The sequence below is a fragment of the Sporosalibacterium faouarense genome, assembly GCF_016765695.1.
Classification (GTDB): domain Bacteria; phylum Bacillota; class Clostridia; order Tissierellales; family VENL01; genus Sporosalibacterium; species Sporosalibacterium faouarense.
This window is the reverse complement of record NZ_JAETGO010000098.1, coordinates 1-115343: the sequence shown is the minus strand read 5'-3', so window position 1 is coordinate 115343 and position 115343 is coordinate 1. Positions and strand designations below refer to the sequence as shown.

General features: G+C 29.7%; 128 protein-coding genes, 1 pseudogene and 2 other annotated features (1 of these 131 running past the window's edge). Of the genes and pseudogenes, 91 read left to right on the top strand and 38 right to left on the bottom strand.

Translation table 11 applies throughout. The annotated features are described in order from the left end of the window. Positions 1–2202: the 3' portion of a VWA domain-containing protein gene (locus JMO20_RS19700; RefSeq protein WP_202711563.1), read on the top strand. The gene continues 714 nt to the left of window position 1, outside the view; 2202 of the gene's 2916 nt are visible here — the last part of the coding sequence; the start codon falls outside the window, past its left edge; its stop codon occupies positions 2200–2202. A 95-nt stretch (positions 2203–2297) separates the two neighbouring features. Here JMO20_RS19700 and JMO20_RS20535 read toward each other — a convergent pair whose 3' ends face one another. Continuing rightward, positions 2298–3254: an ECF transporter S component gene (locus JMO20_RS20535; protein ID WP_279380190.1), complete on the bottom strand. Its 957-nt coding sequence runs from the start codon at positions 3252–3254 to the stop codon at positions 2298–2300. A 493-nt stretch (positions 3255–3747) separates the two neighbouring features. On the opposite strand from JMO20_RS20535, the gene JMO20_RS19690 reads away from it, so the two are divergent. From JMO20_RS19690 to fni, 10 genes are all read left to right on the top strand, one after another. Beyond that, positions 3748–4365: a nitroreductase family protein gene (locus JMO20_RS19690; protein WP_202711562.1), complete on the top strand. Its 618-nt coding sequence runs from the start codon at positions 3748–3750 to the stop codon at positions 4363–4365. Positions 4366–5104: 739 nt separating this feature from the next. After that, positions 5105–6109, top strand: a complete 1005-nt coding sequence (locus tag JMO20_RS19685; RefSeq protein WP_202711561.1) for a radical SAM/SPASM domain-containing protein — start codon at positions 5105–5107, stop codon at positions 6107–6109. Between the two features lie 84 nt (positions 6110–6193). After that, a complete protein-coding gene (locus JMO20_RS19680) occupies positions 6194–6457 on the top strand; it encodes a PqqD family protein (RefSeq protein WP_202711560.1) in 264 nt (87 codons plus the stop codon). 1 nt (position 6458) lies between these two features. Further along, complete coding sequence (locus JMO20_RS19675) at positions 6459–7430, top strand: radical SAM/SPASM domain-containing protein (protein ID WP_202711559.1); 972 nt, start codon at positions 6459–6461, stop codon at positions 7428–7430. A 55-nt stretch (positions 7431–7485) separates the two neighbouring features. Then, positions 7486–8487: a radical SAM/SPASM domain-containing protein gene (locus JMO20_RS19670; RefSeq protein WP_202711558.1), complete on the top strand. Its 1002-nt coding sequence runs from the start codon at positions 7486–7488 to the stop codon at positions 8485–8487. Next, positions 8484–9092, top strand: a complete 609-nt coding sequence (locus JMO20_RS19665) for a CPBP family intramembrane glutamic endopeptidase (protein ID WP_202711556.1) — start codon at positions 8484–8486, stop codon at positions 9090–9092. The genes JMO20_RS19670 and JMO20_RS19665 overlap by 4 nt, the downstream gene beginning before the upstream one ends. A gap of 115 nt (positions 9093–9207) precedes the next feature. Further along, positions 9208–10185 carry a hypothetical protein gene (locus JMO20_RS19660; RefSeq protein WP_202711554.1) on the top strand — a complete coding sequence of 326 codons (978 nt, stop codon included), beginning with the start codon at positions 9208–9210 and terminating at the stop codon, positions 10183–10185. A gap of 16 nt (positions 10186–10201) precedes the next feature. Next, positions 10202–11155, top strand: coding sequence for an ATP-binding cassette domain-containing protein (locus JMO20_RS19655; protein ID WP_202711552.1), 954 nt, complete (start codon positions 10202–10204; stop codon positions 11153–11155). Further along, complete coding sequence (locus JMO20_RS19650) at positions 11148–11897, top strand: ABC transporter permease (protein ID WP_202711550.1); 750 nt, start codon at positions 11148–11150, stop codon at positions 11895–11897. The genes JMO20_RS19655 and JMO20_RS19650 overlap by 8 nt, the downstream gene beginning before the upstream one ends. Then, positions 11897–12925 carry a type 2 isopentenyl-diphosphate Delta-isomerase gene (gene fni / locus JMO20_RS19645; RefSeq protein ID WP_202711548.1) on the top strand — a complete coding sequence of 343 codons (1029 nt, stop codon included), beginning with the start codon at positions 11897–11899 and terminating at the stop codon, positions 12923–12925. Before JMO20_RS19650 ends, fni begins: the two co-directional genes overlap by 1 nt. A 145-nt stretch (positions 12926–13070) precedes the next feature. Here the strand turns inward: fni and JMO20_RS19640 are convergent, their stop codons facing one another. The 4 genes and pseudogenes from JMO20_RS19640 to JMO20_RS19625 form a co-directional block, all read right to left on the bottom strand. Beyond that, positions 13071–13268 (bottom strand): thioredoxin family protein, encoded by a 198-nt coding sequence (locus JMO20_RS19640; protein WP_341534069.1) that lies wholly within the window; start codon positions 13266–13268, stop codon positions 13071–13073. Positions 13269–13489: 221 nt separating this feature from the next. Further along, the gene (locus JMO20_RS19635; RefSeq protein ID WP_202711544.1) at positions 13490–13729 is read right to left on the bottom strand and encodes a thioredoxin family protein; all 240 of its coding nucleotides are present in this window, start codon (positions 13727–13729) and stop codon (positions 13490–13492) included. Between the two features lie 128 nt (positions 13730–13857). Continuing rightward, a pseudogene (locus JMO20_RS19630) lies at positions 13858–14910 on the bottom strand (permease). A 3-nt stretch (positions 14911–14913) separates the two neighbouring features. Next, on the bottom strand, positions 14914–15237 hold the full coding sequence (locus JMO20_RS19625; RefSeq protein WP_202711542.1) for an ArsR/SmtB family transcription factor: 324 nt from the start codon (positions 15235–15237) through the stop codon (positions 14914–14916). Positions 15238–15405: 168 nt separating this feature from the next. On the opposite strand from JMO20_RS19625, the gene JMO20_RS19620 reads away from it, so the two are divergent. Genes JMO20_RS19620 through JMO20_RS19605 form a run of 4 tightly spaced genes read left to right on the top strand, consistent with a single transcriptional unit; the run spans position 15406 to position 17956 of the window. Continuing rightward, the gene (locus tag JMO20_RS19620) at positions 15406–15780 is read left to right on the top strand and encodes a GntR family transcriptional regulator (RefSeq protein WP_202711540.1); all 375 of its coding nucleotides are present in this window, start codon (positions 15406–15408) and stop codon (positions 15778–15780) included. Beyond that, complete coding sequence (locus JMO20_RS19615; protein WP_202711538.1) at positions 15777–16655, top strand: ABC transporter ATP-binding protein; 879 nt, start codon at positions 15777–15779, stop codon at positions 16653–16655. The genes JMO20_RS19620 and JMO20_RS19615 overlap by 4 nt, the downstream gene beginning before the upstream one ends. After that, a complete protein-coding gene (locus tag JMO20_RS19610; RefSeq protein ID WP_202711536.1) occupies positions 16655–17302 on the top strand; it encodes an ABC-2 transporter permease in 648 nt (215 codons plus the stop codon). Before JMO20_RS19615 ends, JMO20_RS19610 begins: the two co-directional genes overlap by 1 nt. 15 nt (positions 17303–17317) lie before the next feature. Continuing rightward, positions 17318–17956 (top strand): ABC-2 transporter permease, encoded by a 639-nt coding sequence (locus JMO20_RS19605; protein ID WP_202711535.1) that lies wholly within the window; start codon positions 17318–17320, stop codon positions 17954–17956. A 141-nt stretch (positions 17957–18097) separates the two neighbouring features. On the opposite strand, the gene JMO20_RS19600 is transcribed toward JMO20_RS19605, so the two are convergent. Beyond that, a complete protein-coding gene (locus JMO20_RS19600) occupies positions 18098–19117 on the bottom strand; it encodes a YeiH family protein (RefSeq protein ID WP_202711533.1) in 1020 nt (339 codons plus the stop codon). A gap of 338 nt (positions 19118–19455) precedes the next feature. On the opposite strand from JMO20_RS19600, the gene JMO20_RS19595 reads away from it, so the two are divergent. From JMO20_RS19595 to JMO20_RS19580, 4 genes are all read left to right on the top strand, one after another. Continuing rightward, the gene (locus JMO20_RS19595) at positions 19456–20550 is read left to right on the top strand and encodes a metallophosphoesterase family protein (protein WP_202711531.1); all 1095 of its coding nucleotides are present in this window, start codon (positions 19456–19458) and stop codon (positions 20548–20550) included. Then, entirely contained in the window at positions 20547–23297 is a 2751-nt protein-coding gene (locus JMO20_RS19590; RefSeq protein ID WP_202711529.1) for an ATP-binding protein, read from the top strand. The genes JMO20_RS19595 and JMO20_RS19590 overlap by 4 nt, the downstream gene beginning before the upstream one ends. A 39-nt stretch (positions 23298–23336) precedes the next feature. Continuing rightward, the gene (locus JMO20_RS19585) at positions 23337–24026 is read left to right on the top strand and encodes a metallophosphoesterase (RefSeq protein WP_202711527.1); all 690 of its coding nucleotides are present in this window, start codon (positions 23337–23339) and stop codon (positions 24024–24026) included. A 98-nt stretch (positions 24027–24124) separates the two neighbouring features. Further along, positions 24125–24295 (top strand): hypothetical protein, encoded by a 171-nt coding sequence (locus tag JMO20_RS19580; RefSeq protein ID WP_202711526.1) that lies wholly within the window; start codon positions 24125–24127, stop codon positions 24293–24295. A 147-nt stretch (positions 24296–24442) separates the two neighbouring features. Here JMO20_RS19580 and JMO20_RS19575 read toward each other — a convergent pair whose 3' ends face one another. The 3 genes from JMO20_RS19575 to JMO20_RS19565 all read right to left on the bottom strand — a co-directional run bounded on the left by JMO20_RS19575 (position 24443) and on the right by JMO20_RS19565 (position 26136). Continuing rightward, positions 24443–25531, bottom strand: a complete 1089-nt coding sequence (locus tag JMO20_RS19575; RefSeq protein WP_202711524.1) for an FAD-dependent oxidoreductase — start codon at positions 25529–25531, stop codon at positions 24443–24445. A 153-nt stretch (positions 25532–25684) separates the two neighbouring features. Further along, positions 25685–25912, bottom strand: a complete 228-nt coding sequence (locus JMO20_RS19570; protein WP_202711522.1) for a hypothetical protein — start codon at positions 25910–25912, stop codon at positions 25685–25687. Next, positions 25909–26136: a hypothetical protein gene (locus tag JMO20_RS19565; protein WP_202711520.1), complete on the bottom strand. Its 228-nt coding sequence runs from the start codon at positions 26134–26136 to the stop codon at positions 25909–25911. The genes JMO20_RS19570 and JMO20_RS19565 overlap by 4 nt, the downstream gene beginning before the upstream one ends. 132 nt (positions 26137–26268) lie before the next feature. Between JMO20_RS19565 and JMO20_RS19560 the strand changes: the two genes are divergently transcribed. The 3 genes from JMO20_RS19560 to JMO20_RS19550 all read left to right on the top strand — a co-directional run bounded on the left by JMO20_RS19560 (position 26269) and on the right by JMO20_RS19550 (position 29064). Further along, entirely contained in the window at positions 26269–26736 is a 468-nt protein-coding gene (locus tag JMO20_RS19560) for a CBO0543 family protein (RefSeq protein ID WP_202711518.1), read from the top strand. A gap of 34 nt (positions 26737–26770) precedes the next feature. Then, positions 26771–27865 carry an FAD-dependent oxidoreductase gene (locus tag JMO20_RS19555; protein ID WP_202711516.1) on the top strand — a complete coding sequence of 365 codons (1095 nt, stop codon included), beginning with the start codon at positions 26771–26773 and terminating at the stop codon, positions 27863–27865. Between the two features lie 71 nt (positions 27866–27936). Then, positions 27937–29064: a GerAB/ArcD/ProY family transporter gene (locus JMO20_RS19550; protein WP_202711514.1), complete on the top strand. Its 1128-nt coding sequence runs from the start codon at positions 27937–27939 to the stop codon at positions 29062–29064. On the opposite strand, the gene JMO20_RS19545 is transcribed toward JMO20_RS19550, so the two are convergent. The 4 genes from JMO20_RS19545 to JMO20_RS19530 form a co-directional block, all read right to left on the bottom strand. Next, a complete protein-coding gene (locus JMO20_RS19545) occupies positions 29061–29294 on the bottom strand; it encodes a hypothetical protein (RefSeq protein ID WP_202711512.1) in 234 nt (77 codons plus the stop codon). The two genes, JMO20_RS19550 and JMO20_RS19545, sit on opposite strands and share 4 nt — an antisense overlap. Positions 29295–29318: 24 nt before the next feature. Continuing rightward, a complete protein-coding gene (locus tag JMO20_RS19540; RefSeq protein WP_202711510.1) occupies positions 29319–30515 on the bottom strand; it encodes a Ger(x)C family spore germination protein in 1197 nt (398 codons plus the stop codon). A 21-nt stretch (positions 30516–30536) separates the two neighbouring features. Then, the gene (locus JMO20_RS19535; protein WP_202711508.1) at positions 30537–32102 is read right to left on the bottom strand and encodes a spore germination protein; all 1566 of its coding nucleotides are present in this window, start codon (positions 32100–32102) and stop codon (positions 30537–30539) included. A 92-nt stretch (positions 32103–32194) separates the two neighbouring features. Then, entirely contained in the window at positions 32195–32593 is a 399-nt protein-coding gene (locus JMO20_RS19530) for a YetF domain-containing protein (RefSeq protein WP_202711506.1), read from the bottom strand. A 198-nt stretch (positions 32594–32791) separates the two neighbouring features. Between JMO20_RS19530 and JMO20_RS19525 the strand changes: the two genes are divergently transcribed. From JMO20_RS19525 to JMO20_RS19495, 7 genes are all read left to right on the top strand, one after another. Further along, positions 32792–33343, top strand: a complete 552-nt coding sequence (locus JMO20_RS19525; protein WP_202711504.1) for a class IV adenylate cyclase — start codon at positions 32792–32794, stop codon at positions 33341–33343. 94 nt (positions 33344–33437) lie between these two features. Next, complete coding sequence (locus tag JMO20_RS19520; protein WP_202711502.1) at positions 33438–34010, top strand: hypothetical protein; 573 nt, start codon at positions 33438–33440, stop codon at positions 34008–34010. A 343-nt stretch (positions 34011–34353) separates the two neighbouring features. Then, the gene (locus tag JMO20_RS19515) at positions 34354–35475 is read left to right on the top strand and encodes an aminopeptidase (RefSeq protein WP_202711500.1); all 1122 of its coding nucleotides are present in this window, start codon (positions 34354–34356) and stop codon (positions 35473–35475) included. 106 nt (positions 35476–35581) lie between these two features. Further along, positions 35582–36973 (top strand): TldD/PmbA family protein, encoded by a 1392-nt coding sequence (locus JMO20_RS19510; protein ID WP_202711498.1) that lies wholly within the window; start codon positions 35582–35584, stop codon positions 36971–36973. Beyond that, positions 36973–38325, top strand: coding sequence for a TldD/PmbA family protein (locus tag JMO20_RS19505; protein WP_202711496.1), 1353 nt, complete (start codon positions 36973–36975; stop codon positions 38323–38325). Before JMO20_RS19510 ends, JMO20_RS19505 begins: the two co-directional genes overlap by 1 nt. A gap of 57 nt (positions 38326–38382) precedes the next feature. Next, complete coding sequence (locus JMO20_RS19500; RefSeq protein WP_202711494.1) at positions 38383–38745, top strand: hypothetical protein; 363 nt, start codon at positions 38383–38385, stop codon at positions 38743–38745. Positions 38746–38758: 13 nt separating this feature from the next. After that, on the top strand, positions 38759–39577 hold the full coding sequence (locus JMO20_RS19495; RefSeq protein ID WP_202711492.1) for a carbon-nitrogen hydrolase family protein: 819 nt from the start codon (positions 38759–38761) through the stop codon (positions 39575–39577). A gap of 61 nt (positions 39578–39638) precedes the next feature. Here JMO20_RS19495 and JMO20_RS19490 read toward each other — a convergent pair whose 3' ends face one another. After that, a complete protein-coding gene (locus JMO20_RS19490; RefSeq protein ID WP_202711490.1) occupies positions 39639–39836 on the bottom strand; it encodes a DUF378 domain-containing protein in 198 nt (65 codons plus the stop codon). 450 nt (positions 39837–40286) lie between these two features. On the opposite strand from JMO20_RS19490, the gene JMO20_RS19485 reads away from it, so the two are divergent. The 4 genes from JMO20_RS19485 (at position 40287) to JMO20_RS19470 (ending at position 43559) form a co-directional block, all read left to right on the top strand. Beyond that, positions 40287–40757, top strand: a complete 471-nt coding sequence (locus JMO20_RS19485; RefSeq protein ID WP_202711488.1) for an HAD family hydrolase — start codon at positions 40287–40289, stop codon at positions 40755–40757. 68 nt (positions 40758–40825) lie between these two features. Continuing rightward, complete coding sequence (locus tag JMO20_RS19480; RefSeq protein WP_202711486.1) at positions 40826–41302, top strand: pyridoxamine 5'-phosphate oxidase family protein; 477 nt, start codon at positions 40826–40828, stop codon at positions 41300–41302. An 18-nt stretch (positions 41303–41320) separates the two neighbouring features. Then, positions 41321–42586, top strand: a complete 1266-nt coding sequence (locus tag JMO20_RS19475) for an MDR family MFS transporter (RefSeq protein ID WP_202711484.1) — start codon at positions 41321–41323, stop codon at positions 42584–42586. A gap of 34 nt (positions 42587–42620) precedes the next feature. Continuing rightward, positions 42621–43559 carry a coiled-coil domain-containing protein gene (locus tag JMO20_RS19470; RefSeq protein WP_202711482.1) on the top strand — a complete coding sequence of 313 codons (939 nt, stop codon included), beginning with the start codon at positions 42621–42623 and terminating at the stop codon, positions 43557–43559. Between the two features lie 97 nt (positions 43560–43656). Here JMO20_RS19470 and JMO20_RS19465 read toward each other — a convergent pair whose 3' ends face one another. Continuing rightward, positions 43657–45192 carry an AbgT family transporter gene (locus tag JMO20_RS19465; protein WP_202711480.1) on the bottom strand — a complete coding sequence of 512 codons (1536 nt, stop codon included), beginning with the start codon at positions 45190–45192 and terminating at the stop codon, positions 43657–43659. A gap of 375 nt (positions 45193–45567) precedes the next feature. Here JMO20_RS19465 and ppsA point away from each other — a divergent pair, with 375 nt between their 5' ends. Continuing rightward, positions 45568–47934, top strand: coding sequence for a phosphoenolpyruvate synthase (gene ppsA / locus JMO20_RS19460; RefSeq protein ID WP_202711478.1), 2367 nt, complete (start codon positions 45568–45570; stop codon positions 47932–47934). A gap of 167 nt (positions 47935–48101) precedes the next feature. On the opposite strand, the gene JMO20_RS19455 is transcribed toward ppsA, so the two are convergent. Continuing rightward, the gene (locus JMO20_RS19455) at positions 48102–49373 is read right to left on the bottom strand and encodes a M14 family zinc carboxypeptidase (protein WP_202711476.1); all 1272 of its coding nucleotides are present in this window, start codon (positions 49371–49373) and stop codon (positions 48102–48104) included. A gap of 262 nt (positions 49374–49635) precedes the next feature. Between JMO20_RS19455 and JMO20_RS19450 the strand changes: the two genes are divergently transcribed. The 11 genes from JMO20_RS19450 (at position 49636) to JMO20_RS19400 (ending at position 57768) form a co-directional block, all read left to right on the top strand. Next, complete coding sequence (locus JMO20_RS19450) at positions 49636–49956, top strand: hypothetical protein (RefSeq protein ID WP_202711472.1); 321 nt, start codon at positions 49636–49638, stop codon at positions 49954–49956. A gap of 12 nt (positions 49957–49968) precedes the next feature. Continuing rightward, positions 49969–51474: a glycerol kinase GlpK gene (gene glpK, locus JMO20_RS19445; protein ID WP_202711470.1), complete on the top strand. Its 1506-nt coding sequence runs from the start codon at positions 49969–49971 to the stop codon at positions 51472–51474. Between the two features lie 194 nt (positions 51475–51668). Further along, positions 51669–53123 carry an NAD(P)/FAD-dependent oxidoreductase gene (locus tag JMO20_RS19440; RefSeq protein ID WP_202711468.1) on the top strand — a complete coding sequence of 485 codons (1455 nt, stop codon included), beginning with the start codon at positions 51669–51671 and terminating at the stop codon, positions 53121–53123. Beyond that, positions 53110–54378, top strand: a complete 1269-nt coding sequence (locus JMO20_RS19435) for an NAD(P)/FAD-dependent oxidoreductase (RefSeq protein WP_202711466.1) — start codon at positions 53110–53112, stop codon at positions 54376–54378. Before JMO20_RS19440 ends, JMO20_RS19435 begins: the two co-directional genes overlap by 14 nt. A gap of 3 nt (positions 54379–54381) precedes the next feature. Then, entirely contained in the window at positions 54382–54753 is a 372-nt protein-coding gene (locus tag JMO20_RS19430) for a DUF1667 domain-containing protein (RefSeq protein ID WP_202711465.1), read from the top strand. Between the two features lie 122 nt (positions 54754–54875). Next, positions 54876–55313 (top strand): GNAT family N-acetyltransferase, encoded by a 438-nt coding sequence (locus JMO20_RS19425; protein ID WP_202711463.1) that lies wholly within the window; start codon positions 54876–54878, stop codon positions 55311–55313. Positions 55314–55475: 162 nt separating this feature from the next. Next, on the top strand, positions 55476–55682 hold the full coding sequence (locus tag JMO20_RS19420; protein ID WP_202711461.1) for a hypothetical protein: 207 nt from the start codon (positions 55476–55478) through the stop codon (positions 55680–55682). Positions 55683–55697: 15 nt separating this feature from the next. Beyond that, entirely contained in the window at positions 55698–55982 is a 285-nt protein-coding gene (locus JMO20_RS19415) for a spore coat protein (protein WP_202711459.1), read from the top strand. Between the two features lie 118 nt (positions 55983–56100). Beyond that, on the top strand, positions 56101–56589 hold the full coding sequence (locus JMO20_RS19410; RefSeq protein ID WP_202711457.1) for a GNAT family N-acetyltransferase: 489 nt from the start codon (positions 56101–56103) through the stop codon (positions 56587–56589). Between the two features lie 65 nt (positions 56590–56654). Then, on the top strand, positions 56655–57305 hold the full coding sequence (locus tag JMO20_RS19405; RefSeq protein ID WP_202711456.1) for a hypothetical protein: 651 nt from the start codon (positions 56655–56657) through the stop codon (positions 57303–57305). 28 nt (positions 57306–57333) lie between these two features. Beyond that, positions 57334–57768, top strand: a complete 435-nt coding sequence (locus tag JMO20_RS19400; RefSeq protein WP_202711454.1) for a J domain-containing protein — start codon at positions 57334–57336, stop codon at positions 57766–57768. 168 nt (positions 57769–57936) lie between these two features. Here the strand turns inward: JMO20_RS19400 and JMO20_RS19395 are convergent, their stop codons facing one another. After that, the gene (locus tag JMO20_RS19395) at positions 57937–58785 is read right to left on the bottom strand and encodes a DegV family protein (protein WP_202711452.1); all 849 of its coding nucleotides are present in this window, start codon (positions 58783–58785) and stop codon (positions 57937–57939) included. Positions 58786–58999: 214 nt separating this feature from the next. Between JMO20_RS19395 and JMO20_RS19390 the strand changes: the two genes are divergently transcribed. The 3 genes from JMO20_RS19390 (at position 59000) to JMO20_RS19380 (ending at position 61375) form a co-directional block, all read left to right on the top strand. Continuing rightward, positions 59000–59842, top strand: coding sequence for a DegV family protein (locus JMO20_RS19390; RefSeq protein WP_202711450.1), 843 nt, complete (start codon positions 59000–59002; stop codon positions 59840–59842). 300 nt (positions 59843–60142) lie between these two features. Further along, positions 60143–60775, top strand: coding sequence for a class I SAM-dependent methyltransferase (locus tag JMO20_RS19385; RefSeq protein WP_202711448.1), 633 nt, complete (start codon positions 60143–60145; stop codon positions 60773–60775). A gap of 30 nt (positions 60776–60805) precedes the next feature. Then, complete coding sequence (locus tag JMO20_RS19380; RefSeq protein WP_341534068.1) at positions 60806–61375, top strand: class I SAM-dependent methyltransferase; 570 nt, start codon at positions 60806–60808, stop codon at positions 61373–61375. A gap of 49 nt (positions 61376–61424) precedes the next feature. Here JMO20_RS19380 and JMO20_RS19375 read toward each other — a convergent pair whose 3' ends face one another. Continuing rightward, positions 61425–62180: a LysM peptidoglycan-binding domain-containing protein gene (locus JMO20_RS19375; protein WP_202711446.1), complete on the bottom strand. Its 756-nt coding sequence runs from the start codon at positions 62178–62180 to the stop codon at positions 61425–61427. Positions 62181–62387: 207 nt separating this feature from the next. Here JMO20_RS19375 and JMO20_RS19370 point away from each other — a divergent pair, with 207 nt between their 5' ends. Further along, positions 62388–62603, top strand: coding sequence for a hypothetical protein (locus tag JMO20_RS19370; protein WP_202711444.1), 216 nt, complete (start codon positions 62388–62390; stop codon positions 62601–62603). A 228-nt stretch (positions 62604–62831) separates the two neighbouring features. Beyond that, positions 62832–63350: a CBO0543 family protein gene (locus JMO20_RS19365; protein ID WP_202711442.1), complete on the top strand. Its 519-nt coding sequence runs from the start codon at positions 62832–62834 to the stop codon at positions 63348–63350. A 54-nt stretch (positions 63351–63404) separates the two neighbouring features. Here the strand turns inward: JMO20_RS19365 and yjeM are convergent, their stop codons facing one another. After that, the gene (gene yjeM / locus JMO20_RS19360) at positions 63405–64943 is read right to left on the bottom strand and encodes a glutamate/gamma-aminobutyrate family transporter YjeM (RefSeq protein ID WP_202711440.1); all 1539 of its coding nucleotides are present in this window, start codon (positions 64941–64943) and stop codon (positions 63405–63407) included. A 558-nt stretch (positions 64944–65501) separates the two neighbouring features. Here yjeM and JMO20_RS19355 point away from each other — a divergent pair. After that, the gene (locus JMO20_RS19355) at positions 65502–67175 is read left to right on the top strand and encodes a Spo0B domain-containing protein (RefSeq protein ID WP_202711438.1); all 1674 of its coding nucleotides are present in this window, start codon (positions 65502–65504) and stop codon (positions 67173–67175) included. A gap of 137 nt (positions 67176–67312) precedes the next feature. Here the strand turns inward: JMO20_RS19355 and JMO20_RS19350 are convergent, their stop codons facing one another. Further along, positions 67313–68176 (bottom strand): tRNA 2-thiocytidine biosynthesis TtcA family protein, encoded by an 864-nt coding sequence (locus JMO20_RS19350; protein ID WP_202711436.1) that lies wholly within the window; start codon positions 68174–68176, stop codon positions 67313–67315. A 159-nt stretch (positions 68177–68335) separates the two neighbouring features. On the opposite strand from JMO20_RS19350, the gene JMO20_RS19345 reads away from it, so the two are divergent. The 3 genes from JMO20_RS19345 to JMO20_RS19335 all read left to right on the top strand — a co-directional run bounded on the left by JMO20_RS19345 (position 68336) and on the right by JMO20_RS19335 (position 69533). Beyond that, positions 68336–68494 carry a DUF1540 domain-containing protein gene (locus JMO20_RS19345; protein ID WP_202711434.1) on the top strand — a complete coding sequence of 53 codons (159 nt, stop codon included), beginning with the start codon at positions 68336–68338 and terminating at the stop codon, positions 68492–68494. 72 nt (positions 68495–68566) lie between these two features. Further along, positions 68567–69109 carry a DUF2238 domain-containing protein gene (locus tag JMO20_RS19340; RefSeq protein WP_202711432.1) on the top strand — a complete coding sequence of 181 codons (543 nt, stop codon included), beginning with the start codon at positions 68567–68569 and terminating at the stop codon, positions 69107–69109. A 94-nt stretch (positions 69110–69203) separates the two neighbouring features. Further along, a complete protein-coding gene (locus JMO20_RS19335; RefSeq protein WP_202711430.1) occupies positions 69204–69533 on the top strand; it encodes a LysM peptidoglycan-binding domain-containing protein in 330 nt (109 codons plus the stop codon). A gap of 336 nt (positions 69534–69869) precedes the next feature. Here the strand turns inward: JMO20_RS19335 and JMO20_RS19330 are convergent, their stop codons facing one another. Then, complete coding sequence (locus JMO20_RS19330) at positions 69870–70325, bottom strand: spore coat protein (protein ID WP_202711429.1); 456 nt, start codon at positions 70323–70325, stop codon at positions 69870–69872. Between the two features lie 157 nt (positions 70326–70482). Here JMO20_RS19330 and pepF point away from each other — a divergent pair, with 157 nt between their 5' ends. After that, complete coding sequence (gene pepF / locus JMO20_RS19325; RefSeq protein WP_202711427.1) at positions 70483–72294, top strand: oligoendopeptidase F; 1812 nt, start codon at positions 70483–70485, stop codon at positions 72292–72294. A gap of 259 nt (positions 72295–72553) precedes the next feature. On the opposite strand, the gene JMO20_RS19320 is transcribed toward pepF, so the two are convergent. Further along, positions 72554–72757, bottom strand: a complete 204-nt coding sequence (locus JMO20_RS19320) for a hypothetical protein (protein WP_202711425.1) — start codon at positions 72755–72757, stop codon at positions 72554–72556. Positions 72758–73084: 327 nt separating this feature from the next. On the opposite strand from JMO20_RS19320, the gene JMO20_RS19315 reads away from it, so the two are divergent. The 5 genes from JMO20_RS19315 (at position 73085) to JMO20_RS19295 (ending at position 78120) form a co-directional block, all read left to right on the top strand. Continuing rightward, positions 73085–73849, top strand: a complete 765-nt coding sequence (locus tag JMO20_RS19315; protein ID WP_202711423.1) for a TIGR00266 family protein — start codon at positions 73085–73087, stop codon at positions 73847–73849. A 154-nt stretch (positions 73850–74003) separates the two neighbouring features. Next, positions 74004–74212, top strand: a binding site (T-box leader). Between the two features lie 54 nt (positions 74213–74266). After that, positions 74267–75271 carry a tryptophan--tRNA ligase gene (gene trpS, locus JMO20_RS19310; RefSeq protein ID WP_202711421.1) on the top strand — a complete coding sequence of 335 codons (1005 nt, stop codon included), beginning with the start codon at positions 74267–74269 and terminating at the stop codon, positions 75269–75271. A gap of 296 nt (positions 75272–75567) precedes the next feature. Then, on the top strand, positions 75568–75882 hold the full coding sequence (locus tag JMO20_RS19305; RefSeq protein ID WP_202711419.1) for a hypothetical protein: 315 nt from the start codon (positions 75568–75570) through the stop codon (positions 75880–75882). A gap of 37 nt (positions 75883–75919) precedes the next feature. Next, positions 75920–76756, top strand: coding sequence for a VanW family protein (locus tag JMO20_RS19300; RefSeq protein ID WP_341534067.1), 837 nt, complete (start codon positions 75920–75922; stop codon positions 76754–76756). Positions 76757–76863: 107 nt separating this feature from the next. Continuing rightward, positions 76864–78120 (top strand): NAD(P)/FAD-dependent oxidoreductase, encoded by a 1257-nt coding sequence (locus tag JMO20_RS19295; protein ID WP_202711417.1) that lies wholly within the window; start codon positions 76864–76866, stop codon positions 78118–78120. 366 nt (positions 78121–78486) lie between these two features. Here the strand turns inward: JMO20_RS19295 and JMO20_RS19290 are convergent, their stop codons facing one another. After that, a complete protein-coding gene (locus JMO20_RS19290) occupies positions 78487–78921 on the bottom strand; it encodes a Dps family protein (protein ID WP_202711415.1) in 435 nt (144 codons plus the stop codon). A 269-nt stretch (positions 78922–79190) separates the two neighbouring features. Here JMO20_RS19290 and JMO20_RS19285 point away from each other — a divergent pair, with 269 nt between their 5' ends. Continuing rightward, positions 79191–79592, top strand: coding sequence for a Fur family transcriptional regulator (locus JMO20_RS19285; protein WP_202711413.1), 402 nt, complete (start codon positions 79191–79193; stop codon positions 79590–79592). 90 nt (positions 79593–79682) lie between these two features. Here the strand turns inward: JMO20_RS19285 and JMO20_RS19280 are convergent, their stop codons facing one another. From JMO20_RS19280 to JMO20_RS19270, 3 genes are all read right to left on the bottom strand, one after another. Next, positions 79683–80021, bottom strand: coding sequence for a DUF805 domain-containing protein (locus JMO20_RS19280; protein WP_202711411.1), 339 nt, complete (start codon positions 80019–80021; stop codon positions 79683–79685). A 215-nt stretch (positions 80022–80236) separates the two neighbouring features. After that, positions 80237–80407, bottom strand: coding sequence for a hypothetical protein (locus JMO20_RS19275; RefSeq protein ID WP_202711410.1), 171 nt, complete (start codon positions 80405–80407; stop codon positions 80237–80239). 98 nt (positions 80408–80505) lie between these two features. Continuing rightward, positions 80506–80718: a helix-turn-helix domain-containing protein gene (locus tag JMO20_RS19270; protein WP_202711408.1), complete on the bottom strand. Its 213-nt coding sequence runs from the start codon at positions 80716–80718 to the stop codon at positions 80506–80508. A gap of 178 nt (positions 80719–80896) precedes the next feature. On the opposite strand from JMO20_RS19270, the gene JMO20_RS19265 reads away from it, so the two are divergent. From JMO20_RS19265 to JMO20_RS19240, 6 genes are all read left to right on the top strand, one after another. Then, positions 80897–81058 carry a hypothetical protein gene (locus JMO20_RS19265; protein ID WP_202711406.1) on the top strand — a complete coding sequence of 54 codons (162 nt, stop codon included), beginning with the start codon at positions 80897–80899 and terminating at the stop codon, positions 81056–81058. Next, entirely contained in the window at positions 81019–81483 is a 465-nt protein-coding gene (locus JMO20_RS19260; RefSeq protein ID WP_207753558.1) for a YcbK family protein, read from the top strand. The genes JMO20_RS19265 and JMO20_RS19260 overlap by 40 nt, the downstream gene beginning before the upstream one ends. Positions 81484–81694: 211 nt before the next feature. Then, entirely contained in the window at positions 81695–82213 is a 519-nt protein-coding gene (locus tag JMO20_RS19255) for a hypothetical protein (protein ID WP_202711404.1), read from the top strand. Positions 82214–82473: 260 nt separating this feature from the next. Continuing rightward, the gene (locus tag JMO20_RS19250; protein WP_202711402.1) at positions 82474–82929 is read left to right on the top strand and encodes a MarR family winged helix-turn-helix transcriptional regulator; all 456 of its coding nucleotides are present in this window, start codon (positions 82474–82476) and stop codon (positions 82927–82929) included. Between the two features lie 25 nt (positions 82930–82954). Further along, positions 82955–84346, top strand: coding sequence for an MATE family efflux transporter (locus JMO20_RS19245; RefSeq protein ID WP_202711400.1), 1392 nt, complete (start codon positions 82955–82957; stop codon positions 84344–84346). Positions 84347–84578: 232 nt separating this feature from the next. Then, positions 84579–84839 (top strand): TM2 domain-containing protein, encoded by a 261-nt coding sequence (locus JMO20_RS19240; protein WP_341534066.1) that lies wholly within the window; start codon positions 84579–84581, stop codon positions 84837–84839. Between the two features lie 266 nt (positions 84840–85105). On the opposite strand, the gene JMO20_RS19235 is transcribed toward JMO20_RS19240, so the two are convergent. Beyond that, positions 85106–85456 carry a helix-turn-helix domain-containing protein gene (locus tag JMO20_RS19235; protein WP_202711398.1) on the bottom strand — a complete coding sequence of 117 codons (351 nt, stop codon included), beginning with the start codon at positions 85454–85456 and terminating at the stop codon, positions 85106–85108. 155 nt (positions 85457–85611) lie between these two features. Between JMO20_RS19235 and JMO20_RS19230 the strand changes: the two genes are divergently transcribed. The 3 genes from JMO20_RS19230 to JMO20_RS19220 all read left to right on the top strand — a co-directional run bounded on the left by JMO20_RS19230 (position 85612) and on the right by JMO20_RS19220 (position 86587). Continuing rightward, positions 85612–85812, top strand: coding sequence for a helix-turn-helix transcriptional regulator (locus tag JMO20_RS19230; protein ID WP_202711397.1), 201 nt, complete (start codon positions 85612–85614; stop codon positions 85810–85812). 230 nt (positions 85813–86042) lie between these two features. Then, positions 86043–86207: a Spo0E family sporulation regulatory protein-aspartic acid phosphatase gene (locus tag JMO20_RS20205; protein WP_202711395.1), complete on the top strand. Its 165-nt coding sequence runs from the start codon at positions 86043–86045 to the stop codon at positions 86205–86207. Positions 86208–86248: 41 nt separating this feature from the next. Continuing rightward, positions 86249–86587: a hypothetical protein gene (locus tag JMO20_RS19220; RefSeq protein WP_207753557.1), complete on the top strand. Its 339-nt coding sequence runs from the start codon at positions 86249–86251 to the stop codon at positions 86585–86587. 72 nt (positions 86588–86659) lie between these two features. On the opposite strand, the gene JMO20_RS19215 is transcribed toward JMO20_RS19220, so the two are convergent. After that, positions 86660–87682 carry an ABC transporter substrate-binding protein gene (locus JMO20_RS19215; protein ID WP_202711391.1) on the bottom strand — a complete coding sequence of 341 codons (1023 nt, stop codon included), beginning with the start codon at positions 87680–87682 and terminating at the stop codon, positions 86660–86662. 190 nt (positions 87683–87872) lie between these two features. Between JMO20_RS19215 and pgsA the strand changes: the two genes are divergently transcribed. The 6 genes from pgsA to JMO20_RS19185 all read left to right on the top strand — a co-directional run bounded on the left by pgsA (position 87873) and on the right by JMO20_RS19185 (position 94314). Then, positions 87873–88421, top strand: a complete 549-nt coding sequence (pgsA, locus tag JMO20_RS19210) for a CDP-diacylglycerol--glycerol-3-phosphate 3-phosphatidyltransferase (RefSeq protein WP_202711389.1) — start codon at positions 87873–87875, stop codon at positions 88419–88421. Positions 88422–88470: 49 nt separating this feature from the next. Beyond that, positions 88471–88702 (top strand) — a binding site (T-box leader). Positions 88703–88751: 49 nt separating this feature from the next. After that, complete coding sequence (locus JMO20_RS19205; RefSeq protein ID WP_202711387.1) at positions 88752–88925, top strand: hypothetical protein; 174 nt, start codon at positions 88752–88754, stop codon at positions 88923–88925. Between the two features lie 39 nt (positions 88926–88964). Then, entirely contained in the window at positions 88965–91613 is a 2649-nt protein-coding gene (locus JMO20_RS19200) for a valine--tRNA ligase (protein ID WP_202711385.1), read from the top strand. 97 nt (positions 91614–91710) lie between these two features. Next, complete coding sequence (locus JMO20_RS19195) at positions 91711–93006, top strand: bifunctional folylpolyglutamate synthase/dihydrofolate synthase (protein WP_202711381.1); 1296 nt, start codon at positions 91711–91713, stop codon at positions 93004–93006. A gap of 54 nt (positions 93007–93060) precedes the next feature. Further along, on the top strand, positions 93061–93300 hold the full coding sequence (locus JMO20_RS19190) for a hypothetical protein (RefSeq protein WP_202711379.1): 240 nt from the start codon (positions 93061–93063) through the stop codon (positions 93298–93300). A gap of 114 nt (positions 93301–93414) precedes the next feature. Next, on the top strand, positions 93415–94314 hold the full coding sequence (locus JMO20_RS19185) for a YncE family protein (protein ID WP_202711377.1): 900 nt from the start codon (positions 93415–93417) through the stop codon (positions 94312–94314). Between the two features lie 33 nt (positions 94315–94347). Here the strand turns inward: JMO20_RS19185 and JMO20_RS19180 are convergent, their stop codons facing one another. The 3 genes from JMO20_RS19180 to JMO20_RS19170 form a co-directional block, all read right to left on the bottom strand. After that, positions 94348–94890, bottom strand: a complete 543-nt coding sequence (locus JMO20_RS19180) for a DUF4364 family protein (RefSeq protein WP_202711375.1) — start codon at positions 94888–94890, stop codon at positions 94348–94350. A gap of 93 nt (positions 94891–94983) precedes the next feature. Beyond that, a complete protein-coding gene (locus JMO20_RS19175) occupies positions 94984–95187 on the bottom strand; it encodes an alpha/beta-type small acid-soluble spore protein (protein WP_202711373.1) in 204 nt (67 codons plus the stop codon). Between the two features lie 259 nt (positions 95188–95446). Further along, positions 95447–95635 (bottom strand): hypothetical protein, encoded by a 189-nt coding sequence (locus JMO20_RS19170; protein ID WP_202711371.1) that lies wholly within the window; start codon positions 95633–95635, stop codon positions 95447–95449. A gap of 149 nt (positions 95636–95784) precedes the next feature. On the opposite strand from JMO20_RS19170, the gene JMO20_RS19165 reads away from it, so the two are divergent. Continuing rightward, entirely contained in the window at positions 95785–96972 is a 1188-nt protein-coding gene (locus JMO20_RS19165; protein ID WP_202711370.1) for a polysaccharide deacetylase family protein, read from the top strand. A gap of 32 nt (positions 96973–97004) precedes the next feature. On the opposite strand, the gene JMO20_RS19160 is transcribed toward JMO20_RS19165, so the two are convergent. Then, positions 97005–97958, bottom strand: coding sequence for a Na/Pi cotransporter family protein (locus JMO20_RS19160; RefSeq protein ID WP_202711367.1), 954 nt, complete (start codon positions 97956–97958; stop codon positions 97005–97007). A gap of 181 nt (positions 97959–98139) precedes the next feature. Between JMO20_RS19160 and JMO20_RS19155 the strand changes: the two genes are divergently transcribed. After that, positions 98140–98628, top strand: a complete 489-nt coding sequence (locus JMO20_RS19155; RefSeq protein WP_202711366.1) for a pyridoxamine 5'-phosphate oxidase family protein — start codon at positions 98140–98142, stop codon at positions 98626–98628. Positions 98629–98743: 115 nt separating this feature from the next. After that, the gene (gene pdaB, locus JMO20_RS19150; RefSeq protein WP_202711364.1) at positions 98744–99520 is read left to right on the top strand and encodes a polysaccharide deacetylase family sporulation protein PdaB; all 777 of its coding nucleotides are present in this window, start codon (positions 98744–98746) and stop codon (positions 99518–99520) included. Between the two features lie 49 nt (positions 99521–99569). Here pdaB and JMO20_RS19145 read toward each other — a convergent pair whose 3' ends face one another. Next, complete coding sequence (locus tag JMO20_RS19145) at positions 99570–99734, bottom strand: hypothetical protein (RefSeq protein ID WP_202711362.1); 165 nt, start codon at positions 99732–99734, stop codon at positions 99570–99572. A gap of 144 nt (positions 99735–99878) precedes the next feature. Between JMO20_RS19145 and JMO20_RS19140 the strand changes: the two genes are divergently transcribed. From JMO20_RS19140 to JMO20_RS19125, 4 genes are all read left to right on the top strand, one after another. Then, positions 99879–101327 carry a Mur ligase family protein gene (locus JMO20_RS19140; RefSeq protein ID WP_202711361.1) on the top strand — a complete coding sequence of 483 codons (1449 nt, stop codon included), beginning with the start codon at positions 99879–99881 and terminating at the stop codon, positions 101325–101327. A gap of 256 nt (positions 101328–101583) precedes the next feature. Beyond that, positions 101584–102261 (top strand): single-stranded DNA-binding protein, encoded by a 678-nt coding sequence (locus tag JMO20_RS19135; protein WP_202711359.1) that lies wholly within the window; start codon positions 101584–101586, stop codon positions 102259–102261. 77 nt (positions 102262–102338) lie between these two features. Next, entirely contained in the window at positions 102339–102482 is a 144-nt protein-coding gene (locus JMO20_RS19130; RefSeq protein ID WP_202711594.1) for a hypothetical protein, read from the top strand. A 4-nt stretch (positions 102483–102486) separates the two neighbouring features. Beyond that, positions 102487–104418: an N-6 DNA methylase family protein gene (locus tag JMO20_RS19125; protein WP_202711357.1), complete on the top strand. Its 1932-nt coding sequence runs from the start codon at positions 102487–102489 to the stop codon at positions 104416–104418. Here the strand turns inward: JMO20_RS19125 and JMO20_RS19120 are convergent. Continuing rightward, positions 104408–104569 carry a hypothetical protein gene (locus JMO20_RS19120; protein ID WP_202711355.1) on the bottom strand — a complete coding sequence of 54 codons (162 nt, stop codon included), beginning with the start codon at positions 104567–104569 and terminating at the stop codon, positions 104408–104410. The genes JMO20_RS19125 and JMO20_RS19120 overlap by 11 nt on opposite strands. A gap of 261 nt (positions 104570–104830) precedes the next feature. On the opposite strand from JMO20_RS19120, the gene hpt reads away from it, so the two are divergent. After that, positions 104831–105352, top strand: coding sequence for a hypoxanthine phosphoribosyltransferase (gene hpt, locus JMO20_RS19115; protein ID WP_202711353.1), 522 nt, complete (start codon positions 104831–104833; stop codon positions 105350–105352). 82 nt (positions 105353–105434) lie between these two features. Here the strand turns inward: hpt and dapD are convergent, their stop codons facing one another. The 4 genes from dapD to JMO20_RS19095 are packed head-to-tail and all read right to left on the bottom strand — an operon-like array spanning position 105435 to position 108914. Next, positions 105435–106247, bottom strand: a complete 813-nt coding sequence (gene dapD / locus JMO20_RS19110; RefSeq protein WP_279380188.1) for a 2,3,4,5-tetrahydropyridine-2,6-dicarboxylate N-acetyltransferase — start codon at positions 106245–106247, stop codon at positions 105435–105437. Then, positions 106213–106968 carry a 4-hydroxy-tetrahydrodipicolinate reductase gene (gene dapB / locus JMO20_RS19105; RefSeq protein WP_202711351.1) on the bottom strand — a complete coding sequence of 252 codons (756 nt, stop codon included), beginning with the start codon at positions 106966–106968 and terminating at the stop codon, positions 106213–106215. The genes dapD and dapB overlap by 35 nt, the downstream gene beginning before the upstream one ends. A gap of 4 nt (positions 106969–106972) precedes the next feature. Further along, positions 106973–107860, bottom strand: coding sequence for a 4-hydroxy-tetrahydrodipicolinate synthase (gene dapA / locus JMO20_RS19100; protein WP_202711350.1), 888 nt, complete (start codon positions 107858–107860; stop codon positions 106973–106975). A 55-nt stretch (positions 107861–107915) separates the two neighbouring features. Further along, a complete protein-coding gene (locus tag JMO20_RS19095; RefSeq protein ID WP_202711349.1) occupies positions 107916–108914 on the bottom strand; it encodes an aspartate-semialdehyde dehydrogenase in 999 nt (332 codons plus the stop codon). 289 nt (positions 108915–109203) lie between these two features. Between JMO20_RS19095 and JMO20_RS19090 the strand changes: the two genes are divergently transcribed. From JMO20_RS19090 to hslO, 7 genes are all read left to right on the top strand, one after another. Then, positions 109204–110355 carry a M20 metallopeptidase family protein gene (locus JMO20_RS19090; protein ID WP_202711348.1) on the top strand — a complete coding sequence of 384 codons (1152 nt, stop codon included), beginning with the start codon at positions 109204–109206 and terminating at the stop codon, positions 110353–110355. A gap of 11 nt (positions 110356–110366) precedes the next feature. Continuing rightward, positions 110367–111371 carry a type II CAAX endopeptidase family protein gene (locus JMO20_RS19085; protein WP_202711347.1) on the top strand — a complete coding sequence of 335 codons (1005 nt, stop codon included), beginning with the start codon at positions 110367–110369 and terminating at the stop codon, positions 111369–111371. 301 nt (positions 111372–111672) lie between these two features. After that, positions 111673–111903, top strand: coding sequence for an alpha/beta-type small acid-soluble spore protein (locus JMO20_RS19080; RefSeq protein ID WP_202711346.1), 231 nt, complete (start codon positions 111673–111675; stop codon positions 111901–111903). 346 nt (positions 111904–112249) lie between these two features. After that, the gene (locus JMO20_RS19075) at positions 112250–112996 is read left to right on the top strand and encodes an SIR2 family NAD-dependent protein deacylase (RefSeq protein WP_202711345.1); all 747 of its coding nucleotides are present in this window, start codon (positions 112250–112252) and stop codon (positions 112994–112996) included. Beyond that, positions 112974–113735, top strand: coding sequence for a class I SAM-dependent DNA methyltransferase (locus JMO20_RS19070; protein WP_243414879.1), 762 nt, complete (start codon positions 112974–112976; stop codon positions 113733–113735). Before JMO20_RS19075 ends, JMO20_RS19070 begins: the two co-directional genes overlap by 23 nt. 215 nt (positions 113736–113950) lie before the next feature. After that, positions 113951–114151: a cold-shock protein gene (locus tag JMO20_RS19065; RefSeq protein WP_202711585.1), complete on the top strand. Its 201-nt coding sequence runs from the start codon at positions 113951–113953 to the stop codon at positions 114149–114151. Between the two features lie 172 nt (positions 114152–114323). Beyond that, positions 114324–115214 carry an Hsp33 family molecular chaperone HslO gene (hslO, locus tag JMO20_RS19060; RefSeq protein ID WP_279380187.1) on the top strand — a complete coding sequence of 297 codons (891 nt, stop codon included), beginning with the start codon at positions 114324–114326 and terminating at the stop codon, positions 115212–115214. Positions 115215–115343: the final 129 nt, after the last annotated feature.

Genomic DNA, 115343 nt, shown 5'->3' with positions numbered 1-115343 from the left:
GGAGAATCTGAGGTTATTGTTGAAGAGGGAATGAATCGATTTATTTTTAAAGACCAGGCAAATAAAAGTGGTTTTAAATCTTATAGAGCAGTAATAACTCCTGAAAGGGATAGCTTTACAGAAAACAATGATTATTCAACCTATACTGAAATTAAAGGTAAGCCAAGCATATTATTGGTGGATGGAGAGAGTAATGGAGCTAGGGAAATAGAGAAATTATTTAATTCATCTGGATTAAATATAAGTCATATAAAAGATAGAGAATTACCTAGAACATTATCTGAGCTTACAAAGTATAGTGCCATCGTAATGAGTGACGTTTCTTTAGAAAATGTAAATAATGGTTTTATAAACTCTATCAAAGGATATGTTAGAGATTATGGTGGCGGACTAGTGGTTACAGGTGGAGAAAATAGTTTTGCTTTGGGAGGATATTATAAAACTCCATTAGAGGAAGTTTTACCTGTTGATATGGAAATGAAGATAAATGGTGAGGTTCCTAGTCTAGGACTTATGTTAGTAATAGATAAATCTGGTAGTATGGGTGGATCAGAAAGTTTAAGTAAGATAGAATTAGCAAAAGAAGCTGCAATCAAAGCTGTAGATTCACTTAAGGTCAAGGACCAAATAGGTGTAGTAGCTTTCGATGGCGCTGCCCAATGGGTAGTTGATGTTACTGGTATTCAGGATAAAGATGCCATAAAAAATAGTATCGGCACAATAAGGGCTGGTGGAGGAACTAGTATTATTCCTGCACTAGATGAAGCTTACTTAGCTTTAAAGGATGTAGAAACTAAATTGAAGCATATTATACTTTTGACTGACGGACATGCTGAGAGTGCAGGGTACGATCAGCTTCTAGAAAATATTCGAGAAGATGGAATCACCATATCTACCGTTGCGGTAGGTGATGGAGCAGATCAATATTTACTTGAGAATATTGCAGAAATAGGAAAAGGTAGATATTATTTTGTAAATGACTATACATCAATACCACAAATTTTTACAAAAGAAACATTTTTAGCTTCTAAGTCCTATATAAATAATAGAACTTTTACTCCTACAGCTAGATATATCCATGAAATGATTAATCCGCTTTTGAATGGAATCCCTAATTTAGATGGATATATATCAACATCAAGGAAGGATAGGGCAGAAACTATACTAACTAGCGATAAAGATGAACCTATATTAGCGGCTTGGCAATATGGTCTAGGAAGAAGTGTGGCTTGGACATCAGATACAAATGGGAAATGGACTTCTCAGTATTTGACAACTGATGAAGGTATTGAGTTTATGAAAAATATGCTAGAATGGACTTTACCAAGGACATCTAGTGATAATTTAATAGTTGAGTCAAATAAAATCGGAAGCATTCAAGAAGTAATAGTTACAAATACTAATGAATTTGATGAAGATTTTATTACTAAAGCGACAATAATATCTCCAGATAATACTAAAAAAGAAGTTGAACTATTACCAGATAAACCAGGAGAGTATAAAATGCAGTTTCCTTTAGACGAGAAAGGTGTTTATATTGTAAAGGTGAATCAATATAAGGATGGAGATATAGTAAATACAGCTAATCATGGAATATCTGTAAATTATTCTAAGGAGTATGACTTTTCATCTTCAGTAAATAGATTAAATAGCTTAGCAAACAGAGGCAATGGAACATTTATAAGTAATCCCGAGGATGTATTTAACGATAACTTTGATGATATATATGGTTTTAAGAATCTATCTAGAATATTAATGATTATTGCTCTACTATTATTTATAATAGATATAGCGATTAGAAGACTTAATTTAAATTTAAGTATAGTTAATAAAATAAGCAATAAGTTTAGTATCATTCTAAAAAGATTAAAAAGGAATAATAAGCAACCTAGAAAATCGGTAGATAGAGAAGAATCTATTAATAAGCTTTCAAGTAAAGTTAAAGAGAAAGCTTCAATGAAGATGAGAAGTAATGATAGTTTAGAGAAAAAGAGCTATAGTGGAGATCAAAGCAAAGATGATAGTAAAGACTTCTCTACTCATAATCATAGAGCTAATAAAAATATAAAAGAAAAAAATAGCACTGATAAAGTTAATGAAGTTTCAAAGAAGAACAGTAGAACTCAGGAACAAAAGAATAACAAAGATAGTAATTTGAACACTTCTAGACTGTTAAAAGCAAAGGACAAAAAGAAAAAATAAATACATTATTAAAATTAAAAAAGACTGGAATGATGATAGTATCAAGAAAACATCATTATCCAGTCTTTTTTAATATATTCACTATTTCACTGATTCTATAGAGCAACACCTTTTATTCTCTTTAAAGCTGAAACTAAAGGTAATCCTAATATGATTCCTATTACAGTTTGTAGAACATCTCCTGGAATCGAAGATAAAGCAGCAGCCCAGTTTTGATATAAAGCAATATTATAAATAAAATACCCTGCAATCATCCAAGCAGATGAAATAGATATGGCTACTATATTCCATACTACACTATTACCCTTCCTGTCATTGCCATTAGCTATTAATCCAATTAAATATCCTTGGACGCCCCTAACAATAAAAGTACATGGAGCCCATAGAGCCCATCCAGCAATTATATCAAATAATCCCATTCCAAAGGCACCTGCAACAGCTCCTTTTTTCTTACCAAATACTATAGCTATTGAGAATAGCATAGTATTTCCTAAATGAACAAGTCCTCCACTATTTAAGGAAAGAGGAAGATGAAATTGGATGAAGTATGTTGATATAAAAACTAAAGCAATAAGTAAACCTGAGACTACTATGTCTTTTGTGTTTTGAGACTGCTCTGTAGTTTTCTCTGATACCATTGATAGAAGTAATGATGCAAGTGTAAATACTCCAAATAAATAAATACCTATTTCAAAGCTCATGTATTGTAAGAATTCCTTCATGGTAATAAAGATAATGGATACAAAAATAATAGAAAATAAATTACTTATAACACCCAGTAAATTCATCTTTTTCTTTAACGCTAATAAAATAAGTAATCCAATATTTAATATAGGTAATAGATACAGCAAAGTAATATATGACGCTAAAAAATTAAAGTTATTTATACCAACGCTATCACTTAAATCTAAAAGTTTATCAAAAGAGTGGATAAGCTTTAGAGAAGTAAATGAGTATACCTTATCATTAATTTGTACATTAAACCATGGTAAGAAGAAACTAATAATTAGTCCAATTAAACAAAAGATTAAAAGCGTTTTGTTTCTTTTCATTTTGAAATGCCTCCCTTATGAATGAAATAATTTTACATAATTAATACACTAATATTACAATTTTAAAATTGTATTTAGTAATTTATCATTTATGTATAAATAAGTCTACTATATGTATTATACAATAGATACAATTACGTTACAATACATTTTTGCGATACAATTTTTATGAATATTTCATAATAACTTTGAAATAGGGGTACAATTATTATATGTATTAATATAGATAAAAGGGACTATGGGTAGAATTAGAGCAAATGAGGTATCAAATATATTTGTACATAGCAATACAATCTGTTTGATATAAAAATAGTAAAGTTTTAAATCTAATCTAATTGATAAATAAATGATAAATTGGCATAATACTGGAGAAACAATAATTTATGACTAGATAAAGCTTACATACAATGGGCTAAAGTTTATACATGTAAGTATAGGGTATATAAGTTAATGGAAAATTACTACCAAAATAATATAAGGGGTGGTGTAATAGATGAAAAATATTAAAGAGGTATTTCAAGAAAGAAGATCAATTAAGTATTTTGATCCTGATAAGAGCTTAGATGATAAAACCCTTAAGGAAATTATTAATATGGCTGTTTTAGCACCATCGGCATTTAATCTACAGCCATGGGAGATTATAGCCATTCGATCAGATGAAGCTAAAAGAAGACTATATAATGAAGCCTGCAGTCAAAAAAAGGTTTTAAATGCTCCTGTTACTTTAGCTATAGTTGGAGATACATTAGGATATAGAAGAAATAATCCAATATGGGATGTAAAAATTGAGAGTGGATTATCAGAAAATAAAGCAAAAAGCATTATAGATAATTCAGAAAAGAATCTTTATCCAACTCCAGGAAAAAAAGTTGCATTTGCAGTAAGGAATAGTTCATTACTTGCTATGTCAATTATGTACGCAGCAAAATCCTACGGTGTAGATACTCATCCTATGATTGGCTTTGATGAAGATAAGTTGAAGGAGATTTTCAATATAGATGATAGTAAAACAGTAACTATGCTTATATCTATAGGATATCATGATGATAGTAAGGAAATAAAAAGTAGAGAAAGAAGATTTCTATATGATGAGATTGTGAAGGAGTTTTAGAAAATTATAGTTATATATGAACTAAAATAAAAGTGGTATCTAGTTGTTGTACTTTTCATAACAATTTAGATTACCACTTTTATTTTTTATTAAAATATTTAGTAATTTTTTAAAAGTAAAAAAATGTTTAAAACAAGCCAACTTCGAAGAGAATAACACAAATATTGACAACATACGACAAAATAGACCTGTTGACACTTTAAAGTGGTAAAGTGTATAATTATAAAAAATGGGATTAAACCCAATAAATGTATTAAAATTCCAGGAAAAATCAAACTAATATAAAATATATTGTTTTAAACCAATTTTTCTTCGATACTGTTAATAAATTCACATTTTATAACAGTATCTTTTTATTATTAAGGGGCAAAAGTAGGTAGCTTGAAAAAATAGGTTAAAGGGGGGTGTCATGTATGTATAAAAAGCCAGAAATAATGAACGTTGACAAGCAATATGAGAAACCAAATTTCTTATTATCAAATGAAGTTGAGCAGCCACCTGCATGTGGATGCTATGGAAGTTACTAATCAATAAATATAGTAAAAAAGTATAGACTAAATAGAAATTCAAACTATATTAAAAACTACATGAATTTTAACTAAATACTTAATTCAAGCTACCTATTTTTCATATATTCTTTACAAATATTAAATTAATTATAACTAACAAGCTTTAGTATCTATGAAAAGACAAACCTTTGTTAATGAGTACTATAAAAATAAGAAAGGAAATGTAAGCTATGGTTGAGTATACAAATAGTCCAGAAGTAGTTTCATGGGATGTAACTTCAAAATGCAACTTAAAATGTAGTCATTGTTATTCATCTTCATCTATTGAAAATAAAGACGATGAAGACTTGACAGAGGAGGATGCCTATAGATTAATTGATGAATTAAGCGATATAGGTGTATTTCAATTAATACTATTAGGTGGAGAACCCTTAATAAGGAAAGATATTTTTAATATAATTGACTATGCTGTTAAGAAAAATTTGGATGTAGGGATTGCAACAAATGGAACAATTATTACTAAAGAAATAGCAAAAAAACTTTCGAAATATAACCTTAATGGAATTCAAGTTAGTATAGACAGTCCTCAAGCCCATATTCATGACGAGTTTAGAAGTGTAAAAGGTGCTTTTCACAAATCTATTGAAGGAATTAAAACATTATCAAGTGAAGGAAATAGAGTCATAGTGTGTTCGGTTATTAGCAAGATTAATTGTTTTGAGATTGAGAATATTGTAAAAATCGCTATAGATAATGGAGCTAAGGAATTTAGAACCATAAGGTATATCCCATCAGGGCGAGGTTTAAAGGAGTTTAAGGAAAATGCGATAAATGAACATGAAGCTAATCACGTACATGGAGAACTTTTAAGATTAAAGGAAAAATATGAAGGAATAATTGAAATAGCTTCTGATCATAGTACTGACTTTTTAGAGAATGAAATGACTCAAGAGTTTTGTTCGGCTGGAACAAGTACATGTGCAATTAAATATAACGGTAATGTTACACCATGTTCATATATAAATAATGAGAAGTATGTATGTGGAAATGTAAAAGAGGAAAGTTTCTTTGATATATGGCATAGAAAAACAATGAGAGATTTTAGAGATGTTAGAAAATATCAAGGTAAATGTAAAGGCTGTAATTATATCCAATCATGTAAAGGAGGCTGTAGGGCAGCAGCAATAGGGATACATGAAGATGGGTATCTCCCAGACCCATATTGTACCATATAGTAAAACTTAACTTTTTATATGCTAGGGTCACTTGTGTATGAGAGAGGACCACATAAATTATAATTTTGAAAGGAGAATTGTAAAATGAATAATTTACAAAGAAATCCTAAGATTAGATGGAGAAGAGAAGTTGATGAAGTATGTTTATATATTCCCAAAAACAGAGAGATGAAAAAATTAAATAATGTGGGAGCAAGTGTATGGGAATTATGTGATGGCTCATTGGACTCTAAAGAGATAATAGAAGAAGTATCTAAGGAGTTTGATGTGGAAGCTAATGAAATAAAATCTGATGTGGAAGACTTTATTAATCAGTTGATTCAGTTAGATTTACTAAAAGAGGCTTAAAATGAAGGGTGATTTATCAGGACAAGCCCTATATGCACCTAATACTGTATATTTAGAAGTGACTAATAAATGTAATTTAAAATGTAAACATTGTTATTCTATGGCGAACGAAGATGGTTATGAACTACCTTTAAACGAAATTAAAGCTTTATTTAAAAGGCTTGATGAGATAGGAACTTTTGGGGTTGTCCTTGGTGGAGGAGAGCCACTTATGAGAGAAGACATAGTACATATTATAAATTTAGCTAATAAATACAACTTATTAGTAGGACTTAGTACAAATGGTATCTTAGTAAATAAAGAATTTCTTAAAAACACAAGAGATAAGATATCAAACATACAAATAAGTTTAGATGGTCATACGGATGAAGAACATGAAAGGCTAAGAAATAAAAAAGGGATATTTAAGGATACTCTTCAAGCTATTAAATTATTATCTGATAATAATTTTCATGTAACTGTGTCAACAGTTATCACTAATGATAATGTTAATTATATAGATAAAATTATAGAAATAGCTTTAGAAAATGGAGCAAAGACTTATAGAGCAACTAAATTAATAAAATCTGGGAATGCTTTAAAAAACAATTTGGATATAGTTGATTTCAAATTTATATCTAAATATCTTGAAGAATTAAAAGAGAAATATTCTAAGGAAATAGATATTGAAATAGATAGTGAGTTTTATGATAATAAATCCTTTTGTACAGCGGGAAAGGAAACTATTGCTATTAATTACAAAGGTGATGTGTACTTCTGTGCTTTTCTAAGTAATCCTAAGTTTATCTGCGGAAATATTATGGAGAAGGATATTCATAACATTTGGCTTAATTCTAGAAAATTAAAAGAAATTAGACAATTAGATAAAATCCTTAACTGCAAAGAGTGTGAAAACAACAATAATAATTGTTTTAGTAATTGTAAAGCTATGTTACTTAATAATTGCAGCAAACTAGATAGCTACGATTTTTAAAGTAGAGATTTATATACTTTGTATTTCTACAATAAGTTAAGAAAGGAAGTTAATTATGAGTTTCTGTGTACCTAACGCCATATCATGGTCCATAACAGATAATTGTAATCTTAAATGCAAGCATTGTTATTCTAGTAAAATTGATGAGGATAAATATGATATGAGCTATGAAAAAGTAATGGAGGTAATACGTTTATTAGATAACTATGGAATATTCAGAATTACTCTTACGGGTGGAGAACCTCTTATGAGGAAGGATATATTTGATATCATTAGAGAATTGAAAAAAAGGGCGTTTTGTGTAGAGATAAATACTAATGGCACGTTAATTAATAAAGATATATCTAAAAAACTAAAGGAGTTAGATATAGATGGAGTTAGGATCAGTCTAGATGGTAGTAATAAATATTCCCATGATAAATTTAGAGGTATTAAAGGTGCATTTGATAAATCAATTAAGGCTATTGAAATACTAAAGGAGGATAATCACAGAGTAAATGTTACTACTATTCCCAATAAGTTAAACTTAGATGAAATGAGTAGTTTATTTAATATTATTGATTACTATGATATTGAAGAGTGGCATTTCTTTAGGTTATTAGCTACAGGAAGTGCTATAAATAATAAAGAACTTATCTTAAATAAAGAAGAATATATTCGGGTTATGAAATGGATTTCAAGTATTGACAAGAAAAATCCTAAAGTTAGAATATCCTTTAATGATCCTATATATAGCCTAATTAATGAAAATGATAGAATAACTGGAGGCTGTGGTGCTGGCAAGCTGTATTTAGGGATGAATACTAAAGGAGACTTTAGTCTATGTCCATCTATGCCAATGACTATTGGAAATATATTCGAAGAAAATTTGGAAGATATTTTTGTAAAAAAAATTGTAAGGAAAGCTCGTAATAACTCTCTGATTGAAGAGTGTAGTGTATGCAAATATAAAGAAAAATGTGGAGGATGTTGCTCGGCTTCCTATTCAATATATGGAAATGATTTCACAGAAGATCCATTTTGTATTAAAGACATAATTGAAGGTGAAAAATTATGAATATACAGACTATTGTATGCATTTTAGTTCTGGTTATCATAACTATTTTATCTAGAATTTATAAAGGAAATATAAAAGCAAGCAAAATAATTCAATACTTCTTAATAGTTTTTAGTATTGGAAATGTTTTTCTAAATTCTGAAATAAACCTTAGATTTAATAATATTACTTTTTATCAAATAATTATAACTGTAGTTATATTATTATTAGGATTTTTATTATCTTTAACCTTTTATCAAAATAGTAAATATTCATCATTATTATCTAAGAAAGAAAAAATAATCCATTTATTAAAATTTGTAGTGTACGTTCCTATAGTAGAAGAAATTGTTTATAGGGGATATATACAATCAAGCTTATTAAAAACCTTTAATATTGGTATCACTACAATTATTGTAAGTTTTATTTTTATTATCAACCATGATTTTAAAAATAAAAGAATATATTACCTTTTAATATATGCACCAGTTCTTTCGTTATTAGCTTATCATAATTTTTTCTTAAATTTAGCTTTGCACATCATAGTTAATTTTGGATGCTACTTAAGGTTTTATGGTCTAACATTGTTTAAAAAGAAGCTTTTGCAAGACAATCTAGTAGAATGATATTTTATTAAATAGCAATAATGGACAGAGATGAAAAATAAAGCTTATGGATTCAATAGTATTTTAAGGGGTGATAATATTGAGAATTTTATCCTTGGATATAGGGGGAGCTAATTTGAAATATGCTATAGCCAATGTATTTAATGGAAGTAAGGAAATATTAAGTCAAGGGCTTATAAATATTTATGCAAAGACTATTGATCAATTTGAAATTCAATTAGAAGAATCCATATATAGACTAAGTGAGGATACAGAAAAATTATATTTCACTACTACTGCTACTCTATTATATGAGTCTTTATCAGAAGGAGCAGATAGAATAGCAAGTATAGTTATTGAAGCTACAACGTTAAATGAAGATAATATTTACTATTATTCAAAAGAGGGAAACTTTAAACCTATAAAGGAATTTAGAACTGTGGATATTCAAGGTTGCTATAATTGGTGTATAACTAGGGATTTTATAAAAAGAAAAGTAAAAGAAGATTCTTTAATAATAGATTGTGGTAGTTCATCAACGGATATAGTGCCTATAAATATAAACATAAAAAATAATAATTACAGCATTCATGAAAGAATGATAAAAGAAGAATTGCTTTATATAGGGATGCGCAGAACCCTGGTTCAGACAATATCTAATAGCATTTTAATGAATGGACATCAAGTAAATCTGGTAGGAGAGACAACAACTAGAATAGGAGATATAAACTATATTTTGGGACACATCAATAAAGAAGAATATGCCTTAGACAATGATCTTTTAACTGAGAGAATGCTAATAAAAAGAGCATATTTCAATGTAGCTAGACTAGTGTGTGGTGATTTGAATATTATTAGCAGGGAGACTCTAGACAGTATTTGTCAATACATAAGTGAGGAAATGAAAAGTAAAGTATTAAAGGGGATAACTAGAGTAATAAAAGAAAACTTCTATGGAGAGCCGCAAATTATCCTATGCGGGATTGGAAGTAATTTCTTAAAGGAACACGTATTAAAAGATACTAGATATAAAAAGCTTATACCTATGAAATCAATCTGTAACCTCAAAGATATTAAATATACTCCTGCTTTAGGTATAATTGAATTGTTGTGAAAGAGAGATGATTAAAGTGGAAAATAAAAAGGTATATATCAGTGTTAATAATATAGTTAAATCATATGCCGATAAGATTGTAAATAAAAATATAAACTTAGAGATTTTTAAAGGAGAAATATATTGCTTAGCTGGGCCTAATGGTTCAGGGAAAACTACATTAATAAGGCAGATGATGGGACTGGAAAAACCAGATAGTGGGACAATATTTATTGAAGGAGATGAAAGTCTTAAGGGCTCAAAAAATAGTAAGTTTATAGGCAACTATGTATCATATCAGCCCCAAAATGTAAATGGATTATTAAGGGGATTAAAGGTAAAGGAAGCAATTTACTATGTAGGGAAGCTTAAGAAAATGCAAAAAAATAAATGCAGAGAAGAAGTAGATCGCCTTATTGATTTATTCCAAATAAAATATTTAAAGGATAGTTTAGTTTCATCATTATCTGGTGGAGAAAGACAACTAGTTAATCTATGTATGACCTTTATTGGATATAGTCCTATTTTGGTTTTTGATGAGCCAACTAACAATTTAGACGTGGAAAAAAGAGAGGTTTTTATAAAAGAAATAATGAGGTGCAGAAAAGAATGTAATTCTACAATACTTCTTATTACCCATGACCTTATAGAGTTTGAAAAGGTTATTGATAGGATAGGGATAATGTTTAACGGGGAAATATTAATTATTGATAGTCCTAGCACCCTATGCAAAGAGTCTAACGATTTGATAAAGATAATATTAAAGCATTCTTCTAGATTACTTACAAAAATTCTGAAGGAAGAAGGTTATGAGATTTTTGATGAAAAAGACTATAACTACTTAATTGCATCAAAAAAGGATTTTAATGATATTTTTAATATAACCCAAGGCTTTATTAATGAAGGAGTAGAACTTAGTGTATCAAGTATAAATCTACAAGATAAATATTTTAGTATTATTAATAATAAAGGAGAATTAGAAAATGCTTAAAGTAAAGGATTTTTTTCAAGACTTTCGTAACTTATTAATCATAAATATCTTAGATATACGGACTACATGGATATTTCAAATGATTTTTGGATTATTCACTCCTCTAGGGTTAATGTTTTTCTTAAAGTTTTATGTTGATCTAGATAATGCCCAATATGTTACAAAGATATTATCAGGAAATATAATAATAAGTATGACTATGCCGATTTTATTATTATTGTCATCTAGAATTGCAATTTTGAAAAAGGATGGTAGTATTGATTATTATAGAACGTTACCTATAAGTATGCATGCATTCGTTATTTCTTTATTAGTATCTTTATTAATTGCATATACCCCTTCTATAGTTTTTGTATTTATATTAGGAAAATTGTTTTTAGGGGTAACTATAACGGGAGTAACAACAATACTATCTATTATATTAACAATAATGTTAGCAGTAATCTCCCTTATAGGAATAGCATCATTTATTGGATGGAAGGCCAAAGAACCACAGCATGCAAATGCAATAGGCAACATATTGTTTACAATTATGATCGCCCTATCTCCAGTGATTATTCCCGATGACAGAATTCCCATGATTCTTGCTAAGACAAGCTATCTTTTTCCAGTAACCTATTCTTCAAAACTATTGGGATTAATACTTAATAATAATTTCAATATGATGTTTTATAGATATATCATAATTTTGTTGGGCTTTGCCATTGTTTCTTGCTATATTTTAAAAAGGGTTTGGGATTAGTGGATGGAAAAAAAATAAACCCTAGAAAACTAAGAAAAAAGCAACATATTGAAATGTTTTTAAAAACTAGTTCTAATAATAGTACTGGATTTGAGGACATTATTCTAGAGAATAACTCCTTACCTGAAATGGACTTTGATACTATAGATACAAGCTGTACTTTTTTAGGTAAAAAGCTAGACTATCCAATTATTATTAATGCCATAACTGGTGGTTTTGATGAAGGAATTAAGATTAATCTTCAACTTGCAAGATTAGCTAAAAGATATAATCTTGCAATGGCAGTTGGTTCCCAAACTATAGCGATTGATAGCTCAGAATATAAATCATTTGAAATTGTTCGTGAAGTCATGGAAGATAAAGTTGTTATTGGGAATCTTTCAGCTAATTCTCCTTATAAAAATGTATTAAAGGCTATAGAAATGATAGAAGCTGATGGTATTCAATTACATCTTAATGTTCCTCAAGAAATGTGTATGAAAGAAGGAGATAGAAATTTTAAAGGCATATTAAGTAATATTAAATACATTTCAGAAAATACATCCGTTCCAGTCATTGTAAAGGAAGTAGGATTTGGAATGTCTAAAAAAGTTGCAGAGAAGCTATTTGATGTAGGAATAAACTATATAGATATCGGTGGTAAAGGTGGAACGAATTTTATAGCAATAGAGGATGAAAGAGATGAAAATATGGATTTTTCTGAATTCCATTCCTGGGGTATTCCTACAGCTGAAAGCTTAATTAAGTGTAGAGAGATTAGTAGAGAACTTAATATAATTACTAGTGGAGGAATTACTAAGGCAGAAGAAATAGTTAAATCCCTATGCTTAGGAAGTAAAATGATAGGTATAAGTGGAATAATATTAAGAAAGCTTATAAAAGAAGGATACGAAAGTGCAGAAAGATTCTTAAATGATTTATTATATAAAGTTAAGATGATTATGATATTTGTTGGCAGTGAGACTATTGATGAATTGCAACATATTCCAGTTATAATAGGTGGGGAACTAAAGAATAGAAAAGCATAGAATGATTGATTGTTAAGAGTTAAGAATATATTTACTGACAGGTTGTTGTTTAATAGAGTATATACAACTTTCATAGGTGCATGTATCTATAAATAAAGGTGATTGATAATGTTCAATATATTAAATCAACCACCTTTTTAATTACTTATTTTAAATTATTAAAAGCTTCTTCAAGTATATCTGGCATCTCTATAATAGAAGGCACTTTGCCTTCAAAAACCACTTTTCCGTTTACAACTAGAGCAGGAGTTTTTGATACACCGTACTCTATTATATCTTTTAGAGAAACTATAATTTCATAGTCATAATCATAACCTAAACGTATTAATGCCTCATTCACGATGGGCGCTAATTTGCTTCCGCCTCAACAAATTTGCTCCAGAATTTTTATATCCATACCTTTACCTCCATAAAATATTTTTCATGTACTTGATAAATAAAATTTATATAGATAGAATAGAAATCATAAGTGAGAAAATTGCATATTTACAAATTAAATATATCTTTGCTAGGTTTTAAAATGGAATTTTCTCAAATGATAACGTATTATTTTAGATGAATTCTTTATAAATTATTTTCTATATGCTTTTTAACTTCTTTTCTAGAAGGAAGTTTACCAGCTACTAATACTTTTTCATTTATAACTAAACCTGGTGTACCCATAACTCCGTAGCCTACAATTTCTTTAATGTCTTCTATCTTTTCAACACTAGCCTCTATGCTCATTTCGTCAACTAACTCTTTACATAATTCATATAAACGATTACATTTTTTACATCCAGTTCCTAATATTTTGATATTCATAAAATCGCTCCTTATATTGTTTTTTTAGAAGTAGCTAATAATTAAATTAATACATATCTTAACAAGAATATTATACAATTAACTTAATCTTAGATTAGACAAAGTATACAAAATATTTATAAGATTAATTAAAGAATAATATTAAATAAATAACCAACTAGAATAATGGCAATTCCGGTTATAGCAACAAAAATAGCAATTAGCTTAGGTTTAATAACCTTTTTTAATAAAATCATTTCTGGGAGAGATAATGCAACTACAGACATCATAAATGCCAAGGCTGTTCCTACTCCTACCCCTTTACCAATTAATGCTTCTACAATAGGTATTGTACCTACTGCGTTAGAATATAGTGGAATACCTAAGACAACTGCAACAAAAACAGCAAATGGATTATTAGGACCTGCATATCTAACAAGATAATCTGATGGTGCATATCCATGGATAGCTGCTCCGATAGCAATACCTATTATTACATATACCCAAACTCTCTTAACTATATCCCATACTGCATTTAAAGAGAACTTTATTCTTGATTTGAAATTCAATTTTTCAATTTCAACTTCTGCAGAATGAATTTGATATACATATTCTTCTACTAGATGTTCTAAATGAAGTTTTTCAATAATGATACCTGAAATAACACCAATTATTATTCCAGCTAAAGTATAAACAATAGCAATCTTAGGGCCGAAGGTAATAAATAAAAATCCCAAAGCAATTTCATTTACAATTGGTGAGGTTACTAAGAAAGTAAATGTTACTCCTAGTGGAATACCCGATTCCACAAATCCTATAAAAATAGGAACTGTACTACAGCTTCAGAATGGAGATAGTACACCAAGTATAGAAGCAATAATATTTGCCCATATACCATTGAACTTACTAAGCATTTTCTTAACTCTTTCAGGCGGAAAATAGCTTCTTACAAAGGATATAATGAAAATCATAAAGCTTAACAGAATTATTATTTTAAAGCTATCATAGATAAAGAAGTTTACTGAACCGAGAAATCGGTCTCCTACCCTAAAATTCTTTCCAGTTTGACTTAATAACCAGTTAGTAAAATCAACTATTTGAGGAGATATGATGTTGGCTAAATAGACTAAACCTTTATCTACCCATGTAAATGGTAAAAATAGAATCTTAAAGATACTAAAAAATTTTGAAATATTCTCCATTTATTATAGACCACCTTTCTTGAGTTGGTCTTGAGTTTCCGATAACTGCTTTAAAAGACTATCATTGATTTTATTAAGGATGAAAAAAACATTTCTATCTTTTACCTTATACATAATTTTTGAACCATCTCTACGACTTTCAACTATGTTCTGTTCTTTTAGAACTCTTAAATGTTGAGAAACATTTGATTGTTCTAAATCTAATTTTTCCAAAATAACACAAACACAAAGCTCTTTTTCTTTGAGTATGTTAATAATTTTTAATCTAGTAGGATGGGATAAGGCTTTTAAATAGGATGCAGTTAGCTTAAAAAACAAATCATTCATTATATACAACCACCTTCGCTATAAAATAAGTATATTAGAATTTTCTAATATCATAATATAACAATGTATAAAATTTATCAAGATAAAATTTAAATAAAATAACTTGACAGGTGTGTGTATAATTTGTATACTGTATATATACTATATGTACAGTGAAGGGAGAAAATAATGTTTATAAGTATTTCAAATAATAATCCAGACCCTTTATATAAGCAGGTTAAGGACCAAATGAAAAATGCAATAATAACAGGGGAATTAAAAGAAGGAGACGCTTTACCTTCTATTAGAGGTATGGCTAATGAATTGAAGATTAGTGTTATAACCATAAAACGAGCCTATAGTGAGCTTGAAAATGAAGGGTATATTATCACTAGAAGAGGATTAGGTTCATTTGTCAATGATATTAGGAAAGATGATTTAAGGAGAGAAAAAATGGGAGAAATAAAAGGGAGATTAGAGAGTCTTTTAGAGGATGCTAGTAAATTTGATATTGATATCAAAGATATCATAAAACTGTTAAAAGAGATGGAGGGTGAAAGATGAGTAACAGTATATTAAAAGTCAATAATTTGAGAAAAAAATATAGTGAGTTTACTTTAAAAGATGTATCCTTTGAATTACCAAGGGGATATATTATGGGACTAATAGGGCCAAATGGTGCTGGGAAATCCACAACTATAAAATTAATTATGAATCTCCTGAAATCTAATGGAGGAGAAGTTGAAATATTTGGCCTTAATTATAAAAATAATGAGGAAGAAATTAAAAACAGAATTGGGTATGTAGGGGAAGAACAGATTTTTTACGAAGATATGTCAGTAGCATGGACTGAGAAATTTATATCTCAGTACTATAAAAAATGGGATAAAGAATATTTCAATAGCTTATTAAGTAAATTTAAAGTTAGTAAAACTAAGAAAATAAAAGAACTATCTAAGGGTATGAAAGTAAAATTAGGTATAGCTTTAGCCCTTGCTAGACATCCAGAATTACTAATATTGGATGAACCAACATCAGGATTAGATCCAGTTATAAGAAAAGAAATTTTAGATATTCTGCTAGAAGTTATACAGGATGAAAATAAATCAGTTTTATTCTCATCTCATATTACAGAAGATATTGAAAAAATTGCTGATTATGTAACATATATAATTAATGGCAAAATTGTATTGTCTCAAGAGAAAGAGAATATTTTAACAAATTGGAAAAAGATTAGCTTAAAGAAAAATTTGGTTGATCAAGAAATCAAAAGATTAATGATAGGAATAGAGGAAAATTATTTTGGCATAACAGGTATTACTAAAAACTATTCCAAGATTAAGAATATATTTAGCTTAAAGAATATCAATGATGGAATAAAAATAAGTAATGCTACTCTAGATGAAATATTAATTTCATTAGTGAGGGAGGAAGAATAGTGTTATATATTATTTTTAAGGAATTCAGTCAAAGTAAAAAGATGATATTATTGTCACTAATTTTTGGATCATTATTTATAGTAGCTTTAACCTCTGGGACTGAAGAAAATTTAATGGTGGGAAGATTTGTCTTAATGATAGCTTTTATGGTCGTAATGACTAATGAACATAATGAAGATAAAAACAAAGGATATTCTTTAATGAGAACCTTACCACTTAAACAGTATAAAATTGTAATAGGCAAATTCACAGCATCTTTTATATTAATATTATTGGGTGGATTATATACATTTATAATAATAAAAATAAAATCTATGTCAACTGGATTGAGCACTGATATGGTTACTACGATTATAAATAGTGTCAGTACAACTCTATTATTTATAGGTATATTTTATATACTTTTATATAAGTTTGGTTCGGGAATAGCAATTAATATCTCAAGGGTTGTATTCTTTATAGTGTTTTTTAGTCCTGGTTTGATGAATATCATTAATGAAAAGTTTAATTTTGATATACCATTTATGAGCATGATAACTGAAATTAATATCTTTAACAGTATAGTCCTTTTTGTAGTTAGCATTGTATTTTATCAATTGTGTATGCTAGTATCAATGAAATTCTTTAGAAATTTTCAAAATGTGTAGACAGGGGGTTGTTTTATGGGGTATATAATTTTTAAGGATATTTATCAATCAAGAAAAACAATAATTATGTATTTAATTGTAGGACTTGTTTTTATAATTTTAGGGAGAAGCACAGGAAATATAGGCTTATTGGGAGTTCCTTCCCTAATCATAGCTTTTAGTATTATAGCAAGGAATGAAATGTATGAAGATAAAAACAAAGGTTATAATTTGCTAAAAACTCTACCTATCAAGCCTTATAAAATTGTAATAAGTAAATACCTAACAGCTCTAGTATTGGCAGGGATTGGAGCACTCTATTCAATATTAATCGTAGCTATTCTTGAGAAAGGTAATATTAGTACTGAAACATATCTAGTAATACTTGTTAGTGCAGGTATAGCAATTTTATTTGCAAGTATACTGTATAACTTTGTATATAAATATGGAGCAGTGAAGGCAATAAGTTACTCAAGGTTTGTTTTAATTGGTATAGCATTTTTACCTATGATAACAAAATTGGTTTTTCAAAACATCATTTCAAAAGAACTAATTATCAATATATTGAACTATATAAATAATATCGATCCTTGGAACTTTGTATTTGCTTTTGGAGTTATATTAGTGTTGCTGGTATTAAATAGTATTCGGTTATTCTATAAGTTTAATCATTAAATTAGGATTACCATAATAAATCTTTAAGCTCTTTTTTATTCAGAAGTTTATAAAGACAATTGAGTGAAAAATAATCAAGAAGCTTCCGTTGACTATCTAAGTGCTAAAATAGCTAGGATAGTTAGCGGAAGCCTTTATATTTTAAGCTATTAACTTAGATAAGAAGTATCCAGTAACTGAAAGTAATAGAAATAATAAACTGCATGCATAAAGGGCCTTGAGACCCTTAGTCTTAAAGCTCTTGAAATTGACTTTTAATCCCATGGATACCATAGCCATCAGTATGAAAAAGCTACTGATTTCTTTTATAATTGAAACTATATTGACATCTTTTCCTAAAAGAGTAAAGGCAGTTGGGAAAATGTTCAGAGATGAATTTAAAGTGAAAATAACTCCTGTCAGAATGAACAAAAGAACATACATAGGAAATTTAACCTTTTTCTTTTTATTAGAATCTGCTGAATTATCTTTAAAAGCAAAACTAAGTACAACTGCCACTGGTGCTAGTAAAGCAACCCTTGACATTTTAACTATTGTCCCAATATCTAAACTTAATGAATCCGTTCCTCTAGCTCCAGCAGCTGCTAAGGCGTGGGCTACTCCTTGTAATGTACCACCAGCCCATATGCCATATTGTACGTCGGTTAAAGGAAGTATATATGAAAAGAAAGTATATACTAATACACCTATTGCACCTAAGAAACTAATAATAGCAACTGAGATTGCAACATCATCCTCATCAGCATCAATTACAGGTCCCATTGCAACTATAGCAGATGTGCCACAGATAGATGATCCTACACCAAGAAGTGTAGCTAACTTTGGATTGATATTAAACCATTTTCCTAGCAATCTTGATACTATAAGGGACAGAGTCATTAAAAATATAACAAGAGCAATTATCCAAGGGCCTAAACTTAAGACCAAATTAAAATTAAGCTCTACTCCTAGTAGAACAATTCCCCATTTAAGAATCTTCTTAAGGGAAAAGGTTACTCCTGGCTGATATTTCTCATCAATTCCTATAGTATTACTATAAAAAATACCTAAAATAATTCCAATGGTTAATGTACCTAAAAAGCTAAATACATATGTATTGATTAATATTGAAATTATTGTTACTAATAATACAAGAGCTAAGCCTGGTAACTTTTTTATCATATTAGTTCATCTCCTTAAATAACTGAGGAATTTGTATATTCACAAATTTAATATATTTTAGCATAAAATTTTAATATGCAAATTCATCAATTAAAAATATTCCATAAATATATGTTAAAGTAGAAATGAAAGTAAATCAAGAGAAGTTAATATAATATTTATAAAAATAGATTATGAGTTATATTTGAAGAATCTTATATAATTTAGTTCTAGAGATATTTCAAGATTAACTCTTTTAATAAAAAATAAATTCACTTAATTGAAACTTTTTTTGATTAAAAGCAGGAAAATGTGATATAATTATCGAATGTATGTTCTATTAGTGGAGGTGTTTTTTTATGGGAATTAGTTTTATACATACTGGAGATTTACATCTTGGGCTACAGTTTGAAAATGCTAGCTTTAGCTCGGAGTTTGCAAATATAAGAAGAAGAGAAATATGGGAAACCTTTGAAAGAATAATTAATAGAGCAAATGAGAGAAAAATTGATTTATTACTTATATCAGGAGATCTGTTTGAAGAAGAATATTGTAGCATTGGTGATATTAAGAGAATCAGAAGTATATTTAATCTTTTAAAAGAGACTAGAGTTATTATAACGGCAGGAAATCATGATAATCTAAGTAAGAAATCTTTGTACAAGTTAATTGATTGGCCAAATAATGTGATAGTTTTTGAGAAAGATTATATGGAAAAAATAATATTTAAAGATTTAAATGTAGCTATATGGGGGTTAAGCTGGGAAAATAAGCTAGAAAAGAGAAACTTAGTGAAACATGTAAACTTAGATAATCATATGGAAAATATATTAGTAGTCCATGGAGATATACTAAATAAGGACTCTATGTATCTCCCTATTTATAAAGAAAATCTAAAGGGTTTTGATTATGTAGCATTGGGACATATTCATAAGCATCAGTTCATAGATAAGAACATAGCATATTGTGGAAGTCCTGAGCCCCTTGATTTTGGAGAGACTGGAATCCATGGAATAATTGAAGGCACCATTAGTAATGGTAAATGTATGACTAAATTCATTCCTTTTGGCAAGAGAGAATTTGTTATAACAGAAATAGATATTAACAGTTCTATGGATTATCAAGATATTATTAATTCTATGGTATCTATTGATACCAAGGAGAATAAAAATAAAAACCTTTATAGAATAATTCTAAATGGCTTTATTGATAGGGATATTAAGCTCAATATAAGAGATATTGAAGGTACCCTTAGAGATAAATTTAAGTATATTGAGATAATTAATAATACTCGATTAGATTATGATCTGGAAAAAATAGAAGAGCAAAACAATGGGAATATAATAGGAGACTTTATTAGAGAAATGAAGAAAGAAGGATTAAACAATCCTTTAGTTAAAGAAGCATTATATGAAGGTCTTGAGGTTTTATTTAATGAGAAGGTGAGAAAATGAAATTCAATAAATTGGGATTAACTGCCTTTGGTAAATTCAATAATAAGGCGATAGAGTTGAAAGAAGGAATTAATTTAATCTATGGAGATAATGAATCAGGAAAAACTACTATACATAGATTTATTGAAGGTATGTTATATGGATTTTTTAAACCCTATACTAAAAGAAAGATTTACACAGATGATTATGATAAATATAAACCTTGGAATCAAAATGACTATTTCGGAGTTATTAAGTATGAATTTGAAGGTATTGAATATAGGGTACAAAGAAATTTTATTAAAGGAGATGACCAAGTTAATATATATGACGAGAGCACAGGGGAAGATATAACTAAGAGGTTCATATATGACAACACCACAAGATTACATCAACCAACCTCTCTTCATATGGATTTGAATTCAATTGTCTATAATAATACTATAAGCATAAAGCAACTGGGAAATAAAACTGAGGGAGAGCTTGCTAAAGAAGTGAAGGATAGTTTAATTAATCTAGGTCGGAGTCTCGATGAGGATATATCAATTAAAAATGTTATGGATAAATTAAATCAAAAAATAGATAATATTGGAACTAAAGGAAGAGTTAAAACATCACCTTATGGAAAAATAGTTGATGAGATTGATCAGTTAAATAGGGAGAAAGAAAAAGTAGTTAATCTAGTTGATGATATTAAGAAAACTCAAATGATATCAAATGAAGTTAGAAATAATATTGAAGATTTAGAAAGAGAAAAAAGACGTCTTGAAGAGAAATTAAACATATTAGAAGGATATAATGCAAAGAGAAAATTTGATGAGGCTATAAAAATTGAAACTGAGATTAATGAAATAGATGAATTGATTGAAGAATACAAAGAATATTCAAGTTTAGACCAAGAGCAGTTTACATTTGCAGTTAAGCTTGATAATACCATAAGTATGTTAACTGAAAATATTGAGGATATTGATATAAGAAAAGAGACTCAATTAAATAAGCAGAATGAGCTAGACGAAAGACTAAATAGGTTAAAGGTATTTGAAAATCTTCAAGTGGAACAAACTGATGATTTAGAGGACTTGACAAGCAATTTTACAATGCTGAGGGAAAGAGAAAGAGAACTGAAAGAGCTTGAAAAAAATAAAAGGAAACTGTCAAATGAAATCGATTCAATTGACAATAAGGATCTATTAGAATTAAATAAAGAATTTTATGAATATGAAAGATTAGAGGAAGAAAGAAATAAATTGATGTATGATAAAGATTATTCTAATAGTGGGTATCTGCAGTCAAGATTAGATGAAAAGGCAAGGAGTTATAGAAAACTTAATCTTCTTGCTACACTATCTATAATAATAAGTATAGTTCCAATTGCTTTAGGATATCTCATTGACCCAATGCTGTACTTGAGTATAATAATACCCATAGGAATGTTGATATATTCTATGTTCTCGAGGAAAGAATTGAAAAGCTATATGGAAAAATTAAATGACCAAATATCGGAGTTAAAGAATAGCGAAAAAAACAAGGCAGAAAAACTAAACTCTATTGAACAAAAAATGAAAAATACATTAAATAAATATGAGTGTAGTTCCAAAGGTGAGCTATGGACATTTATAAATGAGCATTCTATGGAATGTGCATTATATAATGATAAGAATAATAGTCTCAAGAAGGTCGAGAAAAGAATAAATGAAATATTAGATGAAGTAGAAAATTACAGAAACTTTATAAACTTCTTTCTAGACGCCCTTGGCTATAATGCCGAAATAAATTTAGAAAACATCAAGAGGATACAAGTTCAATATAAAAGTTATTTAGATATATTAAAAGAAAAAGAGAAACTTGAGGAAGATATAAAACAAACTGAAAGAGAATTGAATAGTCTGCAATCAAAATTAAATAGAACCAATAGTGAATTAGCAGATATCTTTGAATTAAATGGAATAAAAAGCTTTGAGGAATTTAAAGAAGGGTTAGAATATAAGAAAAAATATGAAGAACTAATGCAAGAGAAAAAAGGTAAAGAAAGTCTATTAAATGGAATAATAGGTGATAATAGTATAGAAATTCTAAAGCAAAAAGCTTTAAAGTATGAAGATATAGATTTAAATACAGCAATTGACCAAGACGGGACAAAAATAAAGCTAATGATAAAAGATATTGACACTACCTTGAGAAAAGAAACAGAAGAGCTGACTAGACTAGAGGAAAGAATTAAAAACATGAACTCCTCATCAAGGACTTTAGTTGAAATTGAAGAAGAAATAAATCGTAAAAATAGAATTAAAAGGGATTTTGAATTTAAGCTACAGGCTTTAGAAATTGCAAAAAATAAAATTAATAATATTTCCAAGGAAATACAAAGAGACTTTGCACCTAAATTAAATAAGATAGTGGGAGATATTATCAGTAGAGTATCCAATGAAAAGTACTCAGAGGTAAAAATTACAGAGGATATTGATATAAAGGTTATAGACCCTAATACCAAGAGATTGGTAACCATAGATAGTCTAAGTGGGGGAACAATAGACCAATTATATTTCGCTACTAGACTTGGAATTATAAATGTGATTAGAGAGAATGATAATATTCCTTTAATACTAGATGACTGCTTTACTCAATATGATGTTAAAAGACTTGAAGAAATTTTGAAACTCTTAATAAAAGAAGGAACAAATAGACAGATAATATTATTTACATGTCATGAAAGAGAAAAAAATCTTTTAGATAAATTGAAAGTAAAGTATAATTATATATGCTTATAATACTTTTAAAACTAGCATTTAGATAATTGAGGTGAAATAATGGCTATATTTGGCATAGGAGACTTACATTTGGATTCAACTGGAGAAAAACCCATGGATATATTTGGAGAAAATTGGGAGAATCATGAAGAAAAGATTTTTAGTAATTGGATAGATTTAGTCAATGAAGATGATTTAGTGGTGTTGCCTGGAGACATTTCATGGGCACTAAAATATAATGAAGCCTATAAAGATTTATCTAAGATAGATAATCTCCCAGGTTTCAAAGTTATTACTAAAGGTAATCATGACTATTGGTGGGAAACAAAAAAGAAGCTTGAATCTCTTGAACTTAGCACCATTCATTTTCTGCAAAATGATTGTTATATCCATGAAGATATTGCTATCTTTGGAACTAGAGGCTGGCCATCGAAGGACAGTGATGAATTTGATGATCACGATGAGAAAATCTTCAATAGGGAAGTAACAAGACTAGAATTATCATTATCTTCATTGAAGAAGAGTGTAAAGAAAAAAATTGTGATGATACACTATCCTCCTTTTAATGTAACAGATAAAAGTCCAAATGAATTCGTTGATATAATGAAAAAATATGATGTTGATATATGTGTATATGGGCATCTACATGCTGAAGGGCATAAATTTGTTACTGAGGGAATAATTGATGGAATTGATTTCTATTGTATTTCATCTGATTATATTAATTTTAACCTAAAAAGACTAATCTAACTAGGTAACATATCCTTTAAAAGAGAATATTATACTGTAATAAGTAATATTACAATTCTATTTATATAAATGAAAATACTTTTGAAGGAGATGTAGTTATGAAGCATATTACTATGCTTGAAAATGAATATGCCAGTGGTCTTAAGGAAAAAGTTGAAACGTGGATTCGAGAACATAATGATGAAATCTTAGAAATCATTGATATAGAGTATGAGAAGTATGGAGGTATGCTTTCGGCCACTATTACATATGAAGAAAAGAAAAAATAAGGTGAAAATAAAAACAAGAGTGAACTCGTTCTGCTAAAGCAGAACATCGGGGCTTCAGATGGAGACTCTACTCTACCTGAAGAGAAGTCTTCTCTCCCACTTATAGAAGTGGGAGTCTTATCAAAAGATAAAACTGATAACATGTTATCAGTTTTTCTTCCTACCTTTTGTAGAAATTTTGTTCTTTAATCCAAGTAATGACCCACCTACGTTTACTACATTTAGCTGTGTAAAGTATAATAATTGCTTGATTCCAGGTAAATCTATTGAACGGACAAGTAGATCATATTGCCAATTAGTTAATTGATTAAAAGCTTTTCTAAATTCGTGTAGTTTTTTATTGTTTTTTTCTAGTTTCTTGATTAACTTCTCATAATCTTTGCCTAGAACTATAGACTTAGCTGCAAATACACCTTGCATTAATGAATTCATTTGTCCAAAGCCTAAGAAAGGATCAATTCCACCTCCAGCATTTCCAGAAAAATATAAATTGTTTAGCCTATGAGGATATACAAATCCTGTTTTATGCTCAAGCTTATATTCTTCAATTATTTTATAGTCTAAATTCTCAGTATATAAAAATAGTTCCCAGAACTCATCAATTTGCTTTTCTACAATATCAGTTACCACTAAAATTAAAGAAGCTTTTTTTTCATTAAAAGGAGTTAAATAGGCATAGCCATTTTTGCAATAATCTTTATTTATCCACATAAGTAATGCATTTGGATCAAACCTTCCTGATACTACTGCTCCTCTAACATATGTATTAACCCAATGCTGATAGCATCCTAGTTCTTCAGTGAAATTTGAACTTCCATTTGCAATTACAACATAATCATATTTTTTTAGCAGAACTTTATAATCAGCATTTTCATTAAATATTATCTTGGTTTTTTTCAACTGAGAAAGTAACTGTGGCTTAAATGCTGTCTCGTTCTTACCTCTATGAAAAAAATACCCAAAGTTTCCTTTAATGGTAGTTGTAATATGTGGTGAATAATGAACTAATGAATTAACTGTATTTATAGGTTCAATCTTTATATTAAACTTGTCATAAAAGTATTTAGGTGCATCTTTTATGGGTCTATGGAGTATTTCCAGTATTGCAGAGACATGTTCATACTGCTCTCCAATAAACCCATTCCTTTCATAGATTGTAGGAACAATACCATGTCTTTCAAGCTCATGGGCACAGGACAGACCCGCTATTCCACCACCAATTATAGCAATATTCAAATATTTCACCCCCCATACTTATCTAATAGCTTAAACCATGAATATACAAGTATAGCTATTATTATTGATAAGAAAATAAATAAATTAAGGCTCATCATTATTAATCTCTCCATAGATTTAAATTAGTTACTGAGTATAGTACTTATTTTAAACTTAATATTTAGCTTTAGTAGGGAATATTTTAGAAATAATATTGGTCTTACTGTACAGTCTCTCTATTTTCTGTTGTAGCTTGATGATGTGTCGCATTTCATCGTCTCTCATGCTTTTAAAAAGCTGTCTTGCCTCAGGATTTCTAACATTAATAATGGATTCATTATAATAAATCTGATTATGAATCTTAAAATCCAATATATCTCTTAAGATTTCTTCATCCTTCATTTAATCATCCTTCCACTTATTTGAATATTGAGATTTGACATTAGTTCTCTAGATAATTTTATATGTTCTTTAGATGTAGATTTTAGTGCTTTTAATATTTTTTTAATTTCTTTATTATTAGTTTGCCTATAGAAGCTTTCATATTTTTTTATTAACAGTTCTTCTCGATTCAATGTTTTAGTAAAGGCTAGATTTAAAACATCCTCTTGAGAAACCTTTTTCATATTAAATACCTCCACAAATAATCTTTGTTAGTATTTTTTCTTATTATTAAGATAATATTCTATATTTAACTTTATAATTTAATTGATTTAAGTAAATATTATGATTATACGATGTCGTGAAGGGAGAAGAAAATGGATAAGAATTTATGGACTTTTATTTTTTTCTATGGAAACGTTATTATATTAATAGTTGTTTTTCTGAAGATTATTGATAAAAAAAGATTAAAAGAACTATTACCTATAGGATTAATGATAGCAGTAGAGAACTATACACTGGAAATTGTTGGTCTGCATCTTGGGTATTGGGAATATCCTTTGAAAAATCCAGGATATCCAGAAGTCTCAATCATATCTAGTTTAATTTATTTTCCTTTGATAGCTATGATCTACTATCAATACATCAGTAGAGATAAAGTAAAAAATGTAATAATGACAATAGGATTTATTGTAGCTAATATGATAATAGAATCAGTAACCTTATTTAGTACTAATTTGTTTGTCTATAAAAGAAATATGAACCTCTTTGCAGCGCTAATTATTTACACATTAGCATATGTCTTGATAGTATCATTTGGCAGGGTATATAGAAGATTACATTAGAGGGTAAGCTAACGCTAAATTGGAGGGATAACTCGTGAAAGTTGCAATAATAGGAGCAGGCTTATCAGGTCTTAGCTGCGCGTATGAATTAGATAGATTAGGAATTAAAGCAACTGTTTTTGAAAAGAAAAACTATATAGGGGATAGCTTAGAATATACTATATGTACATTAAAATTATTTAATAGATATAAGGGATCAGCCATTAGCTACTTAAAGAAGAATTATAGGCTAGAAATTAAACCTCACAATAAGCTAAAAGAGATTATCATGTTTAGTCCTAATAATAAAACTATTATAAAAGGAAATTTAGGTCATATATTCATAAAAAGTCCAGATGAAACCTCATTAGAAAATCAAATTTTAAATAAATTTAAACCTAATATACTTTTTGACAGATATGTTAAAGCTTCTAATTTAAAAGATAAATTTGACTATATTGTTGTAGCCACAGGAGAAACTTCTGTTGCCAAAGAGTATGGCATATTTGCTCAAACCTTTAATGCCTATAGTAGAATAGCCACAGTTTTAGGTGCATTTAAATCTAACTCTCTTATGATGTGGATTGATAACGAATATTCAAAGAAAGGTTATGCATATTTGCTCCCCTACAATGAGAAAAAGGCTTATTTAGCTTTAACTACAGATAATATATCAAATAATGAACTGGATTATTATTGGAATAAGTTTTTAAAGAAGGAGAATATTAGATATGTAATGACTGAAACAAGGGATTTTGAAACCCATAGTGGACTTGTTAATCCAGTAAAAATTGATAATGTTTACTTTATAGGAAACTCGGCTGGACTTATGGATTCTTTTATGGGATTTGGAGCTATAAGTTCCATAGAAAGTGGTTTTTTAGTAGCTCGAAGCATAGTAAATAATTTAAATTATAATAAAATGATGCAACCAATTATTAGAGATATAAAGCTCAAGCATGAATATCGTATCATGATGAATAATATGAATAATAAAGATTTTGATGGTATGTTAAGCTTCTTGAATTTTCCTGGCGTAAAACAACTATTATATAAAAATCCCTTTTATAAAGCCCAATACAGAACTTATTTAATAAAATTGTATAATAAAATAAAAAATACTGATGATAACATGTTATATCCTCAGTAGAATACTTTTTATAGGTATTGTAAATACTAGTTTAATGGTTAGAGATAATTGACGTAGAGGGTGTAATATAAATGCAAATATCTAAAGGTGTTTTTGAACTTGAATCAGGAAGAATATCAGCTTTTCAACTGTCTTTTTTAGTGATTTCAACTGTGATATCTACTATAGATATATTTTTTCCAGCATATGTTGCCCAAGATGCTATGCAAGATTCGTGGATTACCGTTATTATTACAACTATAGCTACATTCATTTCAATTGCTATATACTTTAAGCTTGCCTTTAGATATCCTAATAAGACTATATTTCAATATTCATGTGATATACTAGGAAAGCCACTAGGGAAAATTGTTGGTATAGTGTATATTCACCATATATTGATTGTGGCTAGTTCTGTAGCTAGGGATTTTAGTTCACTTTATGTATCGGCTTTTAATCCCCAAGCTCCTATAGTTATTTATCATATTATGATGGTTTTACTTGCTGGATATACTGTTTGGCTAGGTATTGAAGTATTGGCTCGAACAAATGATATTTTATTACCAATTGGGATATTGGTTTTAGGAATTGTAGTAGCCCTTAAGATGCCGACACTGAATTTTATGAATTTCCTTCCTATAATGTATCATGGAATAAAACCAGCTCTTAAGGGAAGTATTGTTCTATATGGTATTATGCTGGATTCTATCATATGTCTTCAACTTATTCCATTTGTCAAAGATAAAAAGAATATAAAAAAGAATATATATATATCAATTATTTTCTTAGGATTTGCACTAGAAATGGGAGTTTTAGCAATAGCTTTGTTTGGTCCATTGACAGAAAAATTTATTTTTCCTGCTTTGATGTACGTTCGTCTTACACCAATAGGTGACTTTATTGAAAATCTTGAGATTACTATACTTGGTATTTGGATTGCAGGGGTATTCGTAAAGTTAACTATATTTTACTATTTTACTGTACTAGGAATAGCACAAGTTTTTAATTTTAAAAACTATAAATTTTTGATAATACCTGTTGGTATTACAATTATAGTTTTTGCGACAACAGCTGTAGACAGAATAGCAACATTCTTTCATATAACCCATTATGTACATCCTATAATTGCTGCTACTATGGGAATAATAATCCCCGCCATATTACTCGTTATAGTGATGATCAAAGAAAAAATAAAAGGAAGTATTGAAAAAGCTTCCTAATATTTTAAAAGGTCATTAAAGAGGTATTGAGATATTGGTTCATATAATTTGTCGATACCCTCGGCAGGCTTAGGTATTTCCCATTGAAAGAAAGCATTATATGAATAGAATAAATTTATTATCATAATAATTGTAACGACTATTAATTCTTTTTTTCTATTACTTTTAACCAACCAAAAGCTTTGAACTGCTAGAATTATAACTAATAGAATAGTTACGATAATCACCATATCATCACCTCACAATAATATGCATTATTGATACAGACTTTCATTTAGCATTCCCATACGATGTATGGTTGTTTCAACTTTATATGTAATTTTAAGATTTTCATATATATTCTCCCAATCGCTTTCCATTGATTTCCATGCATTAGGATGTTTTTTTATTAAAATTTCACTAAAGCAAAATATATCTGTTTTAAAGTCTTTTTGAGCCCTTTTAACTGTTGCTCTCAGTTGATTCTCTATTTTCTTAGAAAAATCTTTTTCAGCATTCTTCATTAAAGTGTCTTTACTTAGGTCTATTTCAGTTGTATCAATTCCAATGTCGCCATTAACCTGTAAGTTTAGAACTATTTCAACTTCATCTTCATTAATAATAGCCTTCTTATCAATTTTAGAATTAATATTAATCATAACTAATTTGCCATTGTATTCTGGACCTTCTATTTCAATTACACCTTCTTTAACCTTCCCCATAATCCAAAGGAAGCCTTGGGTTTCATCATAAGTTAATACACCTATTGAGCCATCTTTTTTGATTGCCGCGCATCCTTCAACCACAGGAATACCAATATCGGAATCTCCTGTTTTTAACATTCCATAAGATTCTCTACCAGTAGATACCGTTTTCATAGTAGTGTTGTAATAGTCTATTGAGCCAGTAACAGGGGAAACATAGTCATCCGTGTATTTAAGGGCGTAGGTCTTTAAATCGGCTATGTAAGACTCAGACCAGAATTTGGTATTTTCTATCATTCCTATAAGATAATCTACAAGATTGCTTTGAACAGATGAAGGAAGTTGGAGAAGGTCATAGACCCTAGCTTTTGAAATTAAAATATTATTATCCAACCTAATTTCTCTATTCCGCACAAAAAAGTCTAGAGTTTCCTTTAATGCCTTATTAGCTGCATCTTCACTTATTATAATAACTTGATTCTGTATCCATAAAGGTCTCTTTGCAGAATGAGATAACAATTTCTTCATAGCCTCTCTTATATTTGATCCTGTATCTGATCCAATCCAAGTAGAGGATCTCATTGAAGCACTAGTTTCTTTACTTCCAGTTGGCTCTTCAGCTAAAATTGTTACTCTGATGTCGCCATTTGGCTCCATATCTATCCCAGTAGCCCTTACTATACTAATATCTCCAAGCTCTTTTTTTCCCCAGCATCCAGTAAGAGACAAAGTTAACAATATACATATAAACAATAAAAATCTTTTCATTGCTATTCCTTCTTTCAAAACTTAGTTTCTTTTTCTCAAATTATACTTTTGAATAAAGGTTGGTCTATCCTTAATATATTTTGAAGGGAATTTAATAAATAAATCCTTCCAATCTTTAAAATGGATAGGTGCTAATGGAGATAGATAAGGTACTCCAAAGGATCTCAGTGATGCCATGTGTACTAAAATAAATAAAGCACCGATGGCAATTCCAAATAGCCCAAATGTTCCTCCTAATACTAATAATAGGAACCTGAATACTCTAACTATCCTTGCTGCATTATAACCAGGCATAGCAAATGAGGTTATTCCTGTAAAAGCAACTATAACAACCATTGCTCTAGAAGATAATCCAGCTTGAACTCCAGCCTCACCAATAATTAAAGCACCAACTATATTCACTGCCTGACCTATAGGCTTAGGGAGCCTTAATCCTGCTTCTCGAAGAATTTCAAAGGTAAACTCTAGAAGAAAAGCTTCGACTACAGCCGGAAATGGAATGCCAGCATAGGACGAAGCAACTGTAATTAATAAGCTAGAAGGTATCATTTCTTGATGAAAGGTGATTAGTGCTACATAAAGTGACGGCAAAAATAAAGATATAAAAAAAGAAATGTACCTTAATAATCTTATGAATGAAGTAAAATAAAAACGGTTATATTTGTCCTCTGGTGCAGTTAAGAAATGAGCGAAGACATTAGGAACCACCAAAGCAAAAGGAGAACCATCAACAAGGATAGTAGCTCTTCCTTCAGCTAATGCAGCGGCACATGTATCAGGTCTTTCAGTAACACCTACTTGAGGAAAGGGAGAAAAAGTTGAGTCTTCAATATAATGCTCTATTTCTCCACTGTCGTTTATCATATCAACTTCGATTTTTTCTATTCTTTCTCTAAGTTCCTTTAAAATACCTATATCTATCAAACCATGGATATAGCATATAACAACTGTTGTTTTGCTAATAGAACCTATCTCAAAACTTTCAGTTTTAAGATTTATGGTCTTTACTCTATTCCTTAACAGAGCGGTATTAGTATTTATATTTTCTGTGTACCCTTCCATAGGACCTCTGATAACAGACTCCGTAATAGGAGTACTTACATCTCTAGATTCGTAGGTCTTTATATTAAAGGCTAAAGCATTATCATTGCCATCTATAAATAAAACACAGTTTGCTTTTAAAATATTATCAAGTGCTTCTTGGATTGTATATACTTTTTTAGTATCCCCAATGGATGTTATATTTTTATTAGCAAATTCTATTAATTTATTTTTATTTATTTTCTTTTCTAACTCAGTTAATCTAGATTCTGTCATTAGTGTATTTAGAATTTTTTCAGTAACAAAATTTTTATCCACTATTCCGTTAACATAAACTATAAATCCATCTATTTGCTCAGAACCTATTTTGAATTTTTTTTGAACAATATCGTAACAGTTCTCAAATATCATTTTCAAATATTTAGAATTTTCATCAATACTTTTGCTTATCTTTACCTCATCAAAAGAATTGCTGCCAATATTTTCTATACCTTTCATAGCTTCATCAAATTTTTGGTTGTTTGATAATCCTAAAAATTTTTTCATGATTTAACACTCCATATTTATATCAAATATCAAAAGTCTTCTATAATATCTTAGCTTTTCCTTGGATGCATATAGTATGCATGATGTGAAAACTAAAATAGTAGAAATTCTACCTTCCCCGAGGATGTTAAATATGCATGACTAACATTTGTTATATCATTGATACCATTTTTACTTAATATTTTATTAAGCCAATGGATATCTTTTTTTATCATTAAGAGATTTTTGTCAATAGAAGCTCCATTGAGTATTAAATCTATAGGCAAGGTTAGTCTATGAATTTGTACTAAGGATGAAGCAGATACATTACTATCTGTGTTAAAATAACTCCAAAGGCTGAACTTTTCTCTATGGACTATTGTTTTGTTTGAAGCTATAGAAAATCTATACTTTTTTAGCTTATCAAGTACAATGATTATTTTATAGAAAATGTAGAAAATTATAATTGATACCAAAATATATAATAATATAGGCAATAGTGAAGAAATCATAAAAAAACCTCCTTTATTAGATGATTGACATAATAGTTTGTTATGATACGGAGTAAAATCATTAGTAGATTTTTGATATAATCATATATGAAATTTAATCACATGATGAAATTGTATATTAAAGATATATTTAAGATTATATTTAGTTTGTAAATATGCAATTCTATCATATAAAAGTTTTTAATAGGAGTGATATTAATGGCAAAGGAATTAGAAGTTAAGGTTTTAAATATTGATAAAGAGAGAATTGAAGAAAGACTACAGAGCATAGGTGCTACTCTCTTAAAGAAGGAACATCAAGTGAATACAATATTTGATACTGAAGATAGAAGAATTAAAAAAGAAGAGAATGGATATTTAAGAATAAGAGAGAGTAAGGATATACTTAAAGATAAAACAGAATACATTTTCACTCTAAAGAAGAACATATCAAAGGATGAGTTAAGAGAAAATGTAGAAATTGAAACAAAGATTGAAGATAGCAAATCTCTTGAAGAGATATTAAAGTATTTAGAATTAAGCATTAAACATAGAGGGACTAAAGAAAGAGTATCTTATACATATGAAAATATAAGATTCGATATAGATACATGGGATAAAGCTACATATCCATATCCATATTTAGAAATTGAGGTACAAGAAAAAAAAGATTTAGAAAGAGCCATAAAACTTTTAGGACTTAATCCAGATAATGTAACATCAAAATCCTTGGGCCAATTAAGAATGGCTCTAAATCTAGGAGATATATAAAAGATATAATAATTATCACCTTTACTAATGTTTAACATAAAATATAATAAGGAAGATTTTGACATGTTAAATAAAGATAAAGGTGGTTTACGCAATGATTAAAGGATTAGAAGATTTGGATTTGAAGAGTCTTGCAATATTTGCAATTCCACTTTTACTATTGTTAAGTGATAAGAAGGGAATGAGCTTAAATTTGAAATTTGATAAGAATTTTGAAAGTAAAAGTGAATTGATTGAAAACATAAAACCATATTTCTCATTTCAAGAACAAGATACCTTAAATAAGGTACAAGATATAATTGAAATATTCAACAAAGTAAATAAAATACAAAATTCAAACTATAGTAAAACATCTACAGCCTTAACACAAGGAATATCTAGTGGTGATAGAAAGGAAAAAATTCTTGCTGAAATGTCAAAGCATCTAGAGGGAAAAGGGAAAGAAATAGCAGATAATCTTATTTCAACTAGACAAAGACTTTTAGAGACTTCATCGAAATTAGATAGACATAAAAAGGGAGTAAAGGGGCAGGGAGTTTCTAAAACAGATGAAATGCTTAGTTTAGTTAATTGTCTTAAACCAATCATGCCTGATCAAGGAAAACGAAGAATGAAAAAAATAGAAACCATTCTTGATTTAATGAAGAAGCCCGATAGTGAATTTTAATATATAGTAAAAATACAACAAAATACATCCATTTTTCTTCCCACTATTAGTAATTCTACTTGGCTTTTTCTAGAATTTACTTATGTACAGTGCAAAAAGGTTAGCTTCAATAGGAGCTAACCTTTAAATATTTAATTATGTAATATACTAACTTGAATGAAGCACAAAAATAGTAAAACTATCGTTTATAATTTTAAACAATTATTGAAAAAATATAAAAACAAAGCAGTAAAATATTAAGAAAATGTAAGAAAAGATAAAAAATTCTGAAAATGGAAGGAATATACCATAATGTGTAGAATATATTTAGTAACAAAACTTGTTATTATAAGGGGGAGAAGTAATGCGTGATATTAGATTACAAAAGTTAGCTAACTTATTAGTTAATTATTCACTTGAATTAAAGGAAGGAGAATATGTACAATTAGCAGGAAGTACTATATCAGAACCGCTATTGAAAGAATTATATAGAGAAGTTATAAAAGTTGGAGCCCATCCTGAAATAAAAGCAAGCATTGAGGGACTTAATGAAATAATGTTAAAGGAAGGTAGTTCAGAACAAATTGAATTTGTTTCTCCAGTAACAAGGGTAGCAATCCAAGAGTACGATGCCTTAATAGGACTTATGGGAGGAGTTAATACAAAAGCAAACTCTAACATAGACCCTAAAAAGATGTCTGGAAGAATGAAAGCAATGAAGGATTTAGTAAGGATAAGAAATCAAAGAGAAGCAAATGGAGAATTTAGATGGGTTGGTACCCAATTTCCTACTCATTCTGATGCTCAAGAAGGTAATATGTCATTAGAAGAATACGAAGATTTTGTATTTAAGGCAGGGCATATTGATAAAGATGATCCAATTGCTGAATGGAAGAAAATTTCTAAAGAACAACAAAAAATAGCAGATTACCTTAATACTAAGAAGGAATTACATATTATATCTAAAGATACTGACTTAAAAATGAAAGTTGAAGGAAGAAAATGGGTTAATTGTGATGGCAAGGTGAATTTCCCTGATGGGGAAGTCTTTACAGGTCCAGTTGAAGACTCAGTTGAAGGGCATATTAGATTTAGTTATCCAGGTATTTACATGGGTAAGGAAATAGAAGATATTAGACTAGATTTTAAAGAGGGTAAAGTTGTTAATGCTACTGCAGCAAAGGGTGAAGATTTATTGTTGGCTTTACTTGAAACTGATGATGGAGCTAAAAGATTAGGTGAAATTGCTATCGGTACTAATTATGGCATAACTAAATTCACAAAGAATATGCTTTTTGATGAGAAAATAGGCGGAACTATACATGCAGCATTGGGAATGTCAATACCTGAAAGCAAAGGAATAAATGAATCAACAATACACTGGGATATGCTTTGTGATATGAAGGATGGCGGAAAAATATACGCAGATGGAGAATTGTTTTATGAAAATGGACAATTTAAGTATGAGGTTATTGAGAGTAAATAGTTAAGAAAATTAAGTTAAATAAGAGAACTAATTAAGCTCCTACTCTTGTAGAATTCAGTAGGAGCTTTTAATAGAGTTTAAGAAAGTTATACAGGAGGTTTTATGAATGCTAAATAAGTCGGTTATCGAGGCTGTTATGAATGCAGCATTATCTATAGGTGGAGATTTTGTAGAAATTTTTGTAGAAGACAAGAGGAATACAGGGTTAATTCTAATTGGAGGAAATATAGAAAGAGCCATGTCTGGAAGAGACTATGGAGTTGGGATCAGAATATTTAGTGGCACCAATAGTGTATATGCGTATACAAATGATTCTTCAAAGGAAAATCTTATTAAGGTGGCACAGGAAGCAGCTTTGGCAGTGGGAGGAGTAAAGGGGGATATAAGTATTAATCTCATAAGAAGTCATGTTAGAAACAATAATGAAATACTTATAATGCCTAATACTATCGAAAAAATAAAAAAAGTAGAATTAATGAAAAGGGCATATAATGCCGCTAAAAATTATAATGAGTTAATATCACAGGTTTCTGTTAACTATATGGATCGTGAACAAAATGTATTGATAGCCAATTCAGAGGGACTATTAATTGAAGACAAAAGAGTTAGGACTAGAACAGGAATTAGTGCAGTTGCCTCTAAAAATGGAGAGATGCAAACAGGTAGATATGCTAGAGGGGCCCATATGGGATTTGAATTTTATGACACTATAAATATTGAGGATTATGCTAAAGAGTCTGCAAGAATTGCAACAACTATGATAAATGCAGAACTATGTCCAAGTGGGAAAATGCCAGTTATAATTGATAATGAATTCGGAGGAGTTATTTTCCATGAAGCGTGTGGACATGGATTAGAGGCCACTTCTGTAGCAAAGGGTACTTCTGTATATTCAAATAAGATAGGTGAAAAGGTCGCTTCTGATATAGTTACAGCTATAGATGACGGTACTATGGCTAATGCTTGGGGTTCTCAGAATATCGATGATGAAGGAACTCCAACAAAGGAAAATGTACTTATTGAGAATGGTATATTAAAAGGATATCTTGTTGATAAGCTTAATGGAAGAAGAATGGGAGTTGAGTCTACTGGATCATCGAGAAGACAATCATATAAATTTGCACCTACCTCTAGAATGACTAATACGTTTATAGATAATGGCAAATCTACAAAGGAAGAGATTATTGCTAATACAGAATATGGATTATTCGCAAGGTATATGGGCGGTGGCTCAGTAGATACTTCCACTGGAGATTTCAATTTTGCTGTAATGGAAGGATATATTATTAAAAACGGAAAAATTGATAAGCCAGTTAGGGGGGCAACTCTAATTGGAAATGGTGCAGACATTTTGAAGAAAATTGATATGGTAGGAAATAACTTAGATCATGGTCAAGGAATGTGCGGTTCCATAAGCGGATCAATACCAGCAAATGTAGGACAGCCTACAATTAGAGTTAAATCCATGACAGTAGGCGGAAGAAAGGGTGATAAGTAATGACAAAGAAGGAATTTATAGATTTATTGTTTGAGAAAGGCAGATTAGCTGGTATAGAAGATATGGAAGTATTTGTTCAAAGAAATAGTGAATTAGAGCTAATGGTGTTCAAAGGAGAAATAGATAAGTTTAGCAAGGCAGAAGAAGAGGGATTATCCTTCAGAGGAATATATAGAGGAAAAATGGGGTATTCATATACTGAAAAGATAGATGAAACATCATTGAATATTTTAATAGAAGAGCTAATATCAAATGCAAAGGTTATAGATAGCGAAGATATAGAAGAGATGTTTGAAGGGTCAGAAAGTTATAGAGAAGTGAACGTATATGATGAAAGTTTTCAAAACATATCAACTGAAGAGAAAATCAGTTTTATAAAAGCCTTAGAAAAGGAGGCATTTAATTCCGATCCTAGAGTTACAGCAGTAGACTATTGCCTATTTGGAGAAAATACTATTAATAGTATAATGAAAAATACAAAGGGATTAGATATTGAAGATAAAGCAAATGTTGCATATGGATATATTTCAGCAATAGTTAAAGAAGGAGAAGATGTGAAAAATGGAGCTAGATATGTTGTCTCCAATAATTTTGCTGATTTTAATCCTAAGAAGTTAGCGAATGAAGCCGTTAAAGAGGCAGTATCAATGCTAGGGGCTAAAAGTGTTAAGTCTGATAACTATCCTATTATTTTAAGAAACAATGCAGCTGCTAGCCTATTAGAAGCTTTTGCGCCAATTTTCTCTGCAGAGCAGGTGCAAAAGAATTTATCACTACTTAAAGATAAATTAAATGAGACAATTGCTAATGATAATATTACTCTAATAGATGACCCATTTATGAAGAAGGGTGTCGCTTCAAAATCTTTTGACGGTGAAGGGGTAGCCACTAAGTATAAAAGGATAATTGAAAATGGCGTTTTAAATACTTATTTGCATAATATGAAAACAGCAAAAAAAGATGGAGTTGAGTCTACTGGAAATGCCTATAAAGCATCATATAAATCATCTATAGAAATAGCGCCGACAAATATGTATATTGAAGAAGGAGATACTTCTTTAGAAGAGTTGATAAGTACTACTAATAATGGGATATTAATAATAGAACTTCAAGGTTTACATTCAGGACTTGATATTATATCAGGAGATTTTTCCCTTTCAGCATATGGATATTTAATAAAAAATGGAGAGATTAATAGACCAGTAAATCAAATAACAGTAGCAGGTAATTATTATGATATGCTAAAGAATATCGAAGAAGTAGGATCAGATATTAAATTCAATCTTCCTGGATATGGATACATAGGTTCCCCTTCTTTAAAAATAAAAGAGTTATCAGTCTCTGGAGAGTAGTTACATATACTATTATATAAACAAAAGATAATATATTATATTTAATAGGAGGAAAAAATGGAAGAAAAAAAGAAAAAAATTGTTCGTGGATATTATTTTACCCTTGTTTCATTTATAATATTGTATTTTTTAGGGGTACTGGCTTTAAACCTCACAGGTGTATTTATAGTTACTAACAATATACTTTTATTCCTTGTAGTAACTTTTGTATATTATCTAGTTGTGAAAAATGGTTTAGCTGGATTGACAAGAAAAAAGCTTCATGAGATAGATCCTGAAATTAAGGATGGAAAGACAAAATTTAATGAGTTTAAAGGAAAAATGCCTACATCTGATGTCAAATGGTATAAAAATGGTTTTCTAATCTATATTATAATTATTATTGCTATAGTTGTGTTGTATGCTATTTATATGAAATAATTAGGAGGTTTATATGTCTGTAATTAAGGTAGGAATATGCCAAATGATTGTGGAAGATGATAAAGAAGTCAACATCAATAAAGCTGAAAAGCATATAAGAAAGGCTGTTAAAGAGGGAGCAGAGCTTATAGTATTACCAGAAATGTTTAACTGTCCCTATGAGAATAGTTTCTTCCCAAAATTTGCTGAGGAATATCCTAATGGAAAGACTATTGCTTTTTTGTCTGATATGGCTAGGGAGAATAAAATATATTTAGTTGGAGGGTCCATACCTGAAAGGGATTCACAAGGAAACATTTATAATACTAGTTTTACATTTGATCCCAATGGAAATATGATTGGAAAACATAGAAAAATGCACCTATTTGATATTGATATACCTAATGGTATCACATTTAAGGAATCAGATACCCTTAGTTCAGGCAATGATATTACCGTATTTGATACTGAACTTGGAAGAGTTGGTGTGGCTATTTGCTATGATATAAGGTTTCCAGAATTGATGAGAAAAATGGTATTACAGGGAGCTAAAATGATTATTATACCAGCTGCATTTAATATGACTACTGGACCTGCCCACTGGGAGATGCTATTTAGAATGAGAGCTTTAGATAATCAAGTATATATGCTAGGCTGTGCACCTGCCAGAAATAAACATGCATCTTATACATCCTATGGGAATTCAATTATTACTGAACCTTGGGGGAATATTGTTGAAAGATTAGATGAGTCTGAAGGTGTTATTATTCAAAGTATAGATCTTAATAGAATTAATAAAATCAGACAAGAATTACCACTATTGAAACACAGACGAAAGGATATCTATAATTAATAATTTGCCGTAATCAAAAAGGATGGTGATAGAATCAAATCTATCCCATCCTTTTTAAAATTTATTCAACCGTCTCTCTCTGTCTAAAGAGTAAAGTTATTGCATATAATCCAGCTAAACCTACTAGGCCATAAACTATTCTGCTTAAAACGGCATCTTGGCCACCAAAAAGTCCAGCAACTAGATCAAACTGGAATAAAGATATTAGTCCCCAGTTTAAGGCTCCAATAATAACTAGAATAAGAGATAATCTATCCACAAAATCACTCCTTATGTTAAAATATTGTTCTTTTAATATTATCTCAAATTAATTCTTTTCTATTCCTTATTATTTCAAAAACATCTGTTTCTATACCATTATTTTAATAATTAAAGAAATTAAATGTTTAAGAAGTAAATATATTAGTATGCAAAAGTTTAATATATAATTTCCATTAATATAATTTTCTTATTAACATTTTTAAAAATTAAGAATACATTATTATAAATAATAGTGTTAAAAGACAACTTAACTGCTGAAGGTTTAGTTGGAAATGAAAAACAAATTAGTGGGATTGTTCCTGCTTTTTTGTTTTTTTTTGCAATTCAGTTTAGGCATACTTTTTATGAGATATAAACTTTTAAATATAACAAAATGTTTTAATTATATTTCATGTATAATATAATAAGGATGGAAAAGAAAGTAAAATCTATAGGAAAGGAGCTTTTTATGATAAAGATAGATATACCTTCATTTAAAAAGATAGAAATCAAATATGCTGTTTTTGATTATAATGGAACATTGGCTGTAGACGGGAAAGTCACTGAAGAGATAAGAAAATATCTTGATAAATTAAGCGATATATTAGAAATTTATATTTTAACTGCTGACACATATGGAACTGTAAGCAATACTTTTAAAGATTCTAAGTTTAAAATACATATAATTTCAAAGGAAAATGGATCTAAAGATAAATTGAATTTCTTACAGAAACTAGGGGCTAAGTATTGTGTTGCCATTGGCAATGGAAATAATGACAGTCTTATGATAAAAGAGGCTGAATTAGGTATTTGTATCTTGGGAAGTGAAGGTGCTGGCTCTAAAGCTATATTTAATAGTGATATTATACTTAAAGATATAAAGGATTGCTTTGAATCATTACTGAATATAAATAGGCTAAAAGCTACTCTAAGAGGATAACTTCTAATGTATATCCATAACATGATTGCTATATAGTAAATTTAAAACAAATATTAGGAGGAAAAAAGATGAAAAAAGAAATGAGAAGAAAAGACAGGAAAATAGACGATATAGATGTATGTAAAGACATTCTTTTAAAGAACAATTTGGGCTATTTGTCAACTGTAAGTAAGGATAATTCACCCTATGTTGTGCCATTAAATTATTTTTATGATGGAGAATTTATTTATTTTCATAGTGCTATGGAAGGACATAAAATTGAAAATATAAAGAATAATCCAAAAGTTGCATTTTGTGTTGTAGGAGATAATGAAGTAATATTAGAGAAGTTTACCACAAGATATGAGAGTATAATTGTTTTTGGAACGGCAAGTATAGTTGGAGGATATGAAGAAAAGCTAAGGGTATTAAATAATATGATGAGATATTTAGGTAAAGAAGTAGATGTAACCACAAGATATGATAAAAAGTTTATTAAAGACAAAACTTTAATCGTAAAAATAGAGATTGAAACGATGACAGGAAAGAAAAATACAGTTAAGTAACGAGCAAAGGAGAAAAACATGAGTATATTAAAGAAAAGAGTATTTAATGTATTTGATACATATAGAGGACTTCCAAGGAGTATATATTTTTTATTTTTCGCTAGAGTAATAAATAGTATGGGAGCGTTTGTTTATCCATTTTTAACTTTTTTCTTAACTGATAAAATGGGATTAAGTGAACAAGAAACAGGATTTTACTTTATACTAGTTGCAGTGATGAGTGTTCCGGGGTCGTTTTTAGGCGGTTATCTATCGGATCATTTTGGAAGAAAGAAAATAATGATAATCTTTCAAGGCTTATCAGCAATATCATTCGTACCATGTGCTTTTTTAGGAAACTCAATGATGGTACCATGGCTATTAATAGCTGCAACCTTTTTTGGTGGAGCTGCTCAACCAGCAAATAGTGCTATGGTTGCTGATATAACTAATAATAGTAATAGGAAGCAATCCTATTCGCTTTTATATCTGGGAATAAATGTAGGGTATGCCATTGGTCCATTAATAGCAGGATTTCTTTATGAAAATTACACGTACTTGATATTTTTGGGTGATGCACTGACAACTTTGATATCACTTATATTAATTGTTGTATTTGTTTCTGAGTCAAAGCCTACCGAAGAAAAGATAAATGAAAGTTATGAAGTTGATCATAAAGAAAGGGCTGAAAAAGGAGGCTTGTTGGAAGTTCTATTGAGAAGGCCAGCATTAATAGCCTTTGCTATGGTTGCAACAGTGTATTCTTTTGTATATGTGCAACATAGTTACAGTATTCCTTTACAGGTAAAAGACTTATTTGGAGCAGAGACTGGAAGTAAGATGTATGGAACACTAATGACAACAAATGCTTTAGTCGTAGTATTTATGACATCATTTATAACTAAAATTACAATTAGGCTTAAACCGATACAAAATATTGCTTTATCAGGTATAATGAATGCAATTGGATTTGGAATGTTACTCTTTGCACATTCTTATCCTATTTTTATAATATCCACAGTAATATGGACAATAGGTGAAATATTAAATGTTACGAACTCAGGTGTATATATTGCTAATCACACCCCTATGTCCCATAGAGGAAGATTTAATTCTATTTTACCATTATTAACTGGGGCAGGATATGCCTTTGGGCCATACATAATGGGTGGAATTATTGAAAATCACGGAATAAGAACTGCTTGGCCAATCACTTTTGTTTTAGCAATGATTGGAGCGACATTTATGTACATCCTATATCTATTTGAGAAAAGAAAGGAAGAGGCTATTAATAAAACAGCATAATTAAATATATATTATTATTTTTTGGAGGTATATAATGGAATTATTAAATAAAAAACTATTGGAAACCAAATCAATGATTAAGGATAAGGAAAGATTAAAGAATATATTACAAAAGGCCAAAAAACAGTATTATGAATTGGAAAGCAGAAAACAAGAGTTATATGAGATACTAAAAAAAGAAGAACTAGATGTTGAAAAGCTAGAAGGTCTATCAGTGAAAAATATTTTTCATTCTATTATGGGTAATAAAGTCGAGAAACTAGATAAAGAAAAACAAGAGGTTTTGGCAGTTAAGTTTAAATATGACACTGTATGCAAAGAGTTAGACCAAGTAACAAGTGATATAAATGAAATAAAAGATAGGATAAATGATTTAGGAAATCTAGACAAAATATATAATGAACTATTAGAGAAAAAAGAAAAGGCCTTAATTAATTCTTCAGCTGATGTGAGAAATAAGTTAGATAATATAATTGAACAATCGGCAAATTTAAAGAGTAGGATTAAAGAGATTAAAGAGGCTATAACTGCTGGAAGAAATCTAATGAATTCCCTTGAGCACGTTAGACAAAGTCTTACTTCAGCAGGTAACTGGGGTGTTTGGGACATGATGGGTGGTGGATTGATATCAACTATGGCTAAGCATTCAAAAATAGATGAAGCAAAGTCAGAAATTAATAGAGTACAATCTCTATTGAATAGATTTCATAGGGAACTACAAGATGTAGGAGGGTCTGTAGATATTTCTAATATAGAGATAGGGTCTTTCCTTACTTTTGCAGATTATTTCTTTGATGGATTATTCGCTGACTTAGCGGTACAATCAAAGATTAATGATGCAAAGTCTAGGGTTGAGAATACGATATATAAAGTAAATTCAATCATGAGTAGGTTAGAGCAAGATTTATCTACATCTGAGTCGAAACTAAAGAGTTTTGAAAGTGAAAAAAGCAATATTATAATTAATGGATAGTTAAAATCTATTGTTAAATAAATCCCAGTTGAGGAATTTTACTCAACTGGGATTTTATTTTAAACTAATAACTTAATAACTATTTATTAGCTATATCTTATAATATTATAGATGCTCCTGGACCAATTGGTAAACCTGATAAGTACCAAATAGATAGTAGTCCAATTAAACCTATATAAAAGGCAATAGAATATGGTAGCATGGTAGATATCAATGTACCAATTCCAAGCTTTTCATCATATTTCTTTCCAAATGCAACTATAACTGCGAAGTAAGTCATAAGAGGAGAAATAATATTAGTTACAGAGTCACCAACACGGTATGATAATTGTGCAAACTCTGGAGATAAATTTAAACTCATAAGCATTGGTACGAAAACAGGTGCCATAAGAGCCCATTTAGCTGATGCACTACCTATAAGAATATTAATTATTGCAGACACAGTAATAAACACAATGATTAACGGTAAACCAGTTAAGTTTATTGTATCAAGTAATTGAGCACCTTTAACAGCAATAACCATTCCGATATTTGACCAGTTAAAATATTCAACAAATTGAGCAGCTGCAAAAGCAAGTACTATATAGCCACCCATAGAAGACATAGAATCACTCATAAATTTTGCAATATCTTTGTCCGCCTTAATTTCTTTTATAGCAATACCATATGCCACACCTGGAATTAAGAAGAATAAGGCAATTAAAGGTACCATGGCATCAACAAAAGGAGTAAGTGGTGCTCCAGGTTCTCCTCTAAGAATTGAACCACCCTCAGATCTAAAAACTGAATTTGAAGGAAATGTCAAAAGAGCAATTACTGCAATAAAGATAATTAATGAGATTAAAGCAATCTTTAAGGCTCTACCTTCTTCTTTGTTTAATGGTTCTAACGATTGCTGGAATTTACCTTCGTATTTTCCTAATCTTGGTTCAACTATTTTTTCTGTTACAAGCATTCCTACACCAGTTATTAGAAATGTAGATACTATCATAAAGAAATAGTTAGCAGTTGGTAATACCGTATAGCTTGCATCAAGAGTTTGAGCAGCACTTGTAGTAAAACTACCAAGTAATGGATCTAATAAAGTTATTAATAAATTAGAGCTGAAGCCGCCTGATACACCTGCAAAGGCAGCTGCCAAACCTGCAAGAGGATGTCTTCCCTTTGCTAAGAAAATCATAGCACCTAATGGCACTAAAACAACATATCCTGCATCTGCTGCCATACTTGACATAACACCAGCAAATACAACTGAGGCTGTTATTAATTTGTCTGGAGCGTTTAAAACAATTCTTTTAAGCATTGCCCCAACTAGTCCAGATCTTTCTGCCACACCCACACCAAGCATTGCTACTAGTACTGTTCCTAGAGGAGCAAAGTTTGAAAAGTTTGCAACAGCCTTTGTAAAAATCTTTCTGATTCCATCTTTTGATAACAGATTGATAACATTAATTGTTTCATCTGTTATAGGGTGAGTTGCTGATACACCCAGCTTACTAAGTATGAATGATAATACGACGATACCGGCTGCGAAGATAGCAAATAGTGTTACAGGATGAGGTAATCTATTACCAGCAGTCTCAACGACACCAAGAAAACTATCTCCCCAGTTCTTACGTTTTTTTTGGATCATGGAAATCCTCCTTTAGATTTTAATTTATTTATAGAGAGACGCGAAAATGCGTCATTCTATACATTATAGATAGAGAAATGAAAAGAAATAGCAAACCTTTGAATCTTCAGGTTTTTGCAAGCAGATTTGATTATATCAAACAAATTTTTCACTATCAAGATAAAATTCATTTAACTTGTTGATATTATTCATATTTTGAAATGTGAATATCTGAAACGATTGAAAATTCAACGAAGAGTGATTTTATAAAAATATTGTAATAATTGTTAAAATTGTAATATTAATTAATTAATAAAAAAATATAAAAAGTATAACACATTTAAATAAATGTGTTATAATATATAGTAGATAAAAGATTAAAGGGGGCATAAATAAGTGGATAAATGTTATATTAAATGGTTTAAAGAGGTAAATAAAGATGATATATCACTTGTAGGAGGAAAAGGAGCTAATTTAGGAGAGCTTACTCAAAAAGGCATACAAGTTCCACCAGGATTTTGTATTACTTCTAACGCTTATAATAGTTTTATTAAATTATCCAATGTAGAGGATGATATTAGAAAAATAATATCTAATATAGATGTAGAAAATTCATCAGATCTACAGATTAAAAGTCTTGACGTCAGGCGTTTAATTCTTAATGCAGTGATTCCTGATGAGATAAAAAAAGAAATAATTAATAAATATGAGGAATTTAGTAATGGGATAGGGATTATTGAGCCTAGCGTGGCTGTGAGAAGTTCAGCAACAGCTGAGGACTTGCCTGAAGCATCATTTGCAGGACAGCAAGATACTTATTTACACGTAAAAGGCAATGAACAATTATTAGAACATGTAAAGAAGTGTTGGGCCTCATTATGGACTGCAAGGGCTATATATTACAGAGAAAAACATAATTTTAATCACTTTGAAGTATCACTATGTGTAGTTATACAAAAAATGGTTAGAAGTGAGAAATCAGGGGTTATTTTTACTGTAAATCCTGTGACCAACAATTTTAATGAGATAATGATAAATTCTAGCTGGGGGCTAGGTGAAGCAGTGGTATCTGGAATTGTAACACCAGATGAATATATTTTAAACAAAAGTACATTAGAAATAAGGGAAAAGAATATATCGGATAAAAACCTAATGATAGTGGAAAATAAAAACGGGTTTGGGACACAAGAAGTAAAAGTTGGAGAATATTTAAATGCATCCAAGGTTAAAGAAGAAACTTTAAATCATAGTGAAATCATGAAGCTAGGGAAAAGTGCTTTATTAATAGAAAATATCTATAATTCTCCTCAGGATATAGAATGGGGATTAGATACGGAGACAAAGGAATTATATATTTTACAAGCTAGACCTATTACTACTTTGAAGGAGGCGAATATTAAAGTGGAAGAAAATAAGACAACAGAATTAAAGGTTATTGCAAAAGGATTAGCAGCTTCACCAGGAATTAATAGCGGGAAGGTAAAAATGATTGAGGATATTAACGAAATATCTAGAGTAGAAGAAGGAGATATTTTGGTAACTATTATGACAAATCCAGATATGGTTCCTGCAATGAGAAAAGCTGCAGCTGTAGTAACTGATGAAGGTGGGAGAACGTGTCATGCGGCAATAGTTTCTAGGGAGCTAGGTATTCCATGTATAGTCGGATCCAAGGATGGTAGTAAGGTTTTACATGAGGGCATGGAAGTAACTGTTGATGCAACAAGAGGTGTAGTTTATGAAGGAAAGGTACTACAAGAAAAAACGAATAAATTAAATTCTAAAGGTAAGGAAAATTTAGGTGGCGTAGATTTTGATGATTTAGTACATCAAATGGCACCAATAACTGGAACAAAAATTTATATGAATTTAGGCGAACCATCTATAATTGATAAATATAAGAACTTGCCTTTTGATGGAATTGGATTAATGAGAACAGAATTTATATTTAGTAATTTAATAGGCATACATCCTATGTATTTGCTTAAGACTGGAAATGAAAAGTTATTCATTGATAAGATGGTTGAGGGAATAACAAAGGTAGCTCAAGAAATCTATCCTAAAACTATAGTAATTAGATTAAGTGACTTTAGGACAAATGAATTTAGAGGATTAAAGGGTGGAGAAGAGGTTGAACCTATTGAAAATAATCCAATGATTGGATGGAGAGGAGTATCGAGGTACATTTCACCGGAGTATGAGGCAGGCTTTAGATTAGAATGTAGGGCAATAAAGAAGGTACGTGAAGAGTTTGGGTTAACAAATGTTTGGACTATGCTTCCATTTGTGAGAACTACATGGGAATTAGAGAAGGCCAAGGAAATAATGGCTTCAGAAGGTCTAATACAAAGTAATAGCTTTAAAATTTGGATAATGGCAGAGGTTCCATCTGTAGTATTTGCAGCTGAAGAGTTTGCCCAATTAGTCGATGGATTTAGTATTGGAAGTAATGACTTAACACAGCTAATATTAGGCTCAGATAGAGATTCTGGAATCTTAAACAGCATGGGATACTTTGATGAAAGAAATATAGCAGTGAAAAGGGCTATAGGTATATTAATCAAAGCTGCTCATAAATATGGTAAAACCATATCTATATGTGGGCAAGGACCATCATTATATCCTGAGTTTGCGGAGTTTTTAGTAGAGGAAGGTATAGACAGCATGAGTGTAAATCCTGATACAGTTGCCTATACAAGGAGACTAGTTGCCCATGTCGAGCAGAAGATATTATTAAGAAAATTAAGAGGTATAAATAGCTGAGAAAATTCCATTCTAAAGTCTTATTCGAGAATAATAGTGTAAAACTAATGTTTGTGTTAATTAATGGAAAAAAGTGTAGGAGAAAAATCCTACACTTTTTTTATTTTATATGAGAATAATTAAAGATTTTGTTAAATAGTTTCATTTTTATTTTATTGAAATCCATTCTATACTAATGGCGCTAATAGTAATATTTCTTCATTATTGTTATATATCATATCGAATTGGGAAATAGGGAGTGGATTTTCACCTATCCCAACTTCAATAGTATAGCCTGGTCGTCGATAATCCTGTATGAACCAGTCCTTATATCCAGAATAGGAAGCTGTTCCATAAGTTTCAGCTAATTCATATCCACTTACTTGGGCAAAGAGATCTCCAATTCTTCGTGCCACTGGAGGAGCAAGATCTTCAAAGTTCCAAAATATGACTTGACCTTGACTATGATATGCAATGACTAATCTAAAATTATGACTTCTAGTAAAGTCTGCTATAGCCCTTGACTCGGGTTCTGATTCTGGGTATGGACCAGGGTATCTAGTTGGACCAGGACTATCATAGCCCAATTCCCTAGCAACTTCTACATACTCATCAAAAAGTGCATCATAATTGTGATTTAAATCTACTCCTTTAGTATTTGCTTGCCATACTTGAGAAAAAGGTTGACCTGTATTGTTCCATTCAAGAAGTTGATTGTAGTATGGGTTCTCAGGACTAGGACCATTAAGAACTATATCTACCCCATCGGGATTTACCATTGGTAATATATAAATCGTGCTTTGATTCCAAATATCTCTTGGATTGTAACCTCTTATACTTCTTCCTTCTGAATAAGCTTTAGAAAAATTCTCAATGAATTTCATTAATAAGGGGCTAGTAATCCATTCCAATGCATGGTGAGAAGCATTGTAAAATACTTGGTTTGGTCCATTACCTAACTTTATATAAGTTAAATCTTTTCCTAAAACACTTTTTCCAGCACTACCAGTCTCTATAAAGGGATATCGAACATTCAATCCTTCTATATCTCTCTGCATAATCTCATAAGTATAATCAATATTAGTATCTACTATGTCTATGCCATATGGAACAATTATTTCTTGGCCAATCATTAAATTCCTTGGATTGATATCAGGATTAGCTGTAATAATTCTATCTACAGTAGTATAATATCTAGTTGCAATATTGTATAGTGTATCACCTGAACGAATAATGTATCTATCATAGCCTAATAAGAAAGGTTCCAAGGCTCTAAAGGTATTTGGACCAATAACTCCATCAGGAACTAAACCGTAATCTCTTTGAAACGTAACTACCGCTTGTTGAGTTTGAGCTCCAAATACACCATCTATAGGACCGGGATTGTATCCTATTTTAGCTAAAAGTGCCTGCATTTCCATTACATCAGTTCCCCGTGAACCTATTTTTAAAGTTCTCACAAAATCACCTCACTTGTTCTATTATTACTATTTTATTATTTAATTAAGAATTTGTTACACCTATTTGAGTGATATAAAAGTGAGTTGATATAAATTAAATGAGGAAATTGCACGAATATATTTAATTTGTAAATATGCAATTTCTTCAAGTAAAAACATGGTGTAGTTTAAACTTTTTGTGTAAAGGATTTTAAGTATAGATAGAGAAATCATTTATATAGGAAGAATTAGTTATTACATCATAAAAAAATGGGGGAATTTAATGAAAAGGTACATAATGTTAATTGTATTAGTAATTATTGAAGTATATAGTTATTTTCGTGGTCAAATAGAAGAACTTGAGACATTCTTTTTCATATGGGCTTTTATTGGAGTATTTATTACCCTTATGATTTTTATTGATTGGGGTAATGAGACTCCTAATTTTACAGCTGAAATGGGAACAAGTAAAGAGTCTTATATGCTTAATAAAAAGAACTCTGATAGTAAAATAGTACGCAAGACCAAAGGCCTAATTGGGTATATATCTTTTATATTAATAAATGGCCTAGGAACGATTTTGACCATAGAAGGTATAATTTAGGGGGTAGATTATTTGGATAAGAAATATATATTAGCTTTAGATCAAGGAACTACTAGCTCTAGAGCTATAATTTTTAATCATGACGGTGGAGTAATTAAGATTGCCCAAAAAGAATTTAGACAAATTTATCCTAAAGCTGGTTGGGTGGAGCATGATCCAATGGAAATTTGGGGTACACAAAGTGGTGTAGCTAGAGAAGTACTGGATACAGCTGATATTAGTCCAGAGGAGATAGCAGCTATAGGAATAACAAATCAAAGAGAAACTACAGTGGTTTGGGATAAAATAACGGGGAAACCCATATATAATGCAATAGTTTGGCAATGCAGAAGAACATCTGGAATATGTGACGATTTGAAGCAAAGAGGTCTTGAAAAATATGTAAAAGAAAATACAGGACTGGTTGTAGATGCATACTTCTCTGGAACAAAAATAAAGTGGATATTGGATAATGTTGAAGGTGCAAAAGAAAAAGCAAGACGTGGAGAATTACTATTTGGAAATATTGATACATGGTTAGTTTGGCAGTTGACTAAGGGCAAAGTACATGTAACCGATTATTCCAATGCTTCTAGAACTATGCTTTATAATATTAAAGAGCTTAAGTGGGATGAGAAGCTCCTTGAAGAATTAGATATACCAATGAATATGTTGCCAGAAGTTAGACCATCTAGTGAAATATATGGAGTTACAGACTCAAAAACCTTTGGAGGGATTGAGATTCCCATTGCTGGTATTGCTGGAGATCAGCAAGCAGCTCTATTCGGTCAAACCTGTCATGAGCCAGGAACAGCCAAAAATACTTACGGCACAGGATGCTTTATGCTAATGAATACAGGAGAAAGAATGATTCAATCCAATAATGGATTACTTACAACATTGGCTTGGGGCATAGATGATAAGATCCAATATGCTTTAGAAGGGAGTATTTTTATAGCAGGAGCTATAGTTCAATGGCTTAGGGATGAACTGAGATTAATTAATGATGCTAGGGATACTGAATATTTCGCTAGTAAAGTTAAAAATAGTAATGGGGTATATTTAGTTCCTGCTTTTGTGGGTCTAGGAGCTCCCCATTGGGATATGTATGCAAGGGGAACCATGGTCGGATTAACCAGGGGTGTTAATAGAAACCATATCATTAGAGCGGCGTTAGAATCTATTGCTTATCAAACTAGAGATGTTATAGAAGCTATGCAAGAGGATTCAGGAATAAAGCTTAAAGAGCTAAAGGTTGATGGAGGTGCAGTAGAAAATAATTTTCTTATGCAATTTCAATCGGATATTTTAAATGTACCTGTAAATAGACCTGTAATTACTGAAACTACTGCATTAGGTGCAGCATATTTAGCAGGATTGGCTGTAGGATTTTGGAGGGATAAGAAGGAAATAAATAATAAATGGAAAATCGATAGAGAATTTACACCGAAGATGGATAGTAAAGAAAGGGAAAAAAGCTATAATGGATGGCAGAAGGCTGTTGAAAGATCCTTACAATGGGCAGAAGAAAATGAATAATAAATTTTCACAGATAGGCATATTAAAGCATATAATATTATAATTAGTTTTTAAAACTTTATTTTTATAGGATAAGGAGTCGCAAAAATTTTAGCTTAAATAGCTACATGGATTAGACTAAGAGTCTATTTTATGTAGCTTTTTCAATATAACATCTAAAATAGCAATTTAATTGATTGGTAGGAGGTGTGCAGATGTATGATGTAATAATTATAGGAGCTGGAATAATAGGAACATTTATTGGAAGGGAGCTTTCAAAATATAGGTTGAAGATTGCCTTGTTAGATAAAGAAAATGACATTGCCAATGGCACTACAAAAGCTAATACTGCAATTATCCATGCAGGATATGATGCTAAAGAAGGAAGCAATATGGCAAAGTATAATGTAAAAGGAAATAAAATGTTCGATAGAGTATGTGAAGAATTAGGTATAGATTTTAAGAGGATAGGCTCGTTAGTACTTGCTTTCAATGATGAAGATATAAATACTTTAAATGAATTATACAATAGAGGAATAAAGAATGGCGTAACTGGACTAGAAATTTTAGATAGAAAGCAGACACTAGATTTGGAGCCGAATATTAATGGCGATGTGAAGGTAGCTTTATATGCACCTACATGTGGAATTATAGACCCTTGGAATCTTGCTATTGCCCTAGCTGAGAACGCTATTGAAAATGGAATGGATTTATTTTTAAGAACTAAAGTACATAATATTCTTAGAAAGAATGATGTATATACAATATATGCTGGAGAGAAAACATTTGAAGGAAAATATATCATAAATTGCAGTGGATTATATGCTGACAAAATTAGTGCAATGGTTGAGAATCCGAAATATGAGCTGTCACCAAGGAGAGGTCAATACTTTATTCTAGACAAGAAGGAAGGAAAGCTTTTTAATTCAGTTATTTTCCAATGCCCAAGCAAAATGGGGAAGGGAGTTGTGGTTACACCTACAATTCATGGAAATGTAATTATTGGTCCAAATGCAGAAGATATTGATGATAGAGAAGGTTATGAAACTACATATCTGGGACTAAACGAAGTGAAAGAGAAGGCAAATATGACTAGTAGAAAAATTAACTTTAATGAGACAATTAAGCTTTTTTCAGGAATTAGGGCCGAACCAAGTACAGGGGACTTTATAATTAAGGAATCAGAAAATACAAGGGGATTCATAAATGTAGCAGGTATAAAATCACCAGGTTTATCATCAGCTCCTGCAATAGCTGAAGAAGTAGTAAAAATAGTAAATAAATTAGAAGGTGGATTGAAAAGTAATTTGAACTTTAATCCCAATAGAAAAAAGATCATTAATTTTGAAAAATTATCAGATCACCAAAAAAATGAAATTATAAAATCTAATTTTAAATATGGAAATATAGTATGTAGATGTGAAAATGTTACAGAAGGAGAAATCGTGGATTGTATAAATAGAAATGCAGGAGCAACAACGGTAGATGGGGTTAAGAAGAGAGTAAGGCCTGGCAGTGGAAGATGCCAAGGAGGATTTTGTCTTCCAAAAGTAATGGAAATTTTGGCCAGGGAATTGAATTGTGAAATAGATGAGGTTTTGAAAAATAACAAAGGGTCGTATATTCTAACTGGAAGGACTACAAAAGGTGATAACTATGAAGATCTATGATGTCGTTATTATTGGTGGAGGGCCTGCCGGTTTAGCGGCGGCTTTTGAAGCTAAAAAATATGGAGCTAAAGAGGTACTAATCATTGAACGGAATGAAGAGTTGGGAGGAATTCTTCAACAGTGTATTCATAATGGATTTGGTATTCACCAATTTAGGGAGGAATTAACAGGACCTGAATATGCAGAACGATTTATAAATAAAGTGAAAAAAGCTAATATAGAGTGTATGCTTAATACCATGGTTCTAGGTATAAATAAAGATAAAGTAATCACTATTATAAGTAAGAATGAAGGATATATTTCAATTAAAGGAAAAGCTATTATTTTAAGTATGGGATGCAGAGAAAGAACCAGAGAAGCACTTATGATCCCTGGAACTAGGCCATCTGGAATCTTTACAGCAGGGACGGCACAAAGATTTATCAATATTGAAGGCTATATGGTAGGTAAGAAAGTTTTTATTTTAGGTTCTGGAGATATAGGGTTAATAATGGCTAGAAGATTAACTTTAGAAGGGGCAGAAGTAGTTGGAGTTGCAGAAATATTACCCTATTCTTGTGGACTAAATAGAAATATAGAACAGTGTCTTAAGGACTTTGACATTCCTCTTCTTTTACAGCACACTGTTATAGAAGTAAAAGGTAGAGAAAGGTTAGAAGGAGTTGTTGTGGTAGAGGTTGATGATAAAAAGAAACCCCTCTATAAAACAAAAGAATTTTATAAATGTGATACCTTACTACTTTCAGTTGGACTAATTCCTGAAAATGAATTATCAATACAAGTTGGTGTAGAAATAGATGGTAGGACCAAGGGGCCAATAGTAAATGAATCAATGGAAACTAGTGTAGATGGAGTTTTTGCATGTGGTAATGTGGTCCATGTTCATGATTTAGTAGATTATGTAACAGACGAAGGTAGATTAGCTGGCAAAGGGGCCATTAGATACTTAAATAATCTATTTAATAAAGCCAATAAGGGAGATTACATAACTACTGAATGTGGAAAAGGAGTTAAATATATTATTCCTCAAAGATTAAGAATGGAACATTTAAATGAATGGGTTATGCTACACTTAAGAACAGATAAGAATTATGATGATGTAGAAATTCAAATAGTAATTCAGGGTGATATTATTAAAACTATAAAGAAGTCGAAATTATCTCCGAGTGAGATGATAAGACTAAGGATTCCATCGGATTTGATAGTCAATAGGGAAATAGATAATATAAAGGTTGAAATAAATGAGAGGAGTTAAACGATGGAGGACATTATAATTGTTTGTACTTCATGTCCATTAGGCTGTAAAATCAGCATAGAAAAATGTGATTCTGGTTACAAAGTAATTGGGAATAACTGCAGAAGAGGAGAGGTATACGTCATTGAGGAGTTAACTAATCCTAAAAGAATAGTGACATCAACAGTAAAAATTAATAAAAGCTCTATCAGTAGACTACCAGTGAGGACAGATAAGCCTATATCTAAAGAAAAAATTTTTGATTGCATCAATGAAATAAATAAGGTTGAGATTTGTGCCCCAGTAAATATAGAAGATATAATTATCAGTAATATTTTAGGTACGAATGCTAATCTAGTTGCTTCTAGGAGCATGAAAAAAACAGTTAGGGATTAAACAATCATCTTCTATTTATGTTCAATTGATTAAGTTATATTTTGATGAAAGCATTAACAGGTTTAACCAAAACAACATATATGCATAACTTAAAGTATAGGACATTTTGGGAGATGATCAATGTGGTGGTTATAGAAAAAATTAATGAGAGCGACCTAGATAGTCTTTCAGCACTCTATCGTCAATTAGGAGGAAAAGAGAGCAATAAAGAAGAAATAGAAAAGGTATTTCACTTAATAGACAGTAATCCCGATTACTATTTATTAGGAATAAAAAACGAAACTAAGCTAGTAGGCTCAGCTTTTGCTATTATATGCAATGATTTATATTACCAATGTAAACCTTTTATGGTAATTGAAAATGTTATAGTTGATGAAAAACACCAGAGAAGAGGTTATGGAACTATTTTATTTGAAAAAATAGAACAAATAGCTAAAAAGCATAAGTGTTATTTTATTATGCTCTTATCAAATAAAAAAAGAAATAGCTCTCATAAATTTTATAGAAAGCTTGGCTATATTGGCGATGAAAGCATAGCGTTTAAGAAATATCTTTTGTAATTAATCATATATTTATCAAAAAGAATTTAATATTGTATATATTTACTTGTATTACAGTCATTGACTTCAGTGACTGTTTTTTTATGTTATATATGATTTGAATAAGTACAAAATAATATCGAGTAGGAAATCATAAAAAATTATCTAGAAAGGAGTATTTATATGACATTGCAAAATTCATTAAACTTAAATAAGCTTTCTAAAATAGAATTGGAAAATATTAGACATATTGCAGGATCACATCAAATGATGCAGACAAAGTTACAGGACTATGCTAATAAATGTCAGGATTCTCAAATTAAGCAAATGTTTCAACAAGGAGCACAATCAGCTGGTATAACTGCACAAAATTTAACTAATTCATTATAGGGAGGGGCTAAATAAATGCAAGAAAAAGAAATGGTAAATGATATATTATCTATGACTAAAGCTAGTATGGCAGACTATGAAAAAGCAATAAGTGAGTGCTGCAATGAACAGTTAAGAAGTGCTTTACAACAATTAAGAAATGATGCAGATAAATTTCAATATGATTTATATAAAAGGGCAGAGCAATTAGGTTATTATACTCCTTCACCAGAAGCAACTCAACAAGAAAGACAGCAGCTTAAGTCACAATTGAGCCAAGGAAATCAACAAAACAATAATCAAAATATGAATTTAAGATAATTAAATCTTTGAGGGCTCCTAAGGGAGTCCTTTTTAAATAGATAAAGGGATATAATGGAACTTTACTTTTTTTTATGATAGAATTATTTAAAATATAATATTAAAGTGAGGATTAATCATGAAGAAAAAAATAAAAATAAGAGAAATTACAGAAAAGGATACGGAATGGATAATTAATGTTTCAACGACAAATTGGGGGTCAAATATCATTATTTCTAGAGGCATCAGTCATGATGTATCAAAGCTTCCAGGATTCATTGCTTTAAGGGATAATGAAATTGTAGGAATGATTAGCTATAATATAGACAGTGATAATAATTGTGAAATAGTTTTATTAGAAAGTATGGTTGAAAATCAAGGAATAGGTACAATGTTGGTAGATAAAGTATTGAAAATTAGTAAGAAAACTAAGGTAAATAAAATATGGTTAATTACAAGTAATGATAATATAAATGCTTTAAAATTTTATCAGAAAAAGGGTTTTAGCTTAGTAGCAGTACACAGAGATGCCATAACTAAAGCAAGAAGAATTAAGCCAGAAATACCTGAAGTAGGATATCATGATATTCCAATAAAGGATGAAATAGAGCTAGAATATTTAATATAATTGATTGAACTTGACAAAATAGAATATATGTTCTATGGTATGATTATATAGATGGAGGTGAGTTCATGAGAAAGAGACTATATTTGGATAAGATTAAAGATAGATTAGCAGAAGATATGTGGGGTACAATTTTAGAACGGATTGAATTTTTTTCAGGACTTATTCTTTATAAATGTGAATATTATGATGGCTTTATTATTGATGATAAAAATTTTAAAATAGATAATGAATTAAAGAAAAAAATATCACCTGTAACTATTTTTGAGACATATACTTATAGAAATGAAAAATTTATTATCGAACGAACAGATAGAAATGAGGAGATTCCTGATAAATTAATAAAGAAATATGATAATGGTAGATATAATGAAAGAGTAAATCTTTATGCTTTGTCAGATAAGTACATGGATATTTTGAAATATTATCACCGAAGCATTTTAAAGCATATCTTTGAAAATAAGATAGATGAAAAGTCAAAATCATATAGATCTTTACAGGGCTACGTAAATAGTGAAAAAAGAGAAATAATAAAGTATATGGCAATTAATGCTCCTGAATTTATAAAGAAAAAGGATAGAAAAAATGCAAAGAAACATCTAGAAAAGGTACTTGAAAAAAGATTAAAGCTAATTAATAATAAAGAAAAATCCAAGGATGAAAAGATTGAACTGATAAAGGATGATATTAAGCAAAAAATAGAAGTTTTGTATGGGTAGTTACTTTTAAAAAGAGAAGGTGCAGCCATTGGATATTGGTAATTTAAAGCATAAGCTTAGAGAGCTAAAAAGAGTTGAGATTTCCATAAGAAAGAGATATTACTTACCTGTGGGAGAAAAAGAATTAGTTTGGAATATTTTCTTCTCTACAAATAAAAATGATGATTCTGAAATAAAATACCCATTAATTATTTTATCTGCTTTTGGTCCCAATGCAAGAAAACAGGTCTTTGAAGAGTTTTTCTATCAGATGTACTATGAGATTTTTCAATATGGTAATATTAGTACTAGTTCATTATATGATCCAGATTTGTTATCTGAGCTTGGATTAAGCTCAGATGCTTCTAAAGAGGATATTAAAAGTAGATTTAGAGAACTTGCCAAAAAATATCACCCAGATCGTGGTGGTAGTAAGGAAGATATGATTCGTTTATTAGAAATATATGAGCGACTTTTAAAATAAGAAATGCATATTATTGAGAATTATTATACGAGGAATTATATATAACTTCATGCAAGATTAAAACTTCACTTCTTTAAAATTAAGTCACATTACTATTATTATATAGGAAATGTGACTTTTTTATGGTTTTAATCTTACATGATATAAAAAAATATTGAGCAAACTCTATTACTTAACTATATAAAGTATTCCTATGGTATTCGGACCACAATGACTTGAAATTACACAACCAGCGTTTGTAATTATGATATTATCTGCAGCAATATTTTTTTCAAGCGTTTCTTTTATAAAGATTGCATCATTATAGGCCTTTGAATGGGTTATAAAGACATAGTCAGCATCAATTATGCCTTTATCTTGATAAATATTTTTTAATAAGATATCCAGTGCCTTTGTTCTCTTACCTCTAGTTTTTTGACCTAATATCATTTCTCCATTGACGACCTTAACCAACGGTCGTATCTTAAGCATACCACCAATAAAACTTTGCAATGCAGAACATCTTCCACCTTTATATAGGTAATCTAAAGTATCAATTATAAATCCAGTTCTTACTTTTGGGATATATTCTTTAATAGCTTTTGATACTTCCTTTACATTTAGTCCTTGTTCGATTAATTTAACAGCTTTCATTACTAATAAACCTATTCCGGTAGATAGGTTTTGAGAATCTATAATTTCAATATTTACTTCATCAAATTCTAGTGAAGCAAGCTTCGCATTTTGAATTGTTGATGATAGATGAGAAGAAATACCTATATATATGATATCTTTTCCTTGGTCTACATAAGGCTTAAAGTAATTGTAGAAATTACTAGGAGAAGGTGCAGAGGTTTTAGGTAATTCTTGGGTATCTTTAACTTTTTTATAAAGCTTATCTGTATTAATATCTATCGTATCTTTATAGACTTGATTGCCAAAGTTCACGTATAGTGGAACTATAGTGATATTAAATTCATTAATAATTTCTTTACTAAGGTCACTTGTACTATCTGTAAATACTTTAATTTCACTCAAAACAATTCCCCCTTTTATTGTATTTTATATAATATCTATATTACTAAATAATAGTTAAAATATAAAGTATATATAACAAGTTTTGGAAAGAATATTAGTATAATATTTAATAATAGAAATAAATATAGGTTAGCTTTATTAATATGAATAATAATTGTTCCTGTAATTTTTAATGAATATGTTATATAATTATGGAAAGAAGGAGGAAGATTTAATGAAAATGAAGATAGTTGCTGATAGTGCTTGTGACGTAAATAAGGATTTGAAGGAGAGATTAAACCTTGAATTAGTACCTTTAACTATTCAAATAGATGAGAAAAGATATAAAGATGATAAAAATATCAATATAAAGGAACTAATTCAACACATGAAAAAAAGTAAAGACTACCCTAGGACTTCTTGTCCTTCACCTAATGATTTTATTGAAGCCTTTAAGGGTGACGAAGATGAGGATGTTTTTGCAGTAACAATGTCATCAGGTATTAGTGGTACATATAATAGTGCAGTTTTAGCTAAAAATATGGTTCTAGAAGAAATGGGAAATAAGTTTATACATGTTTTTGATACATTAAGTGCCTCGGTTGGAGAGACCTTAGTAAGTATGAAAATATTAGAAACTGCAAAAGAAAACTATGAAAAACTTCAAATTGTTGAGAAAGTAAGCGAATATATAAAAGATATGAAAACATTTTTTGTATTAGAAAATTTAGATAATTTAGTTAAATCAGGTAGATTAAATGCACTTAAAGGAAAGGTAGCATCGTTATTATCTATAAAGCCTATATTAATGGCAAGTGATGATGGAGTAATTGAAAAACTAGAGAATGTTAGAGGAACAAAAAAGGCAATGAGGCGATTAGTAGATATCATTGGCGAGTATGGTGGGAAATTTGAAGAAAAGGTTTTAGGTATTGGTCATTGCAGTTGTTTAGAAAAAGCAAAAAAGCTTAAGGAAGAAGCATTAAAGAGATATAATTTTAAAGAAATAGTTATAGTTGAAATGGCAGGAATAACAAGTGTATATGCCAATGAAGATGGTATTGTAATCTGCTTTTAAATAAATGAAATAACCAAAAAGTACCTGTGGGAAAAGCACCTAAAACTTAATTATTAAGTTCTTAATTGACTAGATATAAGGATGCTTATGCTGACATTACACAGCATAGGCATTTTTTGATTTTAGTTTTAGTTATATATCAACTGTTTTGTATAGAGTTATAATATTTTGAGAGATATTATTATGTGTAAATTGATTATAATAATTCTATACTCTTAACACTCTTATTGTTAAATGAAATAATAAACATAATATATGCAATCAGTTATTTGATATATAATCTGGAATGGAGGTGTTATTTTGTACAATAAATTATATTTCGATAAATGGGCAGGAGACTATGATGAGAGTATATTGAAGGCTATTGATAAATATCCATTTGAAAAATATTATGAGGTACTATCTACAGTGATAAATAAAGGAGAGTTACAGGAGAACGATATTATTATAGATATTGGAATAGGCACTGGCACACTATCACAACCATTATATGATAAAGGATTTAAAATAATTGGGTTAGATTTTTCAGAGGAAATGCTTAAGAAAGCTAAGAAGAAGATGCCTGATATTATAACTTTTCAATATAATATGAAGAATGATATGTTAGATGAAATCAAAAAATATAAGCCCACTAAGGCCCTAACAACATATGCAATTCATCACTTGAATTTTAATGAAAAGATTAGATTTATTGAAAATATTTTGTTTGATATATTAGAAGAGAGTGGAATTTTAGTCATAGGGGATGTTTCATTTAAAACACAAGAAGAGCTCGATCTATGTAGATTAGGTGTAGGCAAATATTGGGATGAACAAGAAGATTATTTAGTGGCTGATAAACTTATTAATCGACTCAAGAAACATAATGTATTTGGAGAATATACTAAGATTGGAAATTGTGCTGGAGTATTAGTTTGTAGAAGAATCAAATAACTATAAATAAAGCTGATAGAGGTGATACCAGTGATAAAAACTAATATTAAGGGAATAGATTTACAGTTTGAAACGTCTAGTGATGTATTTTCACCACATAATATTGATTTAGGAACACTTACTATGTTGTCTACATTAGAGTTTGAACAAGAAGATAAGGTATTGGATTTAGGATGTGGCTATGGTGTCGTAGGAGTTTTAGCAGCAAAAATAATAGGTGCTGAGAATGTAACAATGGTTGATGTAAGTGAAGAAGCCGTTAATTTGGCGAAGAAAAATGCTAAGCTGAATAATGTTCCAGAAGTAAAAATATATCAAAGTGATGGATTACTAGAACTGCAGGAGTCAAATTTCACAAAGATATTGTCTAATCCACCTTATCATGCAAATTTTTCAGTACCGAAGCAATTTATTGAAAAAGGATTCAATAGATTGGAATTGAGTGGAAGGATGTATATGGTCACTAAGAGAAAAAAATGGTATATGAATAAGCTGATTTCAGTTTTTGGAGGAGTTAAAATTACAGAAGAAAATGGATATTACGTATTTATGGCTGAAAAGAAAAGTTATAAGTATGCAAATAAAAAGAGACGAAAATAAAAAATACCTATAGGGTGATTAATCACCCTATAGGTATTTTTTTAGTCAATTAATACACTAGAAAACTCATAGTACTACCCATCTGCCTAATATATCCTTTACTTGCCCAAAGAATTAAATAGTTATATACTCTATTTTCTAGATTAATAGGTTTAGGATACTCAACAATAAGAGCAGCTATATTGTTCATTGAAGAATTTTGATCTTCCGATGGATAAATTAAGCAAGCTGACTGTCCCTCAATATCTGTTGTAATGAACTTTGGATTATTGCCATAATTTCTGTTCTTAGAATAACATTCATGTCTATAGACGCTTCGTAAGGACCTTCTACTTCCAATAGCAGCTACCTGAAAAAAGCCATTTTCACCTTCATATCGTTCTAATTCAACATGTTTCCAATTAGCAGGAAACATAAAACTTACATTATAGCTATCATTTGAGTATACGTCCCAAGTCTTAGGTATACATATACTTTGACCAATATAAATACCATAGGGGTTTAACATTGGATTTGATTCCATTATTTGATGAATTGATATATTGAATTTTAATGCAATTTGGCAAAGTGAATCACCTTCTTGAATTATGTAAGGCATAGTTCCTTTAGGACAACTATCCCAATTTGAATTTTCAGGGACATAAAGATTTTGACCTATTTCAAGATTATTAGGAATTAAATATGGATTCATTGAGAGGATAAAGTCAATTGTAGTATTATGTTTATTAGCTATTTTCTCTAGGGTATCTTCTTTCTGTACAACATATATTCTTTTTCCGTCCAGATAATCTGTACTCATATTCATTCACACACCCCCTTGATAATGTTTTGTTTAGTATAGTATATTCATAAGAAATGAAATTTTTGATAATTAATTTATGAAATTAGATAAAACCATAATATTGATTTCCTTTCATGGCACTTTAAAGCCGATATTGAAATAAGTACCAAAAGGTATTTAGAGCTATAGCACGAATTTGTTATATAGAAGAAAAAGAAAGGAGGGATTAATGTGCTAAATTCTGATAAAATTGTAGATATACTAATTCAAAAGAAGTTTAAGCAAGCTTTGGAGGCAAAAAAAGAAGGGAAATTATACGATTTTAGAAAAGAGTTAAAGAATGAGATTGTATCTAGAAAAGAAGAAATAATAAACATATCTGAAAAGCAATGGAGTTCAGCAGAAAAATTACTTGATGAAATAGAAGAAAATAAAAATATACACTAAAATGCCATTATTTTAATTATTTAAAATAGATCATATGTTTACTTGCAATATTAATACAAAATAAGGGTTAATATTACATATATAATAATTAGTGACAATACTAAGTATTGGAGCTAATTATTTTTTTAGGAAAAAATTTTACATAAAAAGACTGTGATATGATAAAATATAAATATAAGTTTTGTATTTTGTTAAACTTTATAAAATATGTACTGAAAGGACATGCATATGAACTTACTACATCTATTAACAATATTTGGGTTGGTAATTATAATGTTCATATTTGGAGACTGGAGAAATTGGCGTAAATATTATCCAACTATATTATTTTTAATAGCAGGCAACCTATTTTACAATCATATGGTACAAGACATGAGATTATGGGAATGGACTACACCATTTTTTACCCATCAGTTTTCTAGCGCCCTATGGTCATTTACAGTGTATCCCACCATGGTATTGATTTATATGCCATATTATCCTAAAGAAAAGAGCTATATAAAGCAAATTTTATTTATTCTTTGTTATGTAGTTGGATTTTCAATGATAGAATATATTCTTTATTATTTTAAGCATATAACTTATCAAAATGGCTGGAAGTATCTGCATAGCATCGCAGTTTACTTTTTAATGTTTTCTATAATGATAGTGCATCATAGGAGACCAATTATTGCTTGGCTTATATACTTTATAATTGCTTTTTTAGCGTTACGAATCTTTGATATGCCCTATCGAGTTTTACTCTAGAGTATAAAAAAGCAAGGACGAGGTCCCTGCTTTCTAAATTATTGTATATTTTAATTATGCTGCTTTATTAAAGTCTTGCTTATTACCTTTAGTTCTAGGTCTTCTATTTTTCATTTCATAACGTCTATACATTATAAGAGCAACCACTGTAAAGAATAATGGTCCAGCAATACTCCATATTGTAGAACTTATATCGCCGTTCATAGCTGGTTGAATTATAGTAAAGAAATTAGCAAATCCAACAGAGAATGTTACAATGATTGCAGCAATCAGTGCGCTCTTATATGATTTAAACATTTCAAATGGTTTTTCAATTCCCTTATTTTTCTTAAATGCAGGGAATGCACCAGATATAAACATATATGGTAGAGTCATAGCTACATTAGTCATTAGTACAAGTTTGTTAAAGAACTTCTCTGCCGTTTCTCCACCAAAAGAAACTAAGAAAATCATTGAAACTACTAATATACATTGAACCCACATAGCATTTACTGGTATACCATCTTTTGTTTTTGCAATTACTTTTGGCCATAACTCAGAAGGTGTACCTTCGATAATTTGCTTTAATGGTGAGTAAGTTAGTGTAAAAAATGCTCCTGTTAAAGCTAATAGCATGGATATTCCAACGTATCTAGCTATCCAGTTACCAATAGAAATTGAAATAACTTCACTTAATCCAAATGCTTGACCAAACTGATAACCTAGGTTATTCATAATTAAGTAAGATACATTAGCCATATTTACTCCATCAGTATTTAGCACTTTAGCAAAATCGGTGAAAATACCAACAAAGAATATTCCTATAGCATATCCTACTGCTATAGTTATAGCGGCAAAAGCTATACCTTTAGGGAAGGTTTTATTAGGATTTTCTGTTTGGTCTACTAAACCAGCTGTTACTTCAATTCCACCAAATGCAAAGATTGCAAATACTAGGAATGATAGCACGTTAATTGGTGTTTGGTAACCTGGGTTAGGAGATTTAAAGAAATCTGCTGCTGAAGCAATAGGTTGAGCTAGGTGTCCACCATTACCAATTAGTATAGCAAGTCCACCTACTAATAAAACAACATTTAATAGAGCTACTGCACTTCCACCAATAGAAGTGATTTTTTTAATCTTATCTAATCCTTTAGTAGATACAAAAGTAACAAGTACTATCCACATTGCTGCCAATAAACCTAATGTTTGAGTTGGCTGTAAACCAAGAATTGACCAGTTACCTGTTGTATCAGTTCCGAAAATCGCAGTAGATAATACTATCCAAATTCCAGAAGAAACATTAACCATCCAAATAATATAAGAAGCATACCACATGAATGTTCCTATGAATGCATATTTAGGACCAACTGACTTTGACATCCATGAATAAATTCCACCTCTTTCGCTTTTAAAAGCTGATCCATATTCAGCCATCATAAATGCAAAAGGAATAAAGAATGTTATAGAAGATATAATATACCAAGGAATTGCACCATAACCCATTAAGAAAAAGGATCTAGGCATATTTGCAAATCCAAATACTGATGTAAAGATCATCAATACAAGTGAAACTAAAGTTAATTTGTTAGTAGATTTAGTATTTTGTGACATCGTTTTCCTCCTCAAAGACTATATTTTTATAATATTTGTTAACTACTAAAAACAATTCTATAGATATTATTAGAAAAAACAAGAGTTTTGGGATATGTTATAATATTCTGCCTTTTTTGTAAAATCCAAATAATTAAGTTATTGTCAAAATGCTACGATAATTTTTTACATAGTCTATTAATGTTATATACTTAGCTTAAAGCTATTTTTCATAACTAAGGTATACTTTTCTATAAAGATAATTGGTAAAAAGTTGTTAATTTTTTTTCAATCTTGTTCATAATTGTGTAATAGGAAAATATAAACAAAGAAAAGTATAGTTATTTTACAAAACTAAATATTCAATTCTTTAATTTGTCGAAATATGATAGAATATAGAAGCATAGTAATTATTATTATAAATTAGTAAATAAATGATATGATAGTAAGTATACTTTATATTTTTTTGAATAAATATCAATGGAAGCAATTCTAAAATATACTGATTATAGAAATAAAGATTTTAAAAATCAAATTACTTTTTATTGACATATATCTACATAAAATGGAGTGTTTGGAATGGCAAATGTATTTAAAAATATCCTGAAAAATAGAGGTTTGCGTATTAGGGTAATTGTCTTTTTTCTAATAGTTATATTCATACCTATTATGTTAAATATTTATTTTATTTACTCACGTACCTTAGATATCGTAAAGCATGAGAAAATTTTAGCATCCCAGCAGGTGTTAAATAAGACTAAAGAGACGCTAGAATTAAACTTTTCTGATATATCAAGGGATATTTCAGATTATACAAATAGTCTAGGCACTGGAGCTTCAATTGTAAAATATCATCAAGTTACCTCCAAGTATCAAGAAAGTATAGAAGGACATATGTTAAGGGAAATAAAGGCAATAGTTGATAATAGCTATTACATAGATGATGCATACTGTGTTACGAATGATGGGAGAGTATACTCAGCAGCAAATAAAATTAATTTGCATGGGGAAAAATTTTTTGAAAGTTCATTATATGACGAAGTAACCAGAAATGAAGGAGATGAAATGTGGTTCAATGTTAGTAAAAATAGTATTACAGAAGAAATGGGAGATAATGAAAAAATTCTTTTACTAGTTCGGAAAATACGCCACATTATTCCTGAAGGTACAAAAGAGTATGATGAAGAGAATTTAGCAAAAAATAATAAAGTAGTTGGATACATGTTAGCATATGTTAATAAGGAGAAAATATCTGAGATATATAAAAAGGCAACCTTAAATGATGATAATATAATTATAATATATGATCAATCTTATAATCCAATTAAATTTCATTCTGTCAATTTAAGTAATATAGATAGGGAAAAAATACATGAACAAATGAAATCTTCTCCTCTAACTAAGGAGATAAACCTAAGTGGAAAGAATTATGTCATAGGATTGAGTACTATTTCACCTTTGAATTGGCATATTACCAGTATTACTCCAGTTGAAAGTCTGATTGGGGCAATAAAAAATGAATTGCAGAGTAGTTTAGGACTTCTTGCACTTATCAGTATTATTGTATCTTTAATAATTATTATTGAAATATTAGTTTTGTCTAAAATTATTACTCAAAAAGAGATGGTAGATTATAGATTAAGAGTAAGCGAAGATGTTAACGAAAAATTGAGAATGTACAAACATGACTTTATGAACCACTTGCAGATAATTCAAGCTCTTTTAGAAATGGGACATCCCGATAGAGCAAAGGATTATCTAAAGAATGTAGCTCAAGAGGGACAATCCATTAAGCGCAATTATGAGATAGGTATACCAGAATTAGAGGCTACAATTAGCTCAACAATTAAGGATGGAGAGCAAAAAGGCATAGAAGTTGTCGTTGATACCATTGAATTACCTGAGGAATTACCGATTAATCTCTATGACCTTATGAAAATCATAACTAATTTAATAAAAAATGCAATGTATGCTTTATCCCACTCAGAGGATGAGCTGAAAGTTCTTGGGATAAGAATTGACTATAGTCCAGGGGTTTACATATTTGAGATTACAAATAATACACCTATTATATCTAGTGATATTCGTAGTAAAATTTTTAATAAGGGATACAGTACAAAAGGAAGTAATGGAGATGGTCTTGGACTGTTTATTGTAAAGAAACTAGTCAATAAGTATGGCGGAGAGCTAGAATTAATTGTAGATAAAAGTGGGAATAGATTTATTGTCACTATTCCCGAGGATATAGATTAAAAAGGACTGATTCTAACATTGATCTAGAAATCATTGTTAGGCAGTCCTTTTTTTATTTGGAATGAATATTTAATTTAATAACATGTAAAATCCTAAATATGAAATTTCCATATCTGAAAAAATTGACTTAAAGATATTTAGTCCTCATAGAAATCCAGATATGAGTGTTTCTCACCATCTTTTTTCCAGCCTAAAATACGATCCATATTCACATTATTGGCAGCTTGAAAAATGTTGATGTCTACATTCTTAAACTTATCTCCTAACTCTTTTATTAACTCTTTAACTTCTCTACGCTTACTAGAAGTCTTTTTAGCTGCAACTACACAGCCGCAGTTCATTGGAGATAACCCATTGTTTTGAGTGAATTTTTTTATATATTCTTCACGAATAAAGTATAGAGGACGAATTAACTCCATATTTTCAAAATTCATTGCTCTTAATTTAGGTAACATAGTTTTAAAATTACCTGAACATAATATATTTATCAGATTTGTTTCAATGACATCGTCGAAATGATGACCTAAAGCCAGCTTATTACATCCAAGCTCTTGAGCTTTAGAGTATAGAGCCCCGCGTCTCATTCTTGCACACATATAACAGGGATAGTCATTGGCAATATGGTCAACTACTTTAAAAATATCTGATTCAAAAATCTTAACAGGAATATTTAAATGATTGCAATTATCCAGTAATAATTCTTTATTACTTTCATGGAAGCCTGGATTCATTGCTATAAATTCTAGTTCGAAATTTGTTTTTCCATGCTTATTTAACTCTTGGAGAAGTTTTGCCATTAATAAACTATCTTTACCACCAGATATGGCGACAGCAATTTTATCTCCATCCTCTATCAGATTATATTCATTAACAGCCTTTGTGAATTTAGACCATAGGTATTTTCTATAGGTTGTAATAATACTACGTTCTATTTCCTGAAGAGATTTTCTTTCGCTTAAAGGTATTAATAGATCACATCCACTTCCTGATATATTACTCATTTTATCACCTCGTTGTAATAATCCATTATTTATATTATTTTTAATTAGCATATATATATTCAATAAGCAATATATCATTAGTTGGATAAAATGTCTAGTAACTCATTAGAATAAAAAGTGCGATTATAATTAATAATATTTCTATGAGGAGGTGAAGTAATGAATATTAATAAAAGTATTGGATGTACAGTAGATGAATGTAAATATCATGCTAAAAAAGATTCTTACTGTAGTTTAAATCAGATTCAAGTTATAAAACATCATAGTAAAGCTACTAATCCAGAGGGAACAGATTGTGGAAGTTTTGAAGTACAATAATTTAAAATAGTCGAGTACTCTTTTGAGTACTTGACTTTTTTATCATAACCAAAATTCGAAAGGGTATAAATTATGAAGAAAAAAAGCACTTATGGATTTCTAATACTTTTTACTATTTTGATAATATTATTTATTATTTGTTTTATAATCAAAAATCAAATATATTTTATTTATAATACAGCATTTATCTATATTGGCTATTTATTATTAACTTATTTTGAAATAAAAGGAAAAGTAAAAATTACTAGTATAGTTAATTATTTTATTTTTTTTATTGTAATTTTACATTTAGGTTTTGGTCAATATCTAAACCTCTATAACACCAATCATTTCTTTGATAAAATATTACATGTAATTGGATCTTTTACAATATCAATATTGTTCTATCAAATTTTAACTTCATTTTTCACATGGAAGGCAAATTCTAAGATACTAACATTTATATTTGTTATATCAATAGGTATTACAATAGGAGTTTTTCTTGAAATATTAGAATTTGGACTTGATTCAATTTTTAATGCTCATAATCAACATGGTTTGCTTGATACTGACCTTGATATGTTATCGAATATTTTGGGATCTAGCGTTGCTGGCGTATACTTAATAGTCAAATAGGTATAAACTTAAATGTCACGAAAAACTTCGTTACAATGAACTTTTATAGCTTACATGAATATTATGTAGCAAAATGTAGCGGAGGTGAAGATGAATGAAGTATATAACACAACCATGGGATACGATTCAAACTATAGCTTCTAAATTTGGAGTAGACATTGAAGCAATTAAGGAAGCAAATCCATCATTATATTCAAGACAGATTTATCCCGGAATAATTTTAACAATTCCAGGATATGAAACAATTGATCTTCCACCAGAGGGATATGTAGAATATGTAGTTCAACCTGGAGATACGTTATATAATATTGCTTACAGATTTAATTTAGATTATAGAAGGGTTCGTTCTCATAATCCTCAGATAGTTAATCCTAATGTAATATGGCCTGGTCAGATAATCTATCTAATTTATTTAGGATACTAATTTTTAGAATAGAATAAAGGATATATTAATATTTCATGAATAGTAAAGCTTGATCAGAAATTGGTTAAAAACTAATTCTCAAAATCATATAGCTTTTTAAAGAGATATACTTTTGGGGAAGTTAATTTATAAAGGTAAATTCAATGAAGCAATGGGACAGAAATTTAAAATTATAATTATGTCTATAATAAGAATCATATTATCGTGGAGATATTCTATTCTTTAACTCTAGGTTTAAAAACTTCTAATATATATTCTGTCTACTAAAACAAAGGCTATCACACAAATAGTGATAGCCTTTGTTCTCTTTAAGCAATAATGCAAATATACCTTATTTTATTGAGGATTATACATATTTCTGCTTTCCATATATTTAAATAGGTCTTCACCATGCTGTTGCTCTTCTTTTTGAATATGATTTAATGTTTGTCTTAGGTTAGTATCTCTAAACTCAAATATTGCAGTGTTATAGGTACTGGATACATATTTTTCAGTCATCAATAAGTCTTCGCATAGTTGGGCATCCTGTTGATTATATTCACCTGTGCCAAATTGACTTTGACTTCCTTGAGTCCCACCTTGTTGATTAGTTGTATTTGGAATTTGTCCGTTTAAAATTTGATTAATTGTATCTAGATGTTGCTTTTCCTGATTGCTGAGTTGAGTAAATAACTGCTGTAAGACTGGATCCTGTGCTTTCTTAGCAGATTCAGAATATTTTTCCACACAAGTTTTTTCGTGACTCTTTTGGTCTTGTAAGAGTAGAGTTTCCTTTTGAGTTAAATTTAACATAAATATACCTCCTTATAATTCTCAACTACTTGATAGTATTTGGAGTTTTGAAAAAAATATATATTAAATTTTGATTATTAGAAAAAAAGTTTTTATTTTTAGCGAAATAAGGTAAAATATTACATAGAGTGGATTTTAATAAGAGAGGGGAGATAAAATGAGAAGTGAATTAAAGCCTAGAAAAGAAATAGATGTATCTTTAACATGGGATTTAACCCATATTTTTAAAACAGATACTGAATATGAAGAGACATTAAAAGAAGTAGTAGAACAATCTAAAAAAATAGAAAGTAATTTTAAGGGAAAGTTAGATAATGCAGATATTATTTTAGAATGTATCGAGGAATATGAAGAAATGTATAAAAAAGCTCTATTGACAAACACTTATACTTCTTTAGCTGTTTCAGTTGACCAAGGAAATGTAGATAGTCAAACTAAAGATACTAAAAATAATTCAATTTTGTCAGAAGTTCTAAGTAGAGTAACTTTTATTGAAAGTGAGCTAAAGGAGACATCAGATGAAATACTAAATGAAGCTATAAATAAAACTAAAAAATATAGAGTATATCTTGAAGATATAAAGAGAAATAAACCTCACACCTTACATCCAGAAGTAGAAAAGGCATTTGCAGGGTTATCTCCTGTATTAAACTCTCCATATCAGATATATAACCAAGCGAAATTAGTTGATATGGATTTTGGAAAATTTAAAGTAGATGAAGAAGAATATCCTCTAAGCTTTGTATTATTTGAAAATACATATCAAGGTGAGAAGAATACATCTATAAGAAGAAAAGCTTTTGAAGCCTTTTCAAAGAAGCTTAAGGAGTATCAAAACACAGTTGCTACTGCCTATCAAACACAATTGCAAAAGGAAAAAATCATGTCAAATATGAGAAATTATGATTCTATATTTGATTACTTGTTATTTGATCAAAAGGTAGATAGAAAACTTTATGATAGACAAATTGATATTATAATGGAAAAATTAGCACCTCATATGAGAAAATATGCAAAATTAATAAAAGAGATATATGATTTAGACGAAGTAACCTTTGCAGATTTAAAAGTTTCTATCGATCCAGATTATGATCCCAAGGTAACTATAGAAGAATCTAAGAAATACATAAAAGGTGCTTTATCAGTTATGGGAAAAGAATATCTTGAGCTTATAATGAGAGGTTATGATGAAAGATGGGTGGACTTTGCTCAAAATAAAGGTAAGTCTACAGGAGGTTTTTGCGCTAGTCCTTATGGCGTACATTCATATATTTTGCTTTCATGGAACGGCCTTATGAGTGAGGTGTTTACTCTCGTGCATGAATTTGGGCATGCAGGTCACTTTATGTTAGCTCAAGAGAATAATAACCTCTTTAATGTTGATCCATCCCTTTACTTTGTAGAGGCCCCATCAACTATGAATGAAATGCTTTTAAGCAACTATCTTATAAATCAAAAAGAAGACCCTAGATTTAAAAGATGGGTTCTTTCTTCAATGGTTAGTAATACATATTATCATAATTTTGTGACACATTTATTAGAAGCAGCTTATCAAAGAGAAGTATATAAGATAATTGATAATGGCGGAAGTGTAAGTGCAAGTAAATTAAGTGAGCTTAAGAGGAATGTCCTTGAAGAGTTTTGGGGAGATGCTGTAACTATAAACCAAGGGGCAGAGCTTACATGGATGAGACAACCACATTACTATATGGGACTTTATCCTTACACATATAGTGCAGGACTTACAATTGCTACTCAGGTTAGTAAAAGGATATTAAATGAAGGAGAAAAGGCTGTAGAAGATTGGAAGAAGGTATTAGAATCAGGAGGCACAAAATCTCCAGTTGAGCTAGCAAAAATGGCAGGTGTAGATGTAACTACTGATAAGCCACTATTAGCCACTATAGATCATATAGGAAATCTTATAGATCAAATCATCGAGTTAACAGATGAAATAAATAATAACTAATCCTTTGTTTTAGTAGACATAGATTTTTAAAAATATTTGTGATTATAGTAAATACAAAGCAAGTAGCTATTAATAGCTACTTGCTTTGCATTAAACTAAGGTATTACGCACAAATACAAATTTGAATTATAAGGGGATATAGGGAAATTTGGTAATAGAACATCAGTTATTAATGTTCTATGTTATAATAATACCCACTTCATTACATCAAAACCATAAACTTGATATATTTATTTAAGAGCAAACGTAAAAATCAAGATTACTCTTCAATATCATAAGTGAAAGGATATATGGTTTCAGGTGTTCTTCCTAATTTAGAAGCAAAACTGTCAGCATCTATTTGCTGAATGGTTTGACCATCCTTATAAACTTTCATATTCCAAACTTCACCATTATGAACTAGTAAGTCAGCCTTATATTCAGTACCATCGTCAAATCTAACTTTTCCTTTTTTCCAAGCCATATTATATCTCTCCTTTCTGAAAGTATAATATTATTTTCTGTAAACGATTAAGCTTTTATTATTCTAAATTAATTGAAAACCCTTAAGACAATGGTATAATATGAAATATATGGAATTAAACAGATTAAAAAAAATCAATAAAAAAATGACTTGATTAGTCAATTCGTTCTATTAATTTTCTATAATAATTTTATTATAATTGTATTATAATTATATAAAATAGTACTTGATAAATAAATGACTACATAATATGATTTCATAAAAGGTCACGTTAAAATAATAATGTGTTGTTATCGTGATTAATTAAGTAAGAGAGGATGGTAGAATATGTCAGATATTATCGATTATAAGATATATGGAGATGATATGCAAACAGTGGAAATTGAGCTAGATCCAGGTGAAGGTGTTAGGGCCGAAGCAGGCACTATGATGTTTATGGAGAATGACATTGAAATGCAGACATCTACAGGAGGAGGACTATTTAAAGGATTTAAAAGAATGGTCACAGGGGAAAGTTTTTTTATCACCACTTTTTTGCATAATGGAAGAGGCAAAGGACATGTAGCTTTTAGTGCTCCTTATCCTGGAAAAATAATTCCTTTACAGCTTGAAGAATTTAGTGGAAGATTTTTATGTCAGAGAGATGCTTTTCTATGTGCAGCCAATGGAATTGAAATTGAAGTAGCCTTCACAAAGAAAATAGGTGCTGGCTTTTTTGGTGGAGAAGGTTTTATTTTACAAAGATTAGAAGGTAGAGGAATGGCTTTTATACATGCTGGAGGAACTATAATTAAAAAAGTTCTTAATCATGGAGAAGTATTAAAGGTGGATACAGGATGTATAGTAGGATTTGAAACAACTGTGGATTATGATATTCAATTTGTTGGAGGATTCAAAAATGCTCTATTTGGAGGAGAGGGATTGTTTTTAGCAAAGTTAACTGGTCCAGGAACTGTTTATCTTCAAAGTCTTCCATTATCTCGTTTATCTGATAGAATTCTTAAATCAGCTAGATTTAATCAAGTAGGTGAGAAAAGAGGAATTGGAGGACTAGGTGGTAGCATTTTAGGAGATATTTTAAGTGGAGACTAAGTTGAATATTATTCTAGTGAATGTCAAGAAATAATACAATCATAGGATAAAAAAGGTTGTTGGTAATAGTTTTAATCAAAAATATAAGAGAAATTTGAAAAAATGTATTTACTTTATATAATAATTGTATATAATAATATATAACAATTGTACATGAAAGGCTATGATTGAGAGTAGTAAGTAAATTATCCTAACAGAGCGATTTGGGGATGGTGAAAGCCCAATGACTGGAGTTTACTGAATGGACTCATGAGCTTAAATCTGAATTTTAGTAGGATATTACGGCAATCCTTCGTTAAGGGATAGAGTGGGTTTTAAACCAATCAGAGTGGTACCACGGAAGTTAAGTCTTTCGTCTCTATTTTAGAGATGAAGGGCTTTTTTATATATAAAAAAATTATTAAAGGAGGTCACATTATGAGTGATAAAAAAGTTATTTTTAGTGGAGTTAAACCATCAGGCGATTTAACTTTAGGGAATTATTTAGGGGCAATAAAAAATTGGGTTGACCTTCAAGATGAGTATGATTGTTATTATTGTGTAGTTGATATGCATGCCATAACTGTTCATCAAGAACCGAAGGATCTTAGAAAAAGAACTTTAGAAATTTTGGCACAATATATAGCAGCAGGTATTGACCCAGAGAAAAATACTATGTTTATTCAATCCCATGTTAGTGCCCATGCCGAATTGACTTGGGTATTAAATTCCATGTCTTACATGGGACAATTAAATAGAATGACCCAATTTAAAGAGAAATCTAAAGATAATGCAGATAATTTAAATGCAGGGCTATTTACTTATCCTGTATTAATGGCTTCTGATATTTTACTTTATCAAGCGGACTTAGTTCCAGTGGGAGATGATCAAAAACAGCATTTAGAGCTTGCTAGGGACTTAGCAGAAAGGTTTAACAATAGGTATAGTCCAACTTTTGTTGTTCCAGAAATCTATACTTCAAAGGTTGGATCAAGAATAATGGGATTACAGGACCCGACTAGTAAAATGTCTAAATCGGGAGATAATGAAAATGACTATATTTTGCTAATTGATAGCCCCAAAGCAACTGAAAAGAAAATTAAAAGAGCTGTTACTGATTCTTTAAACAAAGTTAGATACTCTGATGATCAACCAGGTATTAAAAATCTAATAACTATATATTCAAAGATGACTGGAGAAAGTGTTGAGAGTATAGAAGCAAAATATGAAGGTGTTGGATATGGAAAATTTAAGAGTGATGTAGCAGAAGTTGTTAATGAAGGGTTACAGCCAATTAGAGACGAATTTGAAAGGTTAATGAATAATAAGGACTATCTCGAAGATGTATATATGAATGGAGCTAATGCAGCTGAAAGAGTTGCTAGAAAAACTCTAAGAAAGGTATACAAAAAGGTTGGTTTTATACCTAGAAAATTTAAATAGGATTAAATATATGAGGAAATTGTATGGGCTTATAATATGCAATTTCCTCATTTTATTATCATATAAAAATGTTTTATAAATAATAAGTTTTAGAATCCTTTAATGAATCTTATCTAAGAAAAAAATATTGTTAAATTATGGATATAAAACACTCTTAAATATTGGAAATTGAATATTTTTATTATATAATGTAAGAGTGTTACTAGACAATATGATAATGAAAATGGGGGAGCTAAATAAGAAAAGAAGCTTATATTATTCTAATATTAGTAATTGGAGCTTTGATAAGTGGTTGTATGTTTAATGGTTTTAGTAGTCAAAGTCATGGAAGCTTCACTGAGCCAAGGAATGACACTAAAATAAAAGATTACACAGTAAAAAAAGAATATAAGAAACTTATTATGGATTTCGATGTTAAAGCAGATAAGGGTAAAATCACAGTTGTGATACTTGACCCAAATGGAATAGTCTATTTTAATAATACTATAATCAGAAAGGATGAATACACAGAAAAGATTACTGTAAAAGATCCTATGCCAGGAATATGGAAAGTAAAGACTATTTTCGAAGAAGCTATTGGACAATATACATACAAAGTGTCAGGAAAATAGCTAGATAGTTTTAAGACTTACAAGGGGGAGTATTTTTGTGAAGCCAAAGAAAAGATCAAAGCTAAGGATATTTCTAGGAATAAGATATTATAGATTAATGCGTTATATTGAATGGTTTTTTGGAGATAAAAAATATGCTAAGGAACTAGGAGATTCACCACTTGAAAATGTTATAGCCACCCATAGAACACCTTTGTTAAGGAAGTTAAAGAATGTTGATATGTGGCTACAGCACAATAAAGTTAAGAATCTAAAAATTGCTACTAAAAAATTGAATGGTATTATTATAAAACCAGGGGAGACTCTTTCCTATTGGAAATTGATTGGAAATCCCACAAAGAGTAAGGGTTATGTTAAAGGAATGAACTTATTCTATGGAACATTTATAGCTAGATATGGTGGAGGTTTATGTCAGCTCTCAAATCTAATCTACTGGATGACACTTCACACACCTTTAACAGTGACAGAAAGGTATAGACATAGCTTTGATGTTTTTCCTGATGTAAATAGGAAGCAGCCCTTTGGAAGTGGAGCTACATGTGTATACAACTATAGAGATCTTCAAATATTTAATAATACTGAAGATACATATCAATTATTTGTTTACCTAACTGATGATTATTTAGTTGGAGAATGGCGATCAGATAATATTTCAACTAGAAAATATGAGGTCTATGAGAAAAAGCATTGGATTACCCATGAGTATTGGGGAGGATATATAAGAAATAATGTTATCCATAGAAAAACATATGACTATTATGGAGAAGAAATCGATGATGAATATATAACTGAGAATCATGCTATAATGATGTATCAGCCATTATTAAGTCAGATAAATAAATCTAAAAAAGAAGACGAAAGTACTGCAAAATAAAACTCGGTGAAATATCGAGTTCTTTTTTATGTTTTTTTATTGAATAGCAACAAATTTCAAGGGGAAAATATTTCTGTAGTTATTAATTTTGTATATGGAGGTACATAATGAAACTAGTATCAGGTAATATGATTTGGACAGAAATAAACAATATCCCTGAAAAATATTTATATTTAAGTGAAGACTTAAGCTGTGATGTAGTAATTATAGGTGGTGGTATTACAGGAGCAATTACAGCCTATTATTTTACATCAGCAGGGATTAATACAGTTTTGGTTGATAAAAACATTATAGGCTTTGGTAGCACCAGTGCATCTACTTCTATACTCCAATATGAGATAGATACTAATCTAATTGGATTGAAAACTATGATCGGAGAGGATAATGCTGCTAAAAGCTTTAAGTTATGTCATAAAGCCGTCTATGACATTCAGAGAATGGTTGAAGACTTAAATGATGATTGTAGATTTGCATTTAGAGATTGTCTGTATTATTCAGAAAATAGAGGGGAAGTAGATTCATTGAAGGATGAATACGACCTTAGGGAAAAATATGACTTTGATGTTGAATTTATAGATAAAGAAAAGGGTGCTGAAAGATTTGATTTTCCATTAGAAGCAGGCATATATTCTAGAAAGGGTTCAGCAGAAATAGACCCATATAAATTCACCCATGAATTAATTAAGAGATCTATTGCTATGGGATTAAAGGTTTATGAAAACACTGAGGTAGCACAGATAAAAAGTGATAGCAAAGGTGTAATTATAAAAACAAAGAATGATTTTAGTATAAAGGCTAGTAAAGCAATTATAACAACAGGCTTTGAAGCAGTTAATTATTTCAATGAAGAGATAGTAAAATTCTATAGAACCTTTACAATAGCCACTAGTCCCTTAGAAAAAATAAAAGGATGGTATAATCAATGTATTATAAGAGATACTAACTCTCCATATTATTATGTCAGACCTACTTTAGATAATAGATTGATTATTGGTGGAGAAGATATACAGATTATGAAAAGAAAAAGTAAAATAGCAAATTTATCTGAGGATAGTCCTCAAGCCATTGAAAAGTATAATAATCTAATTAAGAGGATAAAATATTTGTTTCCTAATATACCTAAATATAATATTGACTTTAGATTTAATGGAATTTTTGGAGTTACAACCGATGGACTTCCTTACATAGGAGAATATGAGAGAATGGAGAATTGTTATTTTAATTTGGGATATGGAGCTAATGGGATATTATATGCAGTGCTTGGTGGTCAACTTTTAAGGGAGTTATATTTAGGGAAAGAATCAAATGACTTAAAGCTATTTAGGTTTCATAGACCAGGTGCAAAAATCAATACAGGAGAATAGAGGGTTACTCCTTCTTGTTTTGATTCAAACATCTAAAAGCATAAATATACTGCCAAGGATATCAACAGATATCCTGAAATAAATAGAAAAAGTGGAGCTATAAATGATAATATTCTACTCAAAATACTTATTTTCATCAATATTGCCTCTACCATATTTATACATTAATTATATCATAAAGACTTATTGATTATAGTATGTTTAAAGATATATGAAAGAATTAACTAGATTTAAAAAACATAAATAAAGGAGTTACATATTTATAAATTTAATATAGGTGAAAATGCCTCAATCAATAAAATCAGGAGATGATTCATCTCCTGATTTTATAATTTATCTAATATTTAATTGATTTTAGCACTAATATTATGCAAGCATTGATTTAATAAACCAAAGATTCTTGCTATAACCTGATACATGATCTTCAAACTCACCAACTACTTCAAAGTCGTCAACTTCGTCTGCAGCATTTCTAATTTCAGTTGCTAAGTCTTTCATTATTTTCAAATCATCTTGTAGAATTTGAAGAACCTCATCACTTGAGAATTCTTCTTTATCTAACTCTTTAATAGATGCATTTTCTAGGTAATCTGAAAGCTTAACTAATGGTTTTTCATCTCTCATTTTTAGTAATTCAGCTACATCGTCATATTTTTCAAAGAAATCATTATATAGTGATTCAGTAAATTCATGAATTTGAATGAAATGTTTTCCTTTAACATTCCAGTGTAAATTATGCAGTTTAGTATTTAGAACAGCTAAATTTGATAAATATACGTTTAAATTAGTATAATCGTTCATTTAAAAAACCTCCTCTTAAAAATTAATTTTATTCATCTGTTCTTTATATTACCCATGCTATTTTATATTAAACAAATTTATAAAGAATTTTTTTAGGTAAGTAGATTTCAATATTCTAAAGGAAAAGAAAGCAATATAATATGGTAAAATTAAACTTGACAAAAAAGATAAAACATTATATTATTGAATTGTAATCGTTACAAATTTAAAACAATTGTAAAATCCAATAATAAAATTAAGGAGATGAAGGAGAACTTATCCGACAAATTATGAAAAATAATATAAGTGAATACTTAAAGAGCAATGGAATAAAACCTTCATTACAAAGAATTAAGATATATGAATACTTAGTAAAAAATAAAAACCATCCTACAGTAGATAAAGTTTATAATGATTTGGTTAAAGATATACCTACTCTTTCTAAGACAACGATATATAACACATTTAAATTATTTATGGAGAAGAAGATAGTTACTATTATTACTATTGAAGAGAATGAAACAAGATATGATGCAGATACGAATTTACATGGTCATTTTAAATGTGAAGTATGTGGAGAAGTCTATGATTTTGCCATTGATGATATACTGATTAGAAAAGATATTTTAAAAGAATTTGAGGTTGATGAAAGGCATTTATATTTTAAAGGTAAGTGTAAAAACTGCCTTTAACTTCTTGGGGAAAAAGTTAAATAAGGCAAAAAACAGGTAGGAATTATCCTACCTGTTTTTTCTTTTTATTTTAATTATATACTTATATCTCTAGATTTCTAATGGAGCCTTTCCATACTCATTAGGGGCAGGAAGTCCCTTTTCAAAAAGTAAGATTAGAGCTATATAAATGTTATAAAGGGGAATAAAGAGTAATAAAATATGTTCTCCAGGTCGGCCAATATCATGTAATCGCTGAATTGTAATACATATATCAATATACACCTTGCCTAAAGTAGACAATATTATGAGAAATGGTATTATACTACTGTCTATCAAGTTCCAAAGCAAATAAAGAACTGTGATTATAGCCCATGAGATTAAGGGTATAAAGAAGTATTTAGCACGATTAATACGACCATCAGGTTTGAAAAATTTACTAATATTCATAACATCACCACCTTAAAAGAAGTACCTGTATATTATACCATATTATGTATAATCATGGGAATACATTTGTAAATATTTTTAAATTTCAATCTAGCTTATATCACTTTTTACATTTAAGGCTGACTTACACAAATAAAAAAGGAATAAACAATAAAATAAAACACTCCATATTTTAAAATTAAAACCATTAAGGAGTGTTCTTATAATTTTTCTGTTTATTTACTTAAAATATCATTACCACTTACTCTTTCATATAATCCAATAATAAACTTACCTATACCTAAGGTTTCACCAATATGATTTGCAATTTTCATAAATATTCTAATAATAAACATAAATATGAATATCATTATTAACATTCCGACAGCTAATCGAAGATATTCCATAATCAAATTCTCCTTTTTAGTTAGTCAATCCAATAATTATATAACTTACAGTATAGCATACTGCAATTAACATATATATACATTTAATATTGTTAAGTTTACCAAGGATAATTATCTAAATTATCATCTTTTAAAGCGGGGAGCAGTTTAGATTTAAGAGGTTCTGGTACGTTTTTTAACTTTGTATCATCAACTCTTAAAATTAGGTTTTGATTCATTCTTAATCTCTCAGCAAGTTGTTTAGCAGTATAGCTTCTATTTTTACGAAGCTCTTTTATAGTTTTATTTTTATTTCTTAAATAGAAAAACATAAAAAACACCTCACCTTAATTATATTAAATAAGAACTGACGATTCAACAATAATGGAAAAATTAAATTAAATAAGATAGATTTTACAATTGTACCTATAATTTATGTTTTGCATATTATTTTTATAGGAACGTAAATATTTATAATTGGAAATAGACATCATGAAGGGAGGGCTTAAAATGGGCAAAATCAAGAAGGAAAATGAAGTATCAGAATGGGCAAAGGAAGCTCATGATTGGATGGTTGAGAATAATATAAGTGATGGAACTAGGCCAAAAGCTACCATTACTAGAGAAGAAATTTGGACTATGCTTTACAGATTAGTAAAAGAAAAAAAGTAATAAATTATGAGAGAGGAAGTGATATAAACGATTTTCAGTTATCTAAAAATTTCAATCTAAAAGAGTTTCAAAGCAATTCTGATAATCCAGTTGTGATGCTGGATCCTAAATTAGTAGATTTATTGCAGAGATTTAGGGATAAGCTTAATAAGCCATGCTATGTTAATAGTGGATATAGAACACCAGAATACAATGAAGCAATAGGAGGATATGAGAAAAGTAAACACTTATTAGGGCAAGCAGCAGATATAAGCAAGAATAATTTAGATAAAACTGATGATGAGTTGATACAGATAGCAGTTGAATGTGGATTTAAAGGCATAGGAATCTATGATACCCATATTCATTTAGACTGTGGATATTATGCATATCCTAATGAATATGGCTACTATTTTTGGGACTATAGAACTAAAAGTGAAGAATAGTATTATTAAAGGCTAAGGGAAACCTTAGTCTTTTAAGTTATTTACACAGTTGTAATGGAAAAATGTGAAATTTGGAAGAGTTTACATTTTTGTAAATAATTAAAAAATAATTGTTTACTTTTTAACAAAATAATGATAATATATTTACGAGATAAATATATTTACTCAAGAGCGCTCTAAGACTATTAACTAAACTAAAGGAGGAAGTGACATGAAAAAAGTATTTTCTTTACTTATCATTTTCGCGTTAATTTTTGGTAGCATGGTTCCATCATTTGCTATTACTTATGAGGAATTACCAGATTGGGCAGATGAAGGGGATATTGAAACTATTTCAAACACTTATACTTATAACCAAGTAAAAGAAATAAAATTAGACTTAAAAGGTTGTAGAAGTGATATAGCTGATGCTATAGATGGTGGTGTTACTGATTCAGGCACTATTATAGGACTAGTAGCAAAGGCAATGCCTACTCAAGTTGTAAGTTCTGCTGGAGATAAGATATTAATACTTTCTGCTTTATTATTACTTGATAGAGCTATAGGAGTTCAAAGAATATATAGCGATATTGATGATGATTATGAATACTATAATGATTTATTAGATGAGATGGACCCAGGTGATACAGTTACAATTAGCCAAGAATTTGAATTTAGAAAAATAAAGTTATGGGGAGATTTTTTCTGGGCTTGGTATGCAAATGGACCACGTGAATATACAATAAACTAATATATCAATCACTAAGAAGTGTAGAATAAGAAGACCTGGAGAAATCCAGGTTTTTTTATTGATAATATATATGAGAAATTACTTTGGAAGCTTAAATTAATAATAAGTTTAAATATCAAGAGTTAGAGAGGATATTCTAGAATATTTTAGGATATTTTCTTTTTATTTATAAGTTGACAAAATCATAAATTAGTTTTATAATAAAACTGTTCTATAGTAAAATCGTTTTAACATAAAACAAATTCTTGAGGAGGCCCACAATGGATAAGAGGGATGTCAATATTTCAGGACAAATCCAAGATTTACTAAAAAGAATTAACATGCGAGCAAGGCATGTAATGATAAAGGAGTTTGATAAAAAAGAGTTGACTATGCACCAAATATTCATAATGAAGACTATTGAGAAGCATCGTAATATAAACCTTACGACATTAGGAAATCAATTGAATCTATCTAAAAGTTCAATTTGTTTGACAATAAATAAGTTAGTTGAAGAAGGATATGTTTTAAGAAAAGAAGATCCAGAGGATAGAAGGAATAAGCTTATACTTTTATCTGAATATGGTATAAAAGCCATGAATGAATCTAAAAATGCAAGTAGAAAAATTTTTAGCGATTTATTAACTGGTTTAAACCATAATGAACTGGAAGAAATAAAAAACAGCCTTATCAAACTAGAAAATTTTATGGCAAACAATGCAGAAAAAGACTACTAATCATTAAAAAAGGAGATGATAGGGAATGAGTAAACAATATAGCAAAGATTTAACAGAAGGAAGTATTTTAAAAAATCTAATTTCCTTTTCTATTCCACTCTTATTGGGGAATATATTACAAGTACTATATAACACAGTAGATAGTATATGGGTTGGAAGATTTATTGGTTCAGATGCTTTGGGAGCAGTTTCCGTAAGCTTTCCGATAATTATGATTTTAATTTCATTGGTTATGGGAATTACTATGGCTACTACAGTATTAGTATCACAATATGCAGGAGCAAAGAATGAAGATATGGTATTAAAAACAGTTAATAATTCGTTACTGCTATTAGGTAGTGCTGCAATCGTAGTAACTATAATTGGTTTGATTTTTAGTGAAAAGATACTATTATTAATGAACACACCACCAGAGATTTTAGAGTACTCTACACAATATTTAAATATATTTTTCTTTGGTTTAATTTTTATGTTTGGATATAATGTAATCAGTTCAATACTTAGAGGACTAGGTGACTCAAAAACACCTTTAAGATTTCTGATAGTAACTACAGTACTTAATCTTATTCTGGATCCTTTCCTTATCATAGGAATAGGACCATTTCCACAAATGGGTATTAGAGGTGCAGCTGTAGCAACGTTAATTTCCCAAGGAATTTCTTTTATGCTTGCTTTAAGGCATTTAGATAAACAAAATCACGTAATTAGCCTTAAACTGAAAAATTTAAAATTCGATAAAGAATTAACATTACAAACAATAAAAATTGGATTACCTGCTGGAATTCAGCAAGTAGTTACATCTCTTGGAATGGTAGTTTTAACAAGTATCATAAACTCCTTTGGAGCAGATACAATAGCGGCCTATGGAGCAGCATCTAGATTGAATCAATTTGCTTATATGCCAGCAATGTCTTTAGGGTTAGCAGTATCAACCTTAACTGGACAAAGCATTGGAGCAAATAAAAGTGAAAATATAAAAGAAATATATAAATGGGGTAATGTTTCAGCGACTGTTATAACAGGAATAACAACAATTTTTGTTATTGTAGCGCCAACATTAGTTCTTAAACTATTTACAGACGATGCTCAAGTTTTAGAAATAGGAAGCAGTATATTAAGAATAGTTGGGATTACCTATGTGCCATTTGCCTTAATGTTTATCACAAATGGGATATTAAGAGGGGCAGGAGATACGTTCCCTACTATGGTGTTTTCAATTGTTTCTTTATGGGTAATTCGTGTACCATTGGCTAAATATCTATCTTCAATGGATTCATTAGGATCAAATGGGATATGGATGGCTATAGCAATTAGTTCTGTACTATCATTACTAATGAGTCAAGTTTATTACGCAACAGGTAGATGGAAAAGCAAGACTCTTGTTAAGAATAATAAATTGAAGGAAGCAGAAGCCTAGAATGTCTAGTAAAGAAAGAGGGGAGAAATCCCTTCTTTTTTTGTTTTCATTACTAATTAGCCAGTAACTGAATAAAGAATGCTATAAGTTAGATATTTTTCAAACTTACATCTTTAGACATGCACTTTAGGAGAAGAGCGTAATAGAGTATTAATATGAAAGTATAGACAGTGAAAGAGAAATGCAATATAATTATTTACTGTAAGGCAATTATATAAAGGGGGGAGCTTTTGTGGAACGAAATACTGTGAATGTAAATGTTAACGTAAATGCTAGTATGATATCAGAGAAAAGCCGATTAGTTGCAACGTTGTTATGTTTTTTCTTAGGAATTTTAGGAATTCATAGATTTTATGTAGGTAAGATTGGCACAGGAATATTATGGCTACTGACTGGTGGAGTCTTTGGATTAGGAGCACTAATAGATTTTATTATTATTGTTTGTGGTTCTTTTAAAGATCAGTATGGAAGAGTAATTAAGCATTGGGAGTAGTATAATTTAAAAGCATTTCTTAGGGGAAGAGTTGATTATTGTATATAATTGGCTCTTTTTTTTCAGTGAATGAAATTCATATTGTGACTTATATTTAATAGCATATATTATAATATGGTATCAATTTTTTATACCAATGAGATAATGTGTTCATAATAAAATTCTTTTGTAGTGAAAATATTATTTAATGTTTTTGATGAGATAATTTCTTACAGAAGAATAAAGCTTTTGAATTGATGTCAAAAACATTGCTGAGATGTAAAATACTATTTATCTTTCTTGAAACTATCATCAGAACTAGACTTACTTTTAATAAACTCTATGTACTCTTCAATTTTTCTAATATCTTCTTTAGATAATCCCTCAATGTTGAGATTATAATATCCTTGAGTTTCGGCTATATTATTATAGTTTTTCATATTAGTTCTATCTAGAAGGTAATCAATAGTGACATCAAAATAACTAGCCAATTTTTTAAGAGTCTCTTGATCTGGAAAACGCTCATCAGCTTCATATCTACCAATAGTAGCTCTGGCAACTTTTATTATCTTTGCTAATTGAGCTTGTGTCATATTCTTTTCTATTCTTAGTTCTTTTAACTTACTACCAAAAGTCATATAATTCACCTCTTTTAAATTATACGTCAATAAGACGCAAATTCCTATAACATGTACCAAAATGTAGAATATTATTATGGAAAAGGTTGACATGTGTCGAATTGGTACTATATTATAATAGTAGTACCAATAGGTGGCTAAGAGGGGGGAATGAAATGAGAAACAAATTGATTGAACTGAGAAAAGCAAGAAACTTAACACAAGAAGAAGTAGCTGAAAGAATTAAAATTTCAAGAGCTCATTATGGAAGGATAGAAAATGGGGAAAGAAATCCTTCACTAAAGTTAGCTATAAAAATAAAGAAGTTTTTTAATTATGTTGATGACGATATTTTTTTAGATAATGATGCGACATAATGGTACGTGAATATATTAATAATAAATGTTAAATGATCTATGAAAATGTATTATCATTAGATTTTGGAAAGAAGGAAATTCAACTCAAGAAAACCTAGTATAAAATCTGAGTAGTATATGAGTTCATTTATGTAAACCCTAAAATTCAAAATATATTCTAAGATAAAAGCTAATAATGAAGATATAAAAATTCTTTGCAAATTAGGAAAGTCTTTTAATTTGATTAAGAGGTGAGAACGATTTCAGATATTATTCATAAACTAAAATTAGAGCTAAACGAAGCTATTGAGAAAAATAAAGGTTTAATATCTCGGGAAGTAGTAAAGAAGAGTAAAGAATTAGATAATTATATAGTAAAGGAACAAAAAAAGAAACTTTTAAGTCTATCTAAGTAATGGACTATAAATAATGATACGGAATGAGTATTTGCATTAAAGTGAGTATTAATAAGAAAAGAGTTATAGCAAAAGAAATCTATATATCAGTTATGTCAAGGAGAGGAGAGCTGCTAATGGAGATAGACCCATTTTGTAGTAATCAGAGAGAGGATAAATACTTAGAAGAGAAAGATCAGCTTAAGAAATCCATAGAACTACTATTATCTAGTTCTATGGATAAAGACCTATCTAATGAGTTAACTAAGGACCTTTTTAGAAAATATAAAAATGAAAATTTGACCAGACTCTTATACCAAAAAGTAGTAGTCGAAGGTATTAAACCTAATGAACTGATTCAGCATTTATATTCAAATGGAGTGATCCAAGATAGAAGATAAGGCTAAAGGAGGGAATACCCCTCCTTATTTGTTGTTTACTATTTATTTAGTTTAACATCACTTTTTATATTTTTAATTAACTTTAATCTCCAAAGTCACATTCTCAATAGCTTTTTCAGCAAATTTAGTAGTAACTACCTTTTCGTAAGGAGCCCTTTTATCTAGCTGTCCAGCGCCTTCCATTATTTCAAACATATGAGTTAATCCATCCTCAGTTAATACAGGGTCTGGTCTCCAAGTATCTTGGGATTTATATCTATTTACTAGCTCAACAAGTATGTCTTTGTCTGTATCTGGGAAATGCTCTTGCAATGCTTCTGCAACATCATCTGCACTATGAGATTGAACCCAAAGCATTCCTTTATATACTGCATTAGTGAATCCTTGAATTATATCAGGATTTTCATCTATATAACTTCTTGTAGCAGAGTAACAAGTATAAGGAATATAACCACCTTCTGCACCTATAGATGCTACTATATATCCTTTGTTTTCTTTTTCCATAGTTGTTGCAACTGGCTCAAATAATGTTACATAGTCACCTTCGCCACCAGTAAAAGCTCCAGCCATTACTGCAAATTGAATATCTGTACGAACATTTACGTCTTCACCAGGCTCTAATCCATTCTCTCTAAGTACATATTCCAATGTCATTTCTGGCATACCGCCAACACGACCACCGATAACTGTTTTACCCTTAAGTTTATCAAAAGTAAAATTAGGATCATCTTCTCTACCAACTAAGAACGAACCATCCTTTTGAGTTAATTGAGCAAAGTTTACTGCATAGTCTTCTTTATCTTGATTGTAAACATAAACAGAAGCCTCTGGGCCCATAAAACCTATGTCAGCTTGACCACTTAATAGAGCAGTCATTGACTTATCGGCCCCTTGACCATTTATTAACTCAATATCCAACCCTTCTTCTTCAAAGAAACCGTTAGTAATGGCTACATATTGTGGTGCATAAAACACTGAATGTGTTACTTCAACTAGTTTAATATTTTCTAGCTCATCATTCTGGCATCCTGTAAGTACTATGGCTGTTATAAGAATAAAAGCTAGAAGTAATGAAATTACTCTAAACTTTGACATTATATCCCCCCTCAAATAAATAGAAAATCACGTATGTTTTATTATATTCACTGCATCAATTTTGGTTACAAAAGAGAAACATGAGATAATAGAAAAATATTGCAGGAATTTAATTATAAGTGTAGAATTTAATGGAAGAGGGGAAAGATATATGAAAACAAAAGAACAGAATAAAATTAAGAGGTGAAATATGAATATACCTAATATCCTAACAGTTATAAGACTCTTGTTAATTCCTGTATTTATCAGTATCTTTTTTTCTTCCATGGACAATAATATACTTTACGCAACCTATGTATTTGCTCTAGCTGGAATTACTGATGTTTTAGATGGGTACATAGCACGAAAATATAATTTAGTAACTAAATGGGGGACAGTGCTTGATCCACTAGCAGATAAGCTAATGCAGATTACTGTACTTATATGTTTTACTATAGCTAAATACTTATCGGTGTGGGTAATTGTTGTTATTGGTATAAAAGAGCTACTTATGATTACAGGGGGATTATTTTTGTTTTATGGAAAGGATAAAACGGTTATTCCTGCAAATAAATTTGGAAAAATCGCTACTATATCCTTTTATATTGCCATATTAGCATTTGCTTTTGAACTTAATCACATTGTAAGTTATAGTTTGATTATTATTACTATCGTATTAACCTTATCAGCCTTTGTAAATTATTTAATTGGTTTTAAAAATGTAAGCATGGGAAATAATAATAAATGTGTTGACAAATAAGGAACTTATGATTTAATATATAATAAACTATTGTAACAATAATATATTTATATTAGCTTTGAAGGAGAGGAGTAAGCAAATATCTTTATAGAGAGTGAAGTACACAGGCTGAGATACTTCATAAAGCAATGTTTGCCGAAGGTAGCTCTGGAGCTTTCAAACTGAAACAATTAGTAAGTTTGAACGGATTAGCCGTTATCTAATTAAGAGTTGAGTATCTATGTTATTTATAGATATTCAGAAATAAGGTGGTACCGCGAATTAAAACCTTCGTCCTTTGTTTAGGATGGAGGTTTTTTTATTTTAGCTTATTATAAAGGAAGTGATAAAGTGTTCACTTTAGGAGCAATTATTTTTATCATAAGTGGATTTATGGTCTTAGGAACTGACAAACTATATAGAAAAGAGAAGATTAAGAGTTTAAAAGTACTATTATTAGTTAAAAGCTCTGGGTTATTAGGTTCAGTTCTAGGTGCTTTAATTATGATGTATGGTAAGAGCTAAATGACAAAATAAGAGATGTTCAAGAAAGGAAGGGATAGTATGGAAAGAAATTTGGCAAAAACTTATAATCCCAAGGATTTCGAAGAAAGACTATATAAGTTTTGGGATGATAATGGATATTTCAAAGCAGATGTTAACAAAGAGAAGGAGCCATATACAATTATGATGCCTCCTCCAAATGTTACAGGTAACCTTCATATGGGTCATGCATTAAATCATAGTATTCAAGATATTTTAATAAGGTGGAAGAGAATGCAAGGATATGAAGCTCTATGGTTACCAGGAACAGACCATGCTAGTATTTCCACTGAGGCGAAGGTTGTTGGGAAAATTGCTGAGGAAGGAAAAACTAAAGAAGATTTAGGGAGAGAAGGATTCTTAAAAGAGGCTTGGGCATGGACAGACGAATATCATGCTAATATTACTAACCAGCTTAGAAAGCTTGGTGTATCATGTGATTGGAGTAAAGAAAGATTTACCCTAGATGAAGGACTTAGTGATGCAGTTGAGGAAGTTTTCATTAAGCTACATGAAAAAGGATTAATTTATAGAGGGAATAGAATTATCAACTGGTGTCCAGATTGTGGAACGGCTTTATCCGATGCTGAAGTTGAGCATGAGGAATCCAAAGGAAATCTATGGCATATAAGATATCCTGTTAAGGATAGTGATGAATATATTGTTATAGCAACAACTAGACCTGAAACTATGCTGGGAGACGTTGCAGTTGCAGTAAATCCTGAAGATGAAAGTTATAAAAATTTAGTTGGTAAGACTTTAGTTTTACCCTTAGTAGATAGAGAAATACCTATTATAGCTGATGATTATGTAGATATGGAGTTTGGTACAGGAGCTGTTAAGATTACACCTGCCCATGATCCAAATGACTTTGAAATAGGATTAAGACATGATTTAGAGCAGTTAAGAATTATGAATGATGATGCTACTATAAATAATAAAGGTGGTAAATATGAAGGCTTAGAAAGGTATGAAGCTAGGAAACAAATTATCAAGGATTTAGAAGAACAAGGATTTTTAGTTGAAATAGAGGAGCATGATCATAATGTGGGACATTGTGAAAGATGTGGAACTATTATTGAACCAATAATTTCAAAACAATGGTTTGTTGAAATGAAGCCTTTAGCAGAACCTGCAATACAAGCGCTTAAAGAAGGCAAGCTGAATTTTGTTCCTGAAAGATTTGGTAAAATATATTTAAATTGGTTAGAGAATATAAGAGATTGGTGTATTTCAAGACAACTTTGGTGGGGACATAGATTACCTGTTTATTACTGTCAAGATTGTGATGAAATTATTGTATCTAAAGAAAAACCTAATAAATGTAGCAAATGTAATAGTACAAATTTATATCAAGATCCTGATACATTAGATACTTGGTTCTCATCAGCATTGTGGCCTTTCTCAACATTGGGTTGGCCAGAAAACACTGAGGAATTAGAATATTTCTATCCAACAGATGTATTAGTAACAGGGTATGATATTATTTTCTTCTGGGTAGTAAGGATGGTATTCTCAGGAATCGAACATATGGGAGAAGTACCATTTGATGATGTATTTATGACTGGATTAGTAAGGGATTCTCAAGGAAGAAAAATGAGTAAATCGATAGGAAATGGTATTGACCCACTTGAAATTATCGACCAATATGGATCCGATGCATTGAGATTTATGCTTATCACTGGTAACACTCCTGGAAATGATATGAGATTCCATATTGAAAAAGTTGAATCTAGTAGAAATTTCGCTAATAAGCTATGGAATGCAACTAGATTTGTAATTATGAATCTTGAAGATGAGACTATTAGTAAAGAAAAAGCTAAAAAAGGATTTAAGGAAGAGGATAAATGGATTATTTCTAGATCCAATAATGTAATTAAAGAAGTGACTGATAACCTAGGAAAATATGAATTAGGTTTGGCTGCTCAAAAGATATATGACTTTACTTGGAATGAATATTGTGACTGGTATATTGAAATGGTTAAGGCAAGATTATATGGTGAAGACCAAGAAGATAAAGATGTAGCTAGATATGTACTATTAACAGTACTAAAGAATATCTTAAAGCTATTACATCCATTTATGCCATATATTACTGAAGAGATTTGGCAGCACCTTCCTGAAGCAGAAGGAAGTTTAATAGTTGCTGATTGGCCAGAATATACTACAGATAATAATTTTAATAAATCTGAGAAGGCCATTGATTTTGTGATGGAAGCAGTTAAGAATATTAGAAACATTAGAGCTGAAATGAATGTTATACCTTCTAAGAAGGCAAAAGTGATATTTGTAACTACTAATGAAAATGTGAAAGAGATTCTAGAAATAGGCTCTGAATACTTCACTAATCTAGCATCAGCTTCTACTGTAGAGATTAGAGATAATAAGGAAGGCATAGGTGAAGATGCTATGTCAGCAGTTATTACAAATTGTGAGATATATCTTCCACTAGATGAATTAGTAGATATTGAAAAGGAAATAGAGAGATTAGAGAAGGAAAAAGATAAGCTAGAAGGAGAGCTAAAGAGAGTAAATGGTAAGCTTTCTAATAAAGGATTTGTTGATAAGGCTCCTGAAAAAGTAGTAAATGCAGAAAAAGAAAAGAAAGTTAAATATCAAGAGATGATGGATAAGGTAACAGAAAGACTTGAAAGTCTAAAGTCTAAATAAATTTATTGATAGGAGGTGAATTTTACCTCCTATCTTGTTTTATTCTATAAATAAGGTTAAAATATAGAGGAATGAAACTAATATCAGGAGTGATAGAATGAATTATAATGAAGCACTTGAATATATTCATAGTACAAAAAAGTTTGGAAGTAAATTAGGACTTGAGAATATTACTGAACTGTTAAGATTGATGGACAACCCTCAAGAAAAGCTTAAGATTATACATGTTGCTGGTACAAATGGAAAGGGTTCAACCTGTTCATTTATTACTAGTATGCTTAAAGAAGCGGGTTATAGTGTAGGTCTTTTTACATCACCATACCTTGAGAAATTTAATGAAAGAATACGAATTAATGAAGAGAATATTCCAAATGATGAGCTTGCAAGAATTACTGTTAAGGTAAAGACTATGGTAGAAAAGATGGTGGATGTTGGCTTTAATCATCCAACTGAGTTTGAAATAGTTACTGCAATAGCTTTTCAGTATTATTATGAATTGAATGTAGATTATGTTGTTTTAGAAGTTGGATTAGGTGGAAGATATGATTCTACAAATGTCATAAACAATCCTATAGCTTCTGTTATAACGCCAATAGCTATGGATCATGTTGAATATCTTGGAGATACTTTAGGTAAGATTGCATGGGAGAAGTCAGGAATTATCAAGGATGATAGCTTAGTTATTGCCCATCCTCAAGAAGATGAAGCTATGAAGGTTGTAGAGGGAGTTATTAAGGACAAGAATTCTCAACTTATTATTGTACCTACACATAGTATAGAGATACAAGAGATGAGTGAATTTGGAAGTAAATTCGATTTTTCTTATAATAATAAAACATATAAAAATCTACATATTAACTTGCTTGGTTATTATCAGATATATAACGCATCCACTGCATTAACTACAGTATTTGCCCTAAGAGATAGGCAACTTGTTGATATAAGTGATGAGCAAATAAGAGAAGGTATAAAGAATACAAGATGGATGGGTAGATTAGAGATTCTAAAAAGGAAGCCAACTTTTTTAATTGATGGAGGACATAATCTACAGGGAATACAATCTCTAAAAAAATCTATAAAAGAGTTATTTAACTATAATAAGCTAATTATAGGGACAGGAATGCTAGGAGATAAAGATGTAGATAATATGATTGGTGAGTTGGTAGGAATTGCTGACACTGTTATTGTGACAGAACCAACTATATTTAGGGCTCTTAAGGCAGATGAATTAGCTAAGAAGGTAGCACTTCATAATGAAAGCTATATTATAGAGCCAGATGTTTCAAAAGCTATAGATAGAGCTTTTGAAATTGCAGAAGAAGATGATTTAATTGTTTTTGGTGGTTCCCTTTATTTGATTGGCGATGTCAGAAAGTATGTAAAAAATAAATAGTTATTATTTTCCTCTTATTGAATAAACTAATTATATATCAATAGGAGGTATTTTATGAATATTATAAAGTTTGATCCTTATAAAAAGGTTACGGATGGTGAGCTGATAGATGAAATTAGAACGACAATGGAAAAACTTAGATACCTTCAGAATAACTTAAAGGATGGAGAGCTAAGTAATAATCAAAATTATATTAGCTTATTTATTCAAGTAAATAGCTTAATAAAAGAGGCTAAGAGAAGAAATGTTAAGATAGATAAGGAACGCCTTGCTAGAAGATTATTTATAGAATAAGATACATTGATTATAAAAGATGCTGATTTGTTCAGCATCTTTTTTTCACTTAAACTCTATTACTTGCATAAACTGATATATAGATAATAACAGAATCTGATGGAGGTGATAGTATTGGCTATTGTTAAAGATAAACTTGGAATTGTTAATACAGGAAGTGATTCTATTACAATTCTTGAAATGAACGATAATTTTAGATGCCAAAACTTTTTTCTTTGTGAGGGTAAACCTTACTTAGGGCCCCATCAAATCATACAAGAAGAGAATAAAAACATCTTTTATACTACAAATTCCTATGATAATAGTATATATAAAATAAATATTTATAAAAAAACTATTGAAGACATATTATTAGTTGGATGTTATCCTAGTCATATTGATATTTTAGATAATTATCTATTAGTGACAAATAGTGATTCTAACTCTATATCAGTAATTGATAGAGTAAATTTTGAACTGATAGAAAATATTCCTGTTGGAGAAAAACCCCATGATATAAAGGTGGATAAGAAAACAAAGAAAGTTTATGTAGCCAATAGTAATAATTACACTATAGATGTTTTAGATATATATACAAATAGCATAAATGCGATAAAATTACCTTTTAAACCATTGCATATGTTTTTAGGGAAGGAGAAGGCCTATGTTCTTTGTCCATTAAATAATGGGATGATAAATAGTAAAATTATAATTATAGATTTACAGATGGGAATTATAGAACATTGTATAGAAATTAATGGAGTAATAAATGATATGGTGATAATAGAACAAAACAGTGTTATCTATACTAGTAATATTGATGATGGGTATATGTATAAGATTGATATGGATAAAGATAAACCTTCTGAAAAGTATTATATTGGCGGAATGCCTAATAATTTATTATTTAATAATAAGTACATCTATATTACTAATGTACAGTCTGATTGTTTACATGTATTTGATGTCACAAAGAGGGAAATAATTAAGACGATAAAAACAGGGAAAGAGCCTAGTGGATTACTAGTATACTAAATAAACCCGTGATATCAGAAAGATATCATGGGCCTATTCATGTTTATATTCATCAGTTAAATAATCCATAAACTTTTTATAAATCTTATCGGGACTTTTTTTCCAATTTTCACATATAAGCTTGGCTTGTTTATTAGAAACCACATTAAGGGATAGATCAAAAAGTGTAATTTCATTCTCTATAACTTTCAAGCTTACTATGTATTGAGAATCATTTTTCTTATAGTAATTACCGATAATTTGAGCTTCCTTGATTAAGGTCTGCTTTTTTTTCTCATATTTTTCATCAATTTCTTTTTTAAGTTTTTTTGGAATTCTATTATTAAAATACTCTAAAGTTTCTTTGCCTATATCAGTTAGCTTATAACATTTTTTGTTTTTAACTGTTATAACATGAATAAAATTAGCATCTACCAACTCGCTAAGATATTGTTGAGTCAAAAAGTAATTCATATAATTGTGTTCCAATACAAATTGTGTTATCTCAGCATTATTCATTGGTATATCAATTTTATTTAGTAAGTATAATAGTAAAAGTTTATGTTGTGCTAACTCATTTGTATCTTCTAAGAACATAAAATCACCCTTTAAAAACAGTCTATTTAAATTATAACATAAAAAAAGAGAAGTGGGATAACCCACTTCTCTTTTTTTATGTTTATTATATTATTATTTACCTGACATTGACCTTTCAGCTTGCTCGATTAATCTTTTTACCATATAACCGCCAACATAACCATTTTGTCTTGAAGTTAAGTTACCTTTATCAGTAGCTTCATAGTTACTTAAACCTAACTCACTTGCTATTTCTGCTTTCATTTGATTTAATGCTGCCCTGGCTTCAGGAACTACAACTCTATTATTTCTAGCCATTGAATTCCCTCCTAACAATAGATTAATTTTTCAACATCTTTATTGATGTTGTACTATTAATTTAACCTTTTTTGAAAAATATATGCTAGTAAAAAAAGCTGAAAAGTATATTAAATTCTAGATTAGTATATAATTAATAATTTAGGAAATTTTTATAATAATTTGGGAACTTGAATTCTTAAAGTCGATACAAAATTAGATTTAATTATCAGACATATGAATTTCTCTACTATAAATATAAGAAGGGCTTATGCCCTTCTTAAGTTAATTTATGCTTGATTGGAATCTTTACATCTCCTCTGGTTCCATGTTTATGAACACTTTCCAATTGAGCTTTCTGTGATTTTGCTTCTCTATGATAATGTCTTTCATCATTAGTAATTGTCATAGCTGAATATTCCTTTTGCTTACCTTTAATATTGGTGAAGGTGCTTTTTCTCATTGACATAAGTTTCACCTCACTTTTATTTCAAGGAGCTCATTAATATTTTAACCAAAGTTAAATTTAATAATGCTGTTAAAAATTAACTTCAAAATAGTGTAGAAAACATTTTATTTTTCACATATAATAGAGATATACAAGTGAGGAGGGATATTTTGAGAAAAATATCTAAAGTAATGGTAATAGCTGTTTTATTAATATCCTTGTTGGTAGGATGTACGGGAAATACAAATAATGGACAGGCTAATGACCAAGACAATATTAATAATGATAATACCAACGATGAAACTCAAGATGACCAAGATAATGTAAAAGATGACAATGAGGATGAAGACAAAACAGACTCGAATGATGAAAACAAAAATCAAGAAGAAAATGCTAATGATGAAGATGAAGACGAAGAAGTAAAAAAAGATCCTAAAGAATTAATTGATTTATCTTTAAAACCTAACGAAGCTGGACAAATTATGGTATTAATGTATCATGGTGTGGATAAAAAGGAAGATACTTGGGTGAGAACTCCTGAAAATCTTATGAGAGATTTAGAGGTCCTGTATGAGAAAGGATATAGAGCCATTAGTTTAACAGATTTTGTGAATAATGATATTGAAGTAGAAGCTGGATATACTCCAGTTGTTTTCACTATTGATGATGGGTTGCAAAATGGATTTAATATCATTGAACAAGACGGAGAAAAGGTTATTGACCCAAATTGTGCTGTAGGTGTTATGGAAGCTTTTAAAGAAAAGCATCCTGATTTTAATATGACTGCTACTTTCTTTGTAAATGGATTTAATCCATTCAGACAAGAGGAATTAATAGGATATAAACTAAATTGGTTAGTTGAAAATGGCTATGATGTAGGAAATCACACTACGGGACACAATAATATGTCCGAAGTGAGTGATCCATCTAAAATGCAAAAATACATTGGCGAGCAAGCAAACTTTTTGGAAAGCTTTTTAGATGATTATAAAGTAAACACATATGCTTTAGCTTATGGAGCAAGACCTGATGATGACTTGGAATATTTACTTGAGCAGGGAGAGTATGATGGACATAAATATAAAAATATTGCCATATTAAACGTAGGATGGGATCCATCGGTATCACCTATAGATGTGAAGTTCAATCCTCTAGCAATACACAGAGTTAGAGCTAGTGAGATGAATGTAGATAATGTAGGTATGTATAATTGGTTAGATGTCTTTGATAGATATCCAGAGAGAAGATTTATAAGTGATGGAGATTCTAATATTGTAACAGTACCTAAGAAATATGAAGGCAAAGTTGATAAAGAGAAGATTGATGATAATGAGCTTTACATTTATGAAGTTGAATAAAATATAAATATCTTAAGGGATTAGACTAAGATCTAATCCCTTATTATTTTTTTTGATATTGTAACTAATACTGATGAAAATGGAAGTAATAGAAAAGTAGAAGTAATATTAAATAATGTATGGGCGTTAGCTATCTGTCTTCCTGGATTATTTGGAGATATTAATTTAACTATGTTATATAACCAATCTAAGGCGAAAAAGAAAACAATAACACCGATGACATTAAATATGATATGGATTAATGCTGCCTGCTTTCCAACTTTATTTGTAGCGATACTTCCAACTAAGGTATTTGCACATGTACCTATATTTTGTCCTAGCATTATTGGGAGAGCACTAGAAACAGAAATGATACCTTTGGAAGCCATAATTTGTAAAATTGCAATACCAGTGCTACTACTTTGAATAGTTGCTGTGATTATACAACCAAGGAAGATTGAGATTATTCTATTATCTTCAATATTAACTATTAATCTTGTGAAAAATTGTACAGTTTTAAAAGAGGATATTGAAATAGAGATAAATTCAATACCTAAAAATATTAATGTAAGTCCTAATAGAATATTAATTGCAAATTTATTATTTTTTGCTTTAAAAATAAAAAGGAAAAATATGATTAAAGCTATTAAATAAGGAGAGGATTCTCCAAAGTTAAAGGCAACCAATTGGGCAGTTATGGTGGTACCTATATTTGCACCCATTATTATAGGAACAGCACCATATAAGGTGATTAGACCGCTATGTACTAAACTTATGACTATAATAGTTGTAGCACTACTACTTTGAAGAAGTCCAGTGGCTACAATCCCTATTAATACTCCAAGTAATTTATTTGAAGTAGTTTTTTGCAATAGGGCTTTTAATCTAAAAGAGACAGATGTTCTAAATGTAGTAGATAAGAGTTTAGTTCCGATTAAAAAAACTGTTAGTCCAATAACTATGCCAAAAAAAGAAATGAAATAGTTTGATAAAGGATTATTAATCATAAAGCTCCTCCAATAATTTAATAAAATAAATTTAATAAATCACACAATATGTATATGATTTAATAACCTTATCTATAAGTAAAAAAACTTAGATAAAAGATAAAAACAGTAAAGATGAATAGTTTTTTTGAAAAAATAAAAAAATAAGAATTGGAAAGATATATTTTTAAGGAGTGAAAATATGGAAAATAATAAAATGCAAGCTCAAGAATTAAAAGGTATTGTCAGCTCTTTTTTACAAGAACATCGTCAAGCGTCATTGGCCACTACATTTAACAACAAGCCTAGAACTAGTCCAGTGGAATACTTTGTTGGAGAGGATATGAGCTTATACATTATTTCAGCTGGTGGATCAAAATTTGATGCAATAAGAGAAAATCCTAATGTTTGTCTATTAGTTAATACAGAGTTTATTAATCATAGACAAATAAAAGGAGTACAGATTTTTGGTAATGCAAAAACTAGTGACGAAGATAGTAATATTATAAGTGAAGCTAAGAATTATAGTCCAGAGCCCTATCTGTTAGATAATCATCTTTTGAAAGTAATTAAAATTAAACCTGAAGAAATAGTGTACCTTAATTCCATTGGTGACGGTAATAGGACAAAACAGATACTAAAAAATGATCAAGTATTAGTGCACGAAGATTTAACTCCAAGTATTCATTAATCTATAGGCCCTATCATAAGTTAGAATAAACACTTTGATAGGGTTTTTTATGTAATAATAAGTTTTTTTAAGAATAAATTATATTAATACTAGATTTTATTGAGGGGGGAATAAATTGAAGCTATTATTTTTAAATAAACGAAATTCTATTACCATAATTATCGTAGCAATTCTTGTAGTAGGCTCTATTGCATATACACAGCTCAGTGGTAACGGGGGAATAGTAGGGGCATTTACCCCTAAGAAAGAATTACCTATATATAGTGTAGATACATCAGAGAAAAAAGTGGCAATTAGCTTTGATGCAGCCTGGGGGAGTCAATACACAGAACAAATTTTAGATACTCTAGATGAATATAATGTCAAAACAACATTTTTTCTAGTAGGATTTTGGGTTGATAAATATCCTGATAAGGTTAAGGAAATCGTTTCAAGAGGACATGAAATTGGGAATCACTCATCTAATCATCCTCATATGCCACAGTTAGGTGCACAACAAATTACGGAAGAGTTGATGAATACTCATAATAAAATAAAGGATATTACTGGTAATGATCCGATTTTATTTAGACCACCATTTGGAGATTATAATGACACTCTTATTCAAACATGTAGAGATAATGGGTACTATACAATTCAATGGGACGTAGATTCATTAGATTGGAAAGAAAGAGGAGTTCAACCTGTAGTGGACAGGGTAATCAAAAATGCTAAGGAAGGCTCAATAATTCTTTTTCACAATAATGCAAAATATGTAGCAGAATATTTGCCTATTATTATTAAAGAACTACAGAATCAAGGCTATGAGATTGTACCAATTTCAGAGTTAATATATAAAGATAATTTTTACATAGATCATACCGGTAAACAGATACAAAAACCAAATAATTAGTAAAGAAATTAGAGCGCCAAGAAAATGGCTCTCTAATTTTTTTATATACCTATGATCTACCTAAATTAGTATATAGGTCTTCAATTTTATTTTTTACATTTTTAGCTGCTTGACCTACCTTGTTATTTCCATCAAATTTGATTTCTTCAGCGATTTCTTCTTTAAAATCACTAAAGGCTTTTCTAGCATTTGATGAAATTTTATTCATTTTCATAATTATCACCTCTTGATTATTGTTTGTGTTTTACTATTTATTATTATAGTAAATAATAGAAAAATAGGTTAAGCTACATAAAAATAGTTATATAGTAAAACATAAAACATATAAAATAAAGTTCTTTAAAGGAGAGCTGTTTTTATGATGCTAAATGGAATAAGCATAAAAGGAATTACATGTGATTCAAGGAAAGTAAAGAATGGATACGCTTTTGTAGCAATAAAGGGAGAAAAAGAGGATGGAAATGATTATATAGATAAAGCCATAGAGAATGGTGCAGAACTAATTTATACTGAGAAAAAAATAAATAAGAAATCTGTACCAATTATTGAAGTTGAAAATAGTAGAATAAAACTATCAGAACTTTTAAATGAATTCTATGACTATCCATCTGAAAAATTAAAACTAATAGGTGTAACTGGAACTAATGGAAAGACAACAACAACTCATATAATCGAAAATATACTTGGTAATTCAGGCTACAAAACTGGTATTATTGGAACTTTAGGAATAAGAATTGATAAAGAACATTTTAAATCTGAGCTTACAACTCCAGATGCTGAAACAATGTTTTATACCCTAAGTCAAATGGTAGAAGCAGGAGTAGAAGTAGCTATAATGGAGGTTTCATCCCATGGACTAAAGCTATTTAGAACATATGGACTAGATTTTGATGTAGCTATACATACCAATATAACCAGAGACCACAATGACTTTCATAAGAGTCAAAAGGATTACTTAGAAACAAAGAAAATACTTTTTAGTTCTCTTCCAAGAAATAGATTAGCAATATTAAATATAGATGATGATAATGCTACTAAATTAATTGAAAGTAATGATAATGTTATAGTAATAACGTATGGATTAAGTAAAAAAGCAACTATTACGGCATCTAGTCTGCATAGTAGTAATAAAACAAACTTTAATTTATGTGTACAGAGGGGGATAACTACTATTTATGGAGAAGAAATAGAGCCACTAGAATTTCCTTTAACACTAAACCTTATTGGAAATCATAATGTATATAATACCTTAGCAGCAATTTCAACTGCTCTATACTTTGGAGTAGCCATGGATGATATAAAAAAATCTCTTTTAGAATTTAAAGGAGTTAGTAGAAGATTAGAAAAAATATATGAGAATGAATTTCTTGTTCTAGATGATTTTAGTCATAATCCTGCTAGCTATGAGGCAGTTTTTGAAGCTATACAAGGAATGGAATACAACAGTATTATTTTAGTAAATGCTATAAGAGGAAGTAGAGGAATAGAGATTAACGAAGAAAATGCAAACGTAATTGCTGAATGGACTAACGTTCTAGGTGTTAAAAAGGTAATTTTGTCCTTAAGTAATGATTTCGTTAAGGAAAAAGATAGAGTAACAAAAGAGGAAGTTATGATATATAAGCAAATATTTAACTCTGCAAAATTAGATTATCATATAGAAGAGAACTTGAAGAATTCAATTAGTAGGGCTGTTAGTATAACTGATAGAGATGATATAATATTGTTACTTGGGGCTCAAGGAATGAATAAAGGAAAAGAAATTTTAACTGACATTTTAAAATTAGAGGAAAAGAGCATTGGTTAAAAGACTGTTAATTAGCAGTCTTTAATTTTTTTTATTGTTTTTTTGTTAACCTAATAGAAGGAATTTTTAAAGAAAAGTCAAATATTTAATAATAGGGGTGTTTCAACATAAAAAAATATAAATTATTTTTACCAAAGAAAAAATATAGTTATACTTAGAGAAAAAATCATCATATTATTAATAATTATTGAATAAGTATAATTGTAGATTAGTCCATAATGAAAAACATAAGAATAGGAAGGGGAGTGGGGACTAGATGGTTGATAAAGTTATTGAAACAAATATTGTCACTATCGTTGGAAAAGTAGTAAGTGAAAAGGAGTTTAGTCATGAAATGTATGGAGAGGGATTCTATACCTTTGAATTAGAGGTTCCTAGGTTAAGTGATCACTCTGATGTTTTACCAATTACTATATCTGAAAGGCTCTTAGTCAATATAGATATAGCAGAAGGTAAACATTTAGTTATAGAGGGCCAATTGAGGTCCTATAATAGGTATGTTGATGGCAATAATAAATTATTATTAACAGTTTTTGCTAGAGATGCTTATGCACCTCATAATGAAGAAGAACTTGAAGAATTACTTAAAAAGCCTAATGAAATTTATCTTGATGGATTTATTTGTAAAAATCCAATTTATAGAACAACTCCGTTTGGAAGAGAGATAACTGATTTATTAATTGCAGTAAATAGACCATATAATAAATCTGATTATATTCCTTGCATTGCTTGGGGGAGGAATGCAAGATTTTGTGAAAAATTAAAGGTAGGAGATCATATTAAGCTATGGGGTAGAATCCAAAGTAGAGAATACCAGAAAAAGCTTTCCGATGGTTCAGTTTTAAATAGAGTGGCTTATGAGGTTTCAATTTCTAAGTTAGAATTCTTGGAAGATGATAATAACAGAGAAGAAAAAGAAGAGGATGAAGAATAAAATAGGGTTAATATCACAGACTGTCTTTAGACGGTCTGTTTTTTTGGTATAATATACTTTAAAGGTGGTGTATAATTATGAATATTGAAACAGGAATTATTCTTGGAGTGATCTTTTTCGTAATTTTAATAAGCATTCAATATTCTTTAAATAGAATACTAGTTGAATTAAAGAATATTAAGAAGCTAATGGTAAATAATCAAATAAAAGATAGAGACTAATCTAATGGTGAATGATATGGTAAATCTAAAAGAAAAGCTAAATCTAATTATTGATAAAATTATTGAAGAGTTTGGAAAAGAATATACTGAAGAGTTTATATTTGATTCAGTTATTATCCTTAAAGTAAAAGAATTAAAAGGGGACTATAAAGAGTTTTTAGGATTCTCAGAAGAAAAAATCAATAGAACTACTCAAAGTCCTGTTTTTAATTTTTTAAGTAGCATTATGGATAGTGAAATAATTAGAGAAGATAATCTAATTCCATTAATATATGAACTAGTAGTAAAAAGACAAGAGAAAAAAGAAAAATATAGTATTTATTATACTCCAGATTGGCTTGTTGAGTACATAGCGGAAAATTCCTTAACCAAGGTGATAAATCAAAACTATACAAAAGGTAAGGGAGAAGAATTAAAGGATATAAAAATATTAGAGCCTGCTTGTGGAGCGGGTATGTTTCTTATACATGTATTTAAAATATTGATAAATTGGTATAAGAAGTACACTAATCTAAAAATTGAAGAGATAGTTAAAAGTATTGTTGAAAATAATCTATATGGAGTCGATATCGACTCTAAAGCTTTAGAATTATGTAAATACAATATATACTTGAAATGTTTGGAGAAAGTTGGAGGTCATATAGATCTGAATTTTAATTTCAAATGTATTGATTTTTTAATGGAAAATGAATTAGATATTAATGAATATGATTTTATTATTGGAAATCCTCCTTATTTAGAGAATAGAAGGATAAATAAGCATTTCAATAAGGATTCACTAAAAGAAAGATATATGACTGCTACTGGTAGATTTGATATATATAGCTTATTTATTGAAAAATCTATTGAGCTTACTAGTTGTGGGGGGAAGATAGCATTTGTTTTACCGGGCAATTTGTTGACTAATAATAATTTTACTCCCATAAGAAAGTTAATCCTTGAAAATACATATATAAATGAAATTGTTAATCTTGGTGAAGGAATATTTGAGAGTGTTAGTATGAATATGGCCATAATAATTCTTGAAAAGAAAGAAGTAGAAAGAAAAGAAAATTTAATTGTATGCAAAAACATTATGAAGAGTAAAAATATAATGAAAGATATTAAATATGTAAAGCCGAAATTAATTCCCCAATTCTATTATGAAGATTTAATGAAAAATGTCTTTGATATTCACTCTTCAGACATTACTTTTGAGTTGAGAAAAAGAATTTTTGAAAAGAGTATGTTTAAGTTAAACGATATCTGCGAAGTTATAGCTGGTATTGCCACTGGGAATATTAGAAAAAAGTTATTAACAACTAATGGTAATATTAAAAATACAAAAAAAATACTTGAAGGAAAAAACATATCTGATTATTGTTATTCATGGAAGGGTTTATATATAATTGATGATAAAGGCATAATAGATAAAACAAAGGGAGAATATGCAACATTTATGAGAAAAGAGTTTATTGATGATGAGAAAATATTAATTAGACAGACAGCAGATAGATTTATTTGTGCATATGATGATGAGGGATATTATCTATTAAATACCTTATATTCATTAAAGGTAAGAGATGAGTATAAAGATAAGGTTAATATAAAATATATATTGGCATTATTAAATTCTAATTTTTATAGCTTCTTGTACAGGAGTCTTGTTAGAGAATCGGGTAAAGTCTTTCCTCAGGTGAAAATATTTCATATACAGAACAATCCAATAATAATACCTGAAAAGAATGTTCAGAATGACTTTGCCGAGAGGGTAGATAGAATTATTGAAATGAAAAAAGGACTCGTAAACAATACTAGTTTAGAGTCAAAAAGTTGGCGCGATTTTAAATTAGATATAGTAAGAAATATGCAGTATATTAATAGAGAAATCTATAAAATTTTTGATTTAACTGATAGAGAGATAAATGAAATTGAAAATGAAATGTCTATTTATTGATTTTTTGAAGAAAATCCCTCTTAGCAGTGGTGTGTTTGATATATTCCTCTTCTGTAATAGCACCTTGTGCCTTTAAGTTATCAAGTAAATTTATAATATCAATACACAATTGTTCTAGATCCTTTTCGATTTTTTTCATATTGGGTTTCATGACATTACCCCCTTTAATATATGGAAATAAAAAATTGAAACTATTAATATAATATATTTACCATTATTTCCATATATTCGCTAAAAATGCTAAAATTCCTTCTAGCATCAGAACTTTTTGGAAAAAACATAAAAAAACAATAAAAAACATACATCTAATTAATGAGTTGTTGACAAAGAAGTTTCATTGAGCTAGAATAGGACATAAATATCGAAAGAATACTAATTATAATACTGCTTAAGGAGATGATTTTGGGTGGATATGGATAGGAAAAAAAAGGTCCTATTTTCTGAAAAAGAAATTAAGGCAAAAAATGCAGAACTAGGTAAGAAAATAAGTGAAGATTATAAAGGAAAAAAAATATTAATAGTATCCTTGTTAAAGGGAAGCTTTATATTTACTGCTGACTTAGTGAGAGAAATAAACGTTCCAACTCAAATAGAGTTTATGACAACATCTAGCTATGGACACGGTGAGGAAAGTTCAGGGAATGTCGATATTGTAAATGATTTAGGGGTAGACGTAGAAGGTAGAGATGTTTTAATTGTTGATGATATAATGGATTCTGGATTAACAATGAAAGTTATTATTGATCATTTAAAGAAATCTAACCCTAGCTCAATAAAGTCATGTGTTTTCTTAGATAAACCTGATAGAAGAGTAGCTGATATTGCACCTGACTATGTAGGATATTCAATTCCTGATTTATTTATAGTTGGATATGGACTTAATTATGGTGATTACTACAGAAATATTCCTTATATATTCTCTTTTGAAGACTAACTATTTATTAAAAAATACTTAAAATAAATTAGAGTCACATGTTGATATGCCATGTGACTCTTTTATAGATAGTTTAACATTATTAACCTCTTAAGTCCTCAAGTATTTTAACCTTATCTATAGTTTGAGCATCTTTTTCTTTAATTACTCTAGCTGGGACGCCTGCAACAACACTATTAGCAGGAACATCCTTAGTCACTATTGATCCAGCAGCTACAACTGCACCTCTATTTACCTTGACTCCCTCAAGTAAAACTGCATTTGCCCCTATTAGGACATCGTCTTCTATTATTACTGGAGTCTTACTGGGTGGTTCAAGAACACCCGCTACTACGGCGCCTGCACCAACGTGACAGTTCTCGCCAATTATAGCTCTTGCTCCAATAACTGCGTTCATATCAATCATAGTATTTTTTCCGATTTCAACCCCAATATTTATTATTGCACCCATCATTATTACTGCATTTAATCCTATGGAAACTCTATCTCTAATTACAGCCCCTGGTTCTATGCGAGCCTTTATAGTAGAGATGTTTAATAAAGGAATTGCTGAATTTCGCCTATCGCATTCCATATAATAATCAATTATAACGTTTTCATACTTGTCTAAAATGTTACTTATATCATTATATTCACCTATGAGGATTTTGAAGCCTTTATCGCCAAATGATTTTACATTGGGGAAGTCACTGGAGATATCGTCAAAGTTGCCCTTTATGTATACCTTAACAGGTGTGCTTTTTTTTGAGTCCTTTATAAATTTTGCAATCTTATAAGGATCAGTTAAATCTACTTTTTGTTCTGTATGGGTACTTGAAGGCTGATTAGTCATTGGTTTTCCATCCCCTTTTAAAACTCTTTTATTTGATAATATCTTGCATATCATATAAACCATTGTTTTTAGTAATGAGAAACTTAGAAGCTTTGATAGCTCCTATAGCAAAAATACTTTTTGAAGTTGCAGAATGTTTTATTTCAATTACTTCGTCTGTACCGGCAAAAAGAACCTGATGTTCTCCAACAATGGAACCTCCTCTAATGGCATGAATTCCTATTTCATTTTTCTGTCTTTTATCTTTTTTAGTGTATCTTCCAAAAACATATTCCTTAGAGTTATCTAAGCTATTATTAATCTCATTTGCTATCATATATGCTGTTCCACTAGGGGAATCAACTTTTTTGTTATGATGTTTTTCTATTATTTCAATATCAAAATTTTCCTTAAGAGAGATAGCAGATTGCTTAACAAGATTTAATAATACGTTTATACCTAATGACATATTAGCTGAATAAAAAATTGGCACTTTTTTTGATGCTTGATGAATATTACTCATGTCTATAGATGAAAATCCAGTTGTAGCGATTACTAATGCTGTATGATTTTCTATAGCATAGTCTAATAATCCTGGTAGATAATAGGGGTTAGAAAAGTCTATAATAACGTCTGCTTTTTTCTTATTTTGAAATATATCACTAAATACTGGAAATTCATTATTAATTTTTTCTGGTGTTCTATCAACTCCCGCTAAAATAGTCATCTGAGTATCTTTATTTATTTCTTTAATTAAGACCTGACCCATTTGACCATTGCATCCATTTATTATAACTCTTAACAAAATATCACATCCCTACCTGTAATCCATATAAGTTCATTTCTTCTTTTAATATTTCTAAATTAGAAGTAGACATTTCGGTTAATGGTAATCTTAATTTACCAACATTCATTCCTAGTAAGTTCATGGCGGTTTTAACTGGTATAGGGTTTGTTTCAACGAATAATGCATTGACAAGGCCATTCATCTTGAGTTGAAGTTTCTTTGCTTCTTCTATTTTACCTTCCAAATAATATGAAGCCATATTGTGTGTATCCTTAGGAAGTATATTGGCAACTACAGATATAACTCCTTTACCACCGAGAGACATTAAAGGAACTATCATATTATCATTTCCAGAGTATATATCAAAATCATCTGGTAATAATCTGGCCATTTCAGCTACTTGACCTATGTCACCACTGGCTTCTTTTACGGCTACAATGTTTTTATGCTCAGATAGCTTAACTAATGTTGATGGAAGTACGTTTAATCCAGTTCTACTAGGTACATTATAAACAATAATAGGTAAGTCTACGCTATCAGCAATTGCAGTATAATGATTGATTAACCCTTTTTGAGTTGTTTTATTATAGTATGGAGTAACTATAAGTAATCCATCTACTCCTACAGATTCTGCATATTGACTCATTTCTATAGCGTGTTGAGTATTATTTGAACCAGTACCTGCTATTACTGGAACTCTTTTTTTAGTTGAGTTTACTGCACATTTTATTGTTGCTTTATGTTCTTTTTCAGTCATGGTAGAAGCTTCTCCAGTTGTACCACAAATTATTATCCCATCTGTACCTTCGTTTATTTGCCAATTTATTAGTTCATCTAACTTTTTAAAATCAATCCCATTTTCAGTAAATGGAGTTACTATTGCTACTCCAGAACCTCTAAATAATGTCATTGTTAATCCTCCTTAATAAATTTGATAGTCCATCTCAAAAAATAATTGATGATTTTTACATTTTAAAATATTTAAGTAGTAATTCAGCAATCTGAACAGTATTAGTAGCAGCACCTTTCCTGATATTATCAGCAACTACCCACAAATTAAGTCCATTTTTTATACTATAATCTCTTCTAATTCTCCCTACATACACATCGTCTGTACCTTCACAGCTTAATGGAGTCGGATATATGTTTCTTGATACATCGTCTTGAACAATTATACCTTTAGAGCTTCTAAATGAATTATATATATCTTGTATTTCAAATGTTCTTTCAAACTCAAGATTTATAGATACACAGTGTCCAAATTTCACAGGTACCCTGACTGATGTGGCAGTAATATTAAGAGAGTCATCATCTAATATTTTCTTAGTTTCCTGAATCATTTTCATTTCTTCCTTAGTATAATTATTGTCCATAAAAATATCAATATGTGGAAGACAATTAAATGCAATAGGATGAGGATATTTTTTTGGTTTTAACGAATTAAGACCATTTTCAAGGTCCTTGAGTCCACCTAATCCTGATCCAGAAACAGCCTGATAAGTAGAGAATACTATTCTTTTGATTTTAAATAGGTCATGTAAGGGTTTTAATGGTACAACACATTGGATTGTAGAACAATTAGGATTAGATATTATGCCTTTATGCCAAGTGACATCAGAAGGGTTTACTTCTGGCACAACAAGAGGAACCTCATCATTCATTCGCCAGGCACTACTATTATCAATGACAATAACACCTTTTTCTTTTGCAATAGGAGCAAATCTTTTACTGACTTCTCCACCTGCACTAAACAATGCTATATCAATATCTCCATTAAAGGAAGTTTCTTGAAGCTCTTCAACAACATACTCTTTGTCTTTAAAAGTTAGTTTTTGACCTTTTGATTTTGAGGATGCAAAAAGATATAAATTATCGATAGGAAAATTTCTTTCTTCAAGTATCTTCAGAAATGTTCTACCGACCATTCCAGTTGCTCCAACTATAGCTAAATTAATATTTTTCATGCTAATCCTCCTTATTAAATACTCTATAAATATATATATTATGATGATATGAAAAAAATACAGTAAAGTGACTATTTAACTATATAATCTTTTGTTTATGATGCTACTAACAAATTAGGAAAATTGATATTATAATTTGTGCTAGTTTTAATTAAAATAAATACGTACTAATAACAGTTTATTTGTTTAGTGCATAAATGGTGTATACTTATGGAGTTTTAAAACAAAAAATTTGAAATGAATAACTAAAAAGGATAAAATTATAATATGATTTATTAGGAGGGGTATAATGAGTGAGGATTTGAGAGATTTGTCCAAAAAAATAATTGAAATCAGAAGACATTTGCATAGAATACCTGAAATCGGTTTTAACGAGTTTAAAACCTCAAAATTTATTAATGACTACTTAAATGAACTTGGTTATGAGACAGAGATTGTTGCTAAAACAGGAGTTATAGGTTATAAAAGAGGTAATAGTAATAAAGGAGCAATAGCTTTTAGATCAGATATTGATGGCTTAGAGGTTACTGAAAAAACTGGGAGTTCATTTGCCTCTGAAGTAGAAGGAATGATGCATGCATGTGGTCATGACGGACACATGTCTATTCTACTTGGATTAGCCATATATCTTTCTAATTATGAACAATTAGAGAGAGATGTTGTTTTGATTTTTCAACCTGCTGAGGAAGGCCCAGGCGGAGCTGAAGTTATTATTAGGGAAGGAGTTTTTAAAAAGTATAATATTGAGAAGATATTTGGACTTCATATTTTGCCAGATATTGAAGAAGGTAAGGTAGGTTTTAAATCAGGAGCGTTAATGGCCGCAACTGGTGAATTTGATATAGTAATTAAGGCTAAGGGTGGTCATGGAGCAATGCCACATACAGCTATAGATGGCATATATGTAGCTTCTCAACTAATTAGTAATTATCAGAGTATAGTGAGTAGAAATATAGAACCTATTGAAGGTGGAGTCGTTACTATTGGTAAGATAAAAGGTGGAGAGGCAAGAAACATTATTGCTGAGAAGGTTAACATGGAAGGGACCATTAGAGCTTTTAATCCTAGTGTGTACAATCTAATAAAAACAAGAATAAACGAAATAAATAAAGGTCTTGAAAAAATGTATAATATAGAAATAGATACTAATATTAGAGATATGTACCCAGCGGTAATTAATGATACAGAATTATGTGAGATGTTTAGAAGCATTTTAGACGAGGATGAAATTATAAATATGAAGCCTATGATGATTTCAGAGGATTTCTCATTTTATCAACAAGAGGTTCCAGGACTTTTCTTTATGCTAGGAGCTAGAAATGAAGAATTAGGATATATTCATCCTTTACATAATAATTGCTTTGATTTTAATGAAGCTATTTTAATAAATGGAGTTAAAAAATATATTAAAATATGTAATCAACTAGAAGTTATTTTATAGGGGGCGATTAAATGGAAAATAGATTGGAAGAACCTACTATATTGGAATCTAATTATTTTTATTTTTTTATTGCAATAGTTTTGGTTACTTTAGGAGCATTAGCTCAAAGTTGGGATTTTAATAAAGGAATTTTAATCACTGAATTTGGAATCATACTTCTTCCAACAGTTATATTTACTAAGCTAAGGGGATATAGTTTAAAACATGTATTAAGATTAAATAAGCTATCTTTAAAGCAGTTTTTTCTTGTGCCATTGATTACTATGTTAGCTTATCCTATAGGTGTATTTATTAATTATATAATGATTATTGTGCTTAGTTTACTTGGAAAGGTTAGACCTAATCCGATACCAATTCCAGAAACAGGAGGAGAGTATTTACTTGGATTATTTGTTATTGCTATTTCAGCTGGAATATGTGAAGAAGTAATGTTTAGAGGATTAATGCTAAAGACTTATGAAAGATTAGGTAAAAAGAAGGCAATATTCATTTCTGCTATTTTATTTGGAGCATTTCATTTTAATCTTCAAAATCTTTTTGGGCCTATTTTTTTAGGAGTGTTATTTGGATATATACTATTAAAAACTAATTCAATCTTTGCAACCATGTTAGCCCATGCAACAAATAATGCTTTTGCCTTGACTCTTGGGGTTCTATTAAATAAGCTGTTACAGAACTTGAACGAATCTACAGGGCTAAATCAAAGCATTAGTGAGCAGTCAATGGATCAGTTAAATAGCTTACCAAAGGGAGTCCAATTATTATCTTATAGCTTTTGGTTGATACCTATAGCTGCATTAGCAATCATATGCAGTATTATAATATATAAGCTGTTAAAGATTCTTCCAGATAAGGATAAGCAAAATGATGACATATTTATGATTAGAGAAAAGGAAGTAAAAATAAGAAATTATTTTGGACAATTAAGTACATCTAAGAAGGTATTTACTGTCTTACCTATTATATTGGCAGGTGTATTGTTTGTATATCAAGGATATTTGTTTATAACATTATAGTTGTCAAAAAACGAAAATGACCTACTGGGGGAAGTAGGTCATTTCATATTTTTTAAATCTTTAATATCTATAAAATATTAAAGGGGGGAGTGGGAAAGTAGTACTATTACGTTAGTACTCTTTTGTTAGTATTTCAACATGATTAAGTCTAACACTTTAAAAAAAAGAAATCAAGTAAAAAAGCCATATTTTACGTATTCTTAAAAACTGTATCAACTTGGTAATACTTTAGTAATATTTTTTAAATAAAAAGGAATAAAATCTCTCCTAATCCACATAATAGAAATAAGGAGGGGTATAAATGGCTAAGAAGAAGAAAAAGAAAAAAATTGAGACACCTGAAGATAAAATGAAATATGAGATAGCAAATGAGTTAGGACTAATGGATAAGATAGCAAAGGATGGATGGGGAGGACTGACAGCTAAGGAAACTGGAAGAATTGGTGGAATTATGACTGTTAGGAAAAAAGCTAAAGCTAAAGAAGTAGAGATGAAAAATAAGAAAGAAAATGAAGTAGAAATTAAAGGATAATTGATAATTAGGAACGGGGATGTGATCTTCGTTCTTTTATTGTTTTTCATAAGAATTAGAAATAAATTGTGTTCTTATGAGATGTACAAATAAAACCAGTTAAATTATATTTATTTGAACTTTTATATTTTCATATAAAAAATATTTTACAAGATTATATCTTGGATAGAATAGAATTACAAAAAATATCACATTTACTAAACATGTTTTTATAATATATACTATATATTGAGTGGAGAGTACTATATAATTTTGAAATTATAGATGGTTGTAATTTAGTTTATACTTAAGATTAAAATTACTCTAATAACTGGATTTACTTGAGGATATCCAAGGAGTTGTTTATATGATTGATAATGAGATTAAGGCTGCATGTAAAATGATTAATACTTCAAAAGACACTCTGATCTTAACGGGAGCGGGTATTTCGACTGAAAGTGGAATACCGGATTTTAGAAGTCCAAATACAGGCTTATGGGAGAAAATAGACCCTATGGAGGCACTATCTACTTCAGTGCTTCTTAACAATCCAAGAAAATTTTATGAAGAAGGATTTAAGCTATTAACAGATATGAAAGATGTGAAGCCTAACAAAGGACATATAGCTTTAGCTGAAATGGAAGAAATGGGGTTTATAAAGGGAATAATAACACAGAATATTGATAACTTGCATCAAAAAGCAGGCTCTAAAATCATATACGAAGTACATGGAGATACAAGGAGTGGAAGATGTACTTCTTGTAATAATCAAGTTGAATTAAACAACTTGGTTGAACAAGTAAAAAGAGAAGTAATACCCCCTAAATGTAATAGATGTGGCGGTATATTGCGACCCAATGTTGTCATGTTTGGAGATCAATTACCAAAAGATTTTAATATTGCCTGGGATTTGGTTCAGAACTGCGAATTATTAATAGTTGTAGGCTCAAGCTTAAGTGTGGCACCTGTTAGCTATTTACCTCAAATGGCATCAAGGTTGATAATTATAAATTTAGGAAGCACTCCTTTTGACAGACAAGCTGATATTGTAATAAAAGAAAGAGCGGGAGATGCTTTAGATAAAATTGTAAATGAACTTAAAAAGGGGACTTAAAATGAATGCATACAATAATTTTGCTAAGCTATATGATACTTTAATGGATAATGTTGATTATAATAGATGGTATAAATATATTAAAGAAATATTAAATAAATACAGATATGAACCTAAAACAGTATTAGAGATGGCATGTGGAACTGGAAGTTTAACAAAATTTCTATGTGAGGATGATTATGATATAACTTGCTTTGATTTATCAGAGGAAATGTTGTCTGTTGCTTATGATAAGCTTAGAAAATATAAAAACTGTGAAATATTAAATCAAGATATGACTAATTTCGATTTAAATAAAAAATATGATTTGATTTTATGTCTATGTGACAGCCTGAATTACATAACAGATAGAGAGGATCTTATTAATACATTTAACAATGTATATAATCATCTAAATGAGGATGGTATGTTTATATTTGATATCAATTCATATTATAAGCTGAACAATATTATTGCTAATAATACTTTTGTAGAAGATAGAGAAGAGATATATTACATATGGGATAATTTTTATGATGATGAGAATGATCAATGTGAATTTTATCTGACCTTTTTTGTCAAAGAAGCAGAAAAATATTTAAGATTTGATGAAAATCATATACAAAAAGCTTATAAAACAAATGAGATAATTGAAGTGCTAAAGTCAAGTGAATTCAAAAATATTGATGTTTATGAGGGATTTACTTTTAATTCTATAAATGAAACAAGTGAACGTATAAATTTCATAGCTACAAAGTAATAAGATAAAAATATTGTTAAAGATTGCAAGAATAAATGGCAATAATTTTCGTATTAGGGAAAAAATAGAATTCATAAAAAAACAGGTATAAGATTTTTATAGATGGAAATATTATTTGACAAAGGAAAATAGTTGTGTTAAACTATGGATAATTGTAGTTGTACATAGTGCAGTCTGCAAATTAAATTTAAGTTTTTTTAGGAGGAATGTGTTTCATGGTTAAAGGTACAGTTAAGTGGTTCAATGCCACTAAAGGTTATGGTTTCATCTCTACTGAAGATGGAGAAGACGTATTCGTACATTACTCAGCAATCGAAACTGATGGATTCAAAACTTTAGACGAAGGTCAAGAAGTTGAATTCGAAATCGTTGAGGGAGAAAAAGGTCCTCAAGCTACAAACGTTGTAAAACTATAAGATTAGATAATCATTCGATTTTTATATATAGTTTTTAAACAGTAGCATCTAAAGTCCCATTTCATGGGACTTTTATTTTTTTGCTCTATTTTAATCTCATGGTTTTATTGTAAAATATTATAGGGTATAATAAAATCTGAATGAGGTAACGTATTTTGTGAGGAGGCATATAATGAATATGAAAGATTATGTTATAAGAACTTTGGATAAAGATAAAGCTATAAGAGTATTTGTTGCTACAACTACTAATATGGTTGAGTCAGCAAGAAGGATACATAATACAACCCCAGTAGCTACAGCGGCGTTAGGGAGAACATTGACTGGTGCTGGAGTTATGGGATTAATGTTAAAAGGAGAAAAACACAAAATAAGTATTCAGATAAAAGGTGATGGTCCATTAAAAACAGTGCTGGCTGTAGCTAATAGTAAAGGCCAAGTTAAGGGTTATGTGGGTGATCCAAATGTTGATTTGCCTTTAAAATCCAATGGTAAATTAGATGTGGGTAATGCAGTTGGGAAAAATGGTAGAATGATAATAATTAGAGATTTAGGATTAAGAGAGCCATATATTGGCCAGTCTAAATTGATATCCGGAGAAATCGCCGAGGATTTAACATATTATTTTGCTTCATCAGAGCAACAACCATCTGCTGTAGCTTTAGGAGTCTTAGTAGCTAAAGACTTAAGCGTTAGGGCTTCAGGTGGATATATAGTTCAGATTTTACCTAATATATCTGAAGAAAAATTGAAAAGATTAGAGGAAATATTAAATAACGCTGAACCAATTTCCAAATTAATTGACGAAGGAAATAACCCTGAAGAAATACTTGAAAAGGTCTTTGGAGAATTTGAAATGGAGATAAAAGAAAAGCATGATATTAATTTGACATGTGATTGTTCAAAAGAGAGGCTTGAGAGTGCACTAATAAGTTTAGGCGAAAAAGAACTTAGAGAAATCATTGAAGAAGATGGTCAGGCAGAAGTATCTTGTCATTTTTGCAATACTTCATATAATTTTAATATTGAAGAATTAAATAAGCTTTTGGAAGAGGCTAAAAAGTAAGAAAAATGTTGACAACATGTTCAGGATATTATATAATAACTTTTGTCGTCAGAAATGAAGGCCAAATGCCCAGATAGCTCAGTCGGTAGAGCAGGGGACTGAAAATCCCCGTGTCGGTGGTTCGATTCC

Bases quoted from the DNA above. Each gene is read 5' to 3' on its own strand.
- JMO20_RS20535 (WP_279380190.1), bottom strand. From the start codon at position 3,254: ATGAAAAGAAACAAAACGCTTTTAATCTTTTGTTTAATTGGACTAATT.
- JMO20_RS19690 (WP_202711562.1), top strand. From the start codon at position 3,748: ATGAAAAATATTAAAGAGGTATTTCAAGAAAGAAGATCAATTAAGTAT.
- JMO20_RS19685 (WP_202711561.1), top strand. From the start codon at position 5,105: ATGGTTGAGTATACAAATAGTCCAGAAGTAGTTTCATGGGATGTAACT.
- JMO20_RS19680 (WP_202711560.1), top strand. From the start codon at position 6,194: ATGAATAATTTACAAAGAAATCCTAAGATTAGATGGAGAAGAGAAGTT.
- JMO20_RS19675 (WP_202711559.1), top strand. From the start codon at position 6,459: ATGAAGGGTGATTTATCAGGACAAGCCCTATATGCACCTAATACTGTA.
- JMO20_RS19670 (WP_202711558.1), top strand. From the start codon at position 7,486: ATGAGTTTCTGTGTACCTAACGCCATATCATGGTCCATAACAGATAAT.
- JMO20_RS19665 (WP_202711556.1), top strand. From the start codon at position 8,484: ATGAATATACAGACTATTGTATGCATTTTAGTTCTGGTTATCATAACT.
- JMO20_RS19650 (WP_202711550.1), top strand. From the start codon at position 11,148: ATGCTTAAAGTAAAGGATTTTTTTCAAGACTTTCGTAACTTATTAATC.
- JMO20_RS19635 (WP_202711544.1), bottom strand. From the start codon at position 13,729: ATGAATATCAAAATATTAGGAACTGGATGTAAAAAATGTAATCGTTTA.
- JMO20_RS19625 (WP_202711542.1), bottom strand. From the start codon at position 15,237: ATGAATGATTTGTTTTTTAAGCTAACTGCATCCTATTTAAAAGCCTTA.
- JMO20_RS19620 (WP_202711540.1), top strand. From the start codon at position 15,406: ATGTTTATAAGTATTTCAAATAATAATCCAGACCCTTTATATAAGCAG.
- JMO20_RS19615 (WP_202711538.1), top strand. From the start codon at position 15,777: ATGAGTAACAGTATATTAAAAGTCAATAATTTGAGAAAAAAATATAGT.
- JMO20_RS19605 (WP_202711535.1), top strand. From the start codon at position 17,318: ATGGGGTATATAATTTTTAAGGATATTTATCAATCAAGAAAAACAATA.
- JMO20_RS19600 (WP_202711533.1), bottom strand. From the start codon at position 19,117: ATGATAAAAAAGTTACCAGGCTTAGCTCTTGTATTATTAGTAACAATA.
- JMO20_RS19595 (WP_202711531.1), top strand. From the start codon at position 19,456: ATGGGAATTAGTTTTATACATACTGGAGATTTACATCTTGGGCTACAG.
- JMO20_RS19590 (WP_202711529.1), top strand. From the start codon at position 20,547: ATGAAATTCAATAAATTGGGATTAACTGCCTTTGGTAAATTCAATAAT.
- JMO20_RS19585 (WP_202711527.1), top strand. From the start codon at position 23,337: ATGGCTATATTTGGCATAGGAGACTTACATTTGGATTCAACTGGAGAA.
- JMO20_RS19580 (WP_202711526.1), top strand. From the start codon at position 24,125: ATGAAGCATATTACTATGCTTGAAAATGAATATGCCAGTGGTCTTAAG.
- JMO20_RS19570 (WP_202711522.1), bottom strand. From the start codon at position 25,912: ATGAAGGATGAAGAAATCTTAAGAGATATATTGGATTTTAAGATTCAT.
- JMO20_RS19565 (WP_202711520.1), bottom strand. From the start codon at position 26,136: ATGAAAAAGGTTTCTCAAGAGGATGTTTTAAATCTAGCCTTTACTAAA.
- JMO20_RS19560 (WP_202711518.1), top strand. From the start codon at position 26,269: ATGGATAAGAATTTATGGACTTTTATTTTTTTCTATGGAAACGTTATT.
- JMO20_RS19550 (WP_202711514.1), top strand. From the start codon at position 27,937: ATGCAAATATCTAAAGGTGTTTTTGAACTTGAATCAGGAAGAATATCA.
- JMO20_RS19545 (WP_202711512.1), bottom strand. From the start codon at position 29,294: ATGGTGATTATCGTAACTATTCTATTAGTTATAATTCTAGCAGTTCAA.
- JMO20_RS19540 (WP_202711510.1), bottom strand. From the start codon at position 30,515: ATGAAAAGATTTTTATTGTTTATATGTATATTGTTAACTTTGTCTCTT.
- JMO20_RS19535 (WP_202711508.1), bottom strand. From the start codon at position 32,102: ATGAAAAAATTTTTAGGATTATCAAACAACCAAAAATTTGATGAAGCT.
- JMO20_RS19530 (WP_202711506.1), bottom strand. From the start codon at position 32,593: ATGATTTCTTCACTATTGCCTATATTATTATATATTTTGGTATCAATT.
- JMO20_RS19525 (WP_202711504.1), top strand. From the start codon at position 32,792: ATGGCAAAGGAATTAGAAGTTAAGGTTTTAAATATTGATAAAGAGAGA.
- JMO20_RS19520 (WP_202711502.1), top strand. From the start codon at position 33,438: ATGATTAAAGGATTAGAAGATTTGGATTTGAAGAGTCTTGCAATATTT.
- JMO20_RS19515 (WP_202711500.1), top strand. From the start codon at position 34,354: ATGCGTGATATTAGATTACAAAAGTTAGCTAACTTATTAGTTAATTAT.
- JMO20_RS19510 (WP_202711498.1), top strand. From the start codon at position 35,582: ATGCTAAATAAGTCGGTTATCGAGGCTGTTATGAATGCAGCATTATCT.
- JMO20_RS19505 (WP_202711496.1), top strand. From the start codon at position 36,973: ATGACAAAGAAGGAATTTATAGATTTATTGTTTGAGAAAGGCAGATTA.
- JMO20_RS19500 (WP_202711494.1), top strand. From the start codon at position 38,383: ATGGAAGAAAAAAAGAAAAAAATTGTTCGTGGATATTATTTTACCCTT.
- JMO20_RS19495 (WP_202711492.1), top strand. From the start codon at position 38,759: ATGTCTGTAATTAAGGTAGGAATATGCCAAATGATTGTGGAAGATGAT.
- JMO20_RS19485 (WP_202711488.1), top strand. From the start codon at position 40,287: ATGATAAAGATAGATATACCTTCATTTAAAAAGATAGAAATCAAATAT.
- JMO20_RS19480 (WP_202711486.1), top strand. From the start codon at position 40,826: ATGAAAAAAGAAATGAGAAGAAAAGACAGGAAAATAGACGATATAGAT.
- JMO20_RS19475 (WP_202711484.1), top strand. From the start codon at position 41,321: ATGAGTATATTAAAGAAAAGAGTATTTAATGTATTTGATACATATAGA.
- JMO20_RS19470 (WP_202711482.1), top strand. From the start codon at position 42,621: ATGGAATTATTAAATAAAAAACTATTGGAAACCAAATCAATGATTAAG.
- JMO20_RS19465 (WP_202711480.1), bottom strand. From the start codon at position 45,192: ATGATCCAAAAAAAACGTAAGAACTGGGGAGATAGTTTTCTTGGTGTC.
- JMO20_RS19450 (WP_202711472.1), top strand. From the start codon at position 49,636: ATGAAAAGGTACATAATGTTAATTGTATTAGTAATTATTGAAGTATAT.
- JMO20_RS19440 (WP_202711468.1), top strand. From the start codon at position 51,669: ATGTATGATGTAATAATTATAGGAGCTGGAATAATAGGAACATTTATT.
- JMO20_RS19435 (WP_202711466.1), top strand. From the start codon at position 53,110: ATGAAGATCTATGATGTCGTTATTATTGGTGGAGGGCCTGCCGGTTTA.
- JMO20_RS19430 (WP_202711465.1), top strand. From the start codon at position 54,382: ATGGAGGACATTATAATTGTTTGTACTTCATGTCCATTAGGCTGTAAA.
- JMO20_RS19420 (WP_202711461.1), top strand. From the start codon at position 55,476: ATGACATTGCAAAATTCATTAAACTTAAATAAGCTTTCTAAAATAGAA.
- JMO20_RS19415 (WP_202711459.1), top strand. From the start codon at position 55,698: ATGCAAGAAAAAGAAATGGTAAATGATATATTATCTATGACTAAAGCT.
- JMO20_RS19410 (WP_202711457.1), top strand. From the start codon at position 56,101: ATGAAGAAAAAAATAAAAATAAGAGAAATTACAGAAAAGGATACGGAA.
- JMO20_RS19405 (WP_202711456.1), top strand. From the start codon at position 56,655: ATGAGAAAGAGACTATATTTGGATAAGATTAAAGATAGATTAGCAGAA.
- JMO20_RS19390 (WP_202711450.1), top strand. From the start codon at position 59,000: ATGAAAATGAAGATAGTTGCTGATAGTGCTTGTGACGTAAATAAGGAT.
- JMO20_RS19375 (WP_202711446.1), bottom strand. From the start codon at position 62,180: ATGAATATGAGTACAGATTATCTGGACGGAAAAAGAATATATGTTGTA.
- JMO20_RS19365 (WP_202711442.1), top strand. From the start codon at position 62,832: ATGAACTTACTACATCTATTAACAATATTTGGGTTGGTAATTATAATG.
- yjeM (WP_202711440.1), bottom strand. From the start codon at position 64,943: ATGTCACAAAATACTAAATCTACTAACAAATTAACTTTAGTTTCACTT.
- JMO20_RS19355 (WP_202711438.1), top strand. From the start codon at position 65,502: ATGGCAAATGTATTTAAAAATATCCTGAAAAATAGAGGTTTGCGTATT.
- JMO20_RS19350 (WP_202711436.1), bottom strand. From the start codon at position 68,176: ATGAGTAATATATCAGGAAGTGGATGTGATCTATTAATACCTTTAAGC.
- JMO20_RS19345 (WP_202711434.1), top strand. From the start codon at position 68,336: ATGAATATTAATAAAAGTATTGGATGTACAGTAGATGAATGTAAATAT.
- JMO20_RS19340 (WP_202711432.1), top strand. From the start codon at position 68,567: ATGAAGAAAAAAAGCACTTATGGATTTCTAATACTTTTTACTATTTTG.
- JMO20_RS19335 (WP_202711430.1), top strand. From the start codon at position 69,204: ATGAAGTATATAACACAACCATGGGATACGATTCAAACTATAGCTTCT.
- JMO20_RS19330 (WP_202711429.1), bottom strand. From the start codon at position 70,325: ATGTTAAATTTAACTCAAAAGGAAACTCTACTCTTACAAGACCAAAAG.
- pepF (WP_202711427.1), top strand. From the start codon at position 70,483: ATGAGAAGTGAATTAAAGCCTAGAAAAGAAATAGATGTATCTTTAACA.
- JMO20_RS19320 (WP_202711425.1), bottom strand. From the start codon at position 72,757: ATGGCTTGGAAAAAAGGAAAAGTTAGATTTGACGATGGTACTGAATAT.
- JMO20_RS19315 (WP_202711423.1), top strand. From the start codon at position 73,085: ATGTCAGATATTATCGATTATAAGATATATGGAGATGATATGCAAACA.
- trpS (WP_202711421.1), top strand. From the start codon at position 74,267: ATGAGTGATAAAAAAGTTATTTTTAGTGGAGTTAAACCATCAGGCGAT.
- JMO20_RS19305 (WP_202711419.1), top strand. From the start codon at position 75,568: ATGTTTAATGGTTTTAGTAGTCAAAGTCATGGAAGCTTCACTGAGCCA.
- JMO20_RS19295 (WP_202711417.1), top strand. From the start codon at position 76,864: ATGAAACTAGTATCAGGTAATATGATTTGGACAGAAATAAACAATATC.
- JMO20_RS19290 (WP_202711415.1), bottom strand. From the start codon at position 78,921: ATGAACGATTATACTAATTTAAACGTATATTTATCAAATTTAGCTGTT.
- JMO20_RS19285 (WP_202711413.1), top strand. From the start codon at position 79,191: ATGAAAAATAATATAAGTGAATACTTAAAGAGCAATGGAATAAAACCT.
- JMO20_RS19280 (WP_202711411.1), bottom strand. From the start codon at position 80,021: ATGAATATTAGTAAATTTTTCAAACCTGATGGTCGTATTAATCGTGCT.
- JMO20_RS19275 (WP_202711410.1), bottom strand. From the start codon at position 80,407: ATGGAATATCTTCGATTAGCTGTCGGAATGTTAATAATGATATTCATA.
- JMO20_RS19270 (WP_202711408.1), bottom strand. From the start codon at position 80,718: ATGTTTTTCTATTTAAGAAATAAAAATAAAACTATAAAAGAGCTTCGT.
- JMO20_RS19265 (WP_202711406.1), top strand. From the start codon at position 80,897: ATGGGCAAAATCAAGAAGGAAAATGAAGTATCAGAATGGGCAAAGGAA.
- JMO20_RS19255 (WP_202711404.1), top strand. From the start codon at position 81,695: ATGAAAAAAGTATTTTCTTTACTTATCATTTTCGCGTTAATTTTTGGT.
- JMO20_RS19250 (WP_202711402.1), top strand. From the start codon at position 82,474: ATGGATAAGAGGGATGTCAATATTTCAGGACAAATCCAAGATTTACTA.
- JMO20_RS19245 (WP_202711400.1), top strand. From the start codon at position 82,955: ATGAGTAAACAATATAGCAAAGATTTAACAGAAGGAAGTATTTTAAAA.
- JMO20_RS19235 (WP_202711398.1), bottom strand. From the start codon at position 85,456: ATGACTTTTGGTAGTAAGTTAAAAGAACTAAGAATAGAAAAGAATATG.
- JMO20_RS19230 (WP_202711397.1), top strand. From the start codon at position 85,612: ATGAGAAACAAATTGATTGAACTGAGAAAAGCAAGAAACTTAACACAA.
- JMO20_RS19215 (WP_202711391.1), bottom strand. From the start codon at position 87,682: ATGTCAAAGTTTAGAGTAATTTCATTACTTCTAGCTTTTATTCTTATA.
- pgsA (WP_202711389.1), top strand. From the start codon at position 87,873: ATGAATATACCTAATATCCTAACAGTTATAAGACTCTTGTTAATTCCT.
- JMO20_RS19200 (WP_202711385.1), top strand. From the start codon at position 88,965: ATGGAAAGAAATTTGGCAAAAACTTATAATCCCAAGGATTTCGAAGAA.
- JMO20_RS19195 (WP_202711381.1), top strand. From the start codon at position 91,711: ATGAATTATAATGAAGCACTTGAATATATTCATAGTACAAAAAAGTTT.
- JMO20_RS19190 (WP_202711379.1), top strand. From the start codon at position 93,061: ATGAATATTATAAAGTTTGATCCTTATAAAAAGGTTACGGATGGTGAG.
- JMO20_RS19180 (WP_202711375.1), bottom strand. From the start codon at position 94,890: ATGTTCTTAGAAGATACAAATGAGTTAGCACAACATAAACTTTTACTA.
- JMO20_RS19175 (WP_202711373.1), bottom strand. From the start codon at position 95,187: ATGGCTAGAAATAATAGAGTTGTAGTTCCTGAAGCCAGGGCAGCATTA.
- JMO20_RS19170 (WP_202711371.1), bottom strand. From the start codon at position 95,635: ATGTCAATGAGAAAAAGCACCTTCACCAATATTAAAGGTAAGCAAAAG.
- JMO20_RS19160 (WP_202711367.1), bottom strand. From the start codon at position 97,958: ATGATTAATAATCCTTTATCAAACTATTTCATTTCTTTTTTTGGCATA.
- JMO20_RS19155 (WP_202711366.1), top strand. From the start codon at position 98,140: ATGGAAAATAATAAAATGCAAGCTCAAGAATTAAAAGGTATTGTCAGC.
- JMO20_RS19145 (WP_202711362.1), bottom strand. From the start codon at position 99,734: ATGAAAATGAATAAAATTTCATCAAATGCTAGAAAAGCCTTTAGTGAT.
- JMO20_RS19140 (WP_202711361.1), top strand. From the start codon at position 99,879: ATGATGCTAAATGGAATAAGCATAAAAGGAATTACATGTGATTCAAGG.
- JMO20_RS19135 (WP_202711359.1), top strand. From the start codon at position 101,584: ATGGTTGATAAAGTTATTGAAACAAATATTGTCACTATCGTTGGAAAA.
- JMO20_RS19130 (WP_202711594.1), top strand. From the start codon at position 102,339: ATGAATATTGAAACAGGAATTATTCTTGGAGTGATCTTTTTCGTAATT.
- JMO20_RS19125 (WP_202711357.1), top strand. From the start codon at position 102,487: ATGGTGAATGATATGGTAAATCTAAAAGAAAAGCTAAATCTAATTATT.
- JMO20_RS19120 (WP_202711355.1), bottom strand. From the start codon at position 104,569: ATGAAACCCAATATGAAAAAAATCGAAAAGGATCTAGAACAATTGTGT.
- hpt (WP_202711353.1), top strand. From the start codon at position 104,831: ATGGATAGGAAAAAAAAGGTCCTATTTTCTGAAAAAGAAATTAAGGCA.
- dapD (WP_279380188.1), bottom strand. From the start codon at position 106,247: ATGGTTTATATGATATGCAAGATATTATCAAATAAAAGAGTTTTAAAA.
- dapA (WP_202711350.1), bottom strand. From the start codon at position 107,860: ATGACATTATTTAGAGGTTCTGGAGTAGCAATAGTAACTCCATTTACT.
- JMO20_RS19095 (WP_202711349.1), bottom strand. From the start codon at position 108,914: ATGAAAAATATTAATTTAGCTATAGTTGGAGCAACTGGAATGGTCGGT.
- JMO20_RS19090 (WP_202711348.1), top strand. From the start codon at position 109,204: ATGAGTGAGGATTTGAGAGATTTGTCCAAAAAAATAATTGAAATCAGA.
- JMO20_RS19085 (WP_202711347.1), top strand. From the start codon at position 110,367: ATGGAAAATAGATTGGAAGAACCTACTATATTGGAATCTAATTATTTT.
- JMO20_RS19080 (WP_202711346.1), top strand. From the start codon at position 111,673: ATGGCTAAGAAGAAGAAAAAGAAAAAAATTGAGACACCTGAAGATAAA.
- JMO20_RS19075 (WP_202711345.1), top strand. From the start codon at position 112,250: ATGATTGATAATGAGATTAAGGCTGCATGTAAAATGATTAATACTTCA.
- JMO20_RS19070 (WP_243414879.1), top strand. From the start codon at position 112,974: ATGAACTTAAAAAGGGGACTTAAAATGAATGCATACAATAATTTTGCT.
- JMO20_RS19065 (WP_202711585.1), top strand. From the start codon at position 113,951: ATGGTTAAAGGTACAGTTAAGTGGTTCAATGCCACTAAAGGTTATGGT.
- hslO (WP_279380187.1), top strand. From the start codon at position 114,324: ATGAATATGAAAGATTATGTTATAAGAACTTTGGATAAAGATAAAGCT.